The 115,343-nt window shown below is 59.8% G+C and carries 96 protein-coding genes (2 of these 96 only partly in view); 42 read left to right on the top strand and 54 right to left on the bottom strand.

Translation table 11 applies throughout. The features are described 5' to 3' along the window. The 5 genes from JZY08_RS16865 to JZY08_RS16845 form a co-directional block, all read right to left on the bottom strand. Positions 1-1,631: the 5' portion of an efflux RND transporter permease subunit gene (locus JZY08_RS16865; RefSeq protein ID WP_216332679.1), read on the bottom strand. The gene continues 1,510 nt to the left of window position 1, outside the view; 1,631 of the gene's 3,141 nt are visible here — the first part of the coding sequence; it begins with the start codon at positions 1,629-1,631; its stop codon lies off the left edge, out of view. Further along, positions 1,628-2,926, bottom strand: coding sequence for an efflux RND transporter periplasmic adaptor subunit (locus JZY08_RS16860; RefSeq protein ID WP_082185775.1), 1,299 nt, complete (start codon positions 2,924-2,926; stop codon positions 1,628-1,630). The genes JZY08_RS16865 and JZY08_RS16860 overlap by 4 nt, the downstream gene beginning before the upstream one ends. A 456-nt stretch (positions 2,927-3,382) precedes the next feature. After that, positions 3,383-4,579 (bottom strand): polysaccharide biosynthesis/export family protein, encoded by a 1,197-nt coding sequence (locus tag JZY08_RS16855; protein WP_003500767.1) that lies wholly within the window; start codon positions 4,577-4,579, stop codon positions 3,383-3,385. Positions 4,580-4,970: 391 nt separating this feature from the next. After that, positions 4,971-6,020 (bottom strand): acyltransferase family protein, encoded by a 1,050-nt coding sequence (locus JZY08_RS16850; protein WP_216332678.1) that lies wholly within the window; start codon positions 6,018-6,020, stop codon positions 4,971-4,973. A 56-nt stretch (positions 6,021-6,076) separates the two neighbouring features. Further along, positions 6,077-7,201, bottom strand: coding sequence for a glycosyltransferase family 4 protein (locus JZY08_RS16845; protein WP_216332676.1), 1,125 nt, complete (start codon positions 7,199-7,201; stop codon positions 6,077-6,079). Positions 7,202-7,722: 521 nt separating this feature from the next. Between JZY08_RS16845 and JZY08_RS16840 the strand changes: the two genes are divergently transcribed. From JZY08_RS16840 to JZY08_RS16820, 5 genes are all read left to right on the top strand, one after another. Then, positions 7,723-9,249, top strand: a complete 1,527-nt coding sequence (locus JZY08_RS16840; protein WP_216332675.1) for an ABC transporter substrate-binding protein — start codon at positions 7,723-7,725, stop codon at positions 9,247-9,249. A 332-nt stretch (positions 9,250-9,581) separates the two neighbouring features. Further along, on the top strand, positions 9,582-10,523 hold the full coding sequence (locus tag JZY08_RS16835) for an ABC transporter permease (protein ID WP_035243569.1): 942 nt from the start codon (positions 9,582-9,584) through the stop codon (positions 10,521-10,523). After that, entirely contained in the window at positions 10,523-11,398 is an 876-nt protein-coding gene (locus tag JZY08_RS16830; RefSeq protein ID WP_003500772.1) for an ABC transporter permease, read from the top strand. Before JZY08_RS16835 ends, JZY08_RS16830 begins: the two co-directional genes overlap by 1 nt. 1 nt (position 11,399) lies before the next feature. Further along, positions 11,400-12,623, top strand: a complete 1,224-nt coding sequence (locus tag JZY08_RS16825) for an amidohydrolase/deacetylase family metallohydrolase (RefSeq protein ID WP_216332674.1) — start codon at positions 11,400-11,402, stop codon at positions 12,621-12,623. A gap of 84 nt (positions 12,624-12,707) precedes the next feature. Beyond that, positions 12,708-13,202 carry a RidA family protein gene (locus JZY08_RS16820; protein ID WP_216332673.1) on the top strand — a complete coding sequence of 165 codons (495 nt, stop codon included), beginning with the start codon at positions 12,708-12,710 and terminating at the stop codon, positions 13,200-13,202. Between the two features lie 6 nt (positions 13,203-13,208). On the opposite strand, the gene JZY08_RS16815 is transcribed toward JZY08_RS16820, so the two are convergent. Next, entirely contained in the window at positions 13,209-14,045 is an 837-nt protein-coding gene (locus JZY08_RS16815; protein ID WP_164056764.1) for an IclR family transcriptional regulator, read from the bottom strand. An 89-nt stretch (positions 14,046-14,134) separates the two neighbouring features. Here JZY08_RS16815 and JZY08_RS16810 point away from each other — a divergent pair, with 89 nt between their 5' ends. After that, positions 14,135-15,331, top strand: a complete 1,197-nt coding sequence (locus tag JZY08_RS16810) for an aminotransferase class V-fold PLP-dependent enzyme (RefSeq protein ID WP_216332672.1) — start codon at positions 14,135-14,137, stop codon at positions 15,329-15,331. Between the two features lie 199 nt (positions 15,332-15,530). After that, entirely contained in the window at positions 15,531-17,366 is a 1,836-nt protein-coding gene (locus JZY08_RS16805) for an ABC transporter ATP-binding protein (protein ID WP_216333434.1), read from the top strand. Positions 17,367-17,372: 6 nt separating this feature from the next. Here JZY08_RS16805 and JZY08_RS16800 read toward each other — a convergent pair whose 3' ends face one another. Next, entirely contained in the window at positions 17,373-18,002 is a 630-nt protein-coding gene (locus JZY08_RS16800; protein WP_216332671.1) for a glutathione S-transferase N-terminal domain-containing protein, read from the bottom strand. A 1-nt stretch (position 18,003) separates the two neighbouring features. Further along, positions 18,004-18,369: a helix-turn-helix transcriptional regulator gene (locus JZY08_RS16795; protein ID WP_003500789.1), complete on the bottom strand. Its 366-nt coding sequence runs from the start codon at positions 18,367-18,369 to the stop codon at positions 18,004-18,006. Positions 18,370-18,580: 211 nt separating this feature from the next. On the opposite strand from JZY08_RS16795, the gene JZY08_RS16790 reads away from it, so the two are divergent. Genes JZY08_RS16790 through JZY08_RS16775 form a run of 4 tightly spaced genes read left to right on the top strand, consistent with a single transcriptional unit; the run spans position 18,581 to position 23,435 of the window. Continuing rightward, positions 18,581-19,432 carry an ABC transporter substrate-binding protein gene (locus tag JZY08_RS16790; RefSeq protein WP_216332670.1) on the top strand — a complete coding sequence of 284 codons (852 nt, stop codon included), beginning with the start codon at positions 18,581-18,583 and terminating at the stop codon, positions 19,430-19,432. Further along, positions 19,429-20,556 carry an LLM class flavin-dependent oxidoreductase gene (locus JZY08_RS16785; RefSeq protein WP_216332669.1) on the top strand — a complete coding sequence of 376 codons (1,128 nt, stop codon included), beginning with the start codon at positions 19,429-19,431 and terminating at the stop codon, positions 20,554-20,556. The genes JZY08_RS16790 and JZY08_RS16785 overlap by 4 nt, the downstream gene beginning before the upstream one ends. Positions 20,557-20,587: 31 nt before the next feature. Beyond that, the gene (locus JZY08_RS16780) at positions 20,588-22,420 is read left to right on the top strand and encodes a TRAP transporter large permease subunit (RefSeq protein ID WP_216332667.1); all 1,833 of its coding nucleotides are present in this window, start codon (positions 20,588-20,590) and stop codon (positions 22,418-22,420) included. A 16-nt stretch (positions 22,421-22,436) separates the two neighbouring features. Beyond that, on the top strand, positions 22,437-23,435 hold the full coding sequence (locus JZY08_RS16775; RefSeq protein ID WP_216332665.1) for a TRAP transporter substrate-binding protein: 999 nt from the start codon (positions 22,437-22,439) through the stop codon (positions 23,433-23,435). 76 nt (positions 23,436-23,511) lie between these two features. Here the strand turns inward: JZY08_RS16775 and aztD are convergent, their stop codons facing one another. Together aztD and JZY08_RS16765 are read right to left on the bottom strand one after the other, a co-directional pair. Further along, a complete protein-coding gene (gene aztD, locus JZY08_RS16770; protein ID WP_216332663.1) occupies positions 23,512-24,762 on the bottom strand; it encodes a zinc metallochaperone AztD in 1,251 nt (416 codons plus the stop codon). A gap of 352 nt (positions 24,763-25,114) precedes the next feature. Continuing rightward, positions 25,115-26,626 carry an aldehyde dehydrogenase (NADP(+)) gene (locus JZY08_RS16765; RefSeq protein ID WP_216332662.1) on the bottom strand — a complete coding sequence of 504 codons (1,512 nt, stop codon included), beginning with the start codon at positions 26,624-26,626 and terminating at the stop codon, positions 25,115-25,117. A 245-nt stretch (positions 26,627-26,871) separates the two neighbouring features. Between JZY08_RS16765 and JZY08_RS16760 the strand changes: the two genes are divergently transcribed. Further along, positions 26,872-27,225 (top strand): antibiotic resistance protein VanZ, encoded by a 354-nt coding sequence (locus tag JZY08_RS16760; RefSeq protein ID WP_253204125.1) that lies wholly within the window; start codon positions 26,872-26,874, stop codon positions 27,223-27,225. Between the two features lie 27 nt (positions 27,226-27,252). Here the strand turns inward: JZY08_RS16760 and uxuA are convergent, their stop codons facing one another. From uxuA to JZY08_RS16725, 7 genes are all read right to left on the bottom strand, one after another. Then, entirely contained in the window at positions 27,253-28,461 is a 1,209-nt protein-coding gene (uxuA, locus tag JZY08_RS16755; RefSeq protein WP_216332660.1) for a mannonate dehydratase, read from the bottom strand. A 16-nt stretch (positions 28,462-28,477) separates the two neighbouring features. Further along, entirely contained in the window at positions 28,478-29,524 is a 1,047-nt protein-coding gene (locus JZY08_RS16750; protein ID WP_216332659.1) for an L-idonate 5-dehydrogenase, read from the bottom strand. A gap of 70 nt (positions 29,525-29,594) precedes the next feature. Beyond that, positions 29,595-31,001: a TRAP transporter large permease gene (locus tag JZY08_RS16745; protein WP_003500812.1), complete on the bottom strand. Its 1,407-nt coding sequence runs from the start codon at positions 30,999-31,001 to the stop codon at positions 29,595-29,597. A gap of 4 nt (positions 31,002-31,005) precedes the next feature. Then, the gene (locus JZY08_RS16740; RefSeq protein ID WP_035243572.1) at positions 31,006-31,581 is read right to left on the bottom strand and encodes a TRAP transporter small permease; all 576 of its coding nucleotides are present in this window, start codon (positions 31,579-31,581) and stop codon (positions 31,006-31,008) included. A 73-nt stretch (positions 31,582-31,654) separates the two neighbouring features. Next, positions 31,655-32,629, bottom strand: a complete 975-nt coding sequence (locus JZY08_RS16735) for a sialic acid TRAP transporter substrate-binding protein SiaP (RefSeq protein WP_003500816.1) — start codon at positions 32,627-32,629, stop codon at positions 31,655-31,657. A 61-nt stretch (positions 32,630-32,690) separates the two neighbouring features. After that, positions 32,691-33,407: a FadR/GntR family transcriptional regulator gene (locus JZY08_RS16730; RefSeq protein WP_216332658.1), complete on the bottom strand. Its 717-nt coding sequence runs from the start codon at positions 33,405-33,407 to the stop codon at positions 32,691-32,693. Between the two features lie 350 nt (positions 33,408-33,757). Then, positions 33,758-34,438, bottom strand: a complete 681-nt coding sequence (locus tag JZY08_RS16725; RefSeq protein WP_082185794.1) for an HAD family hydrolase — start codon at positions 34,436-34,438, stop codon at positions 33,758-33,760. 412 nt (positions 34,439-34,850) lie between these two features. Here JZY08_RS16725 and minC point away from each other — a divergent pair, with 412 nt between their 5' ends. From minC to minE, 3 genes are read left to right on the top strand one after another with little or no spacing between them, the layout of a single operon-like run. Next, on the top strand, positions 34,851-35,582 hold the full coding sequence (gene minC, locus JZY08_RS16720; RefSeq protein WP_216332657.1) for a septum site-determining protein MinC: 732 nt from the start codon (positions 34,851-34,853) through the stop codon (positions 35,580-35,582). 37 nt (positions 35,583-35,619) lie between these two features. Continuing rightward, positions 35,620-36,435 carry a septum site-determining protein MinD gene (minD, locus tag JZY08_RS16715; RefSeq protein ID WP_003500827.1) on the top strand — a complete coding sequence of 272 codons (816 nt, stop codon included), beginning with the start codon at positions 35,620-35,622 and terminating at the stop codon, positions 36,433-36,435. Next, the gene (gene minE / locus JZY08_RS16710) at positions 36,432-36,692 is read left to right on the top strand and encodes a cell division topological specificity factor MinE (RefSeq protein WP_003500829.1); all 261 of its coding nucleotides are present in this window, start codon (positions 36,432-36,434) and stop codon (positions 36,690-36,692) included. Before minD ends, minE begins: the two co-directional genes overlap by 4 nt. A gap of 43 nt (positions 36,693-36,735) precedes the next feature. Here the strand turns inward: minE and JZY08_RS16705 are convergent, their stop codons facing one another. From JZY08_RS16705 to JZY08_RS16695, 3 genes are all read right to left on the bottom strand, one after another. Beyond that, entirely contained in the window at positions 36,736-37,638 is a 903-nt protein-coding gene (locus tag JZY08_RS16705) for an amino acid ABC transporter substrate-binding protein (RefSeq protein WP_216332656.1), read from the bottom strand. Between the two features lie 73 nt (positions 37,639-37,711). Beyond that, the gene (locus JZY08_RS16700) at positions 37,712-38,605 is read right to left on the bottom strand and encodes an amino acid ABC transporter substrate-binding protein (RefSeq protein ID WP_216332654.1); all 894 of its coding nucleotides are present in this window, start codon (positions 38,603-38,605) and stop codon (positions 37,712-37,714) included. A gap of 29 nt (positions 38,606-38,634) precedes the next feature. After that, positions 38,635-40,953 (bottom strand): EAL domain-containing protein, encoded by a 2,319-nt coding sequence (locus JZY08_RS16695; RefSeq protein ID WP_216332652.1) that lies wholly within the window; start codon positions 40,951-40,953, stop codon positions 38,635-38,637. 344 nt (positions 40,954-41,297) lie between these two features. Here JZY08_RS16695 and JZY08_RS16690 point away from each other — a divergent pair, with 344 nt between their 5' ends. Next, positions 41,298-42,656: an amidase gene (locus JZY08_RS16690; RefSeq protein WP_216332650.1), complete on the top strand. Its 1,359-nt coding sequence runs from the start codon at positions 41,298-41,300 to the stop codon at positions 42,654-42,656. 170 nt (positions 42,657-42,826) lie between these two features. Here JZY08_RS16690 and JZY08_RS16685 read toward each other — a convergent pair whose 3' ends face one another. Genes JZY08_RS16685 through JZY08_RS16675 form a run of 3 tightly spaced genes read right to left on the bottom strand, consistent with a single transcriptional unit; the run spans position 42,827 to position 45,838 of the window. Beyond that, the gene (locus JZY08_RS16685) at positions 42,827-43,468 is read right to left on the bottom strand and encodes a ThuA domain-containing protein (protein WP_003523774.1); all 642 of its coding nucleotides are present in this window, start codon (positions 43,466-43,468) and stop codon (positions 42,827-42,829) included. A 17-nt stretch (positions 43,469-43,485) separates the two neighbouring features. Further along, positions 43,486-44,586: a Gfo/Idh/MocA family protein gene (locus tag JZY08_RS16680; RefSeq protein WP_216332648.1), complete on the bottom strand. Its 1,101-nt coding sequence runs from the start codon at positions 44,584-44,586 to the stop codon at positions 43,486-43,488. Between the two features lie 52 nt (positions 44,587-44,638). After that, a complete protein-coding gene (locus JZY08_RS16675) occupies positions 44,639-45,838 on the bottom strand; it encodes an ROK family transcriptional regulator (RefSeq protein ID WP_216332646.1) in 1,200 nt (399 codons plus the stop codon). A gap of 198 nt (positions 45,839-46,036) precedes the next feature. On the opposite strand from JZY08_RS16675, the gene JZY08_RS16670 reads away from it, so the two are divergent. The 6 genes from JZY08_RS16670 to JZY08_RS16645 all read left to right on the top strand — a co-directional run bounded on the left by JZY08_RS16670 (position 46,037) and on the right by JZY08_RS16645 (position 52,685). Beyond that, a complete protein-coding gene (locus JZY08_RS16670) occupies positions 46,037-47,338 on the top strand; it encodes an ABC transporter substrate-binding protein (RefSeq protein ID WP_216332645.1) in 1,302 nt (433 codons plus the stop codon). A 69-nt stretch (positions 47,339-47,407) separates the two neighbouring features. Continuing rightward, positions 47,408-48,346, top strand: coding sequence for a carbohydrate ABC transporter permease (locus tag JZY08_RS16665; RefSeq protein WP_003500898.1), 939 nt, complete (start codon positions 47,408-47,410; stop codon positions 48,344-48,346). Beyond that, entirely contained in the window at positions 48,339-49,187 is an 849-nt protein-coding gene (locus JZY08_RS16660) for a carbohydrate ABC transporter permease (protein ID WP_082185803.1), read from the top strand. The genes JZY08_RS16665 and JZY08_RS16660 overlap by 8 nt, the downstream gene beginning before the upstream one ends. 17 nt (positions 49,188-49,204) lie before the next feature. Then, on the top strand, positions 49,205-50,278 hold the full coding sequence (locus JZY08_RS16655; RefSeq protein WP_216332643.1) for an ABC transporter ATP-binding protein: 1,074 nt from the start codon (positions 49,205-49,207) through the stop codon (positions 50,276-50,278). A gap of 145 nt (positions 50,279-50,423) precedes the next feature. Continuing rightward, on the top strand, positions 50,424-51,476 hold the full coding sequence (locus JZY08_RS16650; RefSeq protein WP_216332641.1) for a sugar phosphate isomerase/epimerase: 1,053 nt from the start codon (positions 50,424-50,426) through the stop codon (positions 51,474-51,476). Positions 51,477-51,497: 21 nt separating this feature from the next. Next, positions 51,498-52,685 (top strand): Gfo/Idh/MocA family protein, encoded by a 1,188-nt coding sequence (locus JZY08_RS16645; RefSeq protein ID WP_216332639.1) that lies wholly within the window; start codon positions 51,498-51,500, stop codon positions 52,683-52,685. A gap of 136 nt (positions 52,686-52,821) precedes the next feature. Here JZY08_RS16645 and JZY08_RS16640 read toward each other — a convergent pair whose 3' ends face one another. Next, positions 52,822-54,039, bottom strand: a complete 1,218-nt coding sequence (locus JZY08_RS16640; protein WP_216332637.1) for an MFS transporter — start codon at positions 54,037-54,039, stop codon at positions 52,822-52,824. Positions 54,040-54,219: 180 nt separating this feature from the next. Here JZY08_RS16640 and JZY08_RS16635 point away from each other — a divergent pair, with 180 nt between their 5' ends. Beyond that, complete coding sequence (locus JZY08_RS16635; RefSeq protein ID WP_035220770.1) at positions 54,220-55,158, top strand: AraC family transcriptional regulator; 939 nt, start codon at positions 54,220-54,222, stop codon at positions 55,156-55,158. A 58-nt stretch (positions 55,159-55,216) separates the two neighbouring features. After that, a complete protein-coding gene (locus JZY08_RS16630) occupies positions 55,217-55,855 on the top strand; it encodes a bifunctional 2-polyprenyl-6-hydroxyphenol methylase/3-demethylubiquinol 3-O-methyltransferase UbiG (RefSeq protein WP_216332635.1) in 639 nt (212 codons plus the stop codon). Positions 55,856-55,869: 14 nt separating this feature from the next. Here JZY08_RS16630 and JZY08_RS16625 read toward each other — a convergent pair whose 3' ends face one another. Genes JZY08_RS16625 through JZY08_RS16615 form a run of 3 tightly spaced genes read right to left on the bottom strand, consistent with a single transcriptional unit; the run spans position 55,870 to position 61,338 of the window. Further along, a complete protein-coding gene (locus JZY08_RS16625; RefSeq protein ID WP_216332633.1) occupies positions 55,870-59,145 on the bottom strand; it encodes an error-prone DNA polymerase in 3,276 nt (1,091 codons plus the stop codon). After that, on the bottom strand, positions 59,142-60,659 hold the full coding sequence (locus JZY08_RS16620; protein ID WP_216332631.1) for a DNA polymerase Y family protein: 1,518 nt from the start codon (positions 60,657-60,659) through the stop codon (positions 59,142-59,144). The genes JZY08_RS16625 and JZY08_RS16620 overlap by 4 nt, the downstream gene beginning before the upstream one ends. Then, positions 60,574-61,338: an ImuA family protein gene (locus tag JZY08_RS16615; protein ID WP_216332629.1), complete on the bottom strand. Its 765-nt coding sequence runs from the start codon at positions 61,336-61,338 to the stop codon at positions 60,574-60,576. The genes JZY08_RS16620 and JZY08_RS16615 overlap by 86 nt, the downstream gene beginning before the upstream one ends. A 230-nt stretch (positions 61,339-61,568) precedes the next feature. Between JZY08_RS16615 and JZY08_RS16610 the strand changes: the two genes are divergently transcribed. After that, positions 61,569-61,922 carry a DUF1304 domain-containing protein gene (locus JZY08_RS16610; RefSeq protein ID WP_216332627.1) on the top strand — a complete coding sequence of 118 codons (354 nt, stop codon included), beginning with the start codon at positions 61,569-61,571 and terminating at the stop codon, positions 61,920-61,922. A gap of 2 nt (positions 61,923-61,924) precedes the next feature. After that, complete coding sequence (locus JZY08_RS16605; protein ID WP_216332625.1) at positions 61,925-63,196, top strand: glycerate kinase; 1,272 nt, start codon at positions 61,925-61,927, stop codon at positions 63,194-63,196. 138 nt (positions 63,197-63,334) lie between these two features. Here the strand turns inward: JZY08_RS16605 and JZY08_RS16600 are convergent, their stop codons facing one another. From JZY08_RS16600 to ytfQ, 5 genes are all read right to left on the bottom strand, one after another. Then, positions 63,335-64,069, bottom strand: coding sequence for a FadR/GntR family transcriptional regulator (locus JZY08_RS16600; RefSeq protein ID WP_035220762.1), 735 nt, complete (start codon positions 64,067-64,069; stop codon positions 63,335-63,337). An 18-nt stretch (positions 64,070-64,087) separates the two neighbouring features. Beyond that, on the bottom strand, positions 64,088-65,068 hold the full coding sequence (yjfF, locus tag JZY08_RS16595; protein ID WP_082185813.1) for a galactofuranose ABC transporter, permease protein YjfF: 981 nt from the start codon (positions 65,066-65,068) through the stop codon (positions 64,088-64,090). Beyond that, positions 65,065-66,108, bottom strand: coding sequence for an ABC transporter permease (locus JZY08_RS16590; protein ID WP_216333433.1), 1,044 nt, complete (start codon positions 66,106-66,108; stop codon positions 65,065-65,067). The genes yjfF and JZY08_RS16590 overlap by 4 nt, the downstream gene beginning before the upstream one ends. Next, positions 66,108-67,634, bottom strand: a complete 1,527-nt coding sequence (locus tag JZY08_RS16585) for a sugar ABC transporter ATP-binding protein (RefSeq protein WP_216332623.1) — start codon at positions 67,632-67,634, stop codon at positions 66,108-66,110. Before JZY08_RS16585 ends, JZY08_RS16590 begins: the two co-directional genes overlap by 1 nt. A 306-nt stretch (positions 67,635-67,940) precedes the next feature. Beyond that, positions 67,941-68,900 carry a galactofuranose ABC transporter, galactofuranose-binding protein YtfQ gene (gene ytfQ / locus JZY08_RS16580; RefSeq protein ID WP_003500963.1) on the bottom strand — a complete coding sequence of 320 codons (960 nt, stop codon included), beginning with the start codon at positions 68,898-68,900 and terminating at the stop codon, positions 67,941-67,943. A gap of 519 nt (positions 68,901-69,419) precedes the next feature. Here ytfQ and JZY08_RS16575 point away from each other — a divergent pair. Continuing rightward, a complete protein-coding gene (locus JZY08_RS16575; protein ID WP_216332622.1) occupies positions 69,420-71,240 on the top strand; it encodes an IlvD/Edd family dehydratase in 1,821 nt (606 codons plus the stop codon). Positions 71,241-71,359: 119 nt separating this feature from the next. Here JZY08_RS16575 and JZY08_RS16570 read toward each other — a convergent pair whose 3' ends face one another. The 10 genes from JZY08_RS16570 to JZY08_RS16525 all read right to left on the bottom strand — a co-directional run bounded on the left by JZY08_RS16570 (position 71,360) and on the right by JZY08_RS16525 (position 79,099). Next, positions 71,360-71,569: a hypothetical protein gene (locus JZY08_RS16570; RefSeq protein WP_216333431.1), complete on the bottom strand. Its 210-nt coding sequence runs from the start codon at positions 71,567-71,569 to the stop codon at positions 71,360-71,362. Positions 71,570-71,627: 58 nt separating this feature from the next. Beyond that, positions 71,628-72,032, bottom strand: coding sequence for a VOC family protein (locus JZY08_RS16565; RefSeq protein WP_216332621.1), 405 nt, complete (start codon positions 72,030-72,032; stop codon positions 71,628-71,630). Continuing rightward, on the bottom strand, positions 72,029-72,535 hold the full coding sequence (locus tag JZY08_RS16560) for a helix-turn-helix domain-containing protein (RefSeq protein WP_216332620.1): 507 nt from the start codon (positions 72,533-72,535) through the stop codon (positions 72,029-72,031). The genes JZY08_RS16565 and JZY08_RS16560 overlap by 4 nt, the downstream gene beginning before the upstream one ends. Before the next feature lie 67 nt (positions 72,536-72,602). Beyond that, complete coding sequence (locus JZY08_RS16555) at positions 72,603-72,791, bottom strand: hypothetical protein (protein ID WP_035243619.1); 189 nt, start codon at positions 72,789-72,791, stop codon at positions 72,603-72,605. A gap of 164 nt (positions 72,792-72,955) precedes the next feature. Beyond that, positions 72,956-74,074 (bottom strand): alanine--glyoxylate aminotransferase family protein, encoded by a 1,119-nt coding sequence (locus JZY08_RS16550; protein WP_216332619.1) that lies wholly within the window; start codon positions 74,072-74,074, stop codon positions 72,956-72,958. Positions 74,075-74,080: 6 nt separating this feature from the next. After that, complete coding sequence (locus JZY08_RS16545; RefSeq protein WP_216332618.1) at positions 74,081-74,866, bottom strand: ABC transporter ATP-binding protein; 786 nt, start codon at positions 74,864-74,866, stop codon at positions 74,081-74,083. Continuing rightward, positions 74,863-75,666: an ABC transporter ATP-binding protein gene (locus JZY08_RS16540; RefSeq protein WP_216332617.1), complete on the bottom strand. Its 804-nt coding sequence runs from the start codon at positions 75,664-75,666 to the stop codon at positions 74,863-74,865. The genes JZY08_RS16545 and JZY08_RS16540 overlap by 4 nt, the downstream gene beginning before the upstream one ends. Next, the gene (locus tag JZY08_RS16535) at positions 75,663-76,493 is read right to left on the bottom strand and encodes an ABC transporter permease (RefSeq protein WP_216332615.1); all 831 of its coding nucleotides are present in this window, start codon (positions 76,491-76,493) and stop codon (positions 75,663-75,665) included. The genes JZY08_RS16540 and JZY08_RS16535 overlap by 4 nt, the downstream gene beginning before the upstream one ends. Further along, positions 76,490-77,479 carry an ABC transporter permease gene (locus tag JZY08_RS16530; RefSeq protein ID WP_216332613.1) on the bottom strand — a complete coding sequence of 330 codons (990 nt, stop codon included), beginning with the start codon at positions 77,477-77,479 and terminating at the stop codon, positions 76,490-76,492. The genes JZY08_RS16535 and JZY08_RS16530 overlap by 4 nt, the downstream gene beginning before the upstream one ends. A gap of 9 nt (positions 77,480-77,488) precedes the next feature. Beyond that, entirely contained in the window at positions 77,489-79,099 is a 1,611-nt protein-coding gene (locus tag JZY08_RS16525) for an ABC transporter substrate-binding protein (protein ID WP_216332611.1), read from the bottom strand. A gap of 376 nt (positions 79,100-79,475) precedes the next feature. Between JZY08_RS16525 and JZY08_RS16520 the strand changes: the two genes are divergently transcribed. Together JZY08_RS16520 and JZY08_RS16515 are read left to right on the top strand one after the other, a co-directional pair. Next, entirely contained in the window at positions 79,476-82,196 is a 2,721-nt protein-coding gene (locus tag JZY08_RS16520; RefSeq protein WP_216332610.1) for a DNA translocase FtsK, read from the top strand. A gap of 92 nt (positions 82,197-82,288) precedes the next feature. Next, the gene (locus JZY08_RS16515; protein WP_216332608.1) at positions 82,289-83,365 is read left to right on the top strand and encodes an Ldh family oxidoreductase; all 1,077 of its coding nucleotides are present in this window, start codon (positions 82,289-82,291) and stop codon (positions 83,363-83,365) included. A gap of 36 nt (positions 83,366-83,401) precedes the next feature. On the opposite strand, the gene JZY08_RS16510 is transcribed toward JZY08_RS16515, so the two are convergent. Next, on the bottom strand, positions 83,402-85,396 hold the full coding sequence (locus JZY08_RS16510; RefSeq protein WP_216332607.1) for a bifunctional diguanylate cyclase/phosphodiesterase: 1,995 nt from the start codon (positions 85,394-85,396) through the stop codon (positions 83,402-83,404). A gap of 316 nt (positions 85,397-85,712) precedes the next feature. Between JZY08_RS16510 and JZY08_RS16505 the strand changes: the two genes are divergently transcribed. The 9 genes from JZY08_RS16505 (at position 85,713) to JZY08_RS16465 (ending at position 98,733) form a co-directional block, all read left to right on the top strand. Beyond that, the gene (locus JZY08_RS16505) at positions 85,713-86,759 is read left to right on the top strand and encodes a class I SAM-dependent methyltransferase (protein WP_216332605.1); all 1,047 of its coding nucleotides are present in this window, start codon (positions 85,713-85,715) and stop codon (positions 86,757-86,759) included. A gap of 315 nt (positions 86,760-87,074) precedes the next feature. Next, on the top strand, positions 87,075-87,899 hold the full coding sequence (locus tag JZY08_RS16500) for a bifunctional allantoicase/(S)-ureidoglycine aminohydrolase (protein ID WP_216332603.1): 825 nt from the start codon (positions 87,075-87,077) through the stop codon (positions 87,897-87,899). A 169-nt stretch (positions 87,900-88,068) separates the two neighbouring features. Then, positions 88,069-89,574: a sensor domain-containing diguanylate cyclase gene (locus JZY08_RS16495; protein ID WP_137038833.1), complete on the top strand. Its 1,506-nt coding sequence runs from the start codon at positions 88,069-88,071 to the stop codon at positions 89,572-89,574. Positions 89,575-89,824: 250 nt separating this feature from the next. After that, positions 89,825-91,069: an efflux RND transporter periplasmic adaptor subunit gene (locus JZY08_RS16490; RefSeq protein ID WP_216332601.1), complete on the top strand. Its 1,245-nt coding sequence runs from the start codon at positions 89,825-89,827 to the stop codon at positions 91,067-91,069. Between the two features lie 11 nt (positions 91,070-91,080). Continuing rightward, on the top strand, positions 91,081-94,215 hold the full coding sequence (locus JZY08_RS16485) for an efflux RND transporter permease subunit (RefSeq protein ID WP_003500055.1): 3,135 nt from the start codon (positions 91,081-91,083) through the stop codon (positions 94,213-94,215). A gap of 100 nt (positions 94,216-94,315) precedes the next feature. Beyond that, the gene (locus JZY08_RS16480) at positions 94,316-94,939 is read left to right on the top strand and encodes a TetR family transcriptional regulator (protein WP_080600483.1); all 624 of its coding nucleotides are present in this window, start codon (positions 94,316-94,318) and stop codon (positions 94,937-94,939) included. Positions 94,940-95,128: 189 nt separating this feature from the next. After that, a complete protein-coding gene (locus JZY08_RS16475; RefSeq protein ID WP_216332599.1) occupies positions 95,129-96,652 on the top strand; it encodes a sugar ABC transporter ATP-binding protein in 1,524 nt (507 codons plus the stop codon). Positions 96,653-96,690: 38 nt separating this feature from the next. After that, on the top strand, positions 96,691-97,692 hold the full coding sequence (locus JZY08_RS16470) for an ABC transporter permease (protein ID WP_082185833.1): 1,002 nt from the start codon (positions 96,691-96,693) through the stop codon (positions 97,690-97,692). An 87-nt stretch (positions 97,693-97,779) separates the two neighbouring features. Then, a complete protein-coding gene (locus JZY08_RS16465) occupies positions 97,780-98,733 on the top strand; it encodes a substrate-binding domain-containing protein (protein WP_216332598.1) in 954 nt (317 codons plus the stop codon). 233 nt (positions 98,734-98,966) lie between these two features. On the opposite strand, the gene JZY08_RS16460 is transcribed toward JZY08_RS16465, so the two are convergent. Beyond that, positions 98,967-99,860: a LysR family transcriptional regulator gene (locus tag JZY08_RS16460; RefSeq protein WP_082185834.1), complete on the bottom strand. Its 894-nt coding sequence runs from the start codon at positions 99,858-99,860 to the stop codon at positions 98,967-98,969. Between the two features lie 535 nt (positions 99,861-100,395). On the opposite strand from JZY08_RS16460, the gene odc2 reads away from it, so the two are divergent. The 4 genes from odc2 to JZY08_RS16440 all read left to right on the top strand — a co-directional run bounded on the left by odc2 (position 100,396) and on the right by JZY08_RS16440 (position 104,519). Further along, a complete protein-coding gene (gene odc2 / locus JZY08_RS16455) occupies positions 100,396-101,529 on the top strand; it encodes an ornithine/lysine decarboxylase (protein ID WP_003500043.1) in 1,134 nt (377 codons plus the stop codon). A gap of 193 nt (positions 101,530-101,722) precedes the next feature. Further along, positions 101,723-102,292 (top strand): GNAT family N-acetyltransferase, encoded by a 570-nt coding sequence (locus JZY08_RS16450; RefSeq protein ID WP_216332596.1) that lies wholly within the window; start codon positions 101,723-101,725, stop codon positions 102,290-102,292. Positions 102,293-103,014: 722 nt separating this feature from the next. Continuing rightward, positions 103,015-103,317, top strand: coding sequence for a hypothetical protein (locus JZY08_RS16445; RefSeq protein ID WP_216332595.1), 303 nt, complete (start codon positions 103,015-103,017; stop codon positions 103,315-103,317). Positions 103,318-103,535: 218 nt separating this feature from the next. Then, positions 103,536-104,519: an Abi family protein gene (locus JZY08_RS16440; protein WP_216332592.1), complete on the top strand. Its 984-nt coding sequence runs from the start codon at positions 103,536-103,538 to the stop codon at positions 104,517-104,519. Positions 104,520-104,658: 139 nt separating this feature from the next. On the opposite strand, the gene JZY08_RS16435 is transcribed toward JZY08_RS16440, so the two are convergent. From JZY08_RS16435 to JZY08_RS16390, 10 genes are all read right to left on the bottom strand, one after another. Beyond that, complete coding sequence (locus JZY08_RS16435; RefSeq protein ID WP_216332590.1) at positions 104,659-106,437, bottom strand: TniQ family protein; 1,779 nt, start codon at positions 106,435-106,437, stop codon at positions 104,659-104,661. Between the two features lie 75 nt (positions 106,438-106,512). Further along, a complete protein-coding gene (locus tag JZY08_RS16430; protein ID WP_216332588.1) occupies positions 106,513-107,538 on the bottom strand; it encodes an ATP-binding protein in 1,026 nt (341 codons plus the stop codon). Then, positions 107,531-109,777: a DDE-type integrase/transposase/recombinase gene (locus JZY08_RS16425; protein ID WP_216332586.1), complete on the bottom strand. Its 2,247-nt coding sequence runs from the start codon at positions 109,775-109,777 to the stop codon at positions 107,531-107,533. The genes JZY08_RS16430 and JZY08_RS16425 overlap by 8 nt, the downstream gene beginning before the upstream one ends. Positions 109,778-109,817: 40 nt before the next feature. Next, complete coding sequence (locus JZY08_RS16420) at positions 109,818-110,159, bottom strand: hypothetical protein (protein ID WP_216332584.1); 342 nt, start codon at positions 110,157-110,159, stop codon at positions 109,818-109,820. Next, positions 110,152-110,871: a hypothetical protein gene (locus tag JZY08_RS16415; RefSeq protein WP_216332582.1), complete on the bottom strand. Its 720-nt coding sequence runs from the start codon at positions 110,869-110,871 to the stop codon at positions 110,152-110,154. The genes JZY08_RS16420 and JZY08_RS16415 overlap by 8 nt, the downstream gene beginning before the upstream one ends. Positions 110,872-110,969: 98 nt before the next feature. Further along, the gene (locus JZY08_RS16410) at positions 110,970-112,325 is read right to left on the bottom strand and encodes a Mu transposase C-terminal domain-containing protein (RefSeq protein ID WP_216332580.1); all 1,356 of its coding nucleotides are present in this window, start codon (positions 112,323-112,325) and stop codon (positions 110,970-110,972) included. Between the two features lie 46 nt (positions 112,326-112,371). Beyond that, positions 112,372-112,539 carry a hypothetical protein gene (locus tag JZY08_RS16405; protein WP_216332578.1) on the bottom strand — a complete coding sequence of 56 codons (168 nt, stop codon included), beginning with the start codon at positions 112,537-112,539 and terminating at the stop codon, positions 112,372-112,374. A 94-nt stretch (positions 112,540-112,633) separates the two neighbouring features. After that, positions 112,634-113,125 carry a hypothetical protein gene (locus tag JZY08_RS16400; protein WP_216332576.1) on the bottom strand — a complete coding sequence of 164 codons (492 nt, stop codon included), beginning with the start codon at positions 113,123-113,125 and terminating at the stop codon, positions 112,634-112,636. A gap of 701 nt (positions 113,126-113,826) precedes the next feature. Beyond that, entirely contained in the window at positions 113,827-113,979 is a 153-nt protein-coding gene (locus JZY08_RS16395) for a hypothetical protein (protein WP_018896465.1), read from the bottom strand. Between the two features lie 616 nt (positions 113,980-114,595). Continuing rightward, positions 114,596-115,343 carry the 3' end of a TniQ family protein gene (locus tag JZY08_RS16390; protein ID WP_216332574.1) on the bottom strand. The gene runs 1,016 nt beyond the window's last position, so only the last 748 of its 1,764 coding nucleotides appear in the window; its start codon lies off the right edge, out of view; its stop codon occupies positions 114,596-114,598.

Here is a 115,343-nt window from a genome sequence, read left to right as displayed (position 1 = left end):
GTCTCGAACAGATAGAGCGAGGCGGCAATCGAGGCCAGAAACGCGCCCAGAACCACGCGGCGGTGCGTGAGGCACCAGCCGACCGCCTTGCCATAGTGGTGAAGCGTGCGCTCGAAACCGGCGTCGAACCAGCGGATGATGGCTGGAGGTCTGGAAGACTGGCCGGAAAGGCGCGATGCGAGCATCGGCGTCACCGTTAGCGACACAAGTGCAGACGCCATGATCGCGAGCGTGACGACCATGCCGAATTCGTTGAAGAGCCTGCCGATCACCCCGCCCATCAACAGAATGGGAATGAAAACAGCCACCAGCGAGACGGACATGGACAGGATGGTATTGCTGACTTCCGCCGCGCCCTGAAGCGCCGCCTCCCGCATCGTCAGGCCCTTTTCGTGCAGGCGCAGGATATTCTCAAGCATGACGATCGCATCGTCCACCACAAGCCCGACCGACAATGTCAGCCCGAGCAGCGAGATGTTGTCGATACTGTAGCCGAGGACATACATGGCGCCGAAGGCGGTGATCAGTGACAGCGGCACGGCAAGGCCCGGAATGATGGTCGCCGTCAGATGCCCGGTGAAAAGATAGATGACCGCAACCACCAGCCCGATGGTGAGGAACAGCGTGAACTGCACGTCGGAGATCGCATCCTTGATCGCGGTGGACGCGTCGTTCATGACGTTGATATTGACCGAGGGCGGCAATTGCTGGCGAAGCGCCGGCAGTTTTGCCCTGATTGCGTCCACCACAGCCACGGTGTTGGCGTCCGGCTGGCGCTGCACGGCGAGCACGATGGCCTGTTCGCCATCGAACCAGCTGCCGGCATCGGTGTTATCGATACTGTCCGTCACATTGGCGATATCGCCGAGATGAATGGGCGCGCCGTTATTCGTGGACACGACCAGCGTCCGGAAGGCCGCCGCATCGGTGCGCTGGGTATCGGCCTCGATCGTCAGGCGCTGATTGTCGTTCTGCAAGGCACCGACAGGCACCTGGTTATTCGCCTGTGCGATGGCGTTTGTGACGGTATCGACGCCAAGCCCCCTTGCCTGAAGCTGCGCCGGATCGAGGCCGATGCGCACCGCATAGGTCTGTGCGCCGTAGATGCTCACCTGTGCGACGCCGGAGATGGTCGACAGAAGCGGCGAGATGATATTCTCGGCGATTTCATCCACCTTGCTGGTCGGCATTTCCTTGCTGTTGACCGCAAGCAACAGAACCGGCGCATCGGCGGGGTTGGTCTTGCGGTAGCTCGGCGTCGTCGTCATGTTGCTTGGCAATTGCCGCTGCGCACGGGAAATCGCGGCCTGCACATCGGCGGCCGCCGCGTCGATATCGCGGTTGAGATCGAATTGCAGAACGATCGAGCTGTTGCCGAGCGTGTTGGTGGCGCTGATTTCGCTGACGCCCGGAATGGTTTCGAACTGCTTGACCAGCGGCGTGGTGACGGAGGTTGCCATTGTCTGCGGCGATGCGCCCGACAGCGACGACGAGACGCTGATCGTCGGAAAATCGACTTTCGGCAGGGCGGCGACCGGCAGCAGGCTGAAACCGGCAAGCCCGGCCAGCACGAGGCCTATGGCAAGAAGGGTGGTGGCGACGGGCCGGTTGATGCAGAAATTCGCGATCATGGGGTGCCAACCTTTTCCGGCGTAACATTGGCGGCCAGATTGCCGGCCGCGCCGCCCTTGTCGGAGAACTGCTCAACGACCTGCTGACCGTCGGTGAGTTCAGACTGGCCTTCGATGATCACGTGCTCGCCGCCGGTGAGGCCGCTTGCAATGGCGGTGAAATCACCGTTCGAGCGGGCGACTTCCACGGTCGTCATGTGAACACGATGATTGTCATCGACGGTATAAACAAAACTACCCTTCGGCCCTGGCCGAACGGCGACCGTCGGTACAACGATCATCTCCTCGTTCGAGACGAAGTGGGTCGTGACATTGACGGATTGACCCGGCCACAAAAGACCGCGCTCGTTCTCGAATTCCGCCTTCGCCAGGACGGTGCCGGAGGTCTGGTCGACAATGTTGTCGTAAAAACGCAGGACGCCGGATATGGCCTCGCCGCCGGTTGCAGCGGGATCGACGTCGACGGTCGTGTCCTTCTCTACGCCCTCACGCAATTGCGGCAGGTAGCGCTGGGACAGGCGGAAACTGACGAAGATGGGATCGTATTTCGTGATCGTCACGATATTCACGCCAGCGCTGAGATAAGCGCCCGGGCTGACGCTGATATCCCCCAGCCGCCCGTCAAAGGGCGCACGGATTTCCATGTTTTCGAGCGTAACCTGATCGGATGCAAGCGCGGCGCGGTCGGCGTCGGTCTTGGCGCTGGCGGAATCCCGTGCTGCCTTGGCCTGATCCAGCACCTGCTGGGCCTCGGCATTTTGCTTGACCAGATTGGCGGCGCGCTGGAAAGCCGCCTCGGCCTGATCCAGCGTTGCCTGATCCGCCGCAATGTTTGCCTTGTCCTTGTCGACGGCGGCGCGGGCAATACGGTCGTCCATTTTGAGGATCAAATCGCCAGCCTTGATATGCTGGCCGTCTTTTGCGGATATTTCCGTGACGAGACCGGCCTGAAGCGGGGCTATATTGGTAATGTCGGCCGCAACCGCCCAGCCAGTTGCGGCTGCATCCATCGGCAATGTCGCTTTGCCGGCAGCGACGGTGCTGACCGTGGGTGGGCCGCCATTGCGCCTTCCGCCACCCTGCCTCTGACCTTGCTGCGGCGCAGACTGGCCGTTTTGTGAGGGCTGCGTCGTCGCTCCGGCGGGCGCTTTGGCCGTCGTCGTTTCCGCCTGTGGTGAAACGCTGGCGAATTGTTTGAGATAGGGGATTTGGTCGAGCGGCAGGCGATCCTTGAAATACCACGCGCCGACGGCTGCGATGGCAAGGACGCTGAGGGCGGTCCAGAAACGTTTCATCTGACGGTTCCGCTTATGAGAGCGATACATGTTTACCGAACATGTGCGGCAAGCCTTGGGAGCAGCTTTTCCCCACAAGACACCCAATGCGCTGCGAAAGCACCTTAAACTTTTGTAATGGCGACGACAACGTCAGCTGGCATATCGCCTTGCGATGCAAGGCATATGGCGGCTTTCCGCATATGTTCGCCGCTGGGTTCAATGCAAGTCGGCTGAGGGTCTACGCCCCGGCTTCGATATGGAAGAGCGCGTTGATTTCCGCAAATCGCGATGGAAAGTAGGAAGAAAACCAGTCGCGCTTGGTGAGTAACTTGAACCACAGACTGGTTCTCCAACCATGCTCGGCCTGTCGGCATCTGAAGCACACCGGGCTCGCTTGCCCCTTTGGTTCCGACCAAACGAAAAAGCCGCCTCGTTTCAGAGGCGGCCTTGATGCGAGCGGTAAGATGTCGAGCGTCAGAAAGCCCGGATGGCGTTGCGTGTCGAGAGTACGTCCTCGGCGACATTGCCCGTCGTTGCGGGAACGGAGCCAACGAGATCCAGGAACTTATAAAGTTCGGTGGCCTGCGAATTCGTGACGTAGATGATGTCGCGATCCTGCATCGGGAACTTCGTGCTGGCGAAGAAGGTCGAGGGATCGCGAAGGTTGGCACGGAATATGACCGGAATTTCCTGGCCCGGGAATTTGGAGGTATCGATGCCGAGCTTCACGAGAAGATCGCGTCTGACGATACGATAAATATAGACCTGAGCGGGGTCCGCGCGGGAATCGAGCAATCCACCGGCCTTGCCAAGTGCATCCGACAGTTTGAGATCGGCGTCCTCGAACTCGAAACGTCCGTTGAGGCCGGAAGCGCCGAAGGCCAGATAGGTGCGGCGCTCACGCTCCACCATGATCGTGTCGCCCGGAACCACATAGATGTTCTCGGTGGGCGTGCTGACGAGATGATTGTAGTTGACGCGCGCAGTCTTTCCGCGACGGATCAGCGTAACGTAGGACTCGATATTCGGGGCGCTGAGGCCCTTTGCATAGGAGATGACGTCGAGAACGCGATCACCCGCTTCCGAAAGCTGGACCTTCGTGGGCTCCTTCACGTCGCCAAGCACGGAGGCCTGGGCGGAACGGCTGGAAATCTTGGTGATGAGAACTTGTGGTTCGATGGCGCGGTTGGCCAGCCGTTCTTCGATTTCGCTCTGAACGTCCTCGACATTGCGACCCGTCGCGCGGATCTTGCCGGCGTAGGGAACGCTGATATTGCCCTCCCGGTCCACCGTCTGGTTTGGCAGGCTGATATAATTGCCGGGACGGCTGCCTGCGTCGGCGGGGATGAAGAGGCCACCCGCCTGGCTTTCGAAGATCGCAACCTGCACCACGTCGCCGACACCCATCGGCAGCGCCGGAACGCCACCCTTGCCGCCGCCGAAGCTGCCGAGCAGGGTACTGGTGGTGGTATCGCCGACATAGTTCAGGACGGAGCTGTTCACATCGATGAGCGCGTAGTCGACGCCTGCGGTCTTCTTCTTGTCCTTGGTGCCGAACTTTACGGAAGCGTTGGATTCGATTGTCGCCGCATCAGGCCCTGATGCCGCAGTGACCGTGCAGCCTGCCAGTGCTGCAGAGGCAAGCAGAATCGAAACATTCAATAAACGCATTTGGTCCTCAAAATGAATTTTGTCCGAAAAGGAAATGACCCGGACGTCGGTATAATTTATAAAATAAGCACTTCATAAAGGATGCCGATAAAGGAAACCCTAATCGGCATTACATTCGTTCAGCAGAATCGCGTTCCGCAATATTGACGCTTTTATCAGGCATATGCCCAATTTCAGGCGCTGCTTCAAGTTCATTCAAAGTTCAAATGCGCCACCAAAGCCGGCACAACGCTCAATATCTCGCGTACCCGAATGGTGTGAGTTTTAGCCAGCCAGACGCCATAATCTCTTTGATTGCTGCAATGCGCTAGTGCAGTTTTGTCACGCTTGCGGGGTTTCTTTGGCGATTGATTCAAAGTATTGGTTAATCAATTGTTCTAAAACAGTCTTTTTAATCAGTCTCTGATTGCGTCACCCGATGGAGGGGCTGGGACGTATGGGGTTTTACCGTCCGGCGATGGGCGGAGGCGGGCAGCGCTAACCACTCATGTATCCCCAGACGGATTGCCACCATCTGAACGGAGGCCGGGAAGACAACGCCGATGAACGTCGTGATTGCCAGCAGGCTCACCATGTCGGTTAAATGAAACAGCTTCACCGCGACGGCCCGGGCGAAACCGATGGCCAGGATGTGCATGACATAGATGCCGACAGATAATTGGCCGAGTGTCTTGAGGATCGATGAAATCGCGTTTTCGCGGCTTGCGAGGATTTGCGATAGCACGACAACCAGCCCTATGCCGAGGATTGCTGACACGAAAGGAAGCCGTTCGGGAATTTGGGCTTGCCATGAAAAATAAGTGGAAATCGCAAAGGCAACGAAAAGCGCCAAGAATGAAGGTATCCCAAATCGCCTGTCCTGGAAGCCATATTGTTTGGCGACGCTGCCGAGTGTGAAATAGAGAAGCCCATAGGCGATATCCCAAAGGACCGAGTGGCTGGTGAAATAGAGAAGTGTGAAGAGAACGAGCGCGAATGCCAGACGGGTGAGCGCCTGCACATTTTTCAATTCATATGACGCCAACTGGCAGAAAACCAGCGCATAAAGAAACCAGAAAGGACTGATGGGGCTCCACAGGATTTCGAGAACTCTGGCAAAATCGATCGTCGTATTGGTGAGGCCCAGATGCCCCATAACCACCATCAGGCTACCATGCAGGAACGACCAGAACAGATAGGGGTACGCTATATTCTTACCGAGTTTGGCGATAAAACCAATCGAGCCTGTATTCTTCCCCGACGAGAAAAACAGTCCTGACACGAAGAAAAAAAACGGCATGTGAAAAGTGTAGATCGCATAGTCGGCAAAGCCCAGAAGGCTGAAATGCGGTGGTGCGCCTGAACTGCTCAAGCCCCTTTCCGCATGGCCGAATACAACGAGGATTATGCAGAGGCCTTTGGCGATGTCATAACTACTGTTGCGCGACTGTTTTTGTTCCATGCAAACACTCGATATGTATTTCGCTGACGTGGTCCTCGGTTGAATTTAGCCTGCTGTCAGGCCCGTGCTGCCAGCGCAAAATTCACGGTATCGGCAAATTCCCGCAGAAAACGTTCGCGGGAGAAGCGGGCGGCGTTGTCGATGCAGGCGTTCTTGTCGAAACGGTCGGAATTGTCGACGAATTCCTGGACGGCGGCGCAGATGGCCTCGGGGGTCTGTTCGCCGAAATAAAGGCCGGTCGGCTGGTTTGAGGCGCCAAGCGGAATGACGGTTTCGAGCACGCCGCCTTTGCCATAGGCGATGACCGGTGTGCCGAGCGCCTGGGATTCGACCGGCACGATGCCGAAATCGTCTTCTGCGGCGAAGACGAAGGCCTTGGCCTCCGCCATATATTTGTGAAGCTCTTCATTGCCGACAAAGCCGAGGATTTCGACGTTGGGGGTCGCGATGTCCCGGATGCGTTTCATGTCCGGGCCGTCGCCGATGACGACCAGCCGACGTTCCGGCATCTTCGCAAAGGCTTCAACGATCAGATGCACCTTCTTGTATGGCACCAAACGCGAGGCGGTGACGAAATAATCGCCTTTCCAGTCGGAAGGGGAGAGATGGGAGGTGTCCACCGGCGGATAGATCACGGTAGAATCGCGCCCGTAACATTTGCGCACGCGGCTGCGAATGAATTTGGAATTGACCGTCATCAGGTCGACGCCGTGCGAGGTGCGAATGTCCCACATGCGGATGTAGTGCAGGATCGCGCGCGCGATCCATGAAGCGAACCCGCGATTGAGCCTGGTTTCCTTGAGGTACTGGTGCTGGAGATCCCACGCATACCGGATGGGGCTGTGAATGTAAGAGACATGAAACTGGCCAGGGCCGGTGATGACGCCCTTGGCGACGGCATAACTTGAGGAAATCACCAGATCGTAGCCGCTCAGATCGAATTGCTCGATGGCGATCGGCATCAGCGGCAGATAGGAGCGGTATTTTTTCCGGGCGAAAGGCATCTTCTGGATGAAGGAGGTGTTGACCGGGCGGCCGCCGAGGAACCCCCGGTCGCGCTCGCTCATAAAATCGACGAGGCAAAAGAGATCCGCGTGAGGATAAATTTCAAGAAGGTTGTGAAGCACTTTTTCGGCGCCACCTCTGTCGGTGAGCCAGTCATGCACGATTGCCGTCTTCATGATTTCCTCAATAATTTCAACGTAATAAAAATTTATAATCCGCCCTGGAATAAAGCTCGGCGGTGTAGAATATCAGGTCGGTCTGCAGCCCTTAAAAACACGGCTGGTGGAGGCAAATGACGTAACGATTAATAGGGAAGTGAGGGTATGTCTGGCGTAATCTGGTCTTGGTATAATCCTCAATAGCACTTTGTTCGCAAATGCGAAATATCCAACCTGCTTAATTCGCTCCCTCGATTTCCCCGGCCGAAGGCCAGCCGCGCGCCCATTCCTGCAGCGATATTGATACCTGTCGATGGCTGGACGCTACGCCATTTCGGGCTGAAGCCCCGATTTTTCTGGCTTTGCGCATTGTTTTCGTCTCCGCCGAATCTGCCTTCCCATTTTGTCCAGCCAATGAATTCCGTCATCCCGCGGCAAGGTCATTGACAAGGCGTCTTATCGAGATATTCTGTTATAAAGATGCATATAACATAATAATGGAATACGTAAGGTTGGAACTAAGAGCTGGGAGCTTAACAATGAGACGTAAACTTGCATTTCTCGCCACCGCCGCTTTGTTGCTTGCGCCGGGTGTGATGATGGCTCAGGAAAAGGGCGGCGTCATCAACGTCGCCACGATCGGCGAGCCGCCGACGCTCGATCCGATGGCCTCGACGGCCGATCTCGTCGGCATCGTCACGCAGCATATTTTCGAAACGCTCTACACCTTTGACAAGGGCTGGAAGGTGACCCCGCTTCTAGCGGAAAGCCTGCCTGAAATCAGTGCTGATGGTAAAACCTACACGATCAAGCTGCGTCAGGGCGTCAAGTTCCATGACGGCAGCGACATGACCTCCGAAGATGTCGTCGCCTCGCTTGGCCGCTGGATGAAGATCGCCTCGCGCGGCAAGCAGGCCGCAGGGTTCATCGAGAATATCTCCGCACCGGATGCAGGGACGGTGGCGGTCACCCTCAAGCAGCCCTATGCGCCGCTGACCTCGCTGCTCGCCTTCAACAATTCCGCCGCCATCATCCTGCCCGCTGAAAAGCAGGCGGAGCCGATGGCGGAATTCATCGGCACCGGTCCCTACATGCTGAAGGAGCGCAAGGCCGACCAGTATATCCAGCTCGTCCGTTTCGACGGCTACAAGTCCCGCGATGGCGAAAGCGACGGTTACGGTGGCGCACGCCATCAATATCTCGATGAAATCCGCTTCGTTCCGGTGCCTGATCCGAATACCCGTGTCGAGGCCGCCGTGTCAGGCCAGTATGACTATGTCGATTCCATTCCGGTCGAATCTTTCGACAAGGTGAAGTCCTCGTCGGCGTCGCAGCCGCTGATGCTGAAACCTTTCGGTTTCCCGGTCTTCGTGTTCAACACCAAGGAGGGGCTGTCTTCCAAGCTTGAGGTGCGCAAGGCGATAACCGAGGCGCTGAACATGGAAGACATGCTGGCAGCCGCTTTCGGTAGCAAGGATTTTTACGCGCTTGACGGCGCCTATTATCCCGACAATTTCTCCTGGCACACGGAAGAGGGCGTCGAGGGCAATTACAATGTCGGCAATCCGGAAGCCGCAGCTGAAAAGCTGAAAGCGGCCGGTTATAATGGTGAGCCGCTGCGCATCCTCACCAGCCGCCAATATGAGTTCCACTACAAGATGGCGCAGGTCGCTGCGGAATATCTGAAGCTTGCCGGCTTCAAGGTGGATATGCAGGTGGTGGACTGGGCGACGCTGACGCAGCGCCGCGCCGACCCGAAGCTCTGGGACATCTATATCAGCCACAGCCCCTTCCTGCCGGAACCGGCGCTGATGGGCGCGCTGTCCACCAGCTCGCCGGGCTGGTGGGACACGCCGGCGCGCAAGGCGGCGGTTGACGCCTTCACCTCCGAAGCCGATCCGGACAAGCGTATCGCGCTCTGGGCCAATGTGCAGAAGACGATCTATGCCGAGCTGCCGCTCATCAAGATCGGTGATTTCAACGCCGTGGCGGCCAAGTCCACTAAGCTGGAAGGCGTCGATCCAGCTCCCTGGCCGTATTTCTGGAACGCCTCGGTTACGAAGTAAGGCCGGTTTGGCAATCGAGTGCCGGGTACTGCATCCGGCACTTCCGTCGCCACGGACCTCCTGTCCTTGCCGCGTCTCCATCCTCGTCCCTGTGCTTGTCACAGGGATCCAGCCGACGCGCGTCTGCGCGGCGAGAGGAGTCCTTCCAGCCCAAGGACTTGGGCTGGCTAGATTCCTGTGACGAGCACAGGAATGAGGGTGGAGTATAAAGCGGACGTGGGAAGAGACGTTCGATTTTACGACCGTGAGTGCCGGAATTGCCGGCGCTCATCGACAACTCTATTCAACCGTCGCCTGATAGCGGCCCATCACGCGCTTTGGAGCATACATACGTGATACGGTATATTTTCCAGAGACTTGCCGGAATGATCGTGGTGATGTTCCTCGTCGTCACCATCGTTTTCGTCATCCTGCGCGTCACGCCCGGAGATCCGGCTGCGGTGATGCTGGGGCCGGATGCCTCGGCGCAGGACATAACGGAGCTGCGCACCCGGCTCGGTCTCGATCAGTCGCTTGGCGTGCAATATGTCTATTATATCGGGCAATTGCTGAAGGGCGATCTCGGCCAGTCGATCTTTCTCAACATGCCGGTTGGCGCAGCACTTTTGGATCGGGCGGAACCGACCTTCTTCCTGACGATCTTTTCGCTGCTGATCGCCAGTGCCATCGCGCTTCCCATCGGCATTTATGCCGCTTACCGGCGCGGTTCCTTCGTGGATCAGGCCGCCACCACCATTGCGATGCTGGCGGCGAGCATTCCAAGCTTCTGGCTCGGCCTCATCCTCATGCAGTTCTTCGCCGTCCGGCTCGATATGTTCCCGGTCTCAGGATATGGAGGTCCAGGCGCAAGCTTCCTCGAGCGCATGTATCACCTGACCTTGCCGGCAATCGCGCTCGGCCTCGTTTCCTCGGCCCTCATTCTGCGTTTCACCCGCGCCTCGATGCTGGATGTTCTCGGCGACGATTATGTCCGCACCGCCAGAGCCAAGGGTGTCAAGGAGCGGCGGGTGGTGATGAAACATGCGCTGAAGAATGCGCTCATTCCCATCCTGACCGTGCTTGGTCTCACCGCCGCCGTGCTGATTTCCGGCGCGGTCGTCACGGAAACCGTCTTCGGCCTGCCCGGCATCGGCAATCTCGTCGTGTCGGCCGTGTTGAGACGCGATTATCCGGTCATTCAGGGCGCGCTTCTCGTCATCGCCGGGCTTTACGTGCTCATCAATTTTGCCATCGACATGCTGTATCTGCTGGTCGATCCGAGGGTTCGTTACTGATGGCCGATATCACCTCCACCGCCCAGCCGGCGCGCAACCCGACCGTCCTGTTCATTCGGCGTCTCTTGAAGCGCAAGACGGTCGCCGCCGGTCTGATCGTGCTGCTTGTTTTCGTGCTGCTCGCCGTTTTCGCGCCGATGATCGCGCCTTATTCACCGTCGAAACTGTCGATCGTCAATCGCCTGAAACCGCCGAGCGAACTCTACTGGTTCGGCACTGACGAATTCGGCCGTGACGTCTTTTCCCGCACCATCTTTGCCGGAAGGCTATCGCTTCTCGTTGGGGCCGCCGTGGTGGCGCTCTCGGCGTTGATCGGCATCACGCTCGGCCTGCTTGCCGGTTTCTTCCAGAAGCTGGATACGCCGATCGCGCGGTTGATCGATGCCATGATGGCGTTTCCGGATATTCTGCTGGCTATCGCGCTGGTGGCCGCGCTCGGCCCGTCGCTGACGACTGTCATCATCGCACTTGCCGTCGTCTACTCACCGCGTCTTGCCCGCATCGTGCGCGCTTCGACGCTGGTGATCCGGGAACTGCCCTATGTGGAAGCGGCCAAGGCGCTCGGCATCTCCACCTTCCACATCATGACGCGGCATGTGCTGCGCAATCTGATCTCGCCAATCCTCGTGCAATGCACCTTCCTTTTCGCCAGCGCCATGCTGGCCGAGGCTGGGCTTTCATTCCTGGGGCTTGGTGTCAGCCCCGAAATTCCGACCTGGGGAACCATGATCTCCGCCGGCCGCCAATATATCGGCCAGGCGGACTGGATGACCTATTTCCCCGGCTTTGCCATCATTCTTTCCGTGCTCTCGCTGCAAATGGTCGGCGATGGGCTGCGGGACATGCTCGACCCAAGACTGCGAAGGGATTTGTAATATGACGTCCGGTGAACAGGCGAAAGCGCCTCTTCAAGCTCCCATTCTTCTCTCCAATGTGAAACCCGTCGGCTTCGGAAAGGGCGCGCCACAGGCCTCGACCGATATTCTGATCGGCGGCGACGGCAAGATCGCCGCGGTCGGGCCTGCCCTTCAGGCGCCGGCGGATGCGCAGCGCATCGATGCCAAGGGTGCCTTTATCTCGCCCGGCTGGGTGGATCTGCACGTGCATATCTGGCACGGCGGCACTGATATTTCCATCCGCCCCTCCGAATGCGGGGCCGAGCGCGGCGTCACGACCCTGGTGGATGCCGGTTCGGCGGGAGAAGCGAATTTCCACGGTTTCCGCGAATATATCATCGAGCCCTCGAGGGAGCGCATCAAGGCCTTCCTCAATCTCGGCTCCATCGGGCTCGTCGCCTGCAACCGCGTGCCGGAACTGCGCGACATCAAGGATATCGATCTCGATCGTATCATCGAATGTTACGCCGAAAACAGCGAACATATTGTCGGCCTCAAGGTGCGGGCGAGCCATGTCATCACCGGCTCCTGGGGTGTGACGCCGGTCAAGCTCGGCAAGAAGATCGCCAAGATCCTGAAAGTGCCGATGATGGTGCATGTGGGCGAACCGCCTGCGCTCTACGACGAGGTGCTGGAAATTCTCGGCCCCGGCGATGTCGTGACCCACTGCTTCAACGGCAAGTCCGGCTCCAGCATCATGGAAGACGAGGACCTGTTCAATCTCGCGGAACGCTGCGCCGGTGAAGGCATCCGGCTGGATATCGGTCACGGCGGCGCATCCTTCTCCTTCAAGGTGGCGGAATCGGCGATTGCGCGCGGCCTTTTGCCCTTCTCAATCTCCACGGATTTGCACGGCCATTCTATGAATTTCCCGGTGTGGGATCTGGCGACGACCATGTCGAAGCTGCTTTCGGTGGATATGCCTTTCGAAAATGTCGTCGAGGCCGTCACCCGCAATCCCGCCTCCATCATCCGCCTCGACATGGAAAACCGCCTCGATGTCGGTCAGCGCGCCGATTTCACGGTTTTCGATCTTGTCGATGCCGATCTGGAAGCGACCGATTCCAATGGCGACGTTTCGCGTCTGAAGCGGCTGTTCGAGCCGCGTTACGCGGTTATCGGTGCAGAGGCCATTGCTGCGAGCCGTTATGTGCCAAGAGCGCGCAAGCTCGTGCGCCACAGCCATGGTTATTCCTGGCGCTGAACCAGATTGGAGGCGCGGAGGGGCAGTCTCTCCGCCTTCCGCAGAGATTATTGGATACCCGTCCCGGCATTATGAGGAATTCGCGTGAAACAGTCTTCGCTTGAGGCAGAGGGGCGTCATTCGCCCTACGACCGGCTTGCCGCGCTCGGCATCTCGCTGCCGCCACCGCCGCCGCCGATCGCCAATTTCGTCACGCATGTGGTGGAAGGCAATATGCTTTATCTTTCGGGACAAGGCCCGAGGGAGGAGAACGGACACCTCTACGCCGGCAAGGTAGGTGCCGAGATCGGGCTGGATGAGGCGTACGAGCATGCGCGCCTCACCGGCATCAATCTTCTTGCCGTCATGCATGAGGCGCTGGGGGACCTGTCGCGGGTGAAGAAGGTGGTCAAGCTGCTCGGCATGGTCAATGCCGTCAGCGATTTCCGCGATCATCCGAGCGTCATCAATGGCTGCTCCGATCTCTTCATCGATGTGTTCGGCGATGCGGGACAGCACGCCCGCTCCGCCGTTGGTTTCGGCTCGCTGCCGGGCAACATCACCGTTGAGATTGAAGCGATCATCGCGCTGAGGGATTGAGGCCGTTCAATGGTTGCGCCAGCCCATCAGCTTCTCGATCCTTTCGGCCGAAACCCTGACCTGTTCGGTGTAGTGGTTCTCGTCCGCCAGCACCTTCTGTTCCGGCAGCACGATGGAAATCGTCGCCACGCATTCGCCCCTGTTGTCGCAGATCGGCGAGGCGATGCAGGCTACGGCGTAGTCGGACTCGGCGACCTGTATCGACAGCCGGTCGTGGAAGGCAGCGCCCGCCGATTGCGACAGGGTCTCCGGGTTGATTTCCGCGCGACCCGTGGGCGAGGTGCGGGCGCAGCGTTTGAACAGTTCCACGCGTTCCGCCTCCGGCAGATGCCCAACGAGCAGCCGGCCCGACGCCGTCCAGTTCAAGGGAACGCGGGTGCCGACGCGCGAGGCAACCTGAAAATGGCTGGGACCATCGGCCATGGCCAGCACCAGCATATGGTCGCCATCGCGGCCGCAAAGCTGGACGGTCTCGCCCGCATGGCGGCAGAGATCATGCATTTCGTGGGTCGCGACACCCATGAAATCCAGCGAGCGGGCATAGGCAAGGCCGTAGTGATAAAGCCGCGCGCCGAGCCAGATGTTGCCATCGGCATTGCGCGCCAGCATGTTCTTTTCGACAAGATCGTCAACGATCACATAGACGGTGGAAAGCGGCGCCTTGATTGCCTTGGCAATGGCGTAAGCGCCGGCTGGCGATCCGGTTTCGTAAAGGTAATCAATCACCTGAAGCGCGCGGTCGATACCGCTGACGCGCGAGCGCTTGGCCCCTTTCGCGTCCGGGTTTTCCTCGGTCGGGGACAGGGCGGGTGAAGACAATTCGTCCAGTCTATGGGCGTCCAATTTCCGGCTCCTCATGAGTTTTGAGAAGCTATTACATTATTATGGCATATATGTCGATGCCCATCGCATCGCAAAGACAGGAGAAAGACATGACCGAGGATATCAGAAGCAGGATCGGCCTTCGCCCGGTCATCAACGTCTCGGGCACCATGACGTCGCTTGGCGCTTCCATTGTCGTTCCTGAGGCAGTTGAGGCCATGGCGGCGATCCTGCCGCAATTCGTCGAGATTAACGATCTGCAGCGCACGGCAAGCGCGATCATCGCAAGGCTGACGGGCGGCGAGGCCGGTTTCGTGACAGCATCCTGCTCTTCCGGCATCAGCCTTGCGGTTGCGGGGGCCATTACCGGTAACAATCTCCTGGCCATCGAAAAGCTGCCTGATACCGCGCCGGAAAAGAACGAGGTACTGGTGCAGATGGGGCATGTGGTGAGCTACGGCGCGCCGGTGGATCAGGCAATCCGGCTCGCCGGTGGCAAGGTGGTCCTGGTCGGGCAGGCGACGTCCACTCATCGTTTTCACATGGAAAACGCCATCACCGACAAGACGGCGGCGGCGGTTTATGTCATCTCGCACCATGTGGTCGATTACGGCCTGCTGCATCTTTCCGAATTTGTCGAGATTGCACACGCCAAGGGCGTGCCGGTTATCGTTGATGCGGCTTCCGAATATGATCTGGAGCTGTTTCTGGCCACGGGTGCGGATGTCGTGCTCTATTCCGGCCACAAGTTCCTCGGCGGCCCCACCTCCGGCATCGTGGCCGGCAAAAAGGAACTGGTGCGCAACGCCTTCCTGCAGAATATGGGCATCGGCCGCGGCATGAAGGTCGGCAAGGAAAGCATCTATGGCGTCATGGCGGCACTGGAAGCCTGGGAAAAGCGCGACCATGCCGGCATCCGTGAGCGTGAGACCGGCTATCTCAATCTCTGGAAGGATACGCTGGATGGTCGTCCGGGCGTGACGGCGCTGATCGAGCCGGATCCGACCAATAACCCGCTCGACAGGCTGCGCGTTATCATCAATGCCGAGGAAGCGCATATCACCGCCTGGGACCTGACGACGGCACTAGCGAGAGGCAACCCGCCGATCATTACCCGCGACCACGAGGTGGAGCATCGCTATTTCTATCTTGACCCATGCAACCTTCATCCCGGACAGGAAACCATCGTGGCGTCGCGTCTGGCGGAGGAACTGGACAAGGCGCGCGCCTCCAACGAGGTGATTGCAACTCCGTTCGACGACCGCAGCCGCCACCGTTTCGATGGCATGCTGCGCTGGCCGGATTAATAACGACTGCATATGGAACGAGCGGGTGCCGCGTATTTCTTCTCCCCGCCGGGGAGAAGGTCGCGGCAGCGGGATGAGGGGGCGACGTCAGCGACATTCGGAGAGCTTGCCCCCTCATCCGACCCTTCGGGCCACCTTCTCCCAGGCGGGGAGAAGAAATTTGAAGCAGTTCAAACGAGAAGAAAAGAAGGGAACGATCATGACCATGCCGCAGGCAGTACCCCTTGGTGCCGAAGATGCCGTGCTTTCCGTCCGCAATCTCACCACGTCCTTTCACGTGGATGGCGGCTGGAAACCCGTGGTGCGTGATATTTCCTTCGATGTCGGGCCGGGCGAGACGGTCGCGATCGTCGGTGAAAGTGGCTCGGGCAAAAGCGTCACCTCGCTCTCCATCATGCGGTTGCTGGATCGGGAAAGCAGCAGGGTTCAGGGCGAAATCCTGCTTGGTGGGCGCAACCTGCTGTCCCTTTCAGAAGATGCCATGCGGCAGGTGCGGGGCAACGAGGTCGCGATGATCTTTCAGGAGCCGATGACCAGCCTCAATCCGCTATTCACCATCGGCGACCAGATTTCCGAGGCCTTGCTGTGTCACCAGCCGATGTCCAGGGCGGATGCGCGGGCTGAGACGATCCGCCTTCTCGAAAAAGTCCGTATTCCTTCGGCCTCATCGCGTTTCGATGAATATCCGCATCGTTTTTCCGGCGGCATGCGCCAGCGCGTGATGATCGCCATGGCGCTTGCGTCCCGGCCGAAGCTGCTGATTGCCGACGAGCCGACGACGGCGCTCGACGTGACCATTCAGGGCCAGATACTGGACCTCATCAAGACGCTGCAGGAAGAGGAAGGCACGTCGGTTCTGTTCATCACCCATGATATGGGCGTGGTGGCTGAGATCGCCGACCGCACCGTCGTCATGTATCGCGGCGAGCAGGTGGAAGTCGGCGCGACGGCCGATATTTTCCATCGCGGCAAACATCCCTATACCCGCGCGCTTTTGTCCGCCGTCCCGGTTCTCGGTTCCATGACGGGTGAGGAAAGACCGCTCCGGTTTCCCATCGTCAACACAACTACAGGGGAAACGCAGCAGCCGGCGCGCCCGGGCGATACCGTCGATGCGAGTGCCCAGCCAGTGCTGAAGGTGGAAGGGCTGACCAAGCGCTTCGACATTCACTCCGGCCTTTTGGGACGGCTCAGCGGCCGCGTGCATGCGGTGGAAAATGTGTCCTTTGATCTGCGAGCCGGCGAAACATTATCATTGGTCGGCGAAAGCGGTTGCGGCAAATCGACGACGGGACGAGCCATCATGCGGCTGATCGAGCCGGATGCCGGCTCGGTGGTGGTCAATGGCGAGAATATTCTCGCTCTCGACAAATCAGGCATGCGCGAGATGCGCAAGACGGTGCAGATGATCTTTCAGGACCCCTTCGCCTCGCTCAATCCACGCATGACGGTGGGTGCGGCGATTGCCGAACCGTTTCTGGAGCACCGCATGGGAAGCGCCCGCGAGGCGAAGGACGTGGTGGCCGACATGCTCAAAAAAGTCGGTCTCTCGCCCGATATGGCGGCGCGTTACCCCCACGAATTCTCGGGCGGCCAGCGCCAGCGCATCTGCATCGCCCGCGCGCTTGCGCTTCAGCCGAAGGTGATTGTCGCCGATGAGAGCGTTTCGGCGCTTGATGTTTCGATCAAGGCGCAGGTCATCAACCTGATGCTGGATTTGCAGCAGAGCCTCGATCTCGCCTTCCTGTTCATCAGCCATGACATGGCAGTGGTGGAACGTGTCAGCCACCGGGTGGCGGTGATGTATCTCGGCGAAATCGTCGAGATCGGCCCGCGCGCGGCGGTCTTCGACAATCCGCAGCATGATTACACCCGCAAGCTGATGGCCGCCGTGCCGGTGCCGGATCCGGACCGCAGAAATACCCGGCGGAATGCCGCGAATGACGAGCTGAAAAGCCCGATCCGCGTGGTCGACTACGTGGTGAAGCCGCGTGAGTATCGCGAGGTCTCGCCCGGCCACCTTGTCGCCTGTTAAAGCAGGTTAAAGACCCGGTACGTCGGACGTCGCGAAAGGCACACGGTAGCCGCGCTGGAAAGTTTCGCGCTGTCCGAGCTGGCGATACCATTGCTGTACCGCCGGAAAATCGTCGAGGTCGATTTTGTGGCGCGCGAAACGCGAGACCCATGGCCAGATGGCGATATCGGCTATGGAGAAATCTCCGGCGATGAATTCCCGGCCTGTCAGCCGGTCGTTCAATGTCTTGTATAGCCGCTCCACATCCGTCGTGAAACGCGTCTCCGCAAAGGGTGACTGTCCGGCATTATAGGTCAGGAAATAATGGGCATAACCGAGTGTCGGGCCAAAATTGGCGCCCTGCCACATCAGCCATTCGGTGACGGTCAGCCGCGCAGCCTTGGAGGCAGGCAGAAGCCGCCCGACTTTTTCGGCGAGGTAGATCAGGATCGCATTCGATTCCGTCAGGATGGTGCCGTTATCGCGATCGGCGATCGCCGGGATTTTCGAGCCGGGATTGATGCGGGTATAATCGGCTGAGAATTGCTCGCCTTTTTCGATGTCGATGGCGCGGCTGACATAGGGCAGGCCGAGTTCTTCCAGCGCAATCGAGATTTTCAGGCCGTTCGGGGTGATCCAGGTGTAAAGGTCGATCATGCTAATCGAACATCGCCTCATCCAGCGGCAAAGCCCGCCTGCCTTTCTTGCCGGTCACGTCGGAAAGATCAGTATAAAGACCGCGCAATGTCAGAACCAGCTGGACGATGCGCGGATCGGTGACGCGATAGATCACCTGTTTGCCTTCCCGCGAGCCTTCGATCACGCCGGCGTCGCGCAATTCGGCAAGCTGCTGGGAAAGGGTCGGTTGCTGAATGCCGAGCTCATATTCAAGTGCTGAAACGGAGGCTTCCGTTTCCATGAGATAACAGACGATGGCCAGGCGATTGGCGTTGGCGACAAGCTTCAAAAGCTCGCTCGCTTCCACCACGCTGCGGCAGATGAGATTGGAAACCGGTTTCGTCACGATTACAGGCCCATTTTTCAAACTATAAAAAAGTAAATTGTATCGCGATAAATTTCAATGGCTTGATTAATCCCCGTTTGACCAGATCAAGCATTTTTTAAAATCTACAGGATTAGTAGATTTCTCTTTCGCTTTCCGGACAAGGATCGCCAAAACATTCCTCGAAAACATTCTATAAAAAAGTAGATTGATTGCGAAATGAGGTGTCGACATGAAAATCGGGGTCCATCCCAACAATCTGCATTTGCGGCTCGCCCGGCTCTGGCCCGGCGCTTTTGAAGAATTCGATCCGGAGTTCGTGCCCTATCACGAAGGGCGCGATACGGCGGCGCTTCTGGAAAAGAGCGACATCCATTTCGGCGGCACGGGCTCGACCCCGCCCATTGAGGCGGATGCGCGCGGGCTTTCCGCAGCCTATATCGCCGCCTCTGCGCCGAGGCCAGCAAACGGCGCGATCCTCGTGCGGCGAGACAGCCCGATCCGTTCCGCCGCCGATCTCTCGGGAAAGCGCATATCGCTGATCGACGGATCGTTTCACACCTATCTTCTGGCGCGCAGTCTGGAAGGGGCCGGGCTTGGTCTAGCGGACGTGACACGCATCGAAAGCGGCGACAGCGATAGCCTTCGCGACCTCGTGGAAGGCCGCGTCGATGCCTGGGTGACGATGTCGCCACGGCTCGAAAAAGCCCTGACCCATGAAGAGATCAGTCTTCTGGTCCGTTGCGGCTCCACCATTCCCAACCGCTCGCTGTTCTGGACGCTTGCGCGTCACACTTTGGCACTGGAGAGGCGCGAGGCGATTGCCGCCGAACTGGACCGCGTTGGCCGGGCCGTCATGGCGGATATCGACAGGGCCGCAGCCCTTCTTGCCGCCGAGCCGGGCAGCGAAGGCGACGCGCAGTCATGGGCAAAGGTGCTGCGCTCGCGCGATCTTTCGGTGGTGCCCGCCACTGAGAATATCCTTGCCGAACAGCAGGAGGAGGCCGATACGCTTTACAGGCACGGTCATTTCTCTTTACCGGTTCTGACGGGGCAATCAGCCAGCGCGGGAGGCGACAGATGAATGTTTTCTGGTACATGTGCGCGCCCGATGGCGCTTATCCCTGGCAACCAGAAGGTTCCCGCAAGGTCGATCTCGGTTATTACAAGCAGCTGGCGCTTGCCTATGACCAGCTTGGTTACACCGGCGCGTTGTTTGCCACCGGTGCGCATGACGTCTGGGTTCTGGCGGGCGCGCTGCTTTCCTATACCGAGCGGCTGAAGTTTCTGGTCGCCATTCATCCCGGCCTTGTCGCGCCAACGCTGCTCGCCAAGATGGCGGCGACGCTTCAGGAGTTTTCGCGCGGACGTCTGCTGATCAATGTCGTCTCGGGCGATGCCAAGATGCTCGGCGCTTACGGCATGACCATGCCGCATGACGAGCGTTACGATATGGCGGATGAATATCTGCAGATCTGGCACCGGCTTTTTGCCGGGGAGACGGTCGATTTCAAGGGACGGCATTTCCAGACCGAAGGCGCAAAGCTCGCGTTGCCGGTGGGGCAGGGCATAGAGCCACCACCGCTATGGTTCGGCGGCTCTTCGGATAAGGCGATCGACGTTGCGGCCAAACACGTCGAAACCTATCTTTCCTGGGGCGAAACGCCAGACCAGATCGGCGCGAAGGTCGATCTCGTCAAGGCGCGGGCGGAGAAACTCGGCCGCGAGCTGGAATACGGCATTCGCCTTTATGTCATCGTCCGCGATACGGATGAAGAGGCATGGGCCGCCGCCGCCGATCTTTACGGGCGTATGGATGCGAACGCGATTGCCGCCAACCAGCGTTTCGTCGGCAAGACGGATTCCGTTGGCCAGCAGCGCATGACGGCGATGCATGGCGGGCAGAAGCCCGAGAACCTGCGCGATCTGGAAATCGCCCCCAATCTCTGGGCCGGCATCGGTCTTGTGCGGCCGGGACCGGGCACCGCGATCGTCGGTTCGCCAGATACGGTCATCCGCACGCTGGAAGCCTATAAAAAGGCGGGTGTGAATACCTTTATTCTGTCCGGCATGCCATTGCTGGAAGAGGCTTTCCGCTTCGGGGAAAAGGTTCTGCCGCGTCTTGATGTATCGCGGGAAGTCTCGTCGGCCAAACAATTCACCTGGTCGACCTTGTTCGATCGCGACCTCTCTGCAAAGGCATCGTGAGCATGGCCTTCCGGGAGTGGAGAAAAAAGACATGACGGCAAGTCCGGCAACAACAATTGCACAACGGCGCATCGGCCCGCAGCGCGCGGCCGCGCGGGCTCTTGCCGTCCTGGACAAGGCGCTCGGCGCGGTCGCCGCCGCCATTCTTGCCACGCTTCTCGCGGTGGTGCTGGTCAATGTCACCCTGCGTTATCTGTTTCACACCGGCTTCATCGGCGCAGAAGACCTCGGCATCTGGCTGCATGTGGCGATGATCGCGGTCGGCGCGCCGCTCAGCCTCAAAAGCGCGCTTGCCATGCGGCTCGATGTTTTCGTGCGGTTTCTGCCTGAGCGTTTTCACGCCGCAACCGAAGTTCTGGCGGATGCCTTTTCCTTCGTCGCGGCGCTCATCCTCGCCTTCGGCGGGGTTGAAATCGCGGCAATGCTGGGCGGCACCTCTCCGACGCTCGGCTTGCCGGAATGGGTACGTTTCGGCTTTCTCGGCGCTGGCGGCGCGCTGATCCTTCTCTATCTCGCGCTTCAGCGTGTCAGTGAAGGCAAGGTGCTTGCTGTTCTCGCGTCTCTCGCCATTGCACTTGTGGCCTATGTTGGCCTTCCGGAAGTTTTCGTTGATACGACACTGCCGCCAAGCCTGTTTCTGGCGCTCACGGCGGCGTTGGGGCTGGTGCTGGCGGCACCGCTTGCCCATGCCTTCCTCGCCGCAGCTTACGTGGCGATCGCTTTCGGCAGCACCTTGCCGGAGCCGGCCATCGTTTCCTCGACGGTAACCGGCATGTCGAAATTCCTGCTGCTCGCCATCCCCTTCTTCCTGCTGGCCGGAAGCCTGCTGACGGAATCGGGCGTTGCCAACCAGCTGGTTCGTTTCGCCGCCGCCATGGTCGGACACCGGCGGGCGGGACTGGCGCAGACGACGCTTCTGACCAGCGTGCTGTTTTCCGGCGCCTCCGGCTCCTCGGTCGCCAACGCCGCCTTCGGCGCTTCCACCTTCCAGCCGGAGCTCGTCAAGCACGGCTATCCACCGGCGCAGGCGGGTGCGATCATTGCCGCCACCTCGGTGCTCGACAACGTCATCCCTCCCTCCATCGCTTTCTTGATCCTTGCCACAGCCACCAATCTATCGGTCGGTTCGCTGCTGGTGGGCGGCTTCTTTGCCGGCGGGCTGATGGCGGTCTGCCTTGCGGTGGCGATCCATTTGAGCGTGCGCAGCGTCGATACCCTGCCGCGCGCCACGGGAGTTGAACGCTGGCGCTCCGCCATCGCCGCCATACCCGCCTTCGGCCTCGGCGTCATCGTGGTGGTCGGCATCCGCATCGGTATTGTCACCACCACGGAAGCGGCCGCACTTGCAGCACTCTACACGCTGCTTCTCGGCTTCGGGTACCGGCTGGGCGCGGGTCGCATTTTTACAACCTTCCGGCAATCGGCCGGCGAGGCAGCGGCCATCGGCCTTCTGATCGGCACGGCGGGTCCTTTCGCCTTCCTGCTGGCGGTGGACAACGTCTCCGGCCTCGTGACCGATTTCGTCACCCTGCTCGGTGGCAGCAAGATCGCGGTGCTTCTGCTGTCCAACCTGATCCTGCTCGTGGTCGGGCTGGTGCTGGATATTGGTGCTGCCATCCTGCTCTTCGGCCCGATCCTACTGCCCGCCGCAGTGGCCGCTGGTATCGATCCGATCTATTTCGGCGTCATTCTCGTGGTCAATCTGATGATTCATGGCCTGACGCCACCGCTCGGCATGCTGATCTTCGTGGTCAGCGGCGTCACCCGCATTCCGGCGACAGCGCTTTTCCGGGCCGTCGTTCCCTATCTTGTCTCTCTTCTCGTTTCCCTCGCCATTCTGTGCGCCTGGGCCATTGTGTTCTAAATCCGGGGTTTTATTCATGACTATTATCGATCGTCGCAATCTCCTGAAATTCTCTGCCATAGGTGCAGCGACGTTTGCCACGCCCGCCTTCGTGCGCAGTGCAAATGCCAAAACCCGTAGCATTACGGTCGCTTCCCTGTTCGCCGACGACAAGCCGGAGACGAAAATCTGGGTGAAGATCAGCGAACTGGTGGAGGCTAAGCTGCCCGGCCGTTTCCGTTTCAACATCGTCAAGAGCGGTGCGCTGGGCGGCGAAAAGGAAGTGGCGGAAAATATCCGTCTCGGATCGGTTCAGGCGAGCCTTTCCACCGTCTCCTCGCTTTCCGGCTGGGTGCCGGAGCTGCAGATCCTCGATCTGCCTTTCCTGTTTCGCGATGCAGACCATGTGCGCAAGGTGGTGACGGGCGAGACCGGCAACGAGCTGAAGACGAAGCTCGGCGCGCAGCAATTCGTTGCCGCAGACTTCATCAATTACGGCGCGCGCCATCTCCTGACCAAGGAACCGGTGACCAGACCGGAGCAACTGGAAGGCAAGAAAATCCGCGTCATCCAGAGCCCGCTGCACACCAAGCTCTGGAGCGCCTTCGGCACCACGCCCGTCGGTATCCCGATCACCGAGACCTATAATGCGCTGGTGACCGGTGTCGCCGATGCCATGGATCTGACCAAGTCCGCCTATGCCGGGTTCAAGCTTTACGAGGTCGTGCCCTATATGACCGAGACCGGCCATATCTGGGCGTCGGGCGTCGTTTATTACGGCGCGACGTTCTGGAACCAGCTGGACGACGAAGAGAAGAAGGTTCTCCTGGAGGCATCCAGCGAGGGCGCGCAATATTTCAACCAGCTGATCGTTGAGGACGAAGCAAAGTCCGTCGAACTTGCCCTTTCGAAGGGCGGCAAGGTGTTGCAGCCGGAAGCCCTGGACGAATGGCGCAAGGGCGCGCAGGGTGTCTGGAAGGATTTCGCCGGCACGGTCGGCGGCATTGAGAAGATTGAGGCTGTGCAGTCGGCATAAAAATACCGGGCTGCCCCTGTCCAAAAAGTAAACCCCGTGCGTCCGCAAGGCGCACGGGGTTGTTTTTTGTTTGCTATCAGTGCGAAGCACCCGAGCCGCCGACGGCGACGATGGAGAAGGGCTGGCCTTCCACCGCAACCGTGCGGGTCTCCTTCAGGCTTTCAGCATCCACCACGCGGACAAGGGCGTGGCGCGGGTCGGAAATGGCCACCTGACCATCGGCAACCGCAAGGCGCGGACGCGGATCACGCCAATGGCCATCCTTGCTATAGGGTTCGGTCACCCTTGCCTTGCGGGTAATGGCGCCTTCCAGCACGTCCAGCACATGCAGGTCGCCGTCTTCCGTTAGAATATAGGCGTTGCGCGGATTGGCGGGATCGAGAATGAAGTCGACGCGCCGGGTCGGCAACTCGATGAGGCGGAACGCATCCTTGCTGTCTGGATCGATGAGGACGACCTTGTCCTCGCCGTAATTGCCGAGGAAGAACTGCATGGATTTGCCGCCAAGCAGCGTGCCGGTATAGGCCTTCGGGAAATCCTCTGGATAGGCCAGCATCTCCAGCTTCGGGCCATCCGTGCCGCCGGGCCGGGCAACCAGAATGCCTTCCTTGCAACCAAAGGCCGCAAGTCGTGCGGAGGTCGCCTCGCCATGCAGATCGGTGCATGCCGCCTGCTCGCCGACCTGCTTTCCGTCCCTGTCGAGAACGCGCAGACCGATGCGGGGCGGCAGCGTATCCGGTTTTGTTTCGATTTCAGTATCGGGCACGGAAACCAGAACGTAACGACCCATCGTCACCGCAACGCCGTGATGCGGGGCTGTCGTATCGATGGTGCGAACCTTCGCCTTGCCATCCAGCAAGGCCGCTTCATCGATGATCTCCGCCTTGCCGCCACGGTCATAGAAAAGAATGGCATGGTCGTCATGCGGCACGACGTGGAAAGGACGCTTGCCCTCGAAGGTGACCGGCAGCAGCGCCGCATCTTCCACGTCCAGATCGCGATGCTCACCGTGATCGGAGAAGACGATGCCGGACTTGATCACATGCACCATGTCGGCATCCGACTGGGTGGCGAAAACCGTCTTGCCCGACGCGCTGGCGGTCAGCGCCGCATATCCTTTCAGATCGTAGCGCCCGAGTTCCTTGCCGGTTTCGAAATCGATTGCGCGTACGACTGGCTCGCTGTGATCGGCGACGAACAGCCGCCATGCTGTTACGCCGTCCTTGTTTTCTTCCGCATGCGCCATGCCGGAGGTGAGGGACGTGGCCAGCGCCAGGCATGTGGCGAGCGCGCCCACGCCAAGTTGCTGGTGAAGGGAGAATCTCATGGTGTTCCTTCCAGACGTTGTCATCCTCATGCTGATAAAGGGCCGGTATCGAGGCCTTTGAGGATGCTTGTAATGTTATTACGTTACAAGATACGTATTAGCATTATGCGCAGGGTCCATGTCAACCGACGTGGACGTCGAACTGCTGAAAATCTGGAAGTATGTATTGGTGACGCGCGGAAGAGCTGGGGCTTCCGTGTCAGGCCACAAACGCGACGTCATCCTCGGGCTTGACCCGAGGATCCATATCCTACAACGGCGCGTGGATCCTCGCCTCAAGGGGCGAGGATGACGGAAGGGGGAGGTTGCGACGCTGAAGGCAGGCGCGTTGCAGCGCCTGCCTTTGCAATGATTAGCGGATGTCTTCGGGCAGAACGTCCGAAGGAATGTTCTGGTAGGAAACCGGGCGCATGAAGCGGCGGATCGACATGGTGCCAACAGAGGTTGCGCCGAAGTTCGTCGACGCCGGGTAGGGGCCGCCGTGAACCATGGCTTCGGAAACTTCAACGCCGGTCGGGAAACCGTTGGCGAGAACGCGGCCGGCCTTGCGCTCCAGGATCGGCAGAAGCTTGCGGCCGAGTTCAGCATCGCCGGCATCCAGATGCAGGGTTGCCGTCAGCTGGCCTTCGAAGCTCTTTGCCACTTCGAGCATTTCTTCGGTGCTGTCGACCGTCACGATCAGGCCGAGCGGCCCGAAGACTTCTTCGGCAAGCGCGTGGTTGGCAACCCAGTCCTTGCCGGAAACCCGGTAAAGATAAGGCGTTGCATTGCGCAGGTTGCAGGTGGTGGTCAGCACGTCGCGCACGCCGTTGCCCGCGGCGATGCGGTCACGGCCGTCGCGATAGGCGGCGGCGATGCCGTCGGTCAGCATGACCTGAGGGCCGACTTCGGAGAGCGCTGCGCGCGCGGTTTCAGCAACCGCATCCGCCTGCTCGGAGAGAATGACGGCGACGCCGGGATTGGTGCAGAACTGGCCTGCACCCATGGTGAGCGAGCCCGCCCAGCCCTTGGCGATGGCCTCGCCGCGGGCGGAAACGGCTTCCGGCAGCAGGAACATCGGGTTGACGGAGCCGAGCTCGCCGAAGAAGGGGATCGGCTCGGGGCGCTGGGCGCAGAGATCGAACAGCGCGCGGCCGCCGGCAAGCGAGCCGGTGAAACCGACCGCCTTGATGCGCGGATGCTGGACGAGCGCGGAACCGACATCGCGGCGGCCGCCCTGGATCAGCGAGAAAACGCCGGGATGCAGGTTGTGCTTCTTGACGGCGGCGAGAACGGCTTCGGCAACGATTTCGCCGGTGCCGGGATGGGCGGAATGGCCCTTGACCACAACAGGGCAGCCTGCTGCGAGAGCGGCGGCCGTATCACCACCGGCCGTCGAAAAGGCGAGCGGGAAGTTGGAGGCGCCGAAGACCGCGACGGGGCCGATCGGGCGCTGCATCAGACGGATATCCGGGCGCGGCAGCGGCTGGCGGTCTGGCAGCGCTTCGTCATGGCGGCGGTCGAGATAGTCGCCCTTGCGGATATGCGATGCGAAAAGGCGGAGCTGGCCAACGGTGCGGCCGCGCTCGCCCTGCAGGCGTCCTGCGGGAAGGCCGGTCTCGGACGAGCCGATTTCCGTGATGGCGTCGGCGCGTGCTTCGATCTCGTCGGCAATCGTATCGAGGAATGCTGCGCGTTCTTCGCGGGTGGTGTAGCCGTAGCTCCAGAAAGCCTCTTCGGCTGCTTCACAGGCCGCATTCACCAGATCAACGGTGCCGACCGAAAAATCGAAAGCCTCGCCATGTGCAGGTTCGCTGCGGAATTTTGCATCCGTTGCGACCCATTCTCCTGCAACCAGATGTTTGCCGTGCGGCTTGAAACTCATTGTGCTCTTCCCTGAAAATCTGATCCTGTGTGGAAAAATCCACCCGACACCGTGACACCGGACCGAAGGGCGACAACGTGAACGCCATCAGCCGCGATCCGCGCCCGGTTGCCTTCTGCCTTAGCCCGTGTGGGGCCGCAACGAAAGGCGGTTTCGCAACTATTTGACCGAAAAGTGTGATTAATCGGGCGATGCGTGAAAAAGACGAGCTTCCGTTTACGTGCGGGGCGCTCTATTGTGACGCCATGATGACAAATAGACTTCCGAAATATGTCGCCTGGTCGGTGTTTCTGCTGATCGTGATCGTTACAGTCTGCCCGATCGGCTTTCGGCCGCATACGCTGACGACGGTCGGCATCGACCGCGCCGCCGCCTTCGCCTTCTGTTCGGCTGCCTTTGTGCTGGCCTATCCGCGTTACTGGCTTGCCGTCGTCGTCGCCGGTGTGGTGGCGGCTTTCGGTATCGAGGCGCTTCAATTTCTGTCGCCCACGCGCCATCCGCATATGACGGATGCAGCCGTAAAAGCCGCCGGCGCCATCGCCGGCGGGCTTGCCGCTTTTTCCTGGCTTCAGTTCAAGGCGCGATTGACCGCAAGCTGACGGGGCTTCGCGGTCGATATCACCTGCTCAGAGACCTCGGCTTGCGAGCCCGAAGCGGCCATGCGACAGCGTGCGTTCGATGCCGCGCAGCTCCGCCAGCCCCTTCAACCGGCCGATGGCGGGATAACCCGGCTGTGCTCCGCGCGTCAGATCGTCGAGGATTTCCTGCCCGTGGTCGGGACGCATTGGAATGGTGTGGTCTTCACGGCCTTCGGCGCGACGGCGGCTTTCCTCTGAGAGAAGTGCCGCGATGACGGCGACCATGTCGGTTCCGCCTTCCAAATGTTCGTCCTCGAAGAAAGAACACGGCACGGTGTCCGTGTCGCGTGTCACATTGCGCAGATGCACGAAATGGATGCGATCGGCAAAGCGGCCGGCGATGAAGGGCAGGTCGTTATCCGCCCGCGCACCGAGGGAGCCGGTGCACAGCGTCACACCATTGGCGCGGCTGTCCACCTGGGACAACATATGGGCGTAGTCGGCCTCCGTCGAGAGGATGCGCGGCAGGCCGAGCAGGGGCCATGGCGGATCATCGCCGTGGGCGCAGATGTTGATACCCACCTCCTCGGCAACCGGCGTCACTTCCGAGAGAAAGTCAATCAGGTTCTGTTGCAGCCTGTCGCGGTTGATGCCGTGATAGGAGCGCAGTTTTTCGAGAAGCTGGGCAAGCGTGTAACCATCCGCCGAGCCGGGCAGGCCTGCGCCGATATTACGCCCGAGCGCGGCGATCTTCGTGTCCGGCATCTCGGCGAAACGTTTCGCCGCTTCGTCCACCAGCCATTCAGGATAATCGGCCTTCGCCTCGGGGCGCTTCAGGATATGAATGTCGAAGGCGGCGAAGTCGGGAAGATCGAAGCGCATCGCCTTTGCGCCGTGCCTGGTTTCCCAGCGAAGATCGGTGCGGGTCCAGTCCAGCACCGGCATGAAGTTGTAGCAGACGGTGCGGATGCCGGAGGCGGAGAGGCGGCGCAGCGTTTCCTGCCAGTTGGCAATGTGATTTTTCCAGTCGCCCGTCTGGGTCTTGATGTCTTCGGAGACCGGCACGCTTTCCACCACGTCCCAATAAAGCCCGCCGGCCCTGATCGCCTCATGCCGTTTGGCGATCTCGTCCACCGGCCAGACATCACCTGTGGCGATGTGGTGCAGCGCACTGACGATGCCTTCCGCGCCTGCCTGAGCCGCGTCCTGAACCGTGACCTTGTCGACCGGGCCGAACCACCGCCATGTATGTCTCATCTTTAATCCTCAAATATCATTCTGCGGAAAATGTCAGTTGCACCTTGCAGGCGGCGGAGCGGTCTCCGGCCTGTTCGAAGGCGGCTTTTGCCTCGTCAAGCGGGAAGCTGTGGGAAATGATCGGCCGCACATCGATCCCGCGAGACGAGATGAGCTGGGCGGCAATGGCGAATTCATCATGAAAACGCTGCGAGCCGCGCCAGAAGATTTCCTTGCCCACCAGCGCATTGAGCGGAATGGTAATATCGCCGGTAACACCCACCTGCACGATGGTGCCGCGCGGACGTACGCAGGCAAAGGCGGTGCGAAGCGCGGGGCCTGCGGCGGAGCAATCGAAAATGACGTCGAAATAACCCTTATTGTCCTGATAGGGTAAAAGCGCGTCCGCGTCCTTCGCGACATTGATCGTGCGGTCCGCACCCATGGCGGGCGCGCGTTCCAGTGCTGCGTCTGTGAGATCGGTGGCGACGATGATGCTTGCGCCGGCATGGCGGGCGGCGGCAATCGTCAGCAGGCCGATCGGGCCAGCGCCGGTCACCAGTACCTTGGCATCCTTGAGGTCGCCGGCCTGGGCCACAGCATGCAGGCAGACGGCGAGCGGTTCGGTGCAGGCCGCTTCGGCGGGCGAGGTGGCGTCTGAAAATGCCGCGCATTGTTTGGCGGGAACCACCAGCCGGTCGCGGAACATGCCCTGCTCATGCGGCAGGCGCATGGCGCTGCCCATGAAGCGCATTTCAAGGCAATGGATCGGCTGGCCCTTCAGGCAGAAATGGCAATGGCCGCAGGGCTGCGAGGGATTGACGGCGACGAGTTGGCCGATCGCAAGTCCGCTGACGCCGTCCCCCAGCGCCCGCACGTGGCCGGATGCCTCGTGGCCGCAGATGATGGGCTCACGTACCCTGACGGGTCCGAAACCGCCGTCCTGATAATAATGAAGATCGGAGCCGCAAATGCCGCCCGCCGCCATGGTGAGCAGCACTTCGCCGGGGCCGGGGCCCTGCATGTCTTGCGTTTCGACGCGAATATCTTCACGGCCGTATAGGCGTGCCACGCGTGTCTGCATGACGGGGTCCTTTCGAATGCATACATTATTGAAAAAGCTGCGCGGCGCTGACCGCGCAGCTTGGTTTCGTTCAGCGGATAAGGCCAAGCTGCGTGGGCAACCACAGTGTGATCGGAGGTATGAACGTGATCAGCGCCAGGGCCACGAAAAGCGGGATCATCCAGGGCAAGATGGCGAGCGTTGTCCGCTCCACCGACATTTTCGAAATACGCGACAGCACGAACAGCACCATGCCGACAGGCGGGGTCAAAAGACCGATCATCAGGTTCAGCGTGACAATCAGTCCGAGATGGACAGGATCGATACCGTAACGCGCGGCGACCGGCATCAGAATCGGCACCAGAATGCTGATGGCGGCGATGGTGTCGAGAAACGCGCCGACAATCAGAAGCAGGATGTTGACGATGATGAGGAAGGTCCACCAATTGTCCGTCATGCCGAACATGAAGTCGGAAAACAGCTGGGCGGCCTGACTGACCGTCAGCAACCATGCGAAGATCGAAGCCGCCGTGACGATGAAGAGAACGGACGCGGTTGTCTCGATGGTATCGAAGCTGGCTTTGGCCAAAGTCTTGAATGTCATGGTGCGGTAGCGCACCAACCCCAGGAAAAGCGACCAGAGGACTGCGGCGACCGCTGCTTCGGTCGGCGTGAACCAGCCCATCGTCATGCCGCCAATCAGAAGTACCGGCGTCATCAACGCCATCACGGCGGAGAAATCGTAATACCAGTCGAGGGCAACAAGCACGGCGAGGCCGACAAGAACCGCGACATTGAGCGACATGCCGGCAAGGATCATCAGATAGACGGCGACCGGGAAGCTGAAGACGATTACTATTTCCAAGGAGGCTGAAAGCAGTTGTTTCAGCTCGAAGGGTGTGTCGGAACCCCAGCCCTTTCGCTTTGCGAAAATATAGACCGTGACCATCATCAGCACGGTCATGACGACGCCGGGGATGATGCCGGCCATGAACAGCGCGCCGATCGAGGCGTTGGCCATCATGCCGTAGATCACGAAGGGTAGTGAAGGCGGGAAGATCGGGCCGAGCGTCGCCGAAGCGGCAGTGACGCCAACGGCGGCATCGACCGGATAACCATGATCCTTCATGGCCTTGATCTCGATGGTGCCGATGCCTGCAGCATCCGCAAGCGCGGTTCCGGACATGCCGGAAAAAACCACCGAACCGATGATGTTGACCTGCGCCAGGCCGCCTTTCATCCAGCCAACCAGCGCAAGCGCGAAGCGGTAGATGCGGCTTGTCACCCCTGCGATATTCATCAGATTGCCGGCAAGGATAAAGAACGGAACGGCGATAAGCGGAAAGCTTTCGACGCCGGCGATCATACGTTGAGCCGCGATTATATCCGGCGCGACGCCGTAGATGACAAGATAAAGAAGCGAGCTGACGGCCATGGAAACGGCCACCGGCGTGCCGATGATGAGAAGCAGAAGAAATGAACCGATGAGCAAAAGCATGGTTTTAGATTCCCTGTGTGCTTACGGCTTCCTGAGCCTTTTCACGCACGGTTTGCTTGCCGGTGATGTCCTTGATGAAATTGTGCAGGGCACGCAGGAACATCAGCGCGAAAGCGGCGAAAACGGTGTAAAAGACAATGCCGCGCGGCAGGTCGACGGTGACCATGCGCTCATCGCCGACGATTTCCAGATAGCGCCACATCAGCCAGGTGATGTAGGCAAAGAAACCGATGGTGATGAGATCGACGATCAGCTCCAGAAGTCGTCCGACGGATTTCGGCACGAAGCGATAGATCAGGTCGACGTGAATGTGCCGGAACATGCGCACGCACATGACCGAGCCGAGAAAAACGACGACGACGAGGCAATTGGCGGCGATCTCTTCGGTCCATGCGAAACTGTTGTTCAACACGTAACGGGTGAAGAATTGCAGGAAGACGCAAAAACCCATGCCCCAGAACACGGCAAGGGTTATCCAGTCTTCCACCGCATAGGGTGAAAGGTCGACCGGGCCGTTTTCCTCCTCGAAGGCGTGCGCCATTTCTTCCACGCTGATGGGCGCGTGCTGCTGGTCAGTCATTGACGGAACTCCAGTCCAGGGGTCTCGGGTGATGGTGTCCCGGCACCTTCGGGCGCCGGGACACGCTCAGACATCACTTGATGGCGCGGATCGCTTCCCAGTCGGCCTTTTCGTAACCGAAATCTTCAAGCTTTACCTTGTCGATGACATTTTTCTCGAAGTCTGCCTTATCGACTTCGGCTACGGTGATACCCTTGGATTTGAATTCGTCGACCAGTGCCTTTTCACGGGCTTCGATCGTCTTCGTAGTGCGGGCGGCGGCCTCCTGCATCACTTCGGTGAAGATTTTCTTGTCCTCATCCGAAAGGCTTGCCCAGCGGGTTTTGGAGACGAGGGTGTTGAGGTGGTCGACGATGTGGCCCGTCAGAACGATGTTCTTCTGAACTTCGTAGAATTTCTTCGCCTCAATCGTCGTCAGCGGGTTTTCCTGAGCCTCGACGGTGCCGTTCTGAAGCGCCAGATAGACTTCAGCAAAGGCGATCGGTGTCGTGTTGGCGCCACAGGCGCGCGGCATGGCCAGATAGGCGGGAACGTCGGGAACGCGCATCTTCAGGCCGGCCATGTCACCGCATTTTTCAATCGGCCGGTTGGAGGTGGTGTGGCGCGTGCCGTAATAGCTGACGGCGACGATGTGGTTGCCGGTCTTGTCTTCATAGCCTTTCGCAAGCTTCTTGAAGACATCGCTCTTGGTATAGGCGATCAGATGGCTCGGATCGCGGAAGATATAGGGGAAATAGGTGACGCCGATCGGCTTGTGGTCGCGCGCGGCGAAGCTCGAGCCGGAGATGATGATATCCACCGTTCCGAGCTTCAAACCCTGGTTGATATCGGCTTCCTTGCCGAGCTGTGAGGCCGGAAAGACATCGATCTTGTAACGGCCGTCCGTGCGCTTGGCGATTTCTTCTGCGGCCCATACCGAATCCGTATGGAACGGTTCGGACGTCTCATAGACATGCGCCCATTTCAGCGCCGTTTGCGCCTGTGCCGCCAAGGCTGAAAGCAGAATGGCAGCGGTTGCACCCATCAAAGTCGACAATCTGATTTTCATTCTTAACTCCTCCCGAATTAAAGTCAGATTTCTGTTTTTCCCGTCGCCGGTTGCGGCGCGGTCACTCTTCCCCGATCGTTTCCTCCCCGAAACTTTCGGAAAATCTCTTTTGCGACAGCGTCAGATGCTGCCGCATGGCCTCGCGCGCGCCTTCCGGTTCATTCGCCGCGATCGCGTCGCGGATAACCCGGTGTTCCTGAACGGCGAGGATCCACGTGTGCGGTCCCTCGAAATAGCTGGCGAGCTTTTCGAAATAGGGCGAAAGGCTGCGCTCGTCATAAATGAGCCCGGTGAAGCGGTTCAGCGCCGAATTGCCGATGATATCGGCAATTGCGGTGTGGAAGGCGCGGTCGAGGTTGAGGGCCTGCGGCGAATTGTCGAGGGCGCCGGCCATGCGTTCGATAATATCGTCCAGTTTCGCGATACATTCGGACGTGGCGAGCCTTGCTGCCTCCTCGGCAATCGCGCTTTCGATGATGCAGCGCGCCTGCAGGATTTCGAACGGCCCATGGGCGTCCGGCACCGGCGGTTTTTCCTTGTCCGGCTTGCGGGATGCGTTCACATAAACACCCGAGCCCATGCGGATATGGATATGGCCTTCCACTTCCAACACGATCAGTGCTTCCCGCACCGTGGGGCGGGATACGCCGAAACGCTCCGCAAGGTCGCGTTCCGCCGGCAGGCGCTGACCATCGGTCAACTCCCCCGTTTCAATGAGCAAGCGAATTTGCTCCGCGACCAGCCGGTAAAGGCGGCGCGGCTCCAGAGCCACAAACATGATGTCCTCCCAGCGCGACAGTCTCCTCCAATCGCGCAAGCGGTAAGATGGTCTTACCAATTTCATTAGGGAGCATTTATGCGGTGCTGTCAATCAGCCTTGGCGGAAAAGTGCGCGGCGTAGAGCCTGAGGGCCGGCTTGGCATTGCAGCATTCCGGCACTTTTACCCTTTCCGTCATGCCGGACTTGATCCGGCATCCAGCCAGCCCAAGTCCTTGGGCTGAAAGGACCCTTCTCGCCGCGCAGACGCACGTCGGCTGGATGCCGGCTCAAGGCCGGAATGACGAAGGGGGGATAGGCTCGCATACGAAATCATTGTTTCGCGTGCCGCCTGATTGGCGTTTCAGCCTTTAGTTATGTGCGAGTTTTAAGTTGCCATCGCTGCCGATTGTGATGTCCAGCTCACCGTAACCGCCAATGGAAAGATGCGTCGTTTCGATTGGATGCGAATGGGTGGCGTTGATGACGACTACCGTTGCGCCCATGCTTTCCCCGGCCTGAATGCCGGCGGGGGCGTCCTCGAAGACGACACAGTCTTCCGGCGCGACGCCAAGCTTCTCGGCGGCCTTTTTGTAGCCCTCGGGGTCCGGCTTGCCATTCACAACATCCTCGGCGCAGATCATCACCGGGGGCGGTGTGAGGCCCGCAGCCGCCAGGCGCAGTTCGGCAAGCGCGCGGGCGGCGGAGGTGACGATGGCCCATTTTCCGGCCGGCAATTTCTCAAGAAACGCCGCCGCCTGCGGTATCTGGAGAATGCCCTCGACATCCTCCATTTCCTTTTGCAGCAGCATATCCGCCTGTTCCTGGATATCGAGGCCGGGAATAGCCTCGCGGCGCACCACTTCCGATGCGCGCATGCCGTGGATGCGCTGCAGGAAAGCATCCGGCTCGATACCGTTTTCCACGGCCCATTCGCGCCACACTCTTTCCACCACTGCAATCGAATTGAGCAGCGTTCCATCCATGTCGAACAGGAAGGCGGCATATTCGCGCGAAAAGATCTGGCTGGCCGGCGGGACTTTGCTGTGCATCTCATTCTTCCGTTGGACGAGTGGGGTTCGCCTCGTGTCTACAGCATCGACAGGCATAACGGAATCGCTTTTCCGCCGCGAAAGCAAATGGCGATCATTTCGCAAACGGGGGCGGATATTGTCTCAGAATCGTACGAGTGAGTTCCTCTGCGACTCGCTCAGGGCAAGGCAGGGGGAGGGAGGCCCTCATTTGGTCATACGGGCGTCAGGTTGCAGCAAGGCTGGGGTGCTATCATGAGTTTTTGCAAGTGGTAAAAATACGCAAAATCAAAATGTCACCGTAGTTTTTGAATGTCTTGCATGAGAATTTCCATCGCGGAATTTTCTTAACGGAACCGTCGCTTTAAGGGCGTCGTTAACCATTTGTTAACCATATTCGAGGTACCTAATTGTCAACGATTTGTTTACCAAGATGACCAAAGTGCTAACAGACCAGCGTTCGATCCGTATCAAAGGCCGCTCCTTCCTCGCAGTCGTCCTGTCCCCCGAAGCTCCGCTCGATCAATGGCTGGAAAGGCTCGATGATCTCGCTGCGCGTTCGGCCGGGTTCTTCCTGTCGCGTCCGGTTGTCCTGGATGCGTCCGAACTGTCGCTCGACAAGGCGGGACTGAAGGCACTGCTCGCGGCGCTGACGGAACGCAATGTCGGCATCATGGGGATCGAGGGTGTTCGCCCCTCGATGATAGAACCGGGCATGCCGCCGTCGCTGAAGGGCGGAAAGCCCGCTTCCGATGTCGAGGTTGAGCCGGTTGCTGTCGCGTCCGCCGAATTGCCGGAAGAGAAGCCGCGTGCCGCGGGCGAGGTTCGTGCCGTCGCGCAGTCGCTGGTCATCAACGAGCCGGTGCGCTCCGGCCAGTCGATCATGTTTCCCGAGGGAGACGTGACCGTCATCGGTTCGGTCGCCTCGGGGGCAGAAATCATCGCGGGCGGTTCTGTGCATATTTACGGTGCGCTGCGCGGGCGGGCGATGGCCGGTTCGCTTGGCAATGTCTCGGCGCGCATCTTCTGCCGCAAGCTGGAGGCGGAGCTTTTGGCGATCGATGGCGTCTATAAGGTCGCCGAGGATATTGACGACAAGCTGCGCGGCCAGCCCGTTCAGCTGTGGCTGGAAAACGATACGATCAAGGCCGAAAAACTTGGCTGACGAGATAGAGAAAACAACACAGGAACAGGAGAGCCGTATGGGGAAGGTAGTCGTTGTTACTTCCGGCAAGGGCGGGGTTGGCAAGACCACCTCGACCGCAGCGCTTGGCGCCGCACTGGCGCAGAACAAGCAGAAGGTCGTTGTTGTCGATTTCGATGTCGGCCTGCGCAACCTCGATCTCGTCATGGGTGCTGAACGCCGGGTGGTTTACGATCTCGTCAACGTCATCCAGGGCGATGCCAAGCTGACCCAGGCGCTGATCCGCGACAAGCGCCTCGAGACCCTGTTCCTGCTGCCTGCCTCGCAGACGCGCGACAAGGACAATCTGACGCCCGAAGGTGTCGAATGGGTCATTGCCGAGTTGAAGAAACATTTCGACTGGGTTATCTGCGACAGCCCTGCCGGCATCGAACGTGGTGCGACGCTTGCCATGCGCCATGCGGATGTGGCGGTCGTCGTCACCAATCCGGAAGTCTCCTCGGTGCGCGACAGCGACCGCATCATCGGCCTGCTGGATTCCAAGACGCTGAAGGCCGAACGCGGCGAGCGCATGGAAAAGCACCTGCTTCTGACGCGCTACGATTCGGCCCGCGCCGAACGTGGCGACATGCTGAAGGTCGATGACGTTCTGGAAATTCTCTCCATTCCGCTGCTCGGCATCATTCCCGAAAGCACTGATGTGCTGCGCGCTTCCAACGTCGGCGCGCCGGTCACGCTGGCGGATGCCCGTTGCGCACCGGCCATGGCTTACTTCGATGCCGCCCGCCGGCTGTCCGGCGAGGAGATTCCGGTGGTCATTCCGGGTGAGAAGCGGGGTATCTTCTCGAAAATCTTCGCAAGGAGGGCTGCATGAGCATTTTCAGTCTCTTCCGCAAACAGAAGTCGGCCCCGCTTGCGCGCGAGCGCCTGCAGGTGCTGCTTGCCCACGAAAGGGCATCCTCGGGCTCCGATCTCGTCGCCATCCTGCGGGAAGAAATTCTCGCGGTCATCGCCAAACACGTGCAGATCGACAATGACCGGGTGCATGTGAAGATGGATCGCGACGAGCATGTCTCCATATTGGAGATCGATGTCGAGATCCCGTTGAGCGCCGACCTGCGCGCTGCTTGATGTTTCCTTCGAAAACGCCGCCCATATCGGGCGGCGTTTTCATTTATTCAGCCGTCGTATCGATCGGCTTTCGGAATATCTCCGCCAGATCGCCGGGCAGCGGGCGTTTGAGGTTCATCCCGTTTGGCGGTATCGGCGCGTTGAACCATTTGTCGTAGATTTTTTCGATTTCACCGCTCGCGTAGATTTCCCCAAGTGCTTCATTGACGGCATCCCGGAAGCCGGTATCGCCGTGCCGGAGCATCAGGCCATAGGGCTGTGGCGGGGCAAGATATTCGCTCGAGATGGAATAGTCCTCCGGTCTGCCCGTTTCGGCGACGAAGGATCGCAGGAGAATATCGTCCATGACGAAGGCCGAGGCGCGATTTTCCGTCACCATTTCGAACCCGCCTTCCGTACTGTCATTCTGCAGCACGGCGATATTCATGCCCAGTTTGCGATTGAGCACATTCAGCTGGCCGATATTGATTGTCCCGGTCGTCACCACCACGGTTCGTCCTGCAAGATCGCCGACGGTGGTGAGACCACTCGATTTCAGCGCGACATAGCGCGTGCCGGTGATGAAATGGCTGTAGGAGAACCACACGGCCTTGCGGCGTTCCTCCGTGTTCGTGCTCGCCACGCATTCCATGTCGATCGTGCCGTCATTGAGAAGCATGATGCGATTGCTGGGGGTACGTTTTACGAAGTCGATCTTCAGCTCCGGCAGACCCAGTTTTTTCTTGATGGAGCCGGCCACCCTCAGGCAAAGTTCGATGCTGTAGCCGATCGGCTCGGGGCCTGTGGCCAGATAGGAAAAGGGGACGTTGCGGTCGGCATAACCCAACCGGATGGTGCCGGTCTTGGCAATGGTTTCCAGTGTCGGCGGCTGGGTATCGTCTCCGGCCGCAGCGGCGGGCAAAAGACTTAAAACCCCAAGAGCAAGCCACAATGTCGATCTCTGCATCGCGCATCTCCAGCTAAAATAAGTGCCAAAACATGTCTTCGTAAAAATAGAGGCAGTGCGCTGGCTTGCACCGTCAGTCCCGGTATTCGCCTGGATTTTCATAGGCCTCTTTCAAGGAGGCCGTCATTGGCAGGTTCAGGTTCATGCCGTTCGGCGGAATGGGCTTGGTGAACCATTTCTCATAAAGGCCGTGAATGGCGGGACCGGTGAATATCTGGCGCAGACTTTCGTTAACCGCCGCCTTGAAAGCCGGGTCGTCGCGCCGGAAAACCAGACCATAGGGCTCAGGCGCGCTCAGCGTTTCCTCGGAAAGCGCGTAGAGATCGGGGTTTTCGGACGTCGCCGCCAGCGCCGCCAGCAATATGCCATCCATGACAAAGGCGGAGGCCTTGCCGGCAACGACGAGTTCGAACGCCTCCTCGTTGGTTTTTGTCGGCATGACCGAGATATTGAGGTTCTTTTGCCGGTTTACGGCGTTCAGCTGTTCGATATTAACGGTGCCGGAGGCGGATGTGACGGACCGTCCGGCGAGATCGGCAAGGTTCTTCAGATTGTCCTGTTTGCGGGAGAGAAACTGCGTCGCGGTCATGAAGTTCGGATAGGAGAAATCCACCATTTTCCGGCGTTCGCTGTTGTTGGTCGTCGCGGCACATTCGATATCGATCTGGCCGCTGCGAACAAGGATGAAGCGGGTCGCCGGCGTGGCTTTGACATATTCGAGGTCGATCCGGTCGAGCTTCAACCTTTTGCGGATGTCCTCGCTGATTGCCCGACAGAGATCGGTCGAAAAACCGGTAATTTCTCCACTGGGCAGCTGGTAGGAGAAGGGTGGCTCGGCTTCACGGTAACCGATGCGGATCTTTGCGGTCTTGGCAATCTGCTGAAGCGTGTCGCCTTCATCGGCGGCCTGCAACGGGGCGATGGGGGCAAAGCATGTGAGGAAAAGGCAAAATACTGCAAGGCGCATTTTATTTCCTTTGGCCGGCGGCCGGTTTCTCAAATCGCTTTTTGTGGTGGGCAATAGGTTTCCTGTAACGAGCGTCCGGCGTCGCCAAATTCGTCTTTTCCGACGGGCGTGATGACAGCCCGGTTCTTGAGGACGTGGGCAAGCGGGGCCGGCTCGGCGAAATAATAGCCCTGGGCCTCGTCGCATCCGGAAAGCTTGAGCGCCTCGACCTGGTCCCTGTCTTCCACACCCTCGGCGGTGACCCGCAGGCCGATCTGTTCGGCCATATCGATGATGGTGTTGACGATGGCCGAGCACATGGGATTGCCTGGCAGGCCGGACACGAATTCACGGTCGATCTTGATCTTGTCGAAGGAAACATGGGTCAATGTACTGAGCCCCGCATAACCCGTGCCGAAATCGTCGAGCACGAGGCGCACGCCCCTTTCCTTCAGGAGCTTCAGCGCCCGGGCGCTGCTGTCACGCTCCAGCATCGCCGTTTCGGTCACTTCCAGTTCCAGCCGCTCCGCGGGAAAACCGGATGTTTCAAGCGCCCTGTCGACAATCGGGACGATATCGTCATTGCCGAGCTGTACGGCGGATAAGTTGACCGCGAGCCGGATGTCCTTCGGCCAGCTCATGGCGTCCGTGCAGGCCTGTGCCAGCACCCATTCACCCAGAGGTTTGATGAAATTGTTTTCTTCGGCAAGCGTGATGAACCGGTCCGGCGTGATGATGCCAAGCTTGCTGTGCCGCCAGCGGGCAAGCGCCTCATAGGCGACGATGCGGCCGCTCTGCAGATTGACGACGGGCTGGTAATGCAGCTCGAATTCTCGATTTTCGAGGGCGGATTTCATGTCGATTTCAAGCGCATGCTTATGCTGCGCCGCCATGTCCATGCCGGGTTCGTAAAAGACGAAGAGGCCGCATCCCATGGATTTCGCCCGGTAGAGGCCGAGATCCGCATGTTGCAGAAGCTGGGTGCCGGAGGTGCCGTGATCGGGCGCGCAGGCGATGCCGATGCTGGTATCGACGCTGATGTCGCTGCCTTCGAGGTTGAAGCTGCGCGAGACCGCATGCACGACCCGTTTCGCCAAAGCGCCCGCATCCGCCCGACAATCGTCGGTCACCGACTGTATGATCGCAAATTCATCACCGCCGAGCCTGCTCACCATGTCGTTTTCGCCAAGCACGGAGGAAATCCGCGAGGCAACGGCCACCAGCAACGCGTCGCCCGCCGCATGTCCCAGCGTATCGTTCACAGCCTTGAAGCGGTCGAGATCGAGCAGCATGACGTTGAACGGCTGGCCGGAAGCGGAAAGATGTTCGAGGCGATTTTCCAGCGTCTTCATCAGCAGCACGCGGTTGGGAAGTCCGGTCAGGGCGTCATGATGGGCCATATGTTCGAGCTGCTGCGCCATGTCGCGTATCTGCCGCAGGCGTCCGCGTTCCAGAACCGCCTCTCGCAGCGTTTCGATGGCCGTCGCCATGTCGCCGATCTCGTCCCGCCGCTCCTGAAACGGCGTGACGACATCCGTTTCCTCGCGGGCGATCCTCAGCGTCGCCTGCACCAGCGCCGGAACCGGTTTCAGAAAGTGCCGTGCGATAACCGTTACGAGAACGCCGGTCACGGTCAGAACCACGATCAGCGCGATCAGCGAATTGTAAATCAGCTTCCTCTGCGCGCCGTAGAGCTCGTCCGAACCGCCGATGCTGACGGCGACCGCGCCGATCGGTTTTTTCGTTTCGGTGCTGATGATCGGCAGCAGGCCGATGTAGTGGTTCGACTCGCCGATGGTCGCAAAGCCGGTGGCGAAACGGGCGGCCACGGCGTCCTTTGAGAAGATGGGATCGGTGGCGAGCGGTTTTTCGTCGTCGTCAGTGGCGTTGTCAAAGGCTGCGGCGATCTGCCTGAAGCCGGCATCGGCTTCGTCGTAACGGAAAAGCCAGACGGCATTTTTGGTTTGCGCGCCGATGAGGGCGAGAACGTCGCTGGGATTGAAGCCGGTGACGAGAATGGATTCGTCGTCGCCGATCGGCTTGTCGGTCAATATGCCGTTGACCTGTCCGTCCGTGTCGGCCGTGACGCTGACATAGGTATAGATGCTGCGCAGCGTGGCGCTGGCGATCTGCGAATTGACGCGGGCCTGGTTGAGCCATTGCTCGCTGGCGGCGGCAACGAACATGTACCAGCCGACAAGCGCCCCGATACTGTAGGAAAAGATCACGCCGCCGAGAAATATCAGGGTTATCTTGCTGGCGAGCGAACGCCGCCGCGAAAAACGGCCCGGTGCCGCCTGCGTCGTTGAGCGAAGCGTGTCACCGGTTTCAGTCTGTCTATCTATCCCCCGATAGGCAGTCTCTTCCATTCGCGATATTCCCCCGCGATGTCGCGTTATAATTGTTTTATGGAATTTTATAGGACATGCATTTCAATGGTGTCTGCTAAATAATTCAACAAAGTTTAGATGCGATTAAGAATTAATCCGTCTTTTTATAGTCGCCGCTTATATAAGGCGCGACGTTCCTGCACCTGAGGTTGAAGGAATCGGTGGCTTACGGTCAGACTCTGAAACAACACCGCTAAATCAGTATGACAACCTTTGCGCGTTTCTCAAGTCAACTTCTCGGCCTGAATGGACACCGACCTGTCTTGCCAAGCAGCCGATAAACGGCATGTTGTGGGCACTATCCGATTTCAGGGAATATCATCATGGCTCACAGGGGCAAAAACATCGCTCAGCTTTCCGTTCTCATCCAGAGCGGGCATCTCGATCCGCGTGCTCTGGCGGAAGAGACGCTCGATGCGATTGGGAAAGACGACGACCAGGCGATTTTTGTCGGCCTGACGGCAGCGCGGGCGATGGCGGAAGCCGAAAGTACCTCCAAACGCATTCGCGAGGGTCGCTCCTTTGGTGTGCTAGACGGTATTCCGGTGGCCTGGAAGGATCTTTTCGATCTTGAAGGCATGGCGACCACGGCCGGATCGACGGTGCTGTCAAACGATGCGCCTGCTTCCCGTGACGCCGATGTGGTGACGGCGCTGAAAGAGGCCGGAATGATCTCTATCGGCCGTACCAATATGAGTGAGTTCGCGTTTTCCGGCCTTGGCATCAATCCGCATTACGGCACACCGCGCAATCCTGTCTCAAAGGACGGCCACCGTTTGCCCGGCGGCTCGTCCTCCGGTGCGGGCGTCGCCGTGGCCGCCGGTCTGGTGCCGGTGGCAATCGGGACCGATACCGGGGGATCGGTGCGCATTCCGGCCGCGTTCAATGGCGTGGTGGGTTACAAGGCAAGTCGCGGCCGTTATTCGATGCGGGGCGTTTATCCGCTGGCAAAAAGCCTGGATTCGCTCGGGCCGCTGACCCGCACCGTGCAGGACGCCATCTGGGTGGATGCAGCCATGCGTGGCAGGGCGACCGCCGATATCGCGCGTGCGCCTTTGTCCGGCCTGTCGCTCGTGGTGCCCGAAACGGTGTTCTTCGATGGCATCGAGGAGGGTGTGGCGGTCGCTTTCGAGCAGGCGGTGGAACGGCTTGCCCGCGCCGGCACCTCCGTGCGGCGACAGGCGTTCCCGCTTTTTTCGGAACTGTTCGATCTTATCAAGGAAAAGGGCGCGTTGGTAACGGCGGAAGCCTTCGCCCTGCACAAAGCCCGGCTGGAAAGTGCGGATGCCGCGCGCATGGACCCACGCGTCGTCGCTCGAACGAGGTTGGGCGCGAATATCTCCATGCCGGATTACATCGGCATTCTGGAAGCGCGTGAAAGCATGACGGCGGCGTTTTCCGAGATGATCGGCAAAGACGAACTACTGGTGTCGCCGACATTGCCGCATGTTGCGGCAAAGGTCGCGCCGCTGATTGATAATGACGATGCCTTTTTCGCCATGAATGCGAAGACCCTGCGCAACACCCAGATCGGCAATTTTTTCGATCTCTGCGGTGTTTCCATTCCGTGCGGAACAGGCGAGGCAGGTATGCCGGTCGGCTTGCTGCTTTCCGGCCTGCACGGCTCGGACGACCATGTTCTGGGTGTCGCGATGGCTGCGGAAGAGATCGTGCGGGGTTGAGAGGACGGTGCACACAGCCATTCCTCGTCACCCCGGACTTGATCCGGGGTCCAGCGCGATCAAGTCCTTGATCGCGAAAGACTCCTGACGCCGCGCAGACGCGCGGCTGCTGGATGCCGGATCAAGTCAGGCATGACGGAGAGAGTATTTGGCCGTCTCGACCTATAGCCTCACCGCGCCGCCCAGTTGGCGCCGCGGCGGAACATGGTTTTCATCTGCGGCACGGAAAACTCCTTGGCCTGATGGCCGAGCGCCGAATAGAAAACCCGGCCCTTGCCGTATTTGCGTTTCCAGACCACCGGCATCACCACGCCGTCGATCCACCAGGCATGGTCGCCGGTGAACTTTGTCGTCGCCAGCACCTCGTTCGAAGGGTCGACATGCATGTAATATTGCTCCGACGTGTAGGGAAAATCGGAAATTCCCTCCATCAGCGGGTCATCGGGGCGGGTGATGTTGACGTGATAGTCGATGATATTGCCGGGATGGGCGACCCATTGGCCACCGATCATGAACTGGTATTCGACGCATTCGCGGAAACTGTCGCCAGCACCACCATGGAAACCGGCAATGCCGACGCCGTTTTCCACGGCTGCCGTGAGGTTCTTGATCTCTTCCTTCTCGATCTTCGACATGGTGACGATGGGCACGACGAGGCTCAGATCATGCACCGAAGGATCGGCGAAGGCTTCGGTTGAGTGCTCCACATAGACCTTGAAACCGTCTTCCTCCAGCATGTCCTTGACGATTGTGGCGCATTCCTGCGGCTCGTGGCCGCTCCAGCCGCCCCAGACGATGAGTGCTTCACGCATTTATTTCCTCCTGCGGATTATTTGCCGAGCTGGCCGTCGACCAGCGAAGTTTCGAGAGGAGCAGGGCGCTCCGCCTCGGTGGTGATGGAAACGGTCGTGCCGCTGTCCGATGCCGTCTGGAAGGCTTCCATCACCTCCAGCACATGCAGGGCAAGATCGCCATTGGCGCGGTGCGGGCGATTTTCGCGAATCGCATATGCCATGTCGGCCACGCCGATCGAGCGGTAATTACCGTCAGCATAGGGCGACGACAGTGCCTGCGGCTCGAACTGGCCGCCCTTTTTCAGCAATTGCACCTCGCCGCCGAAATGGTTGGGATCGGGCACGATCAGCGTGCCTTCGGTGCCGTAGATTTCCAGCGGCACGTGCTTGTGGCCCGCCACATCGAAGCTCATGCCCACCTGCACCACCGCGCCGTTCCTGAATGCCAGCACGCCGGAAACATGGGTGGCGACATGGACGGGGATTTTTTCGCCGTTCTTCGGCTCGCTGGTGATGAGACGCTCGTTGCGTGGTGCGATGGCGAAACCTGCCACCTTGGCAACCGGGCCGAAAAGGTTGACGAGATCGGTGATGTAATAAGGCCCCATATCCAGCATCGGCCCGCCGCCAACCTCGTAATAGAAGGCCGGGTTGGGATGCCAGCGCTCATGGCCGGGGCACATGAAGGTGGCCGTGCCGCCAACCGGCTGCCCGAGCACGCCCTCGTCGATCAGCCGGCGCGCAGTCTGGTGGCCGCCGCCAAGGAAGGTATCCGGAGCCGAGCCGATGCGCAGGCCCTTGGCTCTGGCCGCATCCGCAAGCCGTTTGCCCTCAGTGAAATTGATGCCGAGCGGTTTTTCGGAATAGGCGTGTTTTCCCGCGTCCAGCGCGCGCAGGCCAACCTCCACATGCGCCTTGGGAATGGTCAGGTTGACGATGATCTCGACCGAAGGATCGGAGAGAAGCGCGTCGATGCTTTTTGCCTGGAGGCCGAATTCATCGGCGCGGGCCTTTGCGGCCTCCTCGTTCATATCCGCGAGACCGCGAATGTCGAGAATGGGAAACGACGCCATGGCCTTGAGATAGGCGCTGGAGATGTTGCCGCAGCCGATGATGCCGATGCCGACCCTGTTCATGTGATTTCCTCCCGTAAATCTGAAATGCTGAAGCCTGCCTCTCCACTATGGGTTAGAGAGCAGGCCCCGTCGTGTTCCATGGCGATTCGTAAAGCTCATAAAGCGCGACCGCCGCAGCCCCCTGCGCCCACAGCTCGTCGCTCGCAATGTCGAAAACCAGCTCGGCGACGCCGGCCAGCGAAGGCGGCACGGCGGCGTTGTAACTGTCGCGAATGCTGGCGATGAAGGGGTCGCCGAGTTCGAGGCTGGAGCCGGTGATGATGACCCGTGGCGGCGCAAACAGCGTGACGATATTGGCAAGCGTCAGGCCCAGCGCTGCGCCTGCACGCACGGCTGCCGCAATCAGTTCGTGGTCTTCCGCCGCAATCAGTGCATGGGCATGCTGCATGCCACGGCCGAGCCGGATCGCTTCGGCAAAACGTCCATCCACGGGGCGAGAGCCGAGAATGGCATTTTCGCCCGCCTGGCTCGCCAGCCGCACCGTACCCTCGCTGGCAAGGCCGATCACGAGGTCGCCGAGATTGTGGCTGAGGCCGCCGGCACCGCGAAACAGCTGGTTCTGGTGCAGTACGCCAAGCCCCAGCGTCTGTTCGAGCGAAATCAGCACCATGTCTTCCAGATCGCGCGCATGGCCGAACCAGTGGTGGGCGAGCGTGATGGCGTGGGCGTCGCTTTCGATGATGGTCGGCGAATTCAGCCGCGCCGTCATTTCCTGCGCAAAATTGACGTTCACCTCCCGCAGGATGGGGCTGCTGCGGATCTTGCCGGTGCGATGTTCGATGACGCCGGGAAGGCCAAGGCAGACCATGTCCACATCTTCCAGCGACAGCCCGGCATCGACGACGCAGCGGCGCACCCCGTCCTCCACCAGATCGGCAATGACGCCGATCGGCTGGCGGTCGACGCGGATCGGCAGGGCGAGGGTGGACAGCACGTTACCGCAGAAATCTGTAACGACGAAGACCATTCGGTTTGCCGCGATCTTGGCGCCTACGACGCGGGCGGCATCCGGGTTCAGCTCCAGCATCACGCGCGGCCTGCCGCGCGCGCCTTCAGTGCGGATATCGCCGATATGACGGGTGAGAATCAGCCCGTCATCGAGCAGCGAGGCGGTGATCGCCGAAACGGTGGTGGTGGAGAGTTGTGTTCTTTCGCTGATTTCCACACGCGAGATCGGTCCGTGACGGCGGATGCTATCCAGCACGCTCAGCCTGTTGATCGCGCGCATCAGTTCTGGGTCTGCGGTCTTCATGGGGGTCCTGCTGCGATCGATGCCTGTTCGTGAAGCCGATTTATATCGGGTTGCGGATTAAATAACGGTGTAGGGGAGGGGTGTGTCAAGCTGTTTGGGCAAAAAATCGGCATAGCGCCTTGACATTGGGCGAGGCCTAATGTGAATTAATCCGCATTGGGGAATAAATGAGGAAATCCCCGAGGGAGGATCACCATCATGACGATTTGGCACGCAGGCGCAAGCCTGAGCGGCAGGCTGACAGGCTTTGCCACAACGACAAGCATTGCTCTCATGCTCGGCGCGGCCAGCGCCTCGGCCGCGACGGTCGTTAAATGGATGCATGTGGAACTGGACCCGAAAGCCGTGGCCGTCTGGGAGGAGATTGCCAAGGATTTCGAGACCAAGCACCCCGATGTGGATGTGCAGCTGCAATTTCTGGAAAACGAAGCTTTCAAGGCGAAATTGCCAACCCTGCTGCAATCCAACGATGTTCCGGATTTCTTCTATAGCTGGGGCGGCGGCGTTCTTGAGGAACAGTCCAAAACCGGCGCGCTGAAGGATCTGACCGAAGTTTTCGACGCTGATGGCGGCAAGCTTCGGCAGGCCTATAATGCTTCCGCAATCGACGGATTGTCGTTTGACGGCAAGGTCTGGGCCGTGCCTTACAAGGTCAGCCTCGTCAGCTTCTTTTACAACAAGGAGCTGTTTGCCAAGGCCGGCGTGAAGGCGGAAGACATCAAGAGCTGGGACGATCTCGGCGCCACCGTCAAGAAAATCAAGGAAGCGGGCATCGTTCCGATCGCCGGTGGCGGCGGTGAAAAATGGCCGATCCATTTCTACTGGAGCTATCTCGTCATGCGCAATGGCGGGCAGGCCGTGTTCGATGCCGCCCGCAAGGGCGAGGGCGAAGGTTTCATGGATCCGGCCATCATTAAGGCGGGTGAACAGCTGGCCGAATTCGGCAAGCTGGAACCCTTCCAGCCCGGTTATCTCGGCTCCACCTGGCCACAGGCACTTGGTGTCTTCGGTGACGGCAAGGCGGCGATGATCCTTGGCTTCGACAATACCGAGGCCAATCAGCGTAAAAATGCCGGTGACGGCAAGGGGCTGGCCGCCGACAATATCGGCCGCTTCGCATTCCCCGCCGTCGAAGGCGGTGCCGGTAAGGCCACCGATACGCTGGGCGGCCTGAATGGCTGGGCAGTCACGAAAAACGCGTCCAAGGAAGCCATCGATTTTGCGGCATTCCTGACCAGCAAGGAAAGCGAAGAAAAGATGGCGGCTGCCGGCATGATCCTGCCGGTTGCGACGGGTGCGGACGGTGCGGTGAAAAACCCGCTGCTGGCGGATTCGGCCAAGCAGCTTGCCGGTTCCACCTGGCACCAGAACTTCTTCGACCAGACGCTGGGTGCTGCCGTCGGCCGCGTCGTCAATGACGTCTCCGTCGAGATCGTTTCCGGCCAGATGAGCGCGGAAGAGGGTGCCAAGCAGATTCAGGATGCTTTCGAGCTTCGCTGATTTGTGTTCCATGACGGCGCCGCGCGGGATGCGGCGCCGCAATATCTGCCTGAATGAAAGCGGATAGAGATGACGGATATTTCCATGACTTCTGCGTCCATAACGGCGCGCGGCGCGACGAAGACAAAGCGCAAACAAAGCTCGGTCGCGCATGACCGGGCGCTGACCCTGCTGGTCTTCCTGCCGCCCGCACTTCTGCTCTTTACCCTTTTCGTCATCCTGCCCATGGGCGAGGCGGCGTGGTACAGCCTCTACCGCTGGAACGGCTACGGCACGCCGACCGATTTCGTGGGTTTGAAGAATTTTCAGGTGCTGTTCGGCAATGCCGCCTTCTCGCAGGCTCTGCTGAATAACGGCCTCATCATCCTGATTTCCGTGTTGATCCAGATCCCGCTGGCGATCTGGCTTGCCATGATGCTGGCGCACCGCTTGCCCGGCGTCGTCGCCTTCCGGCTGGTTTTCTTCCTGCCCTATGTGCTGGCGGATGTCGCGGCCGGTCTGATCTGGCGCTTCGTTTATGATGGCGATTACGGCCTCTTCGCCGCCATCTCCAATTTCTTCGGCTTCGCCAATCCTTACGTGCTGGCCGACAAGGATGTGGCGATCTACGCCGTGCTCGGCGTCATCGTCTGGAAATATTTCGGTTTCCACATGATGCTGTTCATCGCCGGCCTTCAGTCCGTCGACAAGAATGTTCTGGAGGCTGCCGAAATCGATGGCGCTTCCGGCTGGCAGAAATTCCGGTATGTCACGCTGCCGATGCTCGGTTCCACGGTGCGACTGTCCGTCTTCTTCGCGGTGATCGGCTCGCTGCAACTGTTCGACATGATCATGCCGCTCACCGGCGGCGGTCCGTCCAACTCCACGCAGACCATGGTCACGTTCCTCTACACCTACGGCGTCATGCGAATGCAGGTGGGGCTTGGCAGCGCGGTCGGCGTCGTTCTTTTCATCATCTGCGTGACGCTCGCCTTCGGTTACAAAAGGATTTTCATGCGCCATGACTGACACATCCACCTCCGTCCGCATGCCGCTGCAAACCAAGCTTTATCTTTACATATCGCTGAGCCTGATTGCAGCCATCGTGCTCATCCCGCTTCTGACCACGGCGCTCGGCGGCTTCAAGACGCTGGGAGACCTGCGCGTCAACCCGTTCGGCGTTCCGGCGGAATGGCAATGGGCCAATTACGGCGATATTCTCTTCGGCAAGCGCTATTGGCTGCAGATTTTCAACTCGCTGGTCATCGCGCTGTTGACGGTGTTCCTAACGCTGACCGTCTCGGCCATGGCCGCCTTCACCTTCGCGCATGTGAAGTTCTTCGGCTCGTCCTTCCTGCTGAATTATTTCCTGCTGGGGCTGATGTTCCCGGCGGCAACCGCGATCCTGCCGCTGTTCATCCGCATCCGCGATCTCGGCCTGCTGGATACCTACTGGGGTGTGGTGCTGCCGCAGGTGGCCTTCGGGCTGGGCATGAGCATTCTTTTGTTCCGCAATTATTTCCGCAATCTGCCGGAGGAGCTGTTTCAGGCCGCTTTCGTGGATGGTTGCGGCTATCTGCGCTTCTTCTGGCACATTTCGATGCCGCTCTCGCGGCCCATCGTGGCGACCGTCGGCATCGTCTCCTTCGTCGGCAGCTGGAACAGCTACATCCTGCCGCTGATCATGCTGAATTCGGAATCGAAATATCCCTGGCCGCTCGGCATCATGGTCTATCGCGGCGAATTCGGTACGGAGTGGCAGCTGGTGCTCGCCTTCATCACGCTGACGATCCTGCCGACCGTCATCGTCTTCTTCCTCGCACAGAAACACATCATCGCGGGCCTGACGGCCGGTGCCGTCAAATCGTGACTTGAAAGGAGCAAAACATGGCTTCCGTCGAACTTAGGGATATCCGCAAATCCTATGCCGCGCTCGATGTCATTCACGGCATCTCGCTTGATATTACGGATGGCGAATTCATCGCGCTGGTCGGCCCTTCCGGCTGCGGCAAGTCCACGCTTCTGCGCATGATCGCCGGTCTGGAGGAAATCACCGATGGGGATATCCTCATCGGCGGCACCGTCGTTAACGGCATGACCCCGCGCGAGCGCAACATCGCCATGGTGTTCCAGTCCTATGCGCTTTATCCGCATATGACGGTGGCTGAAAACATGGGCTTCAACCTTAAGCTTGCCGGCCAGCCGAAAAACGTCATCGAGGAGCGCGTGGCGGAAGCTGCCCGCATGCTCGATCTCGGCAAGCTTCTCGATCGCAAGCCCTCGCAGCTTTCCGGCGGCCAGCGCCAGCGCGTCGCCATGGGCCGTGCCGTGGTGCGCAACCCGGCCGTCTTCCTGTTCGATGAGCCGTTGTCCAATCTCGATGCCAAGCTGCGTGTGCAGATGCGCAGCGAAATCAAGACTTTGCACCAGAAAGTTGGCACGACTTCCATCTATGTCACGCATGACCAGATCGAGGCGATGACGCTGGCGGACCGGGTGGTGGTGCTCAATCACGGCCGTATCGAGCAGCAGGGCACGCCACTCGAACTTTACAAGACGCCTGCCAATCTCTTCGTTGCCGCCTTCATCGGCTCACCGGCCATGAACCTCATCGAAGGCGTGATCGATGGCGAGGGCGATCAGCCCGCCGCGCGTCTGAAGGACGGAACCGCGATCCGCATCGCCGCCACACGCAAGGTCAAGCGCGGCCAGCCGGTGACGATCGGTCTGAGACCGGAACATATTGGCTCGACCGTCGGCGGCGACATCTCGCTGTCCGGCAGGACGGTGCTGGTGGAGCCGACCGGTGCTCAGACGCATGTGGTCTTCGAACTGGCGGGCGATCAGGTGACGGCGGTGGTGGATGGTGAGCAGCTGGTCAAGGTTAACACCCCCTTTGCCGCCACTGTCCATCATGAGCGCGTACACGTGTTCGACAGGGCGAGCGGGCTGGTGCTTTAGCCGCTTTCTGGTTTTTTAGCGAAGAGCGAAATTCTCTCGCCCCTTGGCATTTGGGGGCTTGTTTGAAAATAACCAGCGGTTAGCTTGGCGATTGGGAGCAAAAGCGGTTTACCGCTAAACTGTATCGATACAGGGAGGAGATTTCATGAGAACGATCAAGGGGCCGGGTCTTTTTCTCGGTCAGTTTGCCGGTGATGCCGCACCTTTCAACAGCTGGGATGGCATTACCAAATGGGCGGCGGAAAAGGGCTATGCCGGCGTGCAGGTGCCGACCTGGGCCGGGCAGCTGATCGATCTCAGAAAAGCGGCGGAATCGAAGGATTATTGCGACGAATTTGCCGGGGTGGCGCGCCAGAACGGTGTCGAGGTGACCGAGCTTTCCACCCATTTGCAGGGCCAGCTTGTTGCCGTTCACCCGGCCTATGACGAGGCTTTCGACGGTTTTGCAGCACCTGAAGTGCGCGGCAATCCGAAAGCCCGCCAGCAATGGGCGGTGGAGCAGGTGAAGCTGGCGCTGAAAGCGTCGAAGAATCTCGGCATCAAGGCGCATGCGACCTTTTCGGGCGCGCTCGCCTGGCCCTTTATCTACCCCTGGCCGCAACGCCCGGCCGGTCTGGTGGAAACCGCCTTCGATGAGCTGGCGAAGCGCTGGACGCCGATCCTCGATTATGCCGATGAGCAGGGTGTGGATGTCTGCTACGAAATCCATCCGGGCGAAGACCTGCATGATGGCGTGACCTTCGAGATGTTCCTGGAGCGGGTGAAGAACCACAAGCGCGCCAACATGCTCTACGATCCCTCGCATTACATTCTGCAATGCCTCGATTATCTCGACAATATCGACATCTACAAAGACCGTATCAAGATGTTTCACGTCAAGGATGCGGAGTTCAATCCGACCGGGCGGCAAGGCGTTTATGGCGGTTATCAGGGCTGGGTGGAGCGGGCTGGCCGCTTCCGCTCGCTGGGTGACGGGCAGGTTGATTTCGGTGCCGTCTTCTCGAAAATGGCGGCCAATGATTTCGATGGCTGGGCCGTGGTCGAGTGGGAATGCGCGCTGAAACATCCTGAAGACGGTGCCCGTGAAGGCGCGGAATTCGTCAAGGCGCATATCATCCGCGTTACGGAAAAAGCCTTTGACGATTTCGCATCCGGTGGCACCGACGATGCGGCCAACCGCCGTATGCTCGGGCTTTAAAAGCATTTCAGGGGAGATATTATGGCTATTGAAGGAAAGACAACCGACAAGGCGAACAAGCGGATTCGCCTTGGCATGGTGGGCGGTGGTTCGGGCGCATTTATCGGCGGCGTTCACCGCATGGCCGCAAGGCTCGACAATCGCTTCGATCTCGTGGCGGGTGCCCTGTCCTCGACGCCGGAAAAATCCATTGCCTCCGGCCGCGAACTCGGGCTCGATCCTGAGCGTTGCTACGGGTCCTTCGAGGAAATGGCCGAAAAAGAGGCCCTTCGCGAAGACGGTATCGAGGCGGTGGCGATCGTCACGCCCAATCATGTGCACTATCCCGCCGCAAAGGCGTTTCTGGAACGCGGCATCCATGTCATCTGCGACAAGCCGCTGACCTCCAATCTGGAAGATGCCAAAAAGCTGAAGCAGGTGGCTGACAAGGCCGATGCGCTGTTCATCCTCACGCATAATTATACCGGCTATCCGATGGTGCGGCATGCGCGGGAACTGGTGGAGGCCGGTCAACTCGGCACGATCCGTCTGGTGCAGATGGAATATCCGCAGGACTGGCTGACGGAAGCGGTGGAACAGACCGGCGCGAAACAGGCCGTCTGGCGCACCGATCCGGCGCAATCCGGTGTCGGCGGTTCCACCGGCGATATCGGCACCCATGCCTATAATCTTGGCTGCTTCATTTCCGGTCTGGAAGCCGATGAGCTGGCGGCGGATGTGCACACTTTTGTCGAGGGCCGACGGCTGGATGACAATGCCCATGTGATGCTGCGTTTCAAGCCGAAGGATGGCAAGCAGGCGGCCAAGGGGCTTTTGTGGTGCAGCCAGGTGGCCGTTGGCCACGAGAACGGGCTGAAAATCCGCATTTACGGCGACAAGGCTGGCATCGAATGGACGCAGGCCGATCCGAACTATCTGTGGTTCACGAAGCTCGGCGAGCCGAAGCAACTCATCACCCGTGGCGGCGCAGGCGCTGGGGCCGCGGCGGCACGCGTCACCCGCATTCCTTCCGGCCATCCGGAAGGTTATCTCGAAGCCTTCGCGACCATATATACGGAAGCGGCCCATGCCATTGAGGCCCGCCGCACAGGCTCTGCGCTGGACAAGGCCGTTACCTATCCAACCATCGATGACGGCGTCAAAGGTGTTGCCTTTGTTACGGCCTGTATCGAATCCGGCAAGAAGAACGGTGGCTGGGTGAAATTGTGAAATGGGTTCGGGTATGATCTCCATGCCCGGCCCGGATTGGAAGTGCGCTGCGAGCCTTTTGGGGCTCCGGCGCTGAGCAGTGGCTTATCAATCAAAGGACCCGCACCGGTGCGGGTCCTTTTCTTCAACCAGCATCTTATATTTGCGAGGCTTCGACCTGCGGCACCACGCCACGGCGGGATGCCATGAGCGATGCGCCGAGGAGTGCCGCTATGGCCACGAAGACGAAGACCATGGTTGCGCCCTGAAGGTCGATCAGCAGGCCCCCCAGAACCGCACCGCTGGAGATGGCGATCTGGAAGGTGGTGAGCAGCAGGGCGCCGGCGCTTTCAGCCTCGTCTGAAGCGACCCTCGTGATGAAGCTCTGCACACTGACCGGAAGTGCGCCGAAAGCGAAGCCCCAGGAGGCGATGGCGAGACCAGCGACAAGGGGCGATGCGCCGGCAATCACCAGAACAGAGGCGGATGCGGCGATCAGGGTGGCGGCGAACGTCACCGCCCATGCCGTGTTTTTCTCGGCGAGGAAACCGCCGAAGAGATTACCGAAGAAGCCACCGATACCGTAAACCAGCAGGACCAGCGAGATCGCTTCGACGCCAAGGTGCGGCACATCTTCGAGGAACGGGCGGACATAGGTGAAGCCGGCAAAGTGACCTGCGACGATGAACAGCGTCGTCAGAAGGCCGATCCTGACCTGTGGGCGCTGCAGCAGCCGGAACATGGTGGCAAGACCGGGCGCACCGGCTGGCGGCAGGGACGGAACGGTGAGCAATTGCACGAGAAGTGCAATGACGCCAAGCACGCCGGCAACGACGAAGGCCGCACGCCAGCCAAGTGTCGCGCCTATCCACGCGCCCACGGGGGCGGCGCAGACGGTGGCAACCGAAACACCTGTCAGAATGATGGCCATGGCGCGTGGCATCTTATCCAGCGGAACAAGCCTCAGCGCCAGCGCCGCCGACATGGCCCAGAAACCGCCAAGGCCGATGCCGAGCAGAACGCGTGATGCAAACAGCATGAAAAGACCGTTGGCAAAGGCGGCAAGCGTGCTGGAAATGATCAGCAGCGTGGTAAGCCCAAGCAGGGTCCAGCGGCGGTCGATGCTGCGTGTGCCGATGACGACGCCGGGACCAGCCACCGCTGCTACCAGCGCAGTGACGGTGATGGACTGGCCGGCAATGCCGGAACTGATGGAAAGATCGGCCGATAGTGGCGTCAGAAGGCTGACCGGCAGAAATTCCGCCGTCACCAGCCCGAAGACGCCGAGTGAAAGCGAAACCACGGCGGCCCATTTCGCATCCGGCTCTGTCTTGCGCGGCGTATATTCAAGTTCGTTGATTGTCCGGCTATTCATGAAAATCTCCTGATGCGCATTGCGGGAATACGCTCTGAAACGGAATGGCAAAACGACGAGACCGGGGGAGGCCGGTCCATCGCCTGCAAATCGATGGTCGTAAGCTATGCGTGACAGGCTGGCGTTTCCATGCTAGAAAATCCTTATTCCTTAACTAAACGTCCGAATTTGTGAGATGTCATGAACGATGCCCTGACGGAAATGCTGCGAGGTCTCAGGCTTGACGGCGTCGAATATGGCCGCTGCCGCATGGCTACGCCCTGGGCGACGGCCTTTCCCGAACAGGAGGCGGCGCGATTTCATTTCATTGGCGTGGGACAGGCCAAATTGCAGAAACCTTCCGGGGAGTGGCTGACGCTGACATGTGGCGATGCGGTGCTTCTGCCCCGCGGCCACGCCCATGTGCTGGGCAGCGGCGAGGGTGTGACGCCCGCCCTGTTCGATCGCTTCGGCAAAAAGGAAGTGTGCCAGGGCATTTTCGACATGCAATGCGCCAGCGCCGGCGGCGACACGGTGGCGTTCACGGCCTCGATGCGTTTCAACATGGATAATCTGCATCCGCTGCTGCAGCTGATGCCGGATGTGATGCTGACCAGCGATCTTGCCAAAAGCGATCCGGCCATTCCGCATCTCCTGGAAGCCATGGCGCGCGAGGTGGAACTGAACCGCGTTGGCGCCGGGGGCATTCTGGCACGGCTTGCCGATGTCCTGACGGCGACCCTGATCCGCACATGGGTGGAACATGGCTGCGGCGATTCCAGCGGCTGGCTTGCCGCCGTGCGCAATCCCGAACTTGGGCGGGTGCTGGCGGCGATCCATCTCACCCCCGAAAAGGACTGGAGCGTGGAAGAGCTTGCCTCGCTGATGGGCGCATCCCGGTCCAGTTTTGCGGAACGCTTCACCCGCGTGGTGGGGGAGAGCCCGGCGCGTTATGTGGTGCGCATTCGCATGCATCAGGCGCGGCTATGGCTGCGCGAAGGCATGCGTGTGACGCTGGCGGCGGAAAAACTCGGCTACGATTCCGAAGCCTCCTTCAGCCGCGCTTTCAAACGCGTGATCGGCGCACCACCCAGCCAGTTCCGCAGGAAAGACACGGCAGGGCTGGAGGATGCGGCTTAAAAGCTTCAAACAAGCCGGATAAGATATTGCGTGAGACACCGTCCGGGGAACATCCACCATGAGCATTGCCGACGACGCCCGTTTCTGGAACCGGACAGCGCGGAAATATGCCGAAGGCAGGATTGCGGATGAAGCGGGATATGAGCGCACGCTGGAGCGAACCCGTGGCCTGCTGAGGCCGGAAGACAGTATATTGGAACTGGGCTGCGGCACCGGGACAACGGCAATCCGGCTGGCAGGCGGTGTCAAAGACTATCTTGCGACGGATATTTCCAGGGACATGATTGCGATTGCGCAGGAAAGAAAACACGCCGCCGGCTCTCTCACCAACCTCGTTTTCAGCATTGCGACCGTGGAAACGCTTGTGCCTCACCCTGCGCAGTTTAACGCGGTTCTGGGTTTCAATTATCTTCATCTGGTCCGTGACCTGCCCGGTACATTGCAGCACATCCATTCCCTGCTTGCCCCGCAGGGGCTTTTGATCACCAAGACACCCTGCGTCGGGGATATGAACCCGCTTATCCGCCTTGTGCTGCCGGTGATGCGGGCAATCGGCAAGGCACCCTATGCCGGCGTGTTCAATGCGACCGAACTGGGCCGGCATATAATGGCGGGCGGCTTCGACATTCTGGCCACGGAAATCCATGCCACGAGGGGCAACGACAGGCGCCCCTACATCGTGGCGCGCAAAAGATGAGCTAAGCCTTCATCTCAGTGGAAGTTGCGGGAGATGACCTTTATCCGCTCCACCTCATCTTCATCATCGGCGGCAGGCGGCGGATGTTTCCTGTTTGCACGGTGATCTTCCGGTGGAATACCATGGTGAAACTCATCGCCACGCCCGTGCGGCAGGGGAAAGGAGTGGTTACGCTCACCCACGCTTGCCAGTGCCTCCGACAGATCAGTCAACCGGTGGGCGACCAGATGGACCACCTCGCCCTCCCGCTGGATCTTGCCGTAAATGCCGACCATGCCGGCGGACAGAACCACGCGCCGGTATTTTTCGAAGGTCTTGACCCAAAGGACAGCGTTGGCAATGCCTGTCTCATCCTCCAGCGTCATGAAGATCACGCCCTTTGCCGAGCCGGGGCGCTGGCGCACCAGCACCAGACCCGCCGTTTCCAGCCATGTGCCATCCCGCACACGCACCGCCTCCGCGCAGGTGACAATGCGGCGGCGGGAAAGGTCGCGCCGCAGGAAGGTCATGGGATGTTCGCGCAGGGTCAATCCGACATGACCGTAATCCTGCACCACCTCACCGCCATCCGCCATGGGCCTGAGCGCGACGGCCGGTTCCTGAAGCTCGTCAACGACAGCATTTTCCCGGCTGGCGGCGGCGGCGAAAAGCGGCAGCGGCTCATCCCGCAGGGCCTTGATGGCCCAGAGCGCCTCGCGTCTGGCAAGCGAAAGCGACGGTAGAAAGGCATCGGCTTCGGCCAGACAGACTAGGGCAGCGGCGGGAACACCCGCCCTTCGCCACAAATCGTCGACGGAGGCGAAAGGCCGATCCTGCCGGCCGGTGACGATATCGGCAGCATGTTTGTTGGAAAGCCCCTTCACCATGCGCAGGCCAAGCCGCACGGCAAACCGCTCCTCACCCTTGCCATTCTTCTTGCCCGTAGGCTCCAGCGTACAATCAAAACGGCTGTTATTGACGCAAACCGGGCGCACCTCCACGCCATGATCGCGCGCATCACGCACGATCTGCGCCGGGGCGTAAAACCCCATGGGTTGTGAATTGAGAAGCGCCGTACAGAAAATATCGGGATGATGGCATTTCAGCCATGAGGAGGCATAGGCGATCAGCGCGAAGGAGGCCGCATGGCTTTCAGGAAAACCATAGCTGCCGAACCCTTCCAGCTGCTTGAAGATGCGTTCGGCGAATTCTTGCTCATAACCGCGTTCCACCATGCCATCGATCATATCCTGCCGGAATTTGGAGATGGTGCCGACATTCTTGAAGGTCGCCATGGCGCGACGCAACTGATCCGCCTTCCCGGGGGAGAAACCGGCGCATTCGATGGCGACGCGCATCGCCTGCTCCTGAAACAGCGGCACGCCCAGCGTTTTGCCCAGCACGCCTCTCAATTCCTCTTTCGGATAATGTTCCTCTTCTTTTTTGTCACGGCGACGAAGATAGGGGTGCACCATATCGCCCTGAATGGGACCGGGACGAACGATGGCGACCTGAATGACGAGATCGTAGAATTTTGCCGGTTTCAGGCGTGGCAACATCGACATCTGCGCTCGGCTTTCGATCTGGAAGGTACCCAGCGTGTCGGCTTTCTGAATCATCTTGAAGGTTGCAGGATCGTCCTCCGGCATGGAGGTAAGGTCGTATTTTTTGCCATAGCGCTCTTCCAGAATGTTGAAACCGCGCTTCATGCAGGAGAGCATGCCGAGCGCCAGGCAATCCATCTTCATGAACTTGACGACATCGATATCGTCCTTGTCCCATTCGATGATCTGCCGGTCATCCATGGCGGCGGGTTCGATCGGCACCAGCTCGTCCAGCCGGTCATGGGTCAGAACAAAGCCGCCCGGATGCTGGCTGTGATGGCGCGGCGTGCCGACAAGCTGGTTAGCCAGCTCGAAGGCGAGTTTCAGGCGTCTATCCTCCATATTGAGGTTCAGCTCCTGCACCTGTTTTTCACCCACCCCTTCGCTCCAGCGCCAGACCTGCGAGGACAGAAGTTTGGTCAAATCTTCCGGCAGGCCCAAAACCTTGCCGACATCGCGAAGCGCCCCGCGCCCGCGATAACGGGTGACGACCGAACAGAGCGCGGCCTTGTCGCGACCATAGGTGTCATAAACCCACTGGATGACCTCTTCGCGCCGCTGATGCTCGAAATCCACGTCGATGTCAGGCGGTTCGCGCCGTTCTTCCGAAACAAAACGTTCGAACAGGAGATCGACCTTGACGGGATCGATGGCAGTGATGCCGAGCACGTAACAGACCACCGAATTGGCGGCCGAGCCACGCCCCTGACAGAGAATATCCAGCGAGCGCGCATGGCGGACGATGGCATTCACCGTCAGGAAATAGGGCGCATATTCCAGCCTTCCGATCAGGCCAAGTTCATGATGCAACGCCCTTTTCACCTTCTCCGGCAGACCATCCGGATAACGCCCTGGCACCGCTTCCCAGACGAGCTTCTCCAGCGCCTGCTGCGCCGTTAGCCCCGGCAGGCTGCGCTCTTCAGGGTATTGATAGACCAGTTCTTTCAGCGAAAATTTACAGCGTTTCGCGATTTCGAGGCTGCGGGAGAGCGCTTCCGGGTAGCGGGCAAACAGCCGGTGCATCTCTTCCGGTGGTTTCATATAGCGGTCGGCATGGCGTTCGCGCCGGAAACCCGCCTCGTCGATGGTGCAATTATGCCGGATGCAGGTAACGACATCCTGCAGCATGCGCCGCTCAGGCACATGAAACAGTACGTCATTGGTCACCACTGTCGGCACACCAGCGGCTTCGGCCATCCCAGACAGTTCGAAAAGCCGCATCTGGTCGTTGGGCCGTCTTCTGAGGCTCAGCGCCATATAGGCCCGGTCCGCAAAAGCGGCTTTCAATCGCCGCAGGCGAAGCGCGCAGAGATCATCGGCGAGATCGGCGAGCAGCACTACGATCAGGCCTTCACCATAGGTCACGAGATCATCCCATGTCAGCCGGCATTTGCCTTTGCCTCCCCTTTTCTTGCCGACGGAAAGCAGCCGGCAAAGCCGCCCGTAAGCCGGGCGATCCATGGGATAGACAAGCACGGAAAGATCGTCATCCAGATCGAGGCGGCAGCCGATGATGAGCCGGATGCCGTGGTTGCTTGCCGCCTCATAAGCACGGGGAATGCCTGCAAGGCTGTTTCTGTCGACAATACCCAAAGCCTCGATGCCAAGGCGTTTGGCCTGTTCGAAAAGCTCCTCGCAGGAGCTTGCGCCGCGCAGGAAGGAAAAATGCGTGGTCACCTGCAGCTCGGCATAACGCGGCGTGCTCATGCGAAGACCCCATGGATGAACCAGCCCTGCGAACCCGTCTCGGCATGTTCGCCATCACCGGAGCGGAAAATCCAGAAACGCTCTCCGCTTTCGTTTTCCACCGTGAAATAATCGCGCACGGCCGCCTTTTCCCGGTCGCGTTTCCACCATTCGCCGAACACCCGTTCCGGCCCGTCGGCGCGCCGCACATTGTGGCGCACGCCCTTCCAGAGGAAATAACGCGGCGGGTGGTCGGGCAGCAGCGCCAGCGTCTCGATGGGTTCCGGCCTTGCAAAAAGCCTGACAGGGCGGGGCCAGTGGCCGGGCCAGCCGAGCGTATCCTCAGGCGCAAGCGCCGCCACGGGGGCAACGGAACGTTCCGGCACGTCGCTTGCCACCGCTGCATAACGATAGACCCTATGGCCGCGATTGAGGATGACATCCACCGTATCGGCGATGTCCGCACGGCCTTCCTCCAGAAGCGAGGAACGGGCCTGTACAGCCACAAGCGGCTCGGCCTGGGTGGCGGTCAGCACCATCATCTCGATGCCGAAGCCGGGATCGATGGTGTCGATCCGGTCGGTCAGGAGCCGAACCAGCTGTTTGACATCGCGCACCGGTCTAGAGGTGCCGGCCCGCACCGCCTGCAGGCCGCTATCCACCCGGTGCAGCACCAGATCGACGCGACGTGCACCGAGGCCGCGTTTTTCAAGCGCTGCGCAAAGGCCTGCAACAAGCTTCTGCGTATAACGGGCAATCGTCTCCGCCGCCGCAATCGGCTCGGGAAAGGCGCGCCGTACCTCCACCAGCTCGGCCACGCGCACCGGTTCTATGGGTTCGCCGATCTCCCCGAAAGCCTGGGAAAGGCGACGGACGAGTTCCGGGCCGAAACGCAGGGTAAGCGGCGCCCGCGGAGCCTCGGCAAGCTCGCCGATGGTACGGAAGCCGAGCACCTTCAAGCCTGACACGATACGCTCCTCCAGCCGGAGTGCGGAAAGCGGCAATCCACTGATCACCGTCCGCTGGGCACCCGGCGGCACGATGCTGATTTCCTCACGGCCGAAACGGGCAAGGGCATGGGCCGCTCCCCAGCTATCGGCAATGGCGGCGCGGGCTGCAAAACCGGCGGCATGCAGGCGGTTGACCATGCCGCTCAGCATCAGCGTCTCATTGCCGTGCAGATGGTCTGCCCCCGCCGTATCAAGCACCAACCCGTCCGGTGGATCGGCGGCGACGATCGGGGCGTAGATACGCAGGAAGTGAAATGCGAGCTGCTGCAGGGCGCGGGCATCGGCGCCCGCATCCAGATTTTCGACGAGAAGGCCGGGCACCAGCGCCTGCGCCTTGCTGACCGGCGTGCCGGGCCGGATGCCCGCCGCCTTTGCCGCCTTGTCGAGCGCCAGCACCAGCCGGCGGCTGCCCTGGCGGCCGATCATGACCAGCGGCTTTTCAACCGGCGGCGCGTCCTTGCCCGAAAGACGCCGGAAGCGATCCGTCGGCCATGTCGGCAGGTAGAGCGAGACGACCCTTTGCATCACAGGCTTCCACTTCAAATTCGGCACTTTCGCCGCCGCGACATCGCAAAAGTTCCAGAAACCAGCGCGGCCTGCCCACACCCGGCACCGGCAAGGGTGAAGAGGGCCGGACCGCGACACGCCAGCGGGTCACCGCCGCCGTCGGCTCGCCGAACAGCGCCGCATCGGCCGCGCGCCGGAAACGGCGGATGGCGATGCCGGTAACACCAGAGGTTTCCGCCGCCAGTTGCAGCCGCCGCGAGGCATTCATCGGCAACTTCGCCAATTCACCCATCACCGCGCCGAAACCATTGCAGCGCAAGCCCTCCTCGAAACAGTCGAGCACGCCTTTTTCATCGCGGCATTCAACGATGATGACCCGGTTCTGCGACAGCCCGGCCTGCGTCAATCCCGGCATGAACAGATCTCGCCGGGTCACGCACCATAAAACTTTGCCGGACAGCCTTGCTGCCACACCGGCCGCAAAAAGGGCCGCCGCCGCACCATCGGCAGCGCCATTGCCGCCGCCGCTCACCTCATGCAGGCAACCGAGTTTCAGCCCGCCTCCCGGCAGGTGATGGTCGATGGCATCCACGCCGAAAGGCAAGGTCTCGTGCAGGCGCTGAGGGCCGTTACCGATCCTTTCCAGCCTTTCACGCAGCTCTTCGACAACGAGCAACTGGTCCGCGCGCTTTTGCATGGCATGACGGGTTTCAATTCCGGTTATTCATCACTATTGTTCTTGTTTTGTTCCTATTTCAGCAAAGAGTCAAGCAACAGACTGCCGCTCATCAACAGTTTGCACGGGAAGAGAGGATTCTGGCCTTGCAGCGCCTCGTCCCGCCGTTAAAACGGAATTGTTCGCTCGCTGCCGTTCTTCTCAAGAGGACCGATGTGACACGGACATCAGGGTTTTGGAGGAAACCGCCGATGATCGCCAGCATTCTGATTGCCGTGGTTGCGGCCATCCATCTTTACATCGTCATTCTGGAAATGCTGCTGTGGGAAAAGCCCGCCGGCCGCAGGGCCTTCGGTCTTTCGGCAGATTTCGCCCGGCAGACGAAAATGCTGGCCGCCAATCAGGGGCTTTATAACGGGTTTCTGGCCGCCGGGCTGGTCTATGGGCTGATCCAGGGCGATGAAGGGCTGAGCTTCAAGGTCTTCTTTCTTGCCTGCGTTCTGGTGGCCGGAATTTTTGGCGCCATCACCGCCAATATGAAAATCCTGTTCATTCAGGCGCTGCCCGCCCTTGTGACGCTCGGCTTGCTCTGGATCGGAGTATGAACATGACCGCATGGAACGACCACCAAGCCAAAGACGCCCTCAACCGGATATTCATGGCGGCAGTCGCGAGCGCCGATCCTGCAAAGATGCTGCAACGCCACCTACCTTCTCCGCCCAAGGGCAGATGCGTGGTGGTGGGCGCGGGCAAAGCCTCGGCCGCCATGGCCGCAGCGCTGGAAGCGGCATGGCCGCATGTCGATCTTTCCGGTGTGGTGGTGACGCGTTACGGCCATGCTGTCCCGACCACACGCATCGAGATCATCGAAGCATCGCATCCGGTGCCTGACGATATGAGCGCGGAAGCGGCAAAACGCATTCTCGCCGCCGTTGAGGGGCTGACGGCAGACGACATGGTGATCGCTCTGATTTCCGGCGGCGGTTCGGCGCTGATGGTCGCCCCCGCCGAAGGCATGACGCTTGCGGACAAGATGGCCGTCAATCGCGCCCTGCTTGCCAGCGGCGCGACGATTTCCGAAATGAACGCCGTCCGCAAGCACCTCTCCCGCATCAAGGGTGGACGGCTGGCGCTGGCAGCCAAACCGGCCAAGGTGGTGTCGCTGCTGATTTCCGATGTGCCGGGCGACGACCCCTCCGAAATTGCCTCCGGCCCGACGGTTGCCGATCCGAGCGACATTAAAACCGTGCGGGAAATCGTCTCACGCTATGAACTCGACCTTCCCGAAACGGTGCGCAAAGTACTGGAAAAAGGTGAGGAAACACCGAAGGCCGGCGATATCGACGAGGATGTCAGGATGATCGCGGCGCCCTCGCTCGCCCTGCAGGCGGCGGCTGATGAGGCCGTCAGGCTCGGCCTTACACCACTCATCCTCGGCGATTCCCTTGAAGGCGAATCCAAGGATGTCGGCGCCGTCATGGCCGGTATCGCACTGTCCGCCAGCCGCAAGGGTCTGCCGCTCAAAGGCCCGGCCGTGCTGCTTTCCGGCGGTGAAACCACGGTGACAATCGGCAAGGGGCCCGCCGGCAAGGGGGGCCGCAACACGGAATTCCTGCTGAGCCTTGCACTGACGCTGAAGGGCGCAGAGGGCATATGGGCCATTGCCGGCGACAGCGACGGCATTGACGGTGTTGAGGATGCGGCCGGCGCGCTGGTGACGCCGGATACGCTGATGCGCATGCGCGAGGCCGGCGCTGATCCGCGTCAGTCGCTCGTGACCCACGATAGCTATACCGCTTTCAAGGCAGCCGGCGATCTTGTGGTGACGGGTCCGACGCTGACGAATGTGAATGATATCAGGGCGATTTTGATCGGGTGAGAGGCGGAAAACATGCTGGCGTGATGCTGGCCTCCGCAAACGTAAATGCATCTGGCGCTGCGCTGCGACTCGCTTCCCTCTCGCGGGGAGAGGGCAGGGCGGCAATGCGTACCCTCATTTCATTGTCTCACGGCGACCTCAAGGCGCCTTGATCGCCTTCTGCGTCCGGTCCTTACCAACCTCGATCACGTGGCGCATGGCCTTCACCGCGGCATCGGCATCCCGAGCCGCAATGGCGTGCACGATGCGCAGGTGATTGGAGGCAATTTCGGCAATGGTGCCGGGCGAGGCTGCCGGTGACGAAAGCTGGAAGGATATGGCGAGTGCCGCCTCGATGAGCCCGCTTGCCGAACGCATGAAGGGATTGCCGGACATATGTGCGACGGCAAGGTGGAATTCGAGATCGACCTTGGCGATGGTCTCCGGCGTATGTTTCGGATTGTCGAACTTGGCGGCGATCACGTAGAGGGAAACGATATCGTCATTCGAGGCCTGCAGGGCCGCAGCGGCAGCGGCGGCCGGTTCGAGCGCGAGGCGGATTTCCGCCAGATGCGTGACGAATTCCTCGTCTATGCCGGCTTCGCAGCGCCAGCCCAACACATCCGGGTCGAAGAAGTTCCAGCTTGAACGGTCGAGAACGCGGGTGCCGACCTTGGCCTTGGGTTCCACCAGCCGCTTGGCCGCCAGCGTCTTCATGGTTTCACGCAGCACGGTGCGCGAGACCCCGAAACGCAAGGACAGTTCGGCATCATTGGGCAGGAGCGAACCTTCCGCTATTCTGCCCGAAACGATGGCGCTGCCGAGTTCGGAGACCACATGGGCGTGGCTGTTCCGGCGTTTTCGTCCGCTTATCGTCGTTTCGAGCAGCCCCAAGCAAGCCTCCGTTTGCAATTATGCCGGATGCGGTCCGGCCAGTCTCCTGTTTGAATACCAGATGATTGCGCGCTGCAACACGATGAAGACGAAAAGCAGCACGCCGATGACGATTTTCGTCCACCAGGAAGAAAGCGTTCCATCAAAGACGATGTAAGTCTGGATCAACCCCTGGATGAGAAGGCCGATAAAGGTTCCCGCCACCAGCCCCGTGCCGCCGGTCAGAAGCGTGCCGCCGATGACGACGGCAGCGATGGCGTCGAGTTCAACCCCCACCGTCGCCAGCGAATAGCCCGACGAGGTGTAGAGCGTGTAGACGATGCCGGCGAGACCGGAGAGAAAACCGGAAAGCGCATAGATGCCGATCGTCGTTGACCCGATCGGTACGCCCATCAGTTCGGCCGATTGCGGGTTGCCGCCCAGTGCATAGACATTGGCGCCGAAGCGGGTGCGGCTGGCGATCAGCATGCCGGCGGCAAAGACGAGAAGCATCACCATCGCAAGCGCCGTCAGTCTGCCACCGCCGGGAAAGCGGTAATAAAAGCCCTGTATCGCATCGATGAAGGGATGCGAGATCGGCACGGATTGCGTCGAAATGAGATAGGCGGCACCACGCGCCAGGAACATGCCCGCCAGCGTCACCACGAAAGGCGGGATGGCGAGGAAGCGGATCATCGCCCCCATCAGGCAGCCGAACAGTGTCGAGACCACCAGCACGATGGCGAAGGCGAGAAGCGGGTGGATATTATAGGTGCCGACCATGACGGCGACGAAGACGCTGGTAAAGGCGATGACCGATCCGATGGACAGATCGATGCCGCCCGACAGGATGACGAAGGTCATGCCGACGGCGGCGATGCCAAGAAAGGCATTGTCGGTCAGAAGATTGCCGATCACCCGTGTCGACAGGATCGCCGGATATTGCAGCACGCAGAGAAGATAGGCGATGACGAAGATCGTCAGCGTGGTGAGGAAAGGAAGGTTGCGGCTGTGGATCATCGCGCGGTTCCTTCCTTGGTCATGCTGCTGGCGGCGGCCGGTTTCGGGTGCGGCTTCGGCGTTCTGACGAAGCCCAGAACCGTCATGATCGCCGGTGATTGCAGCGTCAGAACCACCATGATGATGCCTGCCTTGATGATGAGGTTGAATTCCGGCGGGAAACCGGAGACCAGAATACCGGTATTGATGGTCTGGATGATGAGTGCGCCGATGAGCGAGGCGGTGATGGAGAAGCGGCCGCCATTCAGCGAGGTGCCGCCGATCACCACTGCCAATATGGCGTCCAGTTCCAGCCACAGCCCGGCATTGTTGGCATCCGCGCCACGAATATCTGCGGTTACGATCAAGCCGGCGATGGCCGCGCAAAGGCCGGAAACGGCATAGACGAAAAACAGCAGGAAGCGTGCGCGAACCCCGGCGAGCGCTGCCGCACGGCGATTGATGCCGGTCGCCTCGATCAGGAAACCGAGCGCGCTCTTGCGCACCAGAAGGCCAATCAGCAGCGCGGCCGCCACCCAGATGATGACGGGTAGCGGAATACCCGCGAGCGAGCCGGAGCCGATGGCGGAGAAACCGTCATTATTGAAGGTGAGAATGACACCTTCCGTGATCAGTTGGGCGATGCCGCGCCCCGCCACCATCAGGATCAGGGTGGCGATGATCGGCTGTATGTCGAGCAGGGCGACCAGCACCCCGTTCCACAACCCGCAGGCAATGCCCACCGCCAGCGAGACGACGATGACAGAGGGGATGGAATGGCCATTGCTGATGAGCGTGGCGGCAACCGCTCCGCAAATGGCGATGACCGCGCCGATCGACAGATCGATGCCTTTGGTGGCGATGACGAGCGTCATGCCGATGGTCAGCAGCGCCACGGGGGCAGCACGCACGAGGATGTCCATCAGGCTGCCATAGAGCCTGCCATTCTGGAACGAAACATGCAGAAAGCCCGGCGAAACGATTGTAATCGCTGCCAGAATGACGAAGAGGGCGATAAGCTGGGGAGCAAGCCTTTTCAGGCGTCGTGTCACAGCCACCATCATGCCGCCGCCTCCGTTCTGGCCGCATCCGCGATGGCCCGCATGATGTTATCGGCCGTCACCTCGCCGCCCTTCAATTCGCTGACATGCCGACGGTCGGACAAAACGACGACCCGGTGGGCAACGGCTGTAAGTTCCTCCAGTTCGGATGAGATGACGATGAGCGACATGCCCTCGGTACAGAGTTTTTCGATCATCTTGAGGATTTCCGCATGTGCGCCGATATCGATGCCTCGGGTGGGCTCGTCGAGGATCAGAAGCCGGGGTTGGGTGGCGAGCCAGCGCGCCAGAATGGCCTTCTGCTGGTTGCCGCCGGACAGGAACTTTATCGGCCGGTCAGGATCGGCAGGGCGGATATCGAGCGATTTGATGAAGCTTTCAGCCAGTTCAGCCTTCTGCCTTCGGGAAAGCGGACGCGCCCAGCCCTGACGCGCCTGAAGCGCCAGCGCAATATTGTCCGTCACCGAAAAATCGCCGATGATGCCGTCCGACTTGCGCTCTTCCGGGCAGAAACCGAACCCCGCTGAGATCGCGGCTTCGGGAGACGAAATCGCCGCCGCTTTTCCGTCGATCATCGCCATGCCGGTATCGGGTCGGTCGATGCCGAAGAGCAGGAAAGCGGTTTCCGTCCGTCCCGAGCCCAAAAGGCCGGCGACGCCGACGATCTCTCCCGGTCGGATGCCGAGATCGAAGGGGGCGATGCTGCCGCGTTTGCCGTAACCTTCGAAACGGATCGGCGGCTCGCCCTCGGCAACCGTATCGTCGGTCGCCTGGTGTTCGTGTGTGATGTGCTGAAGCTCGCGGCCCAGCATCATTGAAATCAGTTCGGACCTCGGCAGGCTGCCGATGTCGCGTGTGCCGACAAGGCGGCCGTTGCGCAGCACCGTCACCCGGTCGGCGATATCATAGACCTGATTGAGGAAGTGGGTGATGATGACGATGCCGATGCCGCGCGCGCGCAGGTTTTTCAAAACCCCGAACAGCATCTCGACCTCATGGGCATCAAGGCTGGCGGTGGGTTCGTCCAGCACCAGCACCTTGCCGGAAAGATCGACGGCTCGGGCAATGGCGATGATCTGCCGGATGGCGACGGAATAGCTGGAAAGCAGCGCGTTGACGTCAATGGAAAGCCCGTATTGGGCAAGCAGCGCCTGCGAATTCTTCTGCATCGTGCTGCGGTCGATAAGTCCGAAGCGGCGCGGCTGGCGGCCAAGAAACAGGTTTTCGGCCACCGTCAGGTTTTCGAGAAGGTTCACTTCCTGATAGACCGTGCCGATGCCAAGCGACTGCGCTTCACCCACATTGGCGGGCGAAATCTCTGCGCCTTCCAGAAAGATCGAACCGCTGTCGCGGTGATAAACCCCGGTCAGGATCTTGATCAGCGTCGATTTGCCCGCGCCGTTTTCACCCAGCAATGCGTGGATTTCACCCCGCCGGAGCGAGAAATCAACGCCGTCCAGCGCCGTGATCCCGAGAAAGGATTTGCCGATGGAGCGTGCTTCCAGAAGTGGTGCGGTTTCGGGCATGAGCAGTTCCGTATCGAAATGGGTCTCGTATCAAGTGGAATGAGCACGTAGGGGGCGGCTTGTTTTCTTCTCCCCGCCGGGGAGAAGGTGGCCCGAAGGGGCGGATGAGGGGGCTAGCTCTCGGTCTATCGCTACTACCCTTGCCCCCTCATCCCGCTGCCGCGGACTTCTCCCCGGCGGGGAGAAGAACAAGCGGCGTCCGCCCGCTTCATACGCGATCATTCTACAGACTGAATCCGAGAAGTTTCCCTCTCTTCAGCAAAAAGAAACGGCGCGAACGACGCGCCGTTCCTCCGAAGACATGGCTCAGTACCCCAGGCCCTTCTTCGCCTCGTAGACCTTCATCGGGTCGTCGGATGCCGTGTAGAGCTTGGATTCGGTCTGAATCCACTTCGCCGGCTCCTTTTTGTCTTTCAGGTAGGCTTCAAGCGCGTCGAAGGCGGGGCCGGCCATATCCGGCGTCAGTTCCACCGTCGCATTGGCCTCGCCATCCGCCATGGCCTTGAAAATGTCAGGCACCGCGTCGATGGAGACGATCTTGATGTCGGTTCCGGGCTTCAGGCCGGCTTCCTTGATCGCCTGGATGGCGCCGACGGCCATGTCGTCATTATGGGCATAGACAGCACAGATATCCTTGCCGCCGCCCTCGGCCTTGATGAAGCTTTCCATCACTTCCTTGCCCTTGGTGCGGGTGAAGTCACCCGTCTGCGAGCGCACGATCTTGATATTGGCATGGGATGCAATGGCATCCTCGAAGCCCTTCTTGCGGTTAATGGCAGGCGAGGAGCCTGTCGTGCCCTGCAATTCGACGACCTTGCAATCCTTGGAGCCGACATCCTTGACCAGCCACTCGCCGGCAACCTTGCCTTCATGCACCTGATCGGAAGTGACGGCGGTCAGATAAAGATCGTCCGGCGCTTCGATCTGGCGATCGAGCAGGATGACGGGGATTTTTTCTTCCTTAGCTTCCTTCAAAACGGCGTCCCAGCCGGTCGCGACGACAGGCGCGATCAGGATCGCATCGACGCCCTGCGCGATGAAGCCGCGAACGGCCTTGATCTGGTTTTCCTGCTTTTGCTGGGCGTCGGCGAATTTCAGCGTGACACCGCGCTTTTCGGCCTGCTGTTTGGTGACGGTTGTCTCAGCCGCACGCCATCCGGATTCAGAGCCGATCTGCGAGAAGCCTACGGTGAGCGATTGCGCGGAAACACTGGATGCAAGGCATGCGGAGACGGCGACAGTGAATGCCGCAAGAGCTTTTCTCATCTTATCCTCCCAGAGATGATGTCAGCGTGACGCGGCAGTATGAGCATATAGTAATACTCTTGAAAAGGGGTTTTTTAGCAGTTTCGTAATTAGCGTCATGTCGGTTTTGTCGGTATTTTATCATAAAATACGATGAATCAACGGGTTGTATGTCTATTTTCCGGCTGATTCAGGTTCAAAAATGCGCCGCCGACGCGCCTCGATCCAGCTTGACAGGTCACGGCAGCATCAAATAGTAATATAAATAGAAATTCAGCTTGTGACGGAGTGCCGGGCCACGGGCCGGCTGCAATCCGGTAAAGCAGGGAGGAAGAGGCCGTTGAGCAGCGCCGGCATGGTCGTAAACACCGAAAAATATTCGGCTATGGCTGACGAACAGTCCAAATCCACTCGTCTGGACCTGCTCTGTCGGTTATGCGTGATCCCCAGAAGCTGATTCCATTTTCCTTGCGCACAACATAAGCTTGTCGCATTTCGTAATATTTTACCGTTGGCCACTTCCGGCTGGAGACCCGCATCATGACTAAATCCGACAATCTGCCCGCAACCCAAGGCACGGGAAGCAAGCTTCGTTCGCGCGCGTGGTTCGACAACCCCGCCAATGCGGACATGACCGCGCTTTATCTCGAGCGTTACATGAACTTCGGTCTCAGCCAGGCCGAGCTTCAGTCCGATCGCCCGATCATCGGCATTGCGCAGACCGGCTCGGACCTTTCGCCCTGCAACCGTCACCATCTGGAACTCGCCAACCGCCTGCGTGAAGGCATTCGCGAAGCCGGCGGCATCGCGATTGAATTTCCGGTCCATCCGATCCAGGAAACCGGCAAGCGCCCGACCGCCGGTCTCGACCGCAACCTCGCATATCTCGGCCTCGTTGAAGTGCTTTACGGCTATCCGCTCGATGGCGTCGTTCTGACCATCGGCTGCGACAAGACCACGCCTGCCTGTCTTATGGCGGCGGCCACCGTCAATATTCCGGCCATCGCCCTTTCCGTCGGCCCCATGCTGAACGGCTGGTTCCGTGGCGAACGCACCGGCTCCGGCACCATCGTCTGGAAGGCGCGCGAACTGCTGGCCAAGGGCGAGATCGATTATCAGGGCTTCGTCAAGCTCGTCGCTTCGTCGGCCCCCTCGACCGGTTATTGCAACACCATGGGCACCGCGACGACCATGAACTCGCTTGCCGAAGCGCTGGGCATGCAGCTTCCGGGTTCTGCCGCCATTCCGGCACCCTACCGCGATCGTCAGGAAGTGTCCTACCTCACCGGCCTGCGCATCGTTGAAATGGTCAGGGAAGACCTCAAGCCTTCCGACATCATGACCAAGGACGCCTTCATCAACGCCATCCGCGTCAATTCGGCCATTGGCGGCTCCACCAATGCGCCGATCCACCTCAACGGCCTTGCCCGCCATGTCGGCGTCGAGCTGACGGTGGATGACTGGCAGACCTATGGTGAAGACGTTCCGCTGCTCGTCAACCTGCAGCCGGCGGGCGAATATCTCGGCGAAGACTATTACCACGCCGGTGGCGTTCCGGCTGTCGTCAACCAGCTGATGACCCAGGGGCTCATCATGGAAGACGCCATGACCGTGAACGGCAAGACCATCGGTGACAATTGCCGTGGCGCCATCATCGAGGATGAGAAGGTTATCCGTCCCTATGAGCAGCCACTCAAGGAGCGCGCCGGTTTCCGCGTCCTGCGCGGCAACCTGTTCTCCTCCGCCATCATGAAGACGAGCGTGATCTCGGAAGAATTCCGTGGCCGCTACCTCTCCAACCCAAATGATCCGGAAGCCTTTGAAGGCCGTGCCGTGGTGTTCGACGGTCCGGAGGATTACCACCACCGCATCGACGATCCGTCGCTGAAGATCGACGCCAACACCATCCTGTTCATGCGCGGTGCCGGTCCGATCGGTTATCCGGGTGCGGCGGAAGTGGTGAATATGCGCGCACCGGATTATCTTCTGAAAGAAGGCGTCAATTCGCTGCCCTGCATCGGCGATGGCCGTCAGTCCGGCACGTCGGGCAGCCCGTCCATCCTCAACGCTTCCCCGGAAGCGGCGGCAGGCGGCGGTCTCGCCATCCTGCAGACGGGCGACCGCGTCCGCATCGACGTGGGTCGCGGCAAGGCCGATATCCTGATTTCCGGTGAGGAACTGGCCAAGCGTTACGAGGCGCTGTCTGCCGAGGGCGGTTACAAGTTCCCCGACCACCAGACGCCCTGGCAGGAAATCCAGCGCGGCATCGTCAGCCAGATGGAAACCGGCGCGGTTCTGGAACCGGCCGTCAAATATCAGCGCATCGCCCAGACGAAGGGCCTGCCGCGCGACAACCACTAACGGTAAGGTTGCTTTGGCCGACCTCTTTTTTACATCAGCCCCGGGTTTCATCCCGGGGCTGACATTTTTTATCTTCGATTGAGCGCCCGGAATTCAGAACTACCGGAATCGAGGTACGATTAGTCCTTCGGTTGGCTCAGCTGATTTCCCAGATAGGGCTGGAAGAACATGTAAAGCCCGCTGAAAATCAGCAACGTCAGCGGAAGCAGCGGCGCATAAACGATCACCAGCGGCGTGGGACCGAATGCCATTGAGCCAAAATTCGCCAGAATGGTGACGGTCAGCAGAATCCCCAGCCAGCGATGGCCCTGTCGTATCCAGTGTCTCAAGATCAAACTCGCCTCCGCGAAAAATCATCCAGGATGGAATGTGGCACATGGGCGCGTCTCAACGCGCCTGAACCAGCTTCCAGCCATTGCCGGAAGGATCGCGGAAGCTTGCATCCACCGAGCCGTAGCGGGTGATCGGTTCCTGGGTGAATTCGACACCGCGTTTGTTCATGGCGTCAAAGGCTGTCTGACAATCCTCGACCACCAGAACCAGCGGTGGCATCGCACCTTTGGCCACGGCTTCGTTCAGGTTTTGCGCCGTCGCTTCGTCAACGGTCGGCGCCTGCGGCTGAAACAGGCCCAGTTGAAAATCCGGCTGGTCCGGGTGCTGAACGGTCAGCCAGCGGTAATCGCCGTTGCGTGCGTCCGTATGCACCCGAAATCCGACTTTCTCGACATAAAATTGCAGCGCTTCGTCCTGGTCATGAACGTAAAGCCCGACGACTTGAACACCATTTTTCATGAGCTATCTCCCTTTGGCCCGTCGTACCTACCGCTTTCCGTCTGTCGGCGCTTCTCCGAAACTGCGATTGTGAGGTGGGGGCGATGGGCGGCGCTGACGAAACAATGCGGAACCTGCTCAAGATCTGCCGGCGAAGCCCGTATCCGCCGCCGCAATTCACTGGGATTTTCCCCGGTCACGTCACGGAAAATGCGGCCAAACGTACCGATGTTGTTCCAGCCGGTCTGCAAGGCGATTTCGATGATCGGAAGGTCCGTGTCACGCAACAGCGCAACGGCACGCTCGACCCGGCGGGTCAAAAGATAGCGGTGAGGGGGTATGCCGAAAGCATCGCGAAACGATCTCGCGAAGTGGGCCTGTGAGGCGCCACTGACGCGCGCAAGGCGTGAAACAGGCCACGCCTCATGGGGTGCGGCGTCCATATGATCTCGTGCGCGCAGAAGGCGGCGCAGCAGTTTCAGGTCTCTGTTTGCAGAGTTTTTGTCATTTCCGGACCGGCGCATGCGCCAATCATTGGATGAACCGGCGGCCCTTGACAAGGTTCATGCCCTGTCGGCCGCCGTTCGACGCTCAAATCACCGGATAAAGCGACCAGAAGAACAGTTCATATTCCTGGTCGCGGTCGTCATTGTGCTGTTCGTCATCCGGTCTGCGCGGAGTCTTGTCCTGAAAATCGGTCTCCACCCGCTCATTAACGACGGGCATCCTTCGGCCGATGCCAAAGAGGTCAAAGGAGAGCATGTTGAACCCTGCTACCATGGCCGTTTCCCTTCTTCACGCGAGTTAACGTAGCGTTAAGTTTCGCGCGTTGCCACGATTTCGTCAAGATTGGCCCGGGAATTTGTCTACCATTTTTAACAACAATGACGTGATCGGCGTTCCGCCGGTGCCGGATTTCGCGCAATGATCGTTTATCTGTGCGATTACAGAGCACCCTTGGAGGCTTCAGAATAGCTTTTTTCGGCCGCTTCCAGTGCGGAATCAGTGTCTGTGGCATGGCCGAGGCTTTTCAGCGCGCTGGAAACGGCGGCGATATTGGCTTTTACCGCATCCGGATTGGCGCGCCTGCCGGTGTGGTTGAGCCTTATCAGCCTTTCCGCCCCGGGGCCGACGCCGCCGGAAATATCAGCGCCCTCTTGTCTGGAGGCGGCCGAGAGAAACGCCCCCGCCTCGACGGTATCCGGCAATATTGCCGTGGAAACCAGCGCGGAAGCATGTGTCTCCTCCACCCATGTCGTTATGCCAAGCGCCTTGATGCCGGCGCGCGCAGCGGCTGCCGCCCGCTTATGGCGTTGATTGGCGGATGCGAGACCTTCCACCTCGATCCTGTCCAGTGCCGCCTCAAGGGCGAAGAATTCCAGTGGGGCCGGCGTTCCGGGAAGCGCGCCGCGGCCGGTATCAAGCCAGAGTTTTTTCTGGTCGAGAAGCGAGAGCATGGAGTTTTCCGGCGCTGCGCCATGGGACAGAAGCTCCCACGCCTTTGGGCTGACCGAGATGGCTGAGACCCCGGCTGGACCCGCCAGCGCCTTTTGCGGGCCGATGACTGCGAGATCAATCCCCAGCCGGTCCGCCTCGAAGGCATGGCCGCCGATGGAAGCGACGGCATCGACCACGGTGACGATGCCCCTGTCTTTGGCGAGTGCTGCGATGGCGGGCAGGGGATTGAGAATGCCACTCGCCGATTCCGCATGGACGATGGCGAGAAGATTAAAGCCGGTTCCATCGTCCAGCGCCCGCTCGACCTCCTGAAGGGAGATCGGTTTGGCAGGGCTGGCGGTGAGGTTGCGGACGGTCGCTCCGCCTCGTTCCAGCCAGCCGCCGAACCATGCGCCGTAGGGGCTGGTGACGATATTGAGCGCTCTCAGACCTGGCCGCGCGAGGCTGGTGGCTGCTGCTTCAAGCGCAAGCACCGCTTCCGCCTGTATCAGAAGCACATCGTTTTTCGTGCCCATCAGGGCCGCCAGCCTGTCAGCAAGGACGGCGTAACGGTCTGCAGGAAAGGCGGGCGGGTCGAGAAGCAATGCGTAATCCGGGGCGGGCATGTCGTCTTATCCTTGCGTGGTGATGGTGAGCCGCGGCGCAGCCTCGATCAGGGTTCGGGCAGTCGAGGACTGCGGTGCGGAAACGATGTTTGCGGTCCTGCCTATCTCAACGATCCGTCCCGCCTCCATGATAGCGACGCGGTGGCAGACGGCGCGGATGACAGCGAGGTCATGGGAAACGAAGATACAGGCAACGGCCGTCTCGCGCTGTATCTCCACCAGCAGCTCAAGAATTTGCCGGCGGACGGAAACATCCAGTGCCGAAACCGCTTCGTCCAGAATGAGAAGCGACGGCTTGAGCGCAATCGCCCGTGCAATCGCCACGCGCTGCCTCTGGCCGCCGGAAAGCTCGAAAACGGATCGGCCGGCATGGCTGGCGGGCAGGCCGACACGGTCAAGAAGGCGGCGGATTTCTGCCGGTCGCTCCCGTCTGTCGACGATGCGGTGGATACGCAGCGGCTCGCCTATGGCGTCCTCGACGCTGGCGCGCGGATTGAACGCGCCATGCGTATCCTGAAACACCATCTGCATCTGTCGCCGGGCGGCGCGCAATTTGCTGCCATCGAGCGTCAGCCAGTCACGGTTTTCAAAATTGACGGTGCCTTCGTCGGCGGGGATCAACCGCATCAGGATGCGCGCCAGCGTCGATTTCCCGCAGCCGGAGGGGCCGGCAAGCCCCAGCGTCTCGCCGGGCTGAAGTGAAAAGGAGATATCGGAAAGCGCTTCCACCGTGCGTCCGCCGGTCCGGTAGGTTTTCGAGAGGTCTTCGACGCTGAGGAGAACCTCATTCATGGCAGTGCCTCATTGATAAGAGGCGGTGTGGAGAGATCGAGATAATTGGAGAGCAATGCGCGCGTATAGTCATGCGCAGGCGAAGACAGCACCCGCCGGGTCGCGCCATGTTCCACCAGCCGTCCCGCGCGCAGAACCGCGATCTCGTCGGCAAGGCTGGAGGCGAGGCCGATATCATGGGTGATGAAGACCAGCGTTCTTTCTTCCTCGCGGACCAGACCGTCCAGCAGCGCGGCAATGGCGGCCTGGCTGACCGTGTCGAGCGCGCTCGTTGCCTCGTCGGCGATCAGGATTGCGGGATCCGCGGCAATGGCGGCGGCAATCGCCACACGCTGCCTTTGCCCGCCGGAAAGCTGATGCGGATAGGCGGCAAGAAGATGCGAAGGATGCGGCAGCCGCACCCGTTCCAGAAGGTCGCGGGCAAGATCCCGTGCCTGGCGCCATGAAAGGCCGAGATGCCGCACCGCGCCTTCGGCCACCTGTTCGCCGATGGTCAGAACCGGGTTCAGCGTCGCGCCGGTATCTTGAAAGATGGTGCCGATATCGCGTCCGGGCAATGGCCTGTCGGTGAAAAGACCACTGTCGCGGCTCCAGGAGATATCTCCGGTAATCCGCGCATCGGCGGGAAGCAGCCCGGCAATGGCCCTGGCGAGCGTCGACTTGCCCGAACCGCTTTCGCCGATGATCGCCAGCCTTTGGCCCTGCCGGATCGTCAGTGAAACATCCTGCAGCGCCGGTGCATCGCCCGCCGCATAGCGGACGCTGAGATCGTCGATCCGGCAGAGTGCATTGCCGCTCATGGCGCGTCCTTCCGTGTCGCCATCGCTTTGTTGATGCCTTCCGCCAGAAGATAGACGCCGATGACGGTCACCAGAAGGCCGATGCCGGGGATAACGGAGAGAAACGCCGCCGAGCGCAGGACGTTGCGTCCTTCCGCGATCATCGAGCCCCAGGTGACGATATTCGGATCGCCGAGACCGAGGAAGGACAATGCGGCTTCGGTGAGGATGGCGGCGGCGACGATGATGGCGGCAAGCGCCAGAACCGGCGGGAGGGCATTGGGCAGGATCTGCCGAAAGGCAATCTCCAGCGGATGCATGCCGATGGCGCGGGCGGACTGCACATAATCCCGCTCGCGGATGCTTAAAACCTGCGCGCGCATCAGCCGTGCCGGATCCGCCCAGGCGCCGAGCGCAATCGCAAGGATGACGATGGGCATGGAGGGGCCGATGGTGCTGACAAAGGCGAGCGCGAGGAGGAAGTTCGGCACGATCTGGAAGGCGTCGGTAACGCGCATCAGGGCTTCATCGATAAGCCCACCCGCAAACCCCGCAATGGTGCCGATGACGGTGCCGATCATGAGGGCGGCCGCGGCAGCGCCGATGCCGACGAGCAGGGATGCCTGTGCTCCGTGGGCAAGTTCAGCCAGCACATCCCGGCCCAGCCGGTCGGTGCCGAGAGGTAAGGCGGCGTCCGTGAAGGGCGCTATGAGCGGCTCGCCGATGATCGAGAGCGGATCGCCGGGAAACAGGAGGGGCGCGGCAAGCGCTGTCACGGCAAGCAGCGTCAGGATAATGACGCCCGTTACGCCTTCGAAACTGCGCAGGAGTCGGGAAGCGAAACTCATGCCTGTTGCTCCCCGCTGCCGATGCGCGGATCGAGAACGGAATAGAGAATATCGACGGCAAGATTGACGAGGATGACGAAGACGGCACTCGTCAGGATGATGCCCATCAACAGCGGCGTGTCGCGGCCGCTGACGGCTTCCTGCGCCAGCCGGCCAAAGCCGGGAATGGCGAAGACGCTTTCGATCACGACGCTGCCGCCCAGCATGGTGGCCGCTTGCAGGCCAAGCACGGTGATGAGCGGCAGGGCAGCGTTGCGGGCGACATGGCGCAGCACGATCCGGCGTCTCGAAAGCCCCTTGGCCTTGGCGAACAACACGAAATCCAGTGGCCAGACCGCCGCCATGGCCGTGCGCATGACACGCAGGAAAAGCGCCAGATAAATCAGCCCGAGACTGGCGACCGGCAGGACGAGATGGCGCGCAATATCGAGCGCCCTTGCCATGCCCTGTTTTCCGGACGCGATGGTTTCGATGCCTGACGTCGGCAGCCATCTCAGTTGCACGGCAAAGACGATGGCGAGCACGAGGCCGAGCCAGAAGCCCGGCGTGGCGTAAAGCGCCAGTGACAGGGCCGACAGCAAACGGTCCGTCAAACCGCCCGGACGCGCGCCCGCGACGATGCCGAGCGCTGTGCCGGTGATGAAAGCAAGCGCGGTGGCGCTGCCCATCAGCAGCAGCGTGTTCGGCAGACGCTCGAGGATCAGCCCCAGCACCGGCCGGTCGAAGGCAAGCGACCAGCCGAAATCCAGCCGCAGCACCGAACTGGCATAGAGCCAGAAACGGGCCAGCACCGAACCATTCAGCCCATATTGCTCGCGCAACGCATCCCGCAGCCCGGCATCGCCGCCGCCGATGGAGACGAGGTATGCATCGACCGCGTCACCTGATGCGTTTTCAAGCAGGATGAAGGTGAAGATGAGAACGATAAGCAGCACTGGAATGGCGCTGACCGCTCTTCTCCGCAGCAATGTTGCCGCGCGTCTCACGGCGCTCCCTCAGGCATCGACCGCGGTATCGGCCCAGTTGGAAACGGCCCAGCGCGGATTGCTGGCGACATTTTTGACCTTATCGCGCGCCACCGTGATGAACCCCCATTCGGCGACATTGATCAGCGGCAGATCGGCGACGACCTGTTTCTGGAAATCCTTGTAAAGCGCCGTTCGGGCCGCCGCATCCACCGTCACTGCCGCCTTGTCGATCAAGTCGTCCAGTGCCTTGTTCTCGTAGCCGCCCTGATTGGAGAAACCGACGCCGGCCGGAATGCCGGAGCGGACCAGAATGGTGGTCGAGATTGCCGGATCGCCACGGAAGACCGGCGGCGCAACGGCGAGATCGAAGGCGTGATCGGTGTAGACGGCTTTCTGGTGCGCGGCGGAGTCATTATTGACCAGATCGGCATCGATGCCGATTTCCTGCAACGCCTGACGAAGATAGGAGCCGAACTGCTTGGTTTCATTGAAGTAGGGTGCGGGCAGAAGCTTCAGCGAGAAACGCTTTCCGTCGGGCCCGCGTGCATAACCCGCCTCGTCCAGAAGGGCATTTGCCTTGGCGACGTCGAAATCATAGGTCTCGACATCGTCGGTGTAGAACTCCGGCGCGTTCTTCGGAACGGGTCCGGTGGATGCCGTGGCATAACCGAGGAAGACCTTGTCGATGACGAATTTCCGGTCGATGGCATGGGCGATGGCCTTTCTCACCTTGAGATCGGCCAGCTCCTTGCGACGATGGTTGATTTCAACCACGAGCTGATAGGTCAGCGCCTCGTAGCCATCGGCAATCACCTTGATGCCCGGCACCTTGGCAATGCGGGCAAGATCGGCAAGCGGCACGGCGGAAAAGGCGGCGAGCTGGATTTCTTCCGCTTCCAGTGCAGACGCGGCACCCGCCCGGTCGGGCAGGACGCGATAGATGATTTCCTCAAGCTGCGGCTCACCCTTGTCCCAATAGTTCGGGTTGCGGGTCAGGCGATAGTATTCGCCGGGCTTGTATTCCGCAAAAACGAAAGGCCCGGTGCCGACCGGTTTGGCATTGGCCGGGTTGGTGGCGATATCTGTGCCTTCATAAAGATGTTTCGGCACGACGCTGGTAACGACCGGCAGCGCATTGCGGATGAGCTGGAATGGGGTGGGCTTGGAGAAACGGAAGACGGCCGTGTGGTCATCGGGCGTCTCCACTTTTTCAAGATTGGCAAAGACCAGCCGGCCGAGATTTTGCAGCGGCTTCCACACCGACAGTGCCGAAAAGGCCACGTCCGCCGAAGTGAAGGGCTTGCCGTCATGCCAGGTCACGCCCTCGCGCAGCTTGAAGGTGGCGCTCAGGCCATCATCCGATCCCTGCCATTCGGTCGCAAGGCGGGGCTCCAGCCCGTCCTTGCCGCTGAAGGAGGCTTCCGCAAGTGGCTCGACGATCTTGCTTGAGATGTAAAACACGCCGTTGGAGGCGACGATGGCCGGGTTGAGGTTCTTGGGCTCGGAATCGGCCGCGACGATCAGCCGTCCACCCGGTGCCGCCTGCTGTGCTGCGGCAATGCCGGCAAGTCCGGTGGTTGCGGCAAGAGCGAGCGAGGTCTTGAGAAGCGAGCGGCGGGACAGGTGGACAGGCGACATGAATTCACTCCGGAATGAGGGCGGGGCGGGCCTTTCCGCAGGGCCGCGGCCTGCCCGATCTTAAGACTGCAACCTCGGCAGTGTCCACGTTAATTCGTGGGCTTTACAGCAATGATTTTACGTTGCGTACGCGTTTGCGGAAACAATATGCCTCAGAGTGACGAGCCTCTTTTCTCCCGCCGTCTCGATTGCAGGCTGGCGTTGCTCAAAAATCTGATTTAGCGCAATGAAATTAAAGGCTTGTGGTGCCAAACCCCAAGCGCCATCTGCCGTACTTCGCCTGTGGAGGAGGTGAAAATCTGCCTCCGCCGCCCGGTTTGGAAAGGGGTAATTAACCTTTATTTTCTATTTCAAAAGGATCGAAATATGTACGTTTATGATGAGTGTGCACGCTGCCATGAGCTTCTCCCGATCCAGATTCCAGAATCCGTCCAATAGCGTAGGGGAGGGGAGCGACAAGGCTCGTGATGCCGGCAGCCAGGTTGCCGGTCAGCAGACGGCGGCAATGAAGGCGGGTGTTGCCCCCCGTCCGAATGCCGATGTCAGTGCCGCAGACGCCATCGAGGGTCGGGCTGAGATGCCGGGCTGGCAGAATGCTTTCGTGCTTGGCCCGAATGTCCGTTTTACCCGTACGCCCGAGAGCGCCTTTAGCCGGCGCATGCCGGTCGAGACGCCGCATATTCCTGAAGAAGAACTCGCCGCTGCTGTCCTTCCCGAATCTGCCGAGCCTGAAACGGTCGCGCAGCCGGAGGCCGTCGTGCAGCAGGAGATTGTGCAGCAACCGGTGGTGAAGTCGCCGGAACGACGCCTCCCGCCGCCGCGCATGCCGTTTCTGCCGCAGCCGCCCGACGCACGGGGTGCGAGAGCGCTGACCTACAAATTGCGTCTGGAGCTTGCCCGCAAGCAGGCGGAAGAGGCTGCCGCTGCGGCCCTGACGCCGCTTCAGGCAGATGCGACCGTGATCGTTGCAACGCCGATGCCGGCAATATCTACACTCGCTCAGCCGCTGCCCGAAGCGTCGCTTGCCGATGCCGGGCAGGTCGCCGTGCCGCAGGCTTCCATTCCTGCTTTTGCCGCCCATCTGCCGGACGAGCTTTTCTGGGAGGTCATGACGCTCGATCTGCCTGATGATGCCGGCGAGGGCGTTTCCGCATCCGCGCGCGCCGTGCTCGCAGGTCAGGTACGGGTAAATCCTGTGCTGACAGCGCCGGTGGCTGCAGCGCCCGTCGTCACCTCCGCATCGCCCGCAACCGCCCCCATCCGGCTTTCGGCCGAGCCCCCCATTGTCAGAGTCCCCGGCGGTTCCGCCATCCGGCTCTATCGCGAGATCGGCGTACGTCAGTCCGTGGTCCCGGCCGCGGTTGAGATTGCCGAACCGGAGATCGCACCGCAGCCGGTCGTGGAAGCGGCGGTGGTCGCGGAACCGCAAAAGGCTGTGGAGCAGGCTCAGCCGGTGGAAAGAATTGTGGCCGAGCCGCGTTTTACGCCCCGCGCGCCCATTCAGGCTTCTCAGCCAATGTTCCGGGAAGCACCGGTCTTTGCAGAGGGCGAATATGAATACCCCTCCATCGATCTTCTGCAGCAGGCTCGCGTGCAGCAGACCACGACAATGACCCCGGAGGCGCTGGAACAAAGCGCCGGGCTTCTTGAAAGCGTGCTGGAAGATTTTGGCATCAAGGGCGAGATCATCGATGTCCGTCCCGGCCCCGTCGTGACGCTTTACGAGTTCGAGCCCGCACCCGGTGTGAAGTCCTCGCGTGTTATCGGCCTGTCCGACGATATCGCCCGCTCCATGTCGGCGCTCTCGGCGCGTGTTGCCGTCGTGCCCGGTCGCAATGTCATCGGTATCGAACTGCCCAACCCGGTGCGCGAGACGGTTTACCTGCGTGAGTTGATCGAAGCGACTGACTACAGCGAAACCCGTCAGAAGCTCGCGCTTTGCCTTGGCAAGACCATCGGTGGCGAGCCGGTGATTGCAGAACTGGCGAAGATGCCGCATCTGCTCGTTGCCGGCACCACCGGTTCGGGCAAGTCGGTCGCCATCAACACTATGATTCTGTCGCTGCTCTACCGGTTGAAGCCGGAGGAATGCCGCCTGATCATGGTCGATCCCAAGATGCTCGAGCTTTCGGTCTATGACGGTATTCCGCATCTTCTGACGCCTGTCGTCACCGATCCGAAAAAGGCGGTCATGGCGCTGAAATGGGCCGTGCGCGAAATGGAAGACCGCTATCGCAAGATGTCGCGTCTGGGCGTGCGCAATATCGACGGTTACAATGCAAGGGCGGCTGCCGCCCGTGCCAAGGGCGAGACCGTGTTCTGCAACGTGCAGACAGGTTTTGACCGCGCCACCGGCGAGGCTGTCTACGAGCAGGAGGAAATGGACCTCACGGCCATGCCTTATATCGTCGTCATCGTCGACGAGATGGCCGACCTGATGATGGTCGCGGGCAAGGAGATCGAAGGGGCGATCCAGCGCCTGGCGCAGATGGCACGTGCTGCTGGTATCCATCTCATCATGGCCACCCAGCGCCCGTCCGTCGATGTCATCACCGGCACCATCAAGGCCAACTTCCCGACCCGCATCTCCTTCCAGGTGACGTCGAAGATCGACAGCCGCACCATTCTCGGCGAACAGGGTGCGGAGCACCTGCTCGGCCAGGGCGACATGCTGCACATGATGGGCGGCGGCCGTATCGCCCGTGTCCACGGCCCGTTCGTTTCGGATGAGGAAGTGGAAAAGGTCGTGGCACATCTGAAGACTCAAGGGCGTCCGGAATATCTCGGCACCGTCACGGAAGATGCCGACGAAGCCGACGAAGAGGCGGAAGAGGAAACGGCGGTCTTCGACAAGACGTCGATGGGTGACGACGACAGCGACGATCTCTACGAAAAGGCCGTAAAAGTCGTCATGCGCGACAAGAAGTGCTCGACTTCCTACATCCAGCGCCGCCTGTCCGTCGGCTACAACCGCGCCGCCTCGCTGGTGGAGCGCATGGAGCAGGAAGGCATTGTCGGGCCTGCCAACCATGTCGGCAAACGCGCCATCATTGCCGGCGAGCGCGACGCCTATGAGGCAATGGGCAGCGACGACTGATTGATCCATCCGGGGCGCGATATTCGATTGCAAAAACGCGCCCCATGAATAGCCTGTGCGGCATGGATTCTGGAATCGGGAGGGTTCCCCGCATGTCGCATAGCAATGAAAACGTCACGGTTCTCGCAAGGCTGGACGAGCTGGAGCGCTTTTGCCGCGCCGTTTTTCTGGCCGTTGGTACCGATGATGAAACGGCCGATGCGGCGACCCGCGCCATGATGCATGGCACGCGGCTGGGTGTGGACAGCCACGGCGTGCGTCTGCTTGCCCACTACATCACAGCGCTTGAAGGCGGGCGTCTCAACCCGCGGCCGCAGATCAGCCGTGTTTCCGGCTTTGGAGCGGTGGAAACGATCGACGCCGATCACGCCCATGGCGCCCGCGCGACATATGCGGCCATGGATAACGCCATGGCGCTCGCGGAAAAATTCGGCATCGGCGCGGTGGCGATCAGGAATTCTTCGCATTTCGGCCCGGCCGGGGCCTATGCACTGGAGGCGGCGCGGCACGGTTTTATCGGCCTTGCCTTCTGCAATTCCGACAGTTTCGTGCGCCTGCACGATGGCGCGATGCGTTTCCACGGCACCAACCCCATTGCCGTCGGCGTGCCGGCGGTGGATGACATGCCCTGGCTTCTGGACATGGCCACAAGTGCGGTACCCTATAACCGGGTTCTGCTTTACCGCAGCCTGGGACAGCAATTGCCTGATGGTGTCGCCTCGGATGGCGACGGTATCGATACGCGCGACCCCAATGCCGCTGAAATGCTTGCCCCCGTCGGTGGCGAGTTCGGCTTCAAGGGGGCGGCGCTGGCGGGAATGGTGGAGATTTTCAGCGCGGTCCTCACCGGCATGAAGCTCAGCTTCGATATCGCCCCCATGCCCGGCCCGGATTTTTCCACGCCGCGTGGGCTTGGGGCCTTCGTTCTGGCGCTGAAGCCGGAAGCCTTCCTTGAACGCGAGGTGTTCGACGAGGGCATGAAGCGTTATCTCGAAGTGCTGCGGGGGTCGCCGGTCCGGGAAGATTGCAAGGTCATGGCGCCGGGTGATCGGGAATGGGCGGTGGCGGCAAGACGGGAAAGGGAAGGGGCGCCTGTCGATCCCGTCACCCGTCAGGCGTTTTCCGAACTCGCGGCAAAATTCTCGATCAGCCTGCCCGCCTATCACTAAACCGAGAGACGGCTTCTTGCCGTCGCCATCGTTTTTTCAGGCAGGGCGAAGCATCATATTGGGACGCGAATAGGGGGCAGTCGCCAGGCTCAACCTCTCGGCAACGACGGGGCGTCCGAGATAATAGCCCTGCGCGTAATCGATCTCCAGCTGGCGTATCAGCCTCAACTGCTCTTCCGTTTCCACGCCTTCGATCAGGATCTTGTGGCCGCGATTGCGGATGAGGCGGATCATGTCCTGCAGCATCGCCCGGCCACGCGTGGTCTTGCTGTCATGCAGGAAGGAGCGGTCGATCTTGACGGTGTCGAAATCCGTCATGCGCAGCCAGGAAAGGCCGGCGAAACCGGTTCCGAAGTCATCCAGCCAGATGTTGATGCCCAGCGTCTTCAAATCGTTGAGGCAGCGCAGCAGATCCGAATGCATTTCCATGTCCAGACCTTCGGTGATTTCGAAGGCAAGCCTGTTGCCCGCAATTCCCGCCTCGACGAGGATGGCGGCGACCGAGGTGGCAAAGCCGGGGTTCTTCAACTGCATCGGCGACACGTTGACGCTGACGACGGAAACCTTGTCATCGGCCAGAATCTGCTTGCAGACGGTCTTGATGGTCCAGAGGCCCAGTTCCAGGATCGTGCCTGTGCGCTCAGCGATCGGAATGAAGATGTTTGGTGAGACGAAGCTGCCGTCGAGCAGCCGCAGCCGCATCAATGCCTCGGCCCCGACCGTTTCGTTGGTCGATACATTCAGGATCGGCTGGTAGACGAGGGAAACAAGGTCTTCCGCGACGGCGATTTTCAGCAGTGCGGCGATGTTTTCCGTCTCGTCGCTGGTCTGCGGATCGTCCGGGTCGAACAGTTTCATGCAATTGCGGCCGTTGCCCTTGGCGATATAAAGCGCCCGGTCTGCCTCGTTGATGATCTTTTCGAGTTTGCCGTCCGGATTGGGGCGGGTGAAGGACGCACCAATGCTGACGGTGACGATGAAGGTGCCGTCCCGGCGCTGGTCATGCGCAAGCGACAGGTCTTCCACGGTGTGCCGGATCGTTTCGGCAAGCTCACCCACCTGCTGCTTGGACCTGAACGGCGCCAGCACGATGAATTCCTCGCCGCCATAACGGCCAATCGAAGCGCCATGGCCGATGATCGCGTCCTGCAGGGCGTTGCCCACCGTCACCAGACACTTGTCGCCTTCCTGGTGGCCGTAGCGGTCATTGTATTTCTTGAAGAAGTCGACATCGATGAGGAGAACGGCAAAACCTTCCTCCTTCTTGCTCCAATTGTCCCACAGCAGGCGCAGATGATGATCTATGGCGCGGCGGTTCTGCAGGCCGGTCAGGGAATCGGTGTTTGAAAGCCGCAACAGCGCCTGTCCCCGCTCTTCCGCCGCCTTCTGCTGGGCCTTGGCCTCCAGCGCATTGAGGAAGACGTGGTAGCGTTCCCGGTTCAGGTTCCAGTTCACGTAGGACGTGAAGACGAAGCAGGATATGTAGAAGGTGCCGAAAGCGAGCTTGTAGAAGATGTCTTCGGGAAATTGCGTCACGGCCAGGAAATAGGTGACGAGAATGATGCCTGAAGACACAAGCGAAAGATGGAAGCGGAACGTGAAAAACAGATTGGCGCCCATCATGAAGATCGCCCCGAAAACCATGTAATAGGACATGTTTTCAAGATTGTCGGTCAAGAGCGACGGCACCAGCCAGCCGATATATCCCATGACGAGCGCGGTCGCGCAGGTCAGGTCAAGCGCTGCGGTGCTGGCGTTGATGCGCAGCTGTATTTCCAGCGTCAGCAGGGAGAACAAGACCACGAGTACGCGGGCGATGATGGTGTAGAAAGCGACGTCAGGTATCAGAATGATGTCGGTAACGGCAAACAGAAGATAGATGAAAACAGCCGTCCACAGGCCCTGTCTGATCGAACCACGGCGACTGCGCTCACCTTCCTGCTGGTAAAGGGCAAGAAGTTCATCAGAAAACCGGGAGTCCGGCCGCCGATAGTCTTGCTGTCCATTCACCTCTCCCGATGTGTGCTTCATGCACTTTCCCATAGTGTTGCGTATACTTTATCAAGTAACTGCTTATTCCACTTTTCCGTGTGCTGTCGCACCCGGTGCGGGTTCCTGCCGATCTCTCCCAATGCGTGCGGAAAACATGGAAAGGAAGAACGCATCATACGTTCGCAACATTAAGTTTCGCTAAACCGCGTATCCACTTTCTCCTCCGCCCCTAAGTGTGACCAAAAAAATACGCTAATCTACTAATCTATCCCTACACCGCTCAAAAATCGAAAGCGAGTGGCCTTCCGTCTCCCAGAAACGTATAGTTAACAATGTGTTAATACTGGAGGCTGAAGTGGTGCGGGTAAAGAAGAAAAATCTTGACGGGGCAAGTTTGATCACCCCGGATACTGTCGCAAAAGAGATTTTTGCACGCAGGACGGAAAATTTCGATGAGCAGTTCGCAGTTGCAAAAGCAGAAATCGCGATCATTCTCGAATTGGCACAGCAGCAATTTGACAATGGTGTTTCGGCACGTGAGATAATACATCGAACGGCCGGCGCGCTGCATGGTCTGCGGGAGAAGCTCCACTCCAGCGTGTGGGCAGAACTGATTCCGCTGGTACAGAATCACGCGGTATCGGACTATTTTCTCGAAGATCCCTTCACACGCTGGTCGTTCGAAAAGCCGAGAGGTTATTCGGGAGATGCCCAGCTTCTCGACTTCATCTACGGTCACGACAGCGTCGCCGATCTGGTGAAGAAAGCCACGCCGCTTGGCGCGGCACTTTATGATTACACCAGGGATGCCAGTTCCTCGGTTGCCGTGCGCGAGCGGCGGGATCTGCTGACGCGCTTCGTGGACGAGGCTGCGGCCCGGCATGGGGAGGAAACGGAAATCCTCACCATCGCGTCTGGACATCTGCGCGAGGCGGATGCATCCGTTGCATTGAAAGAGGGCAGGATAAAGCGCTGGGTGGCGCTCGATCAGGACCCCTTGAGCGTCGGCTCCGTCGCGCGTGATTTCAATGGCAGCCGCATCGAGGCGATCGACGGCTCCGTGCGCGATATCGTCCTGCGCACGCAGGAACTGGGCACGTTCGATCTGGTTTATGCCGCCGGCCTCTATGATTATCTGAACGACAGGGTGGCGATCAAGCTCACCCGGCGCTGCATGGAGATGCTCAAACCCGGCGGAATGTTCCTCTTCGCCAATTTCTCCGAGGATATCGTTGTCGACGGTTATATGGAAACCTTCATGAACTGGGCGCTGCTGCTGCGTTCAAAGGCGGATATGTGGCGCATCGTCAATGCCAGCGCCGATCCCTCGAGCATCGAGGCGGATGTGTTCTTCGGCGAAAACCACAATATCGTCTATGCGACGATGCGTAAGAAGGGCTGAGGCCCATCTCTTGGCTGAGGCTTCATTGCTGGCTGTTCAGGTGGAGCGAGTGGGTGCCGCTTGTTTCTTCTCCCCGCCGGGGAGAAGATCGCGGCAGCGGGATGAGGGGGCAAGCTCGCAGCCTATCGCTACCTCGCCCCCTCATCCGACCCTTCGGGCCACCTTCTCCCCGGCGGGGAGAAGAAACAAGCGGCGACGACGTGCCTCATGTCATTGCCTATGACATCCTGTTACCCGCTCGTCCGCCACCAATAACCATTTGATTAAACGCTGCTGCGGGCCTAAGAATCCGCGCCGAATGCGTTGCAGAATGGAATGGCTGAAATGAAGAGATATTATTCGGATATGGGCGGTCTGCCGGGGCAGACGGAACTGCTGTCGAGCAAGGCTGTTTTCAAGACTGCCTATGCGGTCATCCCCAAAACCGTCATGTCCGATATCGTGACGAGCGTGCTGCCGCACTGGACCGGCACGCGGGCCTGGATCATTGCCCGGCCGATGACGGGTTTTTCCGAAACCTTCGCGCAATATATCGTCGAGGTGCAGCCCGGCGGCGGCAGCGACCGGCCGGAGCCCGATGAAAGGGCGCAGGCGGCGATCTTTGTCGTCGACGGTGAAATGACGGTGGAGTTCGAGGGCGCGCAGCATGCCCTGCGGGAGGGGTCTTTCGCTTTCCTGCCAGCCGGCTCGCGCTGGCAGCTGCGCAATTCCGGCAAGGCGCCCGTCAAGTTCCATTGGGTCCGCAAGGCGTTTCAGGCGGTTGACGGTCTTGAGCCGCCGCCGGCGATCTTTGCACATGAAGACGAGATTGCCCTGTCGGCGATGCCCGATACGGATGGCAAATGGGCGACGACCCGGTTCATCGATCCGGAGGATGTGCGTTACGACATGCATCTCAACATCGTCACCTTCGAGCCGGGGGCGACCATTCCCTTCATGGAAACCCATGTCATGGAACACGGTCTCTATGTGCTGGAAGGCAAGGCCGTCTACCGGCTGAACGAGGATTGGGTGGAAGTGCAGGCGGGCGATTTCATGTGGCTGCGCGCCTATTGCCCGCAGGCCTGTTACGCGGGCGGGCCGGGCCGGTTCCGCTATCTGCTCTACAAGGATGTGAACCGGCATGTGAAGCTCTGGTAACAGGCGGCATATTGCCTGAAACCGTGAATTATCGCGCAATCCGCGGGCTTGCGCGATAAATGCTTGCTTTAGATCAAATATCCCTAATAAATCCCAATATGCGGTTGGCGATCGCTGCTCCGCATGATTTCGGCATCCGCCCGCATTCATCCTGAAGAAGACTGCCTGTATGATTGAGACGATCGATACCAATATCTTCAATCTTGCGCCCGTGGCGATGTGGATCGAAGATTTCAGCGCGGTGAAGAACCAGTTTGATATCTGGCGGGCGGAGGGTGTCGAGGATATCAGGACTTTTCTCCTGGAGGATTTGTCCCGTGTCGCGGCCTGTTCGCAGAAAATCCGCGTGCTTCAGGTCAACGCCAAAACGCTGGAGCTGTTCGAAGCGCGCGATCAGGCGCATCTCGTCGACAATCTGCACCGGATTTTTCGCGATGACATGCTCGAAAGCCACGTGAACGAGCTTTCGGAACTCTTTGCGGGCAAGACGGAATTCACCAGCAATGCCGTCAATTATTCGATCGGCGGAAAGCGGCTGGATATCCAGCTGCGCGGCGCGGTCATACCCGGCCATGAAGAAACGCTCGGGCGGCTGCTGCTGACGACCGAAGATGTGACGGAACGCGAGGAGGCGCGCCGCAAGGAGCTTGTCAACCGCCGTTATGCCGAAGGCATGTTCAAGCATTCGCCGGTTTCCCTCTGGGTGGAGGATTTTAGCCGGGTCCGTCGGCTGATCGAGGAAGTCAGGGAGCGCGGCATCATCGATTTTCGGGTGTTCATGGATGTGCATCCCGAATTCGTTCGCCAATGCATGAGCGAAATCCGGGTGATCGACGTCAACCGGGCGACGCTGGATCTGTTTTGCGCGCCGGACCGGCAGGTCCTGCTGCAGCGGCTCGGCGATATTTTCCGCGGAGAGATGGAAAAGCCTTTCCGTGAGCAGTTGATGGAGCTTTGGAACGGCAATCTCACCCATCACCGCGAGGTGGTGAACTACGCGCTGGATGGTTCGGAGCGGCATGTGCTGCTGCACTTCTCCGTTTTTCCGGGTCATGAGCGTGACTGGTCGCTGGTGCAGGTGGCGCTGACGGACATCACCGCGCGCAAGAAGGCGGAAGCCTATCTCGAATATCTGGGCAAGCACGATGTGCTGACGAAGCTGCACAATCGCGCTTTCTATTCCGACGAGCTGAACCGGCTGGACCGCAGCGCGCTGCGGCCCGTCTCGGCCATCGTCATCGATCTCAACGGCCTGAAGGACGCCAATGACAAGCTCGGGCACGATGCCGGTGACGCATTGTTGCGGCGCATGGGTGAGGTCCTGAACGGCGTCGTGACCGCGCCGAACCATGCGGCGCGCATCGGTGGTGACGAATTCGCCATTCTGCTTCCCGGGGCGGACAAACAGATCGCTGCTGCCATGGTCGATACCGTTTATGAGCTGCTGAAGATCAATAATCAATTCTATTCCAGCGCGCCGCTCAGCCTGTCGCTCGGTGTTGCAACCAGCGAGGCCGGCGAGACGATGGAATCGCTGGTGCGCCGCGCCGATATGAATATGTACGAGCAGAAAAACGCTTATTATGCAGCGCTGCGCAACAGATCTGCCGATAACAGCGACACGACGAAGGCTGGTCCGCAGCCGGAAAACACGACCGTGAAGCGCCTGTTCTGACGGCTGGGCGACAAGGGCGCTTTAGCCCGTCTGTTCGCTCCTTTCACCATTTCAAGTTCCGGTAGCGGGATTGCCGGCGATCCCTGCCATCTGCGGTGGGTGACCCGTTTCGCGGGTAGCTCATGTTCGCCCTTCCGCAAAAAATCCACGCCAATTCCGATTTTCAAGCTGGCAAGCGGCCTTCACAAGCGCGTGACACCGCTGCTGCGCTGCAACAAATATGTTGCCAGTATTTTACATACGTCTTAGTATGTATGTAAATGTGACCTATTTTATGGATTCGGAGCGCAGGATGGCGAAGAGATTGGGACAGATCGTGGCGGTGTTCTTGACAGGCATCGTTCTGGTCGGATGTAGCGATGAGCAGGCGTCCGCGCCCGGCGCTCCTCCACCCGGCGCGGTGAAGGTCGTGACGGTGAAACAGGAAGAATTGCCCATCAACAACGAATTGCCGGGACGCATTGCGCCGACGAGGCTTGCCGAAGTGCGCCCGCGCGTTTCCGGCATCATCGTCGAACGGGTCTTCGAGCAGGGTTCGCTGGTGAAGCAAGGCGACGTTCTTTACCGGATCGATCCCGCACCGTTTCAGGTTCGTGTCGACAGCGCGGAAGGAACGCTGCGCCGGGCGCAGGCCGCGCAGCTGCAGGCGCGGCAGACGGCGGACAGGCAGCAGCAATTGCGCCGCTCCAACGTTGGTTCCCAGCAGGAGTTCGACAATGCCATAGCCCAGCTGGCGCAGGCGGATGCCGAGGTGGCCGTTGCTGAAGCCGGTGTCGCCGAGGCGAAGCTTAACCTGCAATATGCCAATGTAACCGCACCGATCAGCGGTATGATCGGCCGGGCGCGGATCACCGAAGGTGCGCTTGTCAGCGCTACCGGTTCGGAAAATCTGGCGACGATCCAGCAGCTCGATCCGATCTATGCCGACTTCACCCAGCCTGCGGCTGATCTCATTCGCCTGCGCAAGGCCCTGCAGGACGGCCAGCTGATGACCGGCCCGAACGAGGCCGAAGTGAACCTGCTGTTTGATGATGGCAGCCGTTATCCGCTTCCCGGCCGCCTGCTATTTTCGGAAGCCGCGGTCGATGAAACCACGGGCCAGGTGACGCTGCGTGGCGAATTCCCGAACCCGAATGGCGACCTGCTGCCGGGTATGTATGTCCGCGTCCAGATCCAGCAGGGCATTGAGAGGGCGGCTTTCGCCGTGCCGCAGCAGGCCGTGCAGCGCGATGCGGGCGGGCAGGCGAGCGTGCTTGTCGTCAATGCCGAAGACACGGTCGAGCAGCGGCGTGTCAGCGTCGGTCGCTCCATCGGCGACCGCTGGGTGATTTCGGAAGGACTGAAGGATGGCGACCGCGTCGTTGCCGAAGGTTTCCAGAAAACCGCGCCGGGCGCTAAGGTAAAGCCTGAACCATGGTCTGCGGAGCCCGATGTCGCTGCTGCCGCCGGCAGCGAGGGTGCGGCTTCGGCCGAGACCCCGGCTGCGAAGCAATAAGGACCGATTTCATGGCACGTTTCTTCATCGATCGGCCCATCTTCGCCTGGGTCGTCTCCATCTTCATCATGCTGGCGGGCCTGCTCGCCATTCCCATGCTGCCGATTGCGCAATATCCGAACGTGGCGCCGCCGCAGATTTCAATTGCGACCAACTATCCGGGTGCAGCGCCTGAAGACATTTACCAGAGCGTCACGCGTCCCATCGAGGAAGAGCTGAACGGTGTCCCGGGTCTCCTCTATTTTGAATCGACCTCGGAATCGTCCGGCAGCATTTCCATCAACGTCACCTTCGCGCCGGGCACCAATATCGGCGAGGCACAGGTCGAGGTGCAGAACCGCATCGCCCGTGTCCAGCCGCGCCTGCCGCAGGCGGTCACGCAGCAGGGCCTGCGCGTCGAACAGGCCGGCACCTCGTTCCTGATGATGGTGGCGCTCACCTCCATGGATGGCAATACCGACGCCATCGGTCTTGGCGACTATCTCAGCCGCAACGTGCTTGGCGAATTGCGCCGTGTGCCGGGCGTCGGCAGCGCGCAGCTGTTCGCCACTCAGCGCTCCATGCGTATCTGGATGGACCCGGACAAGATGCTCGGCCTCAGCCTCACCTCGTCCGACGTCATCTCCGCCATTCAGGCGCAGAACTCGCAGGTTGCGGCGGGCCGTATCGGCGCGTCGCCCAACCCGATTGGCCAGCAGATTTCGGCCACCGTCAACGTGCAGGGCCAGCTGACAACGCCGGATGAATTCGGCTCCATCGTTCTGCGCGCCAATCCGGACGGCTCGTCCGTCCGGCTGCGTGATGTGGCGCGCGTGGAAGTGGGCGGCGAAAGCTACGCCTTTTCCAGCCGCCTGAACGGCAAGCCGAGTGCGGCCATCGGCGTGCAGCTCTCGCCCACCGGCAATGCGCTGCAGACCTCCGATGGCGTGCGCGCCACCATGGAAGAGCTGTCGCGTTATTTTCCGCCCGGTCTGGAATATGAAATTCCCTACGACACCAGCCCCTTCGTGAAGATTTCGATCCAGAAGGTGATCAACACGCTGGTGGAGGCGATCATCCTCGTCTTCGTGGTGATGTTCGTCTTCCTTCAGAACATTCGCTACACCATCATTCCAACGCTCGTGGTGCCCGTGGCGCTGCTCGGCACCTGCGCCATCATGTATGTCTCGGGTTTCTCGATCAACGTTCTCACCATGTTCGCCATGGTTCTCGCCATCGGCATTCTGGTCGATGACGCGATCGTCGTCGTCGAGAATGTCGAACGTATCATGGCGGAAGAACACCTGTCGCCGAAGGAGGCGACCCGCAAGGCGATGGGCCAGATTTCCGGCGCCATCATCGGCATCACGCTGGTTCTGACGGCGGTGTTCGTGCCCATGGCCTTCTTCCCCGGGGCGGTCGGCATCATCTACCAGCAATTCAGCCTGACGATGGTGGTCTCCATCCTGTTTTCGGGTTTCCTCGCGCTGTCGCTCACGCCGGCGCTCTGCGCTTCGTTCCTGAAGCCGATCAAGGCCGGGCACCATGAGAAGAAGGGCTTCTTCGGCTGGTTCAACCGCGGCTTCGACAAGGCTTCGCATAAATACTCCTCGTCGGTCGGCAGCATCATCAAGCGTTCCGGCCGGTTCATGATCATCTATGCGGCGCTGCTTGCCGGTCTCGGCTGGGCCTATATGCAATTGCCGAGCTCGTTCCTGCCAAACGAGGACCAGGGCTACCTGATCGTCGACATCCAGGCGCCGGCGGAAGCCAGCAGCGAACGCACCCTGCAATCCATCCAGGAAATCGAAAAGATCTTCCTGGCGGAACCGGCGGTCGATCGCGTGATCGCGGTTTCGGGCTTCTCCTTCTCCGGTTCCGGCCAGAATGCCGGTCTTGCCTTCGCGACGCTGAAGGACTGGAGCGAGCGTGGACCGGAGGATTCCGCCTCCGCCATCGCCCAACGCATCAACGGCAAGCTGTGGGGCCTGCCCGGGTCCATGGCCTTCACGCTGTCGCCGCCGCCCATTCAGGGTCTCGGCAATTCCAGCGGCTTCACCTTCCGCCTGCAGGACCGTGCGGGTGCCGGACAGGCTGCGCTGAGTGCTGCCGGTGCGCAGCTGATGGCGGCCGCGCAGCAGAGCCCTGTTCTGGCCGGCCTTCGTGTCGAAGGCATGCCGGATTCGCCGCAGGTCAACCTCATCATCGACCGTGAAAAGGCCAATACCTTCGGTGTGACCTTCAGCGACATCAACGCCACCATCTCGGCCAATATGGGCTCGTCCTACGTCAATGACTTCCCCAATGCCGGCCGCATGCAGCGCGTGACCGTGCAGGCGGAGCAGGGCCAGCGCATGAAGACCGAGGACCTGCTGCACCTCAACGTTCGCAACGCCAATGGCGGCATGGTGCCGATCAGCTCATTCGCCTCGGTGGAATGGGTCCGCGGTCCCTCGCAGGTGGTCGGTTATAACGGCTATCCCGCGGTCCGTATCGGCGGGCAATCGGCACCCGGTTATTCCTCGGGTGACGCGATCGCTGAAATGGAGCGTCTGGCGGGCGAGTTGCCAAGCGGCTTCGGTTTCGAATGGACAGGCCAGTCGCTGCAGGAAATCCAGTCCGGTTCGCAGGCGCCGGCGCTGATCGGGCTTAGCGTTCTGTTCGTGTTCCTGCTTCTGGCGGCGCTTTACGAAAGCTGGTCCATTCCGCTCTCCGTCATGCTGGTGGTGCCGCTCGGCGTCATCGGTTCGGTGGCGGCGGTGATGATGCGCGGCATGCCGAACGACGTCTACTTTCTGGTCGGCCTCGTCGCCATCATCGGGCTTTCGGCCAAGAACGCGATCCTGATCATCGAATTCGCCAAGGATTTGCGGGCGGAGGGAAAATCCACCTATGATGCGACGGTGGAGGCGGCGCACTTGCGCTTCCGGCCGATCCTGATGACCTCGCTTGCCTTCTCCCTCGGCGTTCTGCCGATGGCGATCGCTTCGGGTGCAAGCGCGGCCAGCCAGAACGCCATCGGCACCGGCGTGCTCGGCGGCATGATCTCGGCGACGATCCTTGCGATCTTCTTCGTTCCCGTCTTCTTCGTATTTGTCATGAAGATTTTCGGGGATCGGAAGAAGGACAGCCAGATTGCTGCTGACGCCGTATCGCCTGCGGAATAAAACGGATGAAAAGGCCGGCATAGTCATGTGATTGATGGGCCGGCAATGCAAACAGGCACGGTGCGAAGGCACCGTGCCACGATTCGAAGGAGACATCAGCATGCGCCGTACCAAGGCCGAGGCAGAAGAGACCCGTCAGGCGATCCTTGCCGCTGCCGAGCGGGTGTTCTTCAAGAAGGGCGTGGCCAACAGTTCGCTGGACGAGGTGGCGGCCGCTGCCGGTGTGACGCGCGGTGCGATATACTGGCATTTCTCCAGCAAGAGCGACCTTTTCATCGGGCTTTATGAATCGGTCGCCTTGCCCGAATCGGATCTGCTCGATTTCGACGATCCCGATCTGAAAGGCCTGGCGCTTCTCGCCAAAATCGAGGAAGCCGCTTGCAAGTGGCTGGCCCTGCTGGCGGGAGACGAACAGCGCCAGCGCATCATGACCATCAGCCTGCGCACCAACTATTCCGATGAGTTCGCACCGGTTCTGCACGCGCAGGAGGAATTGGACCGTTCCCAGAAAGAGCGCCTTGAGGCGGTTTTCGAGCGCGCGGAGGCCGAAGGCGCTTTCAATGACAATTGGACGGCGGAATCGGCACTCGATGCGATCTACTGGCTGATAAAGGGCATTTGCTCCGACTGGCTGCTCTTCGGCAAGCGTTTCGATCTGGCTAAGGAAGGTGCCGAGGCTGTGCATCGTCTCATGAAGGGTTTTCAGCGTTCCCCGTCGTCATGACCGGATTTCTGGACCCGCTGGCGCGGTCAAATTTGAGTGTATTCTAAAAGACCAGCGAAATTTGCTTTACGTACCTCAAAACGGACGCTAGCTTCTTCCTTGAGCTTTGGGAGGAGTTCGCAGATGGTCATTTCAAATAAAATTAAGGGGCAAACGCCGTCCATTCGCGCCGGACACCGGTGATGGCACATGGCTTTTGCTGAAGCATCTCCAGACCCGGCCCTTATCCGGACGGTCGGGCTGTCGAAGTCTTTTGGTCCGGTACAGGTTCTGAAGGATATTGAGATCGCGGTGCGCGCCGGCGAGGTTCACGCCATCATCGGCGAGAACGGCGCTGGCAAGTCCACGCTGATGAAGCTGCTTGCGGGCAACGAAAAGCCGTCGGGCGGTGAAATCCAGATAGACGGCGAAGCCGTTACGCTGAGCGGCCCGGTGGACGCCGAACATCGCGGCATCGTTCTCGTGCATCAGGAAATATTGCTGGCGCCGGATCTGACGGTGGCGCAGAACATCTATCTCGGGCGTGAATTGCGTAAGGGACCGATGGTGGACGACCGCGCCATGCGCGAGGGTGCCCGCAAGGCAATCGGCGATCTTGGCGGCACGATCGATCCGGACGCCATCGTTGGCAGCCTGTCTATTGCCCAGCGGCAACTGGTGCAGATCGCCCGCGTCCTACTGGTGCCGCATCGCGTCGTCATTTTCGACGAGCCGACCGCGAGCCTCACCCCCATCGAAACCGATGCGCTCCTGAACGTCATCCGTGACATCAGGGCGAAAGGCGTGGCGGTCCTTTATATTTCGCACCGCCTGCCGGAGGTGAAGGAGATCGCCGACCGGGTAACGGTGTTGCGCGACGGCAAGCTGGTCGCTTCCCACCCGATATCGGCACTCGAACCGGCGGATATGGCGCGGTTGATGGTGGGGCGCGATGTGGCGAAACTCTATCCCGACCGCAACGCCGGCGGCGAGCGCGAGCCGGTTCTGCAGGTGGAACATTTCACGGTGCCAGGCTACGCGCAGGATGCCGGTTTCAGCCTCCGCAAGGGCGAGATTCTCGGTTTTGCGGGTCTGGTCGGGGCGGGCAGAACGGAGCTTATGGAGGGCGTGCTCGGTCTGCGGGCAGGGCGTGGCACAATCCGCCATCTCGGCAAACCGGTGCATTTCGCCAAGGCGGAAGACAGCCTGAAGGCCGGCATCGTTTATCTCAGCGAGGACCGCAAGGGCAAGGGATTGCTGCTGGCCAAGGATTTGCGGGTCAATCTCACGCTTGCCTCGCTCAAGAAATTCAGCCGGCTGTTCCAGATCGACACCCGCCGGGAGACGGCGGCGCTCGACGACGCTATCCATGATTTCGATATCCGCACCGGCCGCAAGGATCTGCTGGCGGGCCAGCTTTCCGGCGGCAACCAGCAGAAGCTGCTGCTTGCCAAGATGATGCTGCTTGATCCGTCCATCGTCATCATCGACGAGCCGACGCGGGGCATCGACATCGGCACGAAGGAGCAGATTTACCGTTTCATCGCCAAGCTTGCGGATGAGGGGCGCTCGATCATTGTCGTCTCCTCGGAAATGCCGGAGCTGATCGGCATTTGCGACCGCATCGTCGTGATGCGCTCCGGCAGGATCGTTGGCGAGGTAACGGGGGAGCGCATGACCGAAAACGACATCGTGGCGCTGGCGACAGGCGTTCACACACAAGAGGTGGTCTGAGGTGAAGATGCGCAAGGGGAAGAATACTGAGGGGAAACATGACTGAGGCCGCACTTGATAACGGCAAAACGCCGAAGACCTCGAAGGACTGGGATCTGCGCGCCGTAGCGCCCTTTGTGGCGCTGGCTCTGCTTCTGGTTCTTGGCACCATCGCCAATCCCAATTTCATCGGCATCGACAATCTCCTGAATGTCGTTACCCGCAGCGCCTTCATTGCCATCATCGCGCTTGGCGCGACTTACGTCATCACATCCGGCGGGCTCGATCTTTCCGTTGGCGCCATGGTCGCTTTCGTGGCCAGCCTGATGATCCTGTTCATGAACAGCGGCGTGATTGCCAGTCCGCTGCTGATGCTGCTCGCCGCCATGGCGCTTGCGGTCGCCATCGGTGCGGCCTGTGGGCTCGCCAACGGCCTCATCACCACCATCGGCCGCATTGAACCGTTCATTGCCACGCTTGGCACCATGGGCATCTATCGCGGGCTGACAACCTGGCTGTCGCAGGGCGGCGCGATCACGCTGCGCAACCCGGAAATCCAGACGCTTTATCGCCCGGTCTATTTTGGCAATGTCTTCGGCGTGCCGGTGCCTGTCATCGCCATCTTCGTCACGGCCGCCATCGCCGCCTTCGTGCTTTACCGCACCCGTTATGGCCGGCATCTGACCGCTGTCGGCTCCAGCGAGGATGTGGCGCGATATTCCGGCATTTCGGTCGCCCGGGTCCGCACCATCGCTTATGTCGTGCAGGGCCTCTGTGTTGCCGTCGCCGTTCTGCTTTACGTGCCGCGTCTCGCCTCCACCTCGGCCACGACAGGCATGTTGTGGGAGCTGCAGGCCATCACCGCCGTCGTCGTCGGCGGCACGGCACTGCGCGGCGGCGTAGGGCGCATCTGGGGCACGATCTGCGGCGCCTTCATTCTGGAGATCGTCGGCAACATCATGATCCTGTCTAACTTCGTCAGCGAATATCTGATCGGCGCCATCCAGGGCGCGATCATCATCATCGCCATGCTGGTGCAGCGCTCTTTGAGCCGCAGATAGCAGGGCGCGATGGGGAGTTTGACCGCGTATGTGGGGCAGGCGCGGTTGTAAGAGGAGGAACGCCCCGGTCTTGGGAGGAAAGAGACTATGCGTAGAAAATTCATCGGCGTGGCCTTTGCCGCGCTGGCTGCGGTGCTTGCGGGCTCGGCCCATGCGCAGGACAAGAAGGTCACCATCGGCGTGTCCATTCCGGCGGCCGACCACGGCTGGACGGCGGGTGTCGTCTACCATGCCGAACGGGTGGCAAAGCTTCTGATGAAGGAGCATCCGGGTCTGAACGTCATCGTCAAGACCTCGCCGGATGCCGCCAACCAGGCAAACGCGCTTCAGGACCTTGCCGTGCAGGGACTGGATGCGCTGGTCGTGCTGCCATCCGATCCCGATCCGCTGGTCAACGCCATCAAGGAGATCAAGGACAAGGGCACCTTCGTCGCGCTGGTCGACCGCGCGCCGAGCGTCAACGACAATTCGATCCGCGATCTCTATGTTGCCGGCAACAACCCGGCGCTTGGCCAGGTGGCGGGTGAATACATCAAGAAAACCACGCCGAATGCTGAAGTTGTGGTCATTCGCGGCCTGCCTATCCCGATCGACCAGCAGCGTCAGGACGGGTTCGACAAGGGTATCGCCGGCTCGGGCGTCAAGGTTCTCGACCGTCAATATGGCAACTGGAACCGCGACGACGCCTTCCGCGTGATGCAGGACTATCTGACCAAATACAAGAAGATCGACGTGGTCTGGTGTCAGGATGACGACATGGCGATCGGCGTGCTTGAAGCGATCCAGCAGGCGAAACGCACCGATATCCAGTATATCGTCGCGGGTGCAGGTTCCAAGGACATGATCAAGAAGGTCATGGACGGCGACAAGCTGGTGCCGGTCGACGTGCTCTATCCGCCGGCAATGGTGGCGACCGCCATGCAGCTGACGGCCGGTCATTTCTACGATCAGGTGCCGGTTGCCGGTGAGTATATTCTCGATGCCACGCTCGTCACCAAGGACAATGCCGAGCAGTTCTACTTCCCGGATTCGCCGTTCTGATAAGGGTTCCGGCCATGCGACGCCCGCTGAAAGGCGGGCGTCGATGCTGCTAAAAGTTTTGCCGAGGCTTGAATTTGGCGAGACGATTGCATCCCCACTCCGTCACCCCGGACTTGATCCGGGGTCCAGTGCGGTCAAGTCCTTGATCGCGGGAGAGTCCTTTCACGGCGCAGACGCGCCGTGGCTGGATGCCGGATCAAGTCCGGCATGACGCTCGGGGAGTGTCAGCTACGTCACCCGTTCTTGCGAAACCACGCCGAGAGATAATCCACGAAGCTGCGCACCTTGGCGGGCAGGTAGCGGCGGTGCGGATAGACCGCGTAGATGCCCCGGTCCTTGGAAATATAATCGTCGAACAGCGTCACCAGCTCTCCGGACTGGATATAGGGTCGCGCGATGAAATCCGGCACCATGGCGATGCCAAGCCCGGCGCGTGCGGCGCGCAGCGTTGCCTGCGGGCTGTTGACCTCGATGGGGCCGCTGATGGCCACCGAGTTCGAGCCGCCATCCGGTTCGAAATATCGAACGGAGTTGTGGAAGCGGGTGTTGGTGTCGATGATGAAGGGAACGCGGGCGAAATCCTGCGGGCCGTCGAGCGGCCCGTGCTGGGCCACGAAATCCGCCGTCGCCACCGCATAGACGCGGAAATCGGAAAGCTTGCGGGCGATGAGGCCCGAATCCTCCAGCCGCGTGATTCGAACCGCAAGGTCGAAGCCTTCCTCGATCAGATCGACGAACCGGTCCTCGGCGACGATTTCCAGCGACAGTTCCGGGTTTTCCTTGGCGAAGTCGATCAGGCTCTGGCCGACATCGGCGTCGATGAAGGTACGGGGAACCGAAATCCGGAGCTTGCCTTTAAGATCGGCATTCTTCTCCCTTACCAGATCGGCGAGATTGTCGATTTCCTTGAGGATATCGGAGGCGGTGCGGTAGTAGGTGTGTCCTGCCTCCGTCAGCGAGAACTGCCGGGTGGTGCGATTGAGGAGCAGCGCGCCAAGATCGTCCTCCAGTTCCCGCACATATTTGGACAACAGCGCCTTGGAGCGTCCGGTCTTGCGTGCGGCGGCGGAAAAACCCTCCGCCTCGACGACATCGATAAAGGCGCGGATGCGGGTCAGCGTGTCCATGAAAATCCTCCGGTTTGTTCCATATAATTGAACGCTGGGAGGCGACTGTTCAACCCTAAATCCGCTGCTGAAAAAATCCGCGCTTTGATGAAAAAATCCTCTTGATTATGACGGCGAATATTCTTATCTCCCGTGCTGCCCAAAGTCGCACGTGCCCATGTGTGTCCGCCGAGTCCTCGATGTGGTGAGGATTTAGGTAAGGTACCTGGAACTAACCCCTCCAGTCGCTATTCCGGCCAACCGGGAAATGCGAGGACATATGAAGCAACGACGGTGCGGGCCTTTCTGGTTCTCTGCCGGCTTTCCATCAGCCGGGGTACTGAAGAGGCACACCATCATTGCCTGAAGTGCGGTCGGGTCAATCCCTCCAATCGATGGCAGACAAAGCCGAATGATGCTCTGGCAGGGCGTCGTTCACATTCGCGCCTTGAGCGTATGCTATCGAATCTGCGCCTCCACCGGCTGATTCGTATGCATATCTCGAGCGTCCTTTGTCCTCCGGATTTTCCGGAGCCGGTTTATAGGGAATATATCGATGACGACTGCACGCATTCTCGACTTCATCAAGACCCGACGTCCCGAAGGCCCTTGCCTTGTGGTCGATCTCGACGTCGTGCGCGACAATTTCAACGCGTTCCGGCACTCGCTGCCCAACAGCGCGATCTACTACGCCGTCAAGGCGAACCCGGCTCCTGAAATCCTGAAGCTGCTCGCTTCGCTCGGCTCCAACTTCGATTGCGCCTCCGTGGCTGAAATCCAGATGGCGCTCGATGCGGGTGCGACGTCCGACCGGATTTCCTTCGGCAACACCATCAAGAAGGAACGCGATGTCGCCCGCGCTTATGCGCTCGGCATCGATCTCTTCGCCGTGGACAGCCACGAGGAAGTCGAGAAGGTTGCACGTGCCGCTCCTGGCGCGCGCGTCTTCTGCCGCGTTCTGACGGATGGCGAAGGTGCCGAATGGCCGCTGTCGCGCAAGTTCGGTTGCGTACCGCAGATGGCTGTCGATGTTCTCGTCTACGCACATCAGCTCGGTCTCGAATCCTACGGCGTTTCCTTCCACGTCGGTTCGCAGATGATGAATCTCGACGCATGGGATGCGGCGCTCGCCGATGCCAAGCGCGTCTTCGGATCGCTTTCCAAGCAGGGCATTCACCTGCAGATGGTCAATATGGGCGGCGGTTTCCCGACCAAGTACCTGCGCGACGTTCCTGCTGCCGAAGAATACGGCCAGGCGATCGACACGGCGCTGCGCAAGCACTTCGGCAACCAGATCCCGAAGACGATCATCGAGCCGGGCCGCGGCATGGTGGGCAATGCCGGCGTCATCAAGGCGGAAGTCGTCCTCGTGTCGAAGAAGTCCGACAACGACAACCACCGCTGGGTGTTCCTCGACATCGGCAAGTTCGGCGGTCTCGCCGAGACGATGGATGAGGCGATCCGTTACCCGATCCGCACCGAGCGCGATCAGGACGAGATGCAGCCCTGCGTTCTGGCCGGTCCGACCTGCGACAGCGCCGACGTGCTGTATGAAAAGAACATGTACCCGCTGCCGGTCTCTCTGACGATCGGCGACGAAGTTCTGATCGAAGGCACCGGTGCCTATACGACGACGTACTCCGCGGTTGCCTTCAACGGTTTCGAGCCGCTGAAAGCCTACGTCATCTGATCCGAGCGCCGCCCGCTGAAAAGGGCGGCGTCTCGACCAAGCTTCCGTTCCGGCCCTGCCGATTGTGCTGTTGCGCAAATCCCTGCTTGCTGCTCCTCTTCCAGCCGAGGAAAGCGTGTCGGCGGGCCGGAACGGCTCCACCATTTTTTCATCAAGGGCCGCGTGTGGGCGGTTGTGTGACGGGAGGCCAAGGATGGCCGCTCTTTTGAATTCGGTACGGGCATTTTTCACGCCGCAGACATTTCATGTCGATCAGGAAAATCCGGGCGATGTCGTTGCCCGTGAAAACCTGCTTGACCGCGCCATGGGCGCTGGCCGCCGCCGCAAATCGTCCGAAAAGCTGCGCGCCGGCCGGGTTCCGGCCGAAGGTCTGGCGCTCGTCGCTCGCGATGAGGATGGTCATGTCATCGGCACGGTACGCCTGTGGAATGTCGAAGCCGGCATTTCGCGCGAAGGACGCGCGGTTGAAGCGCTGCTGCTCGGCCCGCTGGCCGTCGATGCTGCCCATGAGGGCAAAGGCATTGGCTCGGCGCTGATGCGCGCGGCGATCTCCGAAGTCACCAAACGCGGTCACGGCGCCATCCTCCTGGTGGGGGACGCGCCCTATTACGAGCGTTTCGGCTTTTTCGCCGACAAGGCGCAGCACCTGATCATGCCGGGCCCATTCGAGCGCAGCCGTTTCCTGGCGCTGGAGTTGAAGGCCGGATGGCTGGAGGGTGCGGCCGGCATGCTGGTTGCGAGCGGCCGCCGGCTCTTTGCCTGAGACGATTTCCGTTGAAATATTGCCCCGGCTGAAAGGCCGGGGTTTTCATTTGGCGGGTCGGTGTTCACTACGTTCTTGCGCACTTCCGGGACGTGAGGTCATCTTTACGCGCCGGCAATCTGTGGGGAAGCACAGAAAATGCCCCACTTATACGGGTTTTTGGTACCCGCGCGTCGTCTAAGAATGTCCCGAGAAGCAACTGGAAATGACCCAACGAAGTAAGTATCTGTATTTGATGGCAAATTCTGGGCGCCGAAACTAGGGAATTCGAACGGATATCACGCTTCGACGTGAGGGGCGCTCCTCCGATCGAGAGAGGTGTAGCGGGGGTATAGCGATGCGCGGGGTCGCTTAGGTGAGACAAGGACTGTCCCGTCTTGAGTCGGCAGTTGATATCGCGCCGTGATCACAGAACATGTGCGTCAGGGAATGCTCGCCCGTGCAACTCTGCGAACGGCATTCAGCTGGTGACCTATATCGACAGTGTGCTGTTAAGAACGGATTGCTAATCCCCACCTAAAAAGCGGACAACACTTGAACTTGTTAGACGAATGGATTGAGCGACGGTTACAGCTAGATGTTTCCGCCTTTGCCGAACCTAAAGAATTAGGGTGAATCGAAAATCGTCAGCCACATCGGCCCACATTTAAGCCTATATTTACCTCCCGCGCGAACGGTTCGATCATATGACTTGGTCTAAAAAGAACCAAAGGAGACCACCTATGGCGAACAATTTTCACGTCGATCAAGACGACCAACCCGACGAGAATAGCGGCAGACAGTCGAACAGCGGAGCGGGATACCTCGACGCCGCGAAGGCCGCGGAACTCCCACCGAGCATTAAGGCTATTCAGGAATATTTCCGGCCCCGTTTTGAAGCGCAGGATCGCCGAATGGAGGCTCTTGCTGCCGCACACTTCGCGGCACGACTGGCAAGTGCCAGAGTTACCCACGACCTTCCGGCTGACGAGGCGCTGAAACTACTCGAGCGCGTGGTCAATGGTGAAACGGAATGGCCCGTTTGATCTAATGTGGGGAGCACAAAAAGAGCTGCCGGAATCATATGCCCGGAGAGCGAGAACGTATGAAGAGATGTCCGGGATAGACGAGGCGTACGGAGCCTCATTTTATCTTTACTTTTATCCTTGACAATTCCAGCATCTGGAGTAGGTTTGGAGTTATCAATGGCCTCCACCAGATTAGCCCAAAAGGTTAGTCGTAAGCGTGGGGGCTTTTTTCGTCTGTGGCAAAACAATTAGTTCCATATCGCAAACTGCCAACATCAACAACGCAGCAGTGTGACGCGTTGCTAGCGAGGGGCCTTGGATTCGGAGACAGGGCAGCGGCGATTAAACTGATTGAAAGCGTCGGATACTACAGGTTCAAGGCGTATCTGCTCCCGTTTCGGGATGGTGGCTCTCCAGACAAACGGTTCAATGCGGGGGCAACGTTCGAAGATGCTTGGCAACTGTACAAGTTCGACGAAAACCTCCGAACACTCATATTTTCCCTCGTCTCAAAGATTGAGGTCGGTGTGCGGGCAAGAATCAATCATGCCATCGCAACAGCGACGGCGAACCCGTTCTGGTACATCAATTCCGAGCTGTTCGGCCATGGAAACGTCGACTACAGCGTCACCGTTGGAAAGGTACGGGCTATCTTTTTGAATTCGCACGAAGAGTATGCCCTACATTACAAGACGAACTACTACAACGAGTTTTGCAAGTTCCTCAGTGATATGCCCCCGGGGTGGGTAGCAATCGAACTCATGTCGTTCGGAAATCTCAGCTCAACGCTGAGAAGCATAGAAGACACCGCAATAAGTGCTTTCAAACTCGACCGAGTTTCGTCTCGCGATTTGGGCGTCTCCAAATTCCGCAAGCTTTGCAACTGGCTGAGCGTGATCCATGAAGTCCGTAACCACTGTGGACACCATGGGCGGCTGTTCAATCGCAACATAAAGGCACCTGACGCCATCAAACAGGTGTTAGATAAGGCGATCCCTCTCGTCAAAGTTCTTTCGCATGACGGTAGAAAAATTGAAGATCAGCTGAACCGCCTCTACACCGCTTTAGCGGCGATGCAGCAAATATTGAGAAAACTGGGTCATGGCGCTATCGGTCCAGAAGTACTTGCCTTGTTCCAAAATCATCCTGTCTCCCTCACGATGCGGTCATCAATGGGTTTCCCCGAAAACTGGGAAACGGAAAAGCTCTTTTTCGATTGATCCGTTGGGGCGAAAAATGAGCGCAGAGGCACTCCAGTTAGTTCAGCCCCAAGCGTAAGCTACGGATTGTCGCTGGTAGGCGTACAGCTAGATCGTTTCTAGTAAAATGACGAACGTAATGCTCGTCTATCGAGATCGGCTACTCGAACAACCGCCCGACCTCGGACTTCAAAATGAAGAGCGTCTTGAATTGGTTGCGAGGAAACGCCGGGCGGACGTTCGCAGGTTTCATCTTGGCCTGGATCAGATTTCTGTCGAGACCGGTCTCCTTCACGAGATGCCTTACCGAAACATACCGCTCGGCAAATGCTGCGATGTCCTGACGAACAACGACCTTCTGGCCCGACTTGTAAGGTCTAGTAAGATCGACGCCATGAGGGATAACGCCATATTCGACAAGCTTCGACATCGTCGGTAGAATGACGTCGAGGATGCGGGCGGCTTCCCCGATACCTACTTGTTGTCCATCTCCCGATCGGAGTTCTGACGGGTCGACCAAGAGGTTGTCAGCGAGCAACTGCTCGCCGCTCAACGCCACCCTCGTGCAAGCGCCCGAAAGAATTTTAGCAATGATCTCGGTCTTCGGTACTCCGGTTCGAAAGGCGGCTTGTCGAAGTGAGATCATATCCGCAGATGCCGGGGACTGCGCTTTGTCCTCCACTGATTTCCGGAATGCCACCAGTTCACTTTTTAGGAAATTAAGCTGAAAAGCCGTCCTCCCTGTTGCTTTCCGGCCCGGTTCGTATGCAGCTTTCACGAGACCAGCTTCGACGAGCAAATCGAGGAAATTTTTGTCGCAGCCGATGATCTCCAAGGCTGCCTTCGCCTTGACGAGGTTGTCCGGTTCCGCGGCAAACAGCTGCAGTGCGCTCGCCGGAACGGCCTCTGCTTTATTTGTTGAGATGATCCCCGCTTGGTAAAGGCGCGTGATTACCTGCGCACGGGTAAAACCGGTGGCCTTCATGATTTCCTTCACAGTCGTCCACGTCGTGTTTCGGTCGAGCATCGTGTTGCCGTAAATGAAGAAGCGGCGGCTGGCGTGCTCCAGTAGAATTTCCTCGAACACCTTGTAGCTATCGTCGTTGCGAGAACGCAGATAGCCGGCAAGCCTGCCGTACGCGGATGACAACGTCGTGGCCCGTGGGTCGACAATTTCGTCGAGCAGTGCACAGACACCCTGGGCGCCGGCTCGCAACGCGTGCAGTCCTTTATTGGCGGCATGGGCAACATCTTCGTCCGTGAGCTCGGAAACGCTTTGCTTCGCCCCGTAGACAAAGGCGACACCGAGATAACGCGCTGTATGGATCGCCACACCGAGTGGTGTCTGATCCAGCAGCTGCCCATGCGAGATATGTCCCGCCAGACGTTCGGCAACAAAGTGGTCGAGGAGCATGGGTTCCGCAGGAACCGGGGACGCCATGTGACAGGCGATGATGGCGCTGTTTTGCTCGAGTACCTGACCGAAGTCTTGGCTCTGATTGTGCTGTTCAAGCAGTTCAAGGCGGCATGCGTGGTGTGTGCAAACCGTAGCTTCATTGAGCAGCCATGACATGCGCCAATATCGACGGGTGTCCAAATGGCCTTCAGGGCGGGCATCATCCGAGGCGAAGCAGCGAGGGCAAAATGCGAGCTGATGCTTGCGCACGAAGCTCTTGAAGAAGCTTTGTCCAGCAAAGTTGATTCTATGACCTTCGTCGAACACCAGGGCATGTGTAGTCAAATCGGCTGCATCGCGGCCCGTCACTTTGGCAAGCTTTTCGATGTCATCTGGTCGCCCGACCAACAACCGTGCGTAGTTCAATCCGATGTCTGTACAAAACGACGACGCACGGAGCTTTCCGTTCGCCCGCGCAAGCCTTGCAACCCAACTCGGAAGTGTTTCGTCGGAGAAGAGCGGAACTTGGAGAATGCCAGTCATAAACGCAGTCCTTGCTTTAATTGACTTCGAAAGAAACTTCCCGGCGAAACGCCGCCGGGAAGAAAACGTCGAGACTTAGCTGCCCACGAGCTCGGTGGTCAGCTTTCCTTCTTCATTGACTTCACGCACGATCTTCTGCCACTCCTTGGCCAGGAAGACGTTGGTGTCGTCGTCGCAGTCACACAGGCGACGGTAGCCTTCGACGAAGTGGTCATAGCGCAACGTACGGCTCTGAGATTCCGCCGGGTCCCAGATCGCGGATTCGATGGAGAGCTTGATCAACTGGATGACCATGCCCTGAAGCGACATCCCTCCGTGAACCATCCGGCGAACAAAGCCTTTGTTGAGCGGGAAGCCGACTTTGAAGGAGACATCCGATGCGATCTCGTTGACGATGGCGAGAATCGTCGGAAAGTCCTTTTCCTCCAGATCGCCGATGCGGACGACGCGCGAGCGACGCGCAAGCTGATGGTCACCATCACCCTCGATCACCTCAAGCATTTGCGGAATGCCGCTCATGATGATCCAGATTGGCCACGTGGGGTCCTGCATCAACGACTTGATCGTGTCAGTGACCTCCATCACATTCTTCTTGCTCTTGAGTACGTGCTGGGCCTCATCGAGGTAGATGATGCGGATTTCCCGGCGCTTGAGCTGTTCGCGGACCAAGCGCCAGATCTCGATTTCGTTCAGCTTTGTACGCGAGAGCGGGTATCCCACGTGCTGCAAGATGGCGACGCCGAGCGACTTCGTGTTGCACACGGGAGGGGTGCGAACACGCATGCAGATCTGCAACTCGTTCACACCGACGTAGAACGGCTTGAAGGCGGGGTTGCCGTCGAGCGCGTGATTGATTGCGTGGGTTTTCCCGGCGCCGGACTTCCCGACGACAGCGAGAGCGTAGCCTTCCACCGCGCTGCCGCTCAGGATGGTAGCGAGGAGCTTGTCGACTTCCAGAGTGAGAAGCTTGTCGTACCGGGTACTGACGTGGAACTCCTCCAGGTTGCGAACGAGGGCGGATTTTTCCGCCACCTTATCGGTTACGGTTGCGCGGATATGTTCAAGGCCTGCATTGAGGGGTGCAGCGAAGGCATCAGTCATGGGAACCATCCTTTTTGTTGGTTTCGAGGATCACGGCGGAGATATCGATCTCTTCGTCGTCGTCAGTCGGGGCGGCAGGCGCATGCTTGCGGGCCTGGGTGGCCTTCTTGGTCTTGGCAGTCTTGGACTGCGGGTCGATGAAGCCCTCTGAGCTGAAATCGCCCACGGGGTTCATCGGATCGTTGTCGCGAGCCTGAACGCCGTCGGCCGATGCGGCGACTTCGCCGCCGTCATTGCCGAAGTCGATCCAGAGGTGACGCGAGTATTCGTAGATCGCCTTGTTCTTCTTCTCGAACTCGAGGATGCGAGCTTCGTTCTGAAGCGGCGAGCCAACGTTTGCCGCAAGGCGCGAGCTCTCGCTCGCTTTGACGACGTCCGCCAAGGTCTTCAGCACAAGCTCCTTGGCGCGGCGTGCGTTGCGCGCCTTGGGACCGTGGTTAGCAACGACGAAGCGGACCGTCTCCATCCAGTCCGACAGGGGAACGTTATCGAGCCCTTCGAAGGTCGCTTGGGCGTCGTACCACTTGCCGTCGCGCGGATCCTCGAAAGAGATCGCCGACATATTCTGGTCGTTGATGCGCACATTGAGTTCGATGTTGTACTGATACTCCTGCACGGCGCTGAGCTTAGGAGAGCGATAGTCGAGACCAAGGATGGTGATGCCGTTATTGCCAACCTTGCGCTTCATCTGAATGCCGAAGATGTCGCGGTATTCGGCCTGCGTGGGGGGAGGAGCCACTTCGGCATCCTGTTGGGACGAGCGGTACCAGCGCTCGAGCGGCGTCTCACCATTCAGCGATCGATGTGGCGTGTTGTGGTAGCAGACTACGATCAACCGGATCAGAAGCTCAGTCAGCTCCATGTGCGTGAGGTGAGCGTGTTTTGCGGGATCGTATTTGTCCTTCATCAGAACGTTCGAGTAAGTACGTCCAGAGAACAGATGCATGTAGCGGGAATTGAGCGTCCCGAAGAAGCGCTCAACCCGCCCGCGCAGATGCGGGTGCTTGGACGGAGGAATGCGGTGCTTGCCCGTCAGCCCGATCACCGCGCGCTGGAAGTCGGCCGAGACATATGCGGCGCCGGCATCCGTGTGCACGGCGTCGGGGCGGCCGCACTGCGGCCATTCGATATGCCCACCGCTAAGCGCCGTCTCGTGTTGCTTATTGCGGACTGCCATCGCCAACGTAGCTACTGCTTCGGCCGCTTCCGGTTCACCGGGAAGCACGCGGATTCCGCAAATTGAGCGCGAGAAGGCGTCCATCGCGACCGAAACCCAGGCGCGGGATTTCAACTCCAATTGCGCCTGGACATCTTCGTGCAGTCGTTGCCAGATGCCCAGGTTTTTGGAGACGCGGATTAGGTCGAGCTTGTGCTCGTCCATCTCGAGGATTTGCATCGCATACTTTGGCTGAAGGCCTTTGCCCGAAAGCATGTACTTTCGCTGGATGCGATGTTTGTCCTTGTGACGCGCGAAATCGACGTCGCGATCGTCCATCTCACGGGCCAAACGGAGGAATGTGCTTTCCGAACACGGCTCAACGAACGGCTCGTTGGCGGCCTCGCGGGCGACGACATCTACCAGCATCATATTGTAGGCCGCTCGGACTGTCGGCTGGTTCTGGTTCAGATACCCGCGCACGAACTTGGAGTAGTAGTCAAGCTGCTCAGGCGTGAAGCGGCTTCCGTAAGAGGTGCTTCCCTTGTTCTGGCGCATCAGGGAATCCGCATTGCGCGCATTTTTCTCAAAACGCTCGATCCAACGGCAGAACTGCCTGCGGCTCACGAAGAGTTCGCGTTTTGACTTTTTCTTTTTGAGCTCGTCGCGGGCGTCCTCGACGAGCTGCTTGTTATTGATTTTGAACTTGGCGTAGAACTTTTTGATCTTCGCGTCCGAGCGGCTGATGGCATCGACGCCGCCGCCCTCAGCTTCCTCTTCGAGAAAGCTAGCTACGAGAACCTGGCGAAAAGTGACCTCGTGCGACACCACAGGCGACTTGCGCTCGTTGGCACGCTTGATGGCGTTCTCCGCCGAATAGTACCCCTTCTCGATCTGGAGACGGAACGTGCGGATGTAGCCGTCGATGTCCTGCCAACTCATGGCGACCACATTTTTCGGCTTATCGTCGATGGAGCCGATTACGATGCCGTGTTCATACGGCCGCTCGAAGCGGTACGGACGTTCGTCGAGTGTGTACGCGTCATCTTGGTTCGCTTTGAACTTGGTGTACTTCTTAGACATGGGCATTCTCCTTTTCGGTATGGCTGCGGTGAAGACCGGGCTAGGATTGCGGTTGGCGCTCAAGCCAGCGGCGTAGTTGGCGCTGGCTTAGGGAGTAGCGGCGGTCGACTTTCTGTTTCGCGAGGTTCCGCGTTTCGATCTTCTCGCAGAGTTGCTTGAGCAACGCGGTAGGGAGGCTAGATCCGCCACACCCGGTTTGCGCCTGCGGGAACCGAGCATCGCAAACGGCCTGAGAACTCGTTTCCCGCGACAGTGCGGAAGGCACGCGTTTTTTGACCCCTTCGACCGCATGATCCTTTCGGTCCTCGAGGCGATAGGATCGCGGGTTGGGGTCGAAGCTGTCGACCCCATTGGCCAAGGATTTCGACACTCTCTCAGACATCTGCATTCTCCTTTACGATGCGGATTCGGGACAGACGGGTAATCACGGCCGCGGCCGGATTAGGGTGGACGTGACGGATCAAGCCATCGTGGAAGAGGGCCCAGATCGCCGTCCAAAGCTCGGCGAAGACAAGTTTCGTTCCGAGATACGTGGCGAGATCGAAGATGACAGCGGAGCCGCCAAGCGCCCTCAGTGCATCGATGACCCACTCCGTCTTCTCGGAATTCCGCAACTTCGTCGCCCGGGCCATCTCACGGGCGCGGTAGATTTCGGGCTTCGTGATTTGAGCTTCCGTCAGGAGATGCAGGCCGTGGGCGTACTGGCGCAGCGTCTGCGTGCGGATCAGCTCAAGCTCGATCTTGAGATCGCCGATGTTGGCCTCGTTGCGAACCGCGTACAAATTGCGGCAGCCATTCCGGAAGTCGACGCAGATATCCGCATAATGCTCGCGGTTCTTGCCCTCCCGACGAAACGGGATCGGGCCGAACTGCGTACGGATGGCAACCACGTTCTGGTTGGCGTTGAACAGCTCCATGGCGCCGGTCTCGAGCTCGCTCTCAAGACGGTGTGCGGTTCCATCACGGAACGCCATTGTGACCCGGTTGGAGACGATGCTCTTGCGTTCTTCGACGGGTTTTGCGCCTGGCTTTTGACGCAGGGTGATGTCGCGTCCACCGATGATCAGCTTGGGATACTTACGACCGTCCGACATGCTGCTTTCCTTTCGATTGGGCGCAGGCGTCCTCCGCACGCTCGTGTCCGAGGTACGCCTGCAGTTTCCGGGAGGGCTAAACGCCCGGGGAAGTCGGGTTAGAGGTTTGCGGCACGCCCCTTGAGTTCATTCAAAGCAGCGACGACCTTTCGGTTGATATTGGCAGGCTGCTCGAAGCGGGAGGTGACGAGATGGACAGTGTCCATCCACTCGTTCAACGCGACGGTCTCGAGCCCCTCAAGCCCGGCACGGGCTTCGTGCCAGTGTCCATCGCGGGGATCGCGGAACGAGATCGCAGACATGTCGCTTTCGTCCAGGCTGACGTCAACCTCAACGCGGTGCTGCCACACCCGCAGGCCCTCAAGGTGATCCGAGCGGTATTCGATCCCGAGGATCGAAATGCCGCGTGCTGTCACATGGCGGCGCAGCTTGATTCCGAAGAGGTCGTGATACTCTCCCTTCGACGGCGGAGGCGGCACGCCTTCTCCCTCGCAGGACATCTGAAGCCAGCATTCCAACGGCGTCTGGCCATCCAACGCGCGGTGCGGAATGTTGTGGTAGCGCTCGACAAGCAGATGAGCGAACTGGTCAAGCAACTCATTGTTCGTGAGATGCGAGTGCTTTGCCGGATCGTAGTTCTCGACCAGCAGGATGCTGTTCCCAACCACGTCCGGAAGCGAACCGAAGCGAGCGGAAGTCAGCGAGCGGAACATACGCTCTACGCGTGCGCGAAGGTGCGGATGTTGATTGCTCGGGATAGGATCGTTACCGGTCAGACCGATAACCGCCCCAACGAATGCCGCAGAGTGATACGGCGGTGCGCCATCGATGTGCACTTGGCCCGGGCGGCCCCTTTGAAACGAATTTGCGCGGCCGCAGTGAAGGAGCTTCTCGGCGCCTTTTTCACGTACGGCCATCGCCAACGTCGAGATCACGCTGGCTACGCTGGGGACGTCAACGCTCAGATGAATCCCGCAGAGCAAGCGGGTACATGCGTCCATGGCAGCAGTTGCCCATACAAAAGGTACCTGTCCGAGGCGCGCTTGAACCTCAGGATGCAAGCGGTTCCAGAACCCCAGGTTCAGTCCGACGCGGCGAACATCGATTCTGCCATCGTCCATTTCCAAAATGTCCATGGGACGGACATCCAGGCCTTTGCGCAAGCTCTGCGGAAACGACGGAGTGGGCACGAGTTCTGCCTCTTCAGAGCGCATGGTTTTTCCGACCGGCGCCTTTCCTTTCGTGCCATAGTAGCCCTTGTGAACAATCAAGCGGCGGCTGTGCAGGCGCTGCTCGAGATCGGTCCACGTCAGGGCGATCACGGTGCGCGGACCATCGTCATCCGACTCCACCAGGATGCCGTCCGTGAACTCATCGAGGTAACGATGATGACGGCAGTCGAGAGTTACACGGTCGTTTGCGCTGACCAGAAGTTTAGTGCGACGAGTAGACATTTACGGTCTCCTTGTTGGGATAGATTTCATTGTGACGGGCGTAGTGTCAGTTCTTGTGCAGAAGCAGGCCGCAAATCGATCGAGAGTACTCGTTGAATGCGACGGTGATGAGCTTCGACGATTGGTCGGGTTTGACCGCGTAGGGTTCTACCTTGGGGCGCACTGAGGGTGCCGCCGCCGCCGATTTCCGTTTGCTCTTGCTCATGTCAGTCATGTTGACTTCCTTTCGATCGGCCGCAGACGTCCTGCGCACGCTCGTCTCCGAGGTACGTCTGCTTGCAGGGATTAGGCAGAATGCCTTGTTCGGTTTAGTTGGACCGCGTCTCGATCATCGGCGTGGACGCCGCCATGAGCCGCGCTGTTTCATTAGCGCTCCGCCGCATCTCATCTACGAGCCGATGAAATGCTCGCTCCGAGCAAAGCTCAAAGATCGGCTCGCCGCGTTCCATCCTCCATCGGTGGTGGGCTTGCATCTCTCGGTAGACCTGGCGCACAGTTGGCCTCGTGACGCTGAAGACCGAACAGGCATGGCGTCTAAAGTACGCCACCTGATCATTCGAAAAAGTCGAAAGCACCCCACTCTTGACCAGTTTGTAGTAATCCTTGTGCATCGCCAAACGGAGAGTGCGGAGGTGGTCGCCCAGATCCCTGCAGCTCAGCTCAAAAACCTCACGCGGATCATCACCGTCAAACTGCACCAGAGTGCCATCCTGCGAGGCGATGTGATGACGAACCGCGCGCCCATCCAGCATGATGCGATCGACCTCGTTGAAGCAGGACTTCGTTGGACCCAACGACATAATCATTCTCCTTTGCGATCAAAGTTGCGGACAGTGGAGCGGGGCTCGAACGATTGACAGTCGAGGCGGTGTGCATCCATCGGAGCGCGCGAATATAATCCGAGACGTATTCGTCCATTTCCTGAACCTGCTTCACACACGCACCATATGGCGCGACTTGGCCTGGCTCGACATCGAGCCGATCATTGGTGAAATAAGAAGTCTCCACGCCTTGAAAGAGACGTTCGATCTCGCCGCGCATGACAGGTTGGCGCAGGTGCGCGGCTGTCGAGTTCAGCGGGTATTTGTTTTTGCTGCCGTTCAACACGTTGGGCTCCTTTCGAAGAGTCGCAGACGCCCTCGCACGCTCGTCGCCGAGGCGCGTCTGATTTGATACACAGGCGCTAGCGCCGTATGGCGGTTGTGGGTTAGAAGTCTCTCTCGAGACGAAGCGACGTCGCGGCCTTGCGATAGTCGGCACCTTCGAAAGTGTCTTCGCTATCCGTGAAGGCCGGATCCAGAAACACCCAGCTCTCCCATCGAGCGGTAATGGATCCACCCTTCGCGCATTGCGCAGACACACGACCACGGTTCCGCGGTTTTTTGGCACGGTTCGACATTCGGATTCCTTCCGTCAAGGCGCAGGCGTCCTCCCGCACACTCGTGACCGAGGCGCGCCCGCAGATTACAGAATGGGCTTTCGCCCTGAGAGTTGGAGGTTGTTAGGAATCCTCACCCGTGCGCTTTTTGACAACGCGGCGCGACTTCATGGCGTCCGGTTGCGCGAAACGGGTTTTGCGCTCGAAAGGCAGCGCAAGGATATCATGTCCCTTGCGGCGCTCGTGCAGGATTTGGATGACATACGAGATGTCCATACGTAAGCCTTTCCCGTCCTTCTGGACGAAATCAGCCCGTAGCCAAGGGCAGGGGGGAGTCCATCGTAGTCGCTGACCCGAGGGTCAACAACTCGACAGCCGAATGGTCTACGTGACCAGACGACTAGCTGGCTAGGCGTATGAGCCCTGCAGCGCGAAGCGACTTGGAAACGTATTGCAATACCGCCGAGCCGCGAGCAAACGCGGGTTCCCGGGATGTCGGGGCGACAGCAAGTGCCCGACGGATTGCAAGTGTAGTAAGGTTTTGTGGGAAATCGATTGAAGTATTACGCATTTGATGGCCTCCATTGTGACTGTACTAAAAAAATGTTGGGGGCCGACCGTAACCTCAGGTCACGGCGAACATAACCGGACTAGAGATCTATGCGGATAGCCGCGTTTCTACTCGTATGTTCGCGTTCATTGCGAGTTCCTGTTTCAATCTGAGGCGACTTTTATCACGTTCCTGGGGGGCGTCAATGCCCGGAAAAGGCACTTTTCTCAATTAGAACATAACGTAACTCTAAATTTTTAACATCAAGTTAATGCTAATAGATGCGGTCTAACGAAATTCTCACTTCGGCACGAGATTTTGCGCAATTTAAGTATTATTAAACTATAGTTGACCAATCGCGGCTCTAAAAAAAATTTTTTGCCCAATCAGGTTTGAAGGGAAAGCTGCGGCGAAATCCGCTCTCCTTGCCAAGGTGGCCATCGCGTTCTTGCTCAGCTTGAGCTGCTCCGCACATTCCTGAAGAGAGATGTAGGTCGCTCGGAAGCGCTTGATCTCCTCCAAAGGCACCGCATGCCAGCTCTCTCTGGGATGCTTGAGTGGAGTTGTTTTGATGAAACCATTAGTCAGAAGGTCGGCGAAACCTGTAGTGTTGAGCCTGAGTAGCTCCCGTGCGGCATCGGCGGTGACATGGCCGTCTGGTAGGTGGGCTTGGCGAACTTCGTCGACGCTCACCCTCAGCGCAGCCAGGATTGGCATACCTGCTTTGGTCGCCACTGACGGAAGCCTGCCGCCAAGGATGTACTGAATGATTTCGGAAACCGATGAATCACCCCCAGTCCTAGCACCACGGATGTCGACCATTTGCGGACTTTCATCAACGGTGCAACTCTCGAGCAGCCGGGTGGCTAGATCGACCACGGCAGCCCGCGACACAAATCCTTGAGGAAATGACGCCGGCGGGCGGGCGACAATACCGGCTGCCAGCAGGGTGTTGAAAGTCCGCAAGTTGCAGCCGAGAAACTCGCGGGCCTCTTTGAATGACCAAACGTCGAAAAAATGCTCTCTCGCGACGGCGGCCACGGTTGGATCGAGCAGTCCGGCCGCTCCGGCCGGCGCCGTCAAGCCTTTA

The organism is Rhizobium sp. X9 (genome assembly GCF_018873185.1).
GTDB classification, from domain to species: domain Bacteria; phylum Pseudomonadota; class Alphaproteobacteria; order Rhizobiales; family Rhizobiaceae; genus Agrobacterium; species Agrobacterium oryzihabitans.
Note: the sequence above shows the minus strand (reverse complement) of the source record. Positions and strands in the feature narration are given on the sequence as shown.

Excerpts from the sequence above, each read along its gene's own strand:
- JZY08_RS16860 (WP_082185775.1), bottom strand. The coding sequence starts at position 2,926 with ATGAAACGTTTCTGGACCGCCCTCAGCGTCCTTGCCATCGCAGCCGTC.
- JZY08_RS16855 (WP_003500767.1), bottom strand. The coding sequence starts at position 4,579 with ATGCGTTTATTGAATGTTTCGATTCTGCTTGCCTCTGCAGCACTGGCA.
- JZY08_RS16850 (WP_216332678.1), bottom strand. The coding sequence starts at position 6,020 with ATGGAACAAAAACAGTCGCGCAACAGTAGTTATGACATCGCCAAAGGC.
- JZY08_RS16845 (WP_216332676.1), bottom strand. The coding sequence starts at position 7,201 with ATGAAGACGGCAATCGTGCATGACTGGCTCACCGACAGAGGTGGCGCC.
- JZY08_RS16840 (WP_216332675.1), top strand. The coding sequence starts at position 7,723 with ATGAGACGTAAACTTGCATTTCTCGCCACCGCCGCTTTGTTGCTTGCG.
- JZY08_RS16830 (WP_003500772.1), top strand. The coding sequence starts at position 10,523 with ATGGCCGATATCACCTCCACCGCCCAGCCGGCGCGCAACCCGACCGTC.
- JZY08_RS16825 (WP_216332674.1), top strand. The coding sequence starts at position 11,400 with ATGACGTCCGGTGAACAGGCGAAAGCGCCTCTTCAAGCTCCCATTCTT.
- JZY08_RS16810 (WP_216332672.1), top strand. The coding sequence starts at position 14,135 with ATGACCGAGGATATCAGAAGCAGGATCGGCCTTCGCCCGGTCATCAAC.
- JZY08_RS16805 (WP_216333434.1), top strand. The coding sequence starts at position 15,531 with ATGACCATGCCGCAGGCAGTACCCCTTGGTGCCGAAGATGCCGTGCTT.
- JZY08_RS16800 (WP_216332671.1), bottom strand. The coding sequence starts at position 18,002 with ATGATCGACCTTTACACCTGGATCACCCCGAACGGCCTGAAAATCTCG.
- JZY08_RS16790 (WP_216332670.1), top strand. The coding sequence starts at position 18,581 with ATGAAAATCGGGGTCCATCCCAACAATCTGCATTTGCGGCTCGCCCGG.
- JZY08_RS16785 (WP_216332669.1), top strand. The coding sequence starts at position 19,429 with ATGAATGTTTTCTGGTACATGTGCGCGCCCGATGGCGCTTATCCCTGG.
- JZY08_RS16780 (WP_216332667.1), top strand. The coding sequence starts at position 20,588 with ATGACGGCAAGTCCGGCAACAACAATTGCACAACGGCGCATCGGCCCG.
- JZY08_RS16775 (WP_216332665.1), top strand. The coding sequence starts at position 22,437 with ATGACTATTATCGATCGTCGCAATCTCCTGAAATTCTCTGCCATAGGT.
- aztD (WP_216332663.1), bottom strand. The coding sequence starts at position 24,762 with ATGAGATTCTCCCTTCACCAGCAACTTGGCGTGGGCGCGCTCGCCACA.
- JZY08_RS16765 (WP_216332662.1), bottom strand. The coding sequence starts at position 26,626 with ATGAGTTTCAAGCCGCACGGCAAACATCTGGTTGCAGGAGAATGGGTC.
- JZY08_RS16760 (WP_253204125.1), top strand. The coding sequence starts at position 26,872 with ATGATGACAAATAGACTTCCGAAATATGTCGCCTGGTCGGTGTTTCTG.
- uxuA (WP_216332660.1), bottom strand. The coding sequence starts at position 28,461 with ATGAGACATACATGGCGGTGGTTCGGCCCGGTCGACAAGGTCACGGTT.
- JZY08_RS16750 (WP_216332659.1), bottom strand. The coding sequence starts at position 29,524 with ATGCAGACACGCGTGGCACGCCTATACGGCCGTGAAGATATTCGCGTC.
- JZY08_RS16745 (WP_003500812.1), bottom strand. The coding sequence starts at position 31,001 with ATGCTTTTGCTCATCGGTTCATTTCTTCTGCTTCTCATCATCGGCACG.
- JZY08_RS16740 (WP_035243572.1), bottom strand. The coding sequence starts at position 31,581 with ATGACTGACCAGCAGCACGCGCCCATCAGCGTGGAAGAAATGGCGCAC.
- JZY08_RS16735 (WP_003500816.1), bottom strand. The coding sequence starts at position 32,629 with ATGAAAATCAGATTGTCGACTTTGATGGGTGCAACCGCTGCCATTCTG.
- JZY08_RS16730 (WP_216332658.1), bottom strand. The coding sequence starts at position 33,407 with ATGTTTGTGGCTCTGGAGCCGCGCCGCCTTTACCGGCTGGTCGCGGAG.
- JZY08_RS16725 (WP_082185794.1), bottom strand. The coding sequence starts at position 34,438 with ATGCACAGCAAAGTCCCGCCGGCCAGCCAGATCTTTTCGCGCGAATAT.
- minC (WP_216332657.1), top strand. The coding sequence starts at position 34,851 with ATGACCAAAGTGCTAACAGACCAGCGTTCGATCCGTATCAAAGGCCGC.
- minD (WP_003500827.1), top strand. The coding sequence starts at position 35,620 with ATGGGGAAGGTAGTCGTTGTTACTTCCGGCAAGGGCGGGGTTGGCAAG.
- minE (WP_003500829.1), top strand. The coding sequence starts at position 36,432 with ATGAGCATTTTCAGTCTCTTCCGCAAACAGAAGTCGGCCCCGCTTGCG.
- JZY08_RS16705 (WP_216332656.1), bottom strand. The coding sequence starts at position 37,638 with ATGCAGAGATCGACATTGTGGCTTGCTCTTGGGGTTTTAAGTCTTTTG.
- JZY08_RS16700 (WP_216332654.1), bottom strand. The coding sequence starts at position 38,605 with ATGCGCCTTGCAGTATTTTGCCTTTTCCTCACATGCTTTGCCCCCATC.
- JZY08_RS16695 (WP_216332652.1), bottom strand. The coding sequence starts at position 40,953 with ATGGAAGAGACTGCCTATCGGGGGATAGATAGACAGACTGAAACCGGT.
- JZY08_RS16690 (WP_216332650.1), top strand. The coding sequence starts at position 41,298 with ATGGCTCACAGGGGCAAAAACATCGCTCAGCTTTCCGTTCTCATCCAG.
- JZY08_RS16685 (WP_003523774.1), bottom strand. The coding sequence starts at position 43,468 with ATGCGTGAAGCACTCATCGTCTGGGGCGGCTGGAGCGGCCACGAGCCG.
- JZY08_RS16680 (WP_216332648.1), bottom strand. The coding sequence starts at position 44,586 with ATGAACAGGGTCGGCATCGGCATCATCGGCTGCGGCAACATCTCCAGC.
- JZY08_RS16675 (WP_216332646.1), bottom strand. The coding sequence starts at position 45,838 with ATGAAGACCGCAGACCCAGAACTGATGCGCGCGATCAACAGGCTGAGC.
- JZY08_RS16670 (WP_216332645.1), top strand. The coding sequence starts at position 46,037 with ATGACGATTTGGCACGCAGGCGCAAGCCTGAGCGGCAGGCTGACAGGC.
- JZY08_RS16665 (WP_003500898.1), top strand. The coding sequence starts at position 47,408 with ATGACGGATATTTCCATGACTTCTGCGTCCATAACGGCGCGCGGCGCG.
- JZY08_RS16660 (WP_082185803.1), top strand. The coding sequence starts at position 48,339 with ATGACTGACACATCCACCTCCGTCCGCATGCCGCTGCAAACCAAGCTT.
- JZY08_RS16655 (WP_216332643.1), top strand. The coding sequence starts at position 49,205 with ATGGCTTCCGTCGAACTTAGGGATATCCGCAAATCCTATGCCGCGCTC.
- JZY08_RS16650 (WP_216332641.1), top strand. The coding sequence starts at position 50,424 with ATGAGAACGATCAAGGGGCCGGGTCTTTTTCTCGGTCAGTTTGCCGGT.
- JZY08_RS16645 (WP_216332639.1), top strand. The coding sequence starts at position 51,498 with ATGGCTATTGAAGGAAAGACAACCGACAAGGCGAACAAGCGGATTCGC.
- JZY08_RS16640 (WP_216332637.1), bottom strand. The coding sequence starts at position 54,039 with ATGAATAGCCGGACAATCAACGAACTTGAATATACGCCGCGCAAGACA.
- JZY08_RS16635 (WP_035220770.1), top strand. The coding sequence starts at position 54,220 with ATGAACGATGCCCTGACGGAAATGCTGCGAGGTCTCAGGCTTGACGGC.
- JZY08_RS16630 (WP_216332635.1), top strand. The coding sequence starts at position 55,217 with ATGAGCATTGCCGACGACGCCCGTTTCTGGAACCGGACAGCGCGGAAA.
- JZY08_RS16625 (WP_216332633.1), bottom strand. The coding sequence starts at position 59,145 with ATGAGCACGCCGCGTTATGCCGAGCTGCAGGTGACCACGCATTTTTCC.
- JZY08_RS16620 (WP_216332631.1), bottom strand. The coding sequence starts at position 60,659 with ATGCAAAGGGTCGTCTCGCTCTACCTGCCGACATGGCCGACGGATCGC.
- JZY08_RS16615 (WP_216332629.1), bottom strand. The coding sequence starts at position 61,338 with ATGCAAAAGCGCGCGGACCAGTTGCTCGTTGTCGAAGAGCTGCGTGAA.
- JZY08_RS16610 (WP_216332627.1), top strand. The coding sequence starts at position 61,569 with ATGATCGCCAGCATTCTGATTGCCGTGGTTGCGGCCATCCATCTTTAC.
- JZY08_RS16605 (WP_216332625.1), top strand. The coding sequence starts at position 61,925 with ATGACCGCATGGAACGACCACCAAGCCAAAGACGCCCTCAACCGGATA.
- yjfF (WP_082185813.1), bottom strand. The coding sequence starts at position 65,068 with ATGATCCACAGCCGCAACCTTCCTTTCCTCACCACGCTGACGATCTTC.
- JZY08_RS16590 (WP_216333433.1), bottom strand. The coding sequence starts at position 66,108 with ATGGTGGCTGTGACACGACGCCTGAAAAGGCTTGCTCCCCAGCTTATC.
- JZY08_RS16585 (WP_216332623.1), bottom strand. The coding sequence starts at position 67,634 with ATGCCCGAAACCGCACCACTTCTGGAAGCACGCTCCATCGGCAAATCC.
- ytfQ (WP_003500963.1), bottom strand. The coding sequence starts at position 68,900 with ATGAGAAAAGCTCTTGCGGCATTCACTGTCGCCGTCTCCGCATGCCTT.
- JZY08_RS16575 (WP_216332622.1), top strand. The coding sequence starts at position 69,420 with ATGACTAAATCCGACAATCTGCCCGCAACCCAAGGCACGGGAAGCAAG.
- JZY08_RS16565 (WP_216332621.1), bottom strand. The coding sequence starts at position 72,032 with ATGAAAAATGGTGTTCAAGTCGTCGGGCTTTACGTTCATGACCAGGAC.
- JZY08_RS16560 (WP_216332620.1), bottom strand. The coding sequence starts at position 72,535 with ATGCGCCGGTCCGGAAATGACAAAAACTCTGCAAACAGAGACCTGAAA.
- JZY08_RS16555 (WP_035243619.1), bottom strand. The coding sequence starts at position 72,791 with ATGGTAGCAGGGTTCAACATGCTCTCCTTTGACCTCTTTGGCATCGGC.
- JZY08_RS16550 (WP_216332619.1), bottom strand. The coding sequence starts at position 74,074 with ATGCCCGCCCCGGATTACGCATTGCTTCTCGACCCGCCCGCCTTTCCT.
- JZY08_RS16545 (WP_216332618.1), bottom strand. The coding sequence starts at position 74,866 with ATGAATGAGGTTCTCCTCAGCGTCGAAGACCTCTCGAAAACCTACCGG.
- JZY08_RS16540 (WP_216332617.1), bottom strand. The coding sequence starts at position 75,666 with ATGAGCGGCAATGCACTCTGCCGGATCGACGATCTCAGCGTCCGCTAT.
- JZY08_RS16535 (WP_216332615.1), bottom strand. The coding sequence starts at position 76,493 with ATGAGTTTCGCTTCCCGACTCCTGCGCAGTTTCGAAGGCGTAACGGGC.
- JZY08_RS16525 (WP_216332611.1), bottom strand. The coding sequence starts at position 79,099 with ATGTCGCCTGTCCACCTGTCCCGCCGCTCGCTTCTCAAGACCTCGCTC.
- JZY08_RS16520 (WP_216332610.1), top strand. The coding sequence starts at position 79,476 with ATGATGAGTGTGCACGCTGCCATGAGCTTCTCCCGATCCAGATTCCAG.
- JZY08_RS16515 (WP_216332608.1), top strand. The coding sequence starts at position 82,289 with ATGTCGCATAGCAATGAAAACGTCACGGTTCTCGCAAGGCTGGACGAG.
- JZY08_RS16510 (WP_216332607.1), bottom strand. The coding sequence starts at position 85,396 with ATGAAGCACACATCGGGAGAGGTGAATGGACAGCAAGACTATCGGCGG.
- JZY08_RS16500 (WP_216332603.1), top strand. The coding sequence starts at position 87,075 with ATGGCTGAAATGAAGAGATATTATTCGGATATGGGCGGTCTGCCGGGG.
- JZY08_RS16495 (WP_137038833.1), top strand. The coding sequence starts at position 88,069 with ATGATTGAGACGATCGATACCAATATCTTCAATCTTGCGCCCGTGGCG.
- JZY08_RS16490 (WP_216332601.1), top strand. The coding sequence starts at position 89,825 with ATGTATGTAAATGTGACCTATTTTATGGATTCGGAGCGCAGGATGGCG.
- JZY08_RS16485 (WP_003500055.1), top strand. The coding sequence starts at position 91,081 with ATGGCACGTTTCTTCATCGATCGGCCCATCTTCGCCTGGGTCGTCTCC.
- JZY08_RS16480 (WP_080600483.1), top strand. The coding sequence starts at position 94,316 with ATGCGCCGTACCAAGGCCGAGGCAGAAGAGACCCGTCAGGCGATCCTT.
- JZY08_RS16475 (WP_216332599.1), top strand. The coding sequence starts at position 95,129 with ATGGCTTTTGCTGAAGCATCTCCAGACCCGGCCCTTATCCGGACGGTC.
- JZY08_RS16470 (WP_082185833.1), top strand. The coding sequence starts at position 96,691 with ATGACTGAGGCCGCACTTGATAACGGCAAAACGCCGAAGACCTCGAAG.
- JZY08_RS16465 (WP_216332598.1), top strand. The coding sequence starts at position 97,780 with ATGCGTAGAAAATTCATCGGCGTGGCCTTTGCCGCGCTGGCTGCGGTG.
- JZY08_RS16460 (WP_082185834.1), bottom strand. The coding sequence starts at position 99,860 with ATGGACACGCTGACCCGCATCCGCGCCTTTATCGATGTCGTCGAGGCG.
- odc2 (WP_003500043.1), top strand. The coding sequence starts at position 100,396 with ATGACGACTGCACGCATTCTCGACTTCATCAAGACCCGACGTCCCGAA.
- JZY08_RS16450 (WP_216332596.1), top strand. The coding sequence starts at position 101,723 with ATGGCCGCTCTTTTGAATTCGGTACGGGCATTTTTCACGCCGCAGACA.
- JZY08_RS16445 (WP_216332595.1), top strand. The coding sequence starts at position 103,015 with ATGGCGAACAATTTTCACGTCGATCAAGACGACCAACCCGACGAGAAT.
- JZY08_RS16435 (WP_216332590.1), bottom strand. The coding sequence starts at position 106,437 with ATGACTGGCATTCTCCAAGTTCCGCTCTTCTCCGACGAAACACTTCCG.
- JZY08_RS16430 (WP_216332588.1), bottom strand. The coding sequence starts at position 107,538 with ATGACTGATGCCTTCGCTGCACCCCTCAATGCAGGCCTTGAACATATC.
- JZY08_RS16425 (WP_216332586.1), bottom strand. The coding sequence starts at position 109,777 with ATGTCTAAGAAGTACACCAAGTTCAAAGCGAACCAAGATGACGCGTAC.
- JZY08_RS16420 (WP_216332584.1), bottom strand. The coding sequence starts at position 110,159 with ATGTCTGAGAGAGTGTCGAAATCCTTGGCCAATGGGGTCGACAGCTTC.
- JZY08_RS16415 (WP_216332582.1), bottom strand. The coding sequence starts at position 110,871 with ATGTCGGACGGTCGTAAGTATCCCAAGCTGATCATCGGTGGACGCGAC.
- JZY08_RS16410 (WP_216332580.1), bottom strand. The coding sequence starts at position 112,325 with ATGTCTACTCGTCGCACTAAACTTCTGGTCAGCGCAAACGACCGTGTA.
- JZY08_RS16405 (WP_216332578.1), bottom strand. The coding sequence starts at position 112,539 with ATGACTGACATGAGCAAGAGCAAACGGAAATCGGCGGCGGCGGCACCC.
- JZY08_RS16400 (WP_216332576.1), bottom strand. The coding sequence starts at position 113,125 with ATGTCGTTGGGTCCAACGAAGTCCTGCTTCAACGAGGTCGATCGCATC.
- JZY08_RS16395 (WP_018896465.1), bottom strand. The coding sequence starts at position 113,979 with ATGGACATCTCGTATGTCATCCAAATCCTGCACGAGCGCCGCAAGGGA.